Consider the following 102,303-nt stretch of genomic DNA (forward strand, 5'->3'; position numbering starts at 1 on the left):
CTCGACAAGAAAGTTAGTTGCCGTGCTTACGAAATTCCTCTAGCTGACGCAAGTGTAGATCTCGTGTTTTGCTTTGAAGCCGCCCATCATTTTGTGAAACACCGCCGGACATTACAGGAAATTCATCGCGTTCTGCGATCGGGAGGGGCTTGTTTATATCTACATGAACCCGCCTGTAAACAATATCTCTACAAGATGGCTCATGCAAGAGTTAATCGCAAACGCCCGGAAGTTCCAGAAGATGTCTTGATCTATCGCGAAATTCAGCAAATTGCTGAGTCAATTGGATTAGAGGTTGAAGTTCGATTTGATCCCAGTACCTTAAATCGAGGTGCAGTCGAAACGATCTACTACTTCTTTCTTCAAAAGCTACCATTTCTGCAATTTTACTTACCTTGCAGCGTCGATTTCATCTTCAAAAAACCATGACTGTAGACACAACAACACTGGAAAGGGAAAACACGGTTAATGAAGCTGCGAGACTTCTTTTAGTAGCATTAGAGTGGTCTCCCAACATTGCAGGTGGGTTAAATCGCTATGTGTATGAGTTAGTTCAGCAACTTGCTGCCAAAAACGATCAGGTTGAGTTGTGTGGTTTAGAGTTGCCAGCCACGCTAACAAATTCATCGATTATGATGACTAATCTTGCTGTTTCCAAGCAGCCTCTACTACATCGGTTATGGTCTGCTCGGCAACAATTTTCTCAAAGATCGCTACGTCGCCCTCACGCCATTAACTTGCATTTTGCCCTCTACAGCTTTCCAATTCTGGAAAAACTGCCCAAAGATGTTCCAGTTACGTTTACTTTTCATGGGCCTTGGGCAATGGAGAGTGTATCCCAACAACAGAACTTGAAATACTACTTTCAATGCTGGTTAGAACAACAAGTTTATAACCGCAGCGATCGCTTCATTGTTTTGAGTAAAGCCTTTGGTCAATTGCTGCATGAAACCTATCGCGTTCCGTGGGAGAAGATTCACGTTATTCCAGGCGGCGTTAATACCACAACGTTTCAGCCCAATCTTTCTCGTCAGGCGGCCCGCGCTAAATTAAACTGGCATCCCGATCGCAAGATTTTGTTTACGCCTCGTCGTCTTGTACAACGGATGGGACTACCGCAACTACTAAAAGCAATGGTTCGCGTTAAACAAGCGGTGCCAGAAGTGTGGTTAGCGATCGCTGGAAAAGGACACCTGCGAGACCCCCTAGAACAACAAGTGCAGGCATTGGGATTAAGCAATCATGTTCAACTCTTGGGGTACATCCCGGATGATTTGTTACCTATTGCTTATCAGGCGGCGGATTTGACTGTAGTTCCTAGTCAGAGCTTAGAAGGGTTTGGGTTAATTCTCGTTGAGTCTCTAGCCTGTGGTACTCCAGCAATGTGTACGCCCGTGGGAGGAATGCCTGAAGTTTTAGCTCCTTTGAGTCCAGATCTAGTCACCCTAACGCCAGAAGCAGACGAAATTGCCGATCACATTATTGATCTACTAACAGGTGCCTTGTCATTGCCCACGCGGGAGGAGTGTCGGGAGTATGCTTGTAATCGGTTTGATTGGCAAACGATCGCGCCGCAAGTTCGCACTGTGTTACTAAATTAACGTGAATTCAATGCAATTCCTTGCTTCGGTTACAAGTCTGGTTGCTCCCTAAATCCCCTACCAATGAGAAACTTTGATACTAAAATTCTTGTCTTAAAGTCCCCAGAGTTGGGAGGTTGGGAGGCAGAAGCCCTGAACAACGAAGCGAAAAACTCTCATCGAATCCATGTTGAATTAAACAGTCATGAAGATTCTGTTTCTAGACCAAACGGGCAATTTGGGAGGTGCAGAGTTGTGTCTTCTCGACATTGCTAAATACTATGGGGATGCTTGTCTGGTGGGACTATTTACAGATGGTGTTTTTAGACAAAGACTGGAGCAGGCTAGTATCCCCGTACAGGTATTGTCTAACCAATCACTCAATGTTCGCAAAGACAGCAGTTTTTTTAACAGTCTGGGGAGTCTTTGGCGGCTTGTGCCTTTGATCCAGCAAGTCATTCACTTGAGCCAGAACTATGATGTAATCTATGCTAATACTCAGAAAGCGCTAGTCGTGGGAGCGATCGCTAGTTACTTCGGCTGTCGTCCTCTGGTGTATCACCTGCACGATATTCTGTCACAGGAACACTTTAGCCGATCGAATCTTCGTCTCGCGGTGACACTTGCCAATCAATTTGCTTCACGAATCATTGCCAACTCCCAAGCAACACAGCAGGCATTTATAGCAGCAGGGGGACGAGCAGAGTTAACCACCGTCGTGTACAACGGGTTTGCACTAGAATCCGATGTAGCGCCCTCCGTGAACTCTTCTGAGCAGATCAGTGTTGAGCGTCCCGCAGCATTGGAGAACTTAAAGCACGCAGGCAAGTTTGTTGTAGGCCATTTTAGTCGGCTCGCTCCTTGGAAAGGACAGCACATTCTGCTAACGGCGCTCACCCACTGTCCAGAGGAGGTGATGGCGATCTTTGTGGGGGATGCACTGTTTGGCGAAGAGGCATACGTTCAACAATTGCACCAACAAGTAAAACAGTTGGGACTACAACAGCGGGTACAATTTTTGGGATTTCAGACGAATATCTCTGCTCTGATGACGGCTTGTGATCTAATTACCCATACCTCAACAGCACCAGAACCATTTGGACGAGTGATTGTAGAGGCAATGTTGTGTAGGCGACCTGTTATAGCGGCAGCAGCAGGAGGCGCGATCGAGCTAATCACCCACAACCAAACAGGCTGGTTGACTCCACCAGGAGATTCCTTGCAGTTGGCAGCAGCGATTCAAAACTGTCGAGATCACCCAGATCACAGTCAGACGATCGCAGTTCACGCCCAACAAGTCGCTCGACAGCGCTTTTATCTAACCGTCACAAATCAACAAATTACTCAACTTCTACAACAGATCCCGCAGCGATCGGCTTCTCAAGTGACGATGGAGTGATTAGGGGATGTAAGGGCTTCACGTCAGTCTCAGCAAAATGTCTAATTCTAGTTCCATGAAGTGCTGATTATTAGTGATTGCTTTTTATACGATTGCTTTATTTTAGGAAGTTTCGCATAATACAAAGAGTTGGCAGGAATCTACTAGGGTTTCTTTCCTGATCAACTTCAAGGTAATGGCTAGGAGAAAGGGTGCAGGGTTACTTTTTCCAGTTTTTAAGCTTCTCAAAAATTCTTGAGAGGATATGGCTCTCAGAACGACCCTAGCGCGATGTGCTTTAGACTCATGCTTTCCTTTTCGAGGGAGCTAGGAACGGGAGCATCCCAATTGTGCAAACTCTCGGATTGCCCTCCTCACGAAGTGGGGCGAGAGCTTTGCCAGCCCGTCTCCCCAGGGAGAAGGGAGTCAGATCTCTTGTTCCCTCTGGGGCTGCCGTGTACACACAAGTTGATCGATCTGTCATTGCTGAGACCCTTCGCCCCCTAAATCCCCCAAAAATGGGGGACTTTGAGCCGTCGTCATGGCTTTGAACTTTGGAAATCTTTCCTTGGTCAAAGTCCCCCAGAATGGGGGATTTAGGGGGCTGAAGCCGCCTGAAACGAAGCGACAACGACTTACACGGTAGCTCCTTGGGGAGAGGGAGAGGGTGAGGGCAGAAAGACTGGGCTACACAATTGGGATGCTCCCGCCAGGAACTTCAACGGGAGGCTATCTACAAGTCGATTCCCCCAACCCCCAAAGGAGGCTTAAAGAAGTCGCACATCGGTGCATCGTCTCTATTGCATCTACGGAATTTCTGTACCAGATTTCCTTGGCTTTAAGATCAGGAGTTTTAGATGGAAGTAGAAATGCTCATTGAGTTGATACAGGCTGATATTGGCACAGTGGGTTGTTTACAACAGTCCGCTCCCCCTTGCAAATTTAGACCCTACTGGCGACCTGAAGTAGCCAACACCCTCTGCAAGCGATTGGGTTGTGTTAGTTCCGAGGAAGTCAAACTCGTAGACCGTCCCTTGATGCTACGTGGCGAAGCACTGAGCTACCACAATCTCTACCATTTTGAAGTTAGTTGTTTAGACCGCATTGTGATCAGCAATCAAAGGGTAAGCGGAATTCATGGATTTTATGCTTCTATGTTTTGTGATGCCCCGATCGAGGCTGAGTACGCAGGTGTTTTGGATGAGGCAAGAGTTGCAGTACATGAGTGGCTGACTCGACCTGCTTTCTACAACACCTTAAAGTTAATCAACTGGAGCATTTGGCTTGTTTGGCATGGGATCAATCCGATAGCGGTGATTTTGCGCCACGCTGAGAGCCTTGGTCGCTTTGCGCGAAAGTATGGCTGCTCGATCGTCGAAGTTGCGCCAAAACTTTGTTGTCTCTACAGCAACGGCAAGCGGACTGCAAAGCGTAAATAAAGCAATCTTGTACACGAAGGGCAGGTACGGTAATTATTGCAACAACGGTTATTTGTTAGATCGAGGCAAGCCACAGACTGGGGCGATCGCTATTCGATTTTTCTTGATTACACATTCAGACAGCCCAAGCATCCGTTTTATTGCAAATCTTCGTTACCAATGACGAATTTGCTGACCCTGGCAGAACAACTATCTGAGCGACAACGGCATTGTGTCTTTTGGCGCTGAATTGAAAGCCAGAGTAAACTTGCTAGGTTTTTCAGATCTTACACGAGCATTCAAAAAGTGACGCTCTCGAAACTGTCACTGTTATATTAATCTCTGGTAAAGATGCTAATCCCACTGAGAGATTCTCTGCAAGAGTACGTACAATTAGGCAGGGTTGAAGGAACATGACAGGTGTGCCTAGAAATTCTACGGAGACCTTCTGGGGTTTGACGAATTTACCAAAGGTGCATTGGTGGACTATCGCAAATTGGTGAGTCTTAGACTCAAACACAATCTGACAACCGTAGTTGCAGGCTATACTATGTAGGGGCACAGACCTCACTTTTCGGGATAAGCTTGTTGACTAGAAACAACGTGAGACAGTGGCGGGAGGTTCCCTTGATCGAGATGTCCTTTAGCGAAGCCGAGATCGCGGCGTTGCATTATGAACGATTTCATCCTCCCCATCCGAGAGTCCAGCGCAAAATGGAAGCGTTGTATTTGAAGAGTCAAGGCTTACCGCATTAGAAAATTGCTCAACTGGTACAGGTGAGTCAGAATACCCTAAGGAGCTACCTCAAGGAGTACCAAGTCGGGGGGATTGCCGGACTGAAAGTGTTGACCTTTTATCAACCCCAAAGCGAGTTGAAGCAGCATCAAGACACATTGGAAGCGTACTTCAGAGTTCATCCACCTCAAAGTTTGGTCTCTGACCGCTGTTCCCACTCCTGCCTTACTGCCAGGTCTCCTAGTGCTACGTGCCGGGGTGCTGCGGAATCGCAAACAGCAAGCTGTGGAAGCGGTTGTGCTTTCTAGAGCAGCCAGCGGTAAGAGCCGTCTTTGTGTTGATAGCGGTTCTCAAAGCTGAAGATTTCGCTACCAGGAAACGGCTGTCGGTTTCTAAGATAGATGGATTGATGTCGTCTGGATGGACAAACTCAGCCCAGGGGCGAGAGGTCATTTCGTCCTATGTCCAGCCGAGTAACTTTTCAAAGGTTGGGCTAACCCATTGAGGCGTTGCTGAACAGGGGGATGAATCAAGTGAGTATGGATATTGACCAATACTTTAGATAGTGGAGGAGCAAACGCAGCGAATGCTTCAGAGCGCATTTCTAAATAAAAGCTTAAATAGACGGAGCGTGACCGCGAACTGAATCAAGAGCAGAAAATCTCGTCTATCCCGAACGCAGCGATGTTAGAGACCCTGAAGCCACGCTGATTTCGTCGGGCAAGTGAACGCAAGGAGCAAGCTTAATCATTAATTTAGAAATGCGCTCTTAGTGCACGAAGGTGGACTTTGTTCTGATAGCAGCGTTGCCGAAGGCACTTGCGAAGCTAACATTAATCGCCAGGTATTCAGGCAGGAAGTCTACTGTAAAGTCTTTAATGTGTGACCAGCGGTAGGCAGTGTTGTAGAGAAGTTGCCGCCACCCAAGCATCTTGGCGTGAAGTAATCTACTATGCGCTTTGTCGATTAGCGCAGGCTTTAATGCTGCCTTGATCGCGAGAGCTTAGAAAAGATTTATTGGGATTAGAGGTTAGACAACTCATTTCGGAGATGAGTCTTAAATAAGTTGTCTAACCTTCGGCTGAGTCGCAAAAAGATTTGAATCTAAAGCGACGAGTTGTAGTGGAGCTGACGGGAGTCGAACCCGTGTCCAAATTGGGTATTAGTACCCCGATCGTTCACAGGTTTAGCTTTTCTGATCCTCAAGCGGGAACTGTTCATTATCCCGAACAGTGGGATTCTCTAGTATTGTCTTAGCTAGAAAACCGACCAGAGGCGATCGTCTAGAGCAACCGTTGGGGTTTGTCTACGATCCTTAACGGTGTCAAACCGTAGACGCTCGAACCTATGAGAGGTTTTTGTTAGGCAACTGCTGCTGCTTTACGAGCAAAGGGTACAATGTTGTTCGCATGTACTGTGTTTTGAGCCTGTATTTACGAGAGTGGACTCCCTCTCGACCTGCATCACGTGGTAGCGTTCGCCAACCTGTCGAAACCGTTACAGCCCCGTGCGTTTTCTCATTATAGCGTGAGATTGTGGCCGTGGTAAATGGTTTCTAAAAGTGTGACCTTTTATCAAAGTGCAGAGATGAAGCCATGATTACCGCTCTTTTCCCTAACTGTAGAATTCGGGATGGCCGCCTTGAGGATTTAATCACGCTGGCTGAGATAGAACAAGCCGCAGCGACCTTGTTTTGTGACACGCCCTACGCTTTTCTGGTGAATGCTGAACCTCTTCCGTTGGAGGCGTTGCTGAATCAGGGGATGAATTGCCCCAGAGCGGCGGGAAATCCAAGGTTCAAAGTCCCCCATTTTTGGGGGATTTAGGGGGCGAAAAGATGGACACTTCCCACAGATTCATCCCTCCAATCAGCAACGCCCTCACAACATTCTCTAAAAGTTGGCATTGCTGAATTCGGGTATGAATTCCTAAATCTGCCCTCACCCTAACCCTTCCTAAAAGGAAATGAGACAAGAGTTCTAGCGCCTTTCTCCTTGGGGAGAAGGGTTGGGGATGAGCGAATCATCCCTCTATTGAGCAATGTCTAAAAGTCTATCTCTCAAAACGGCTGATAACGGATTGAAAAGTAAAAACCATTCTCTTGCAGCGAGTTTCTGCGGTTAGCACAAGCGCAAACTCCGGCAGACTCGCCTACTGAAATGAAAGGAATGCCGTAGTCCAGACGCAACAATAGATTGGGAGTCATCAACCAGCGCAAACCTAGCCCTAAACTGGCGATCGTTGCAGGATCAGGGTCAACTTCTCGATTATTCCAAACTGTACCCATCTCAACAAAAGGCACTAACTGCAACACGCTAGGATCAGACGTGAGTGGAATGCGAACCTCAACAGAACCCAACAGACCATTGTCTGCAACCAACTGGTTTTGTCTATAGCCGCGAATGGTATCGACTCCGCCCAGACTAAACCGTTCTAGAGAGAGCAAAGGGTCTGGAGTCAGTTGGGCATCGATTCGCGCAACTAGCAGATTTCGAGTGGACAACTGCTGCACCCACTGAAATTGCCCCAACCACGAGAAGAATCGTCCATCTGTTCCCGAATCATTGGTTGTTGCATCAAAGGCACTGATTCCCAAACTGAATTGCGATCGCGCCGCTAAAACTCGCCTACTACGCCGATCAACCCAATCTTGAGTAAACCGAATTACAGTGACTTTAGATTCTCCATTTTCGGCTCCTTCTGTAAAAGAAAAGGGAATGTCATCGAGAATGTATGTCTGGCTGCGTCGCAGATCGAGTCCCAAGCTCAACGCAAACTCACTGGTTGGGGTTCTAGAAACAGGCTGTCGCAAACTGAGCGAGTAGGTTTGGGTTTTGCTTCTAATACCGATATCGCGAAACTCTTCTTCAATAATGCGGCTGGTTCCATTGTTATAGCGGAGGCTGAAAGTGCCGTCACGAGCATTTATGGGAATTGTGTAGTTGATGTCATAGAGATTGAGTCCTTCAGTCCGACCGTATTGGGCACTGAGACGATCTCCCAAACCCAACAGGTTATTGTGGCTGACTTCTAGACGACCTTGGGTAGAGCCGAGACTCGGAGACTGATTGTTTTCGATCACGATCGCATGATGAAAGGCGGGAGCTTCTTTGAGACTGACTCGTAAAATATTGCGACCGGGAGTGCTGCCTGCAACTAACTCGGCGTTCACTTGTTCAATCAGTGGATCGAGTTGCAAAAGCTGTAAGGCTTCTTCTAGTCGTCGCTGGCTTAAGGGAGTTTTTGTTGCACGTTCGAGGCGCGATCGTACATATCCTTCTCGCAATCGCCTCAGTCCACCGATTTCAATCTGCTCAAGCTCGCCCTCGACGACTTGTATTTGAACAATGCCTGCACTGAGGTCTTGATTGTTGGGCAAAAAAGCTCCAGAATTGACATAGCCATTTTTGGCATAGAGTTGAACGATTGTCGATCGCAGTTCCAGTAAGTCTTCAAAGGTAATTTCTCGGTTTTGGTAGGGCTGAGTTAAAGCTGCAATTTCAGTTTGCAAGACGGTATTACCTTGCACCTCTATTTTTTTGATAAAGAAGCGATCGCTCGATTGCGGTGTTTGTTGAGGCGGTATTTGAACTGGAGGGGTTGGCAGTTGGAGTTTGGCAGGGGATGCGGGTGTCTCCAACGGTGAAGAACGGGGTAGTTCAGAGGGCTTGGGAATGGTTTGATCAACTGTGTTGGGTGCGGTTGGAGGAATCGTAACCCCAGAGGGCGGGGTGGATTGAGCCATTGCACTGAGGACAAGACAAACTGAGGTCGCAATGCTAGAACTTGAAGCGGCAACCCACTTTAGAATTGGAGACATGTTCACGCTATTAAATCTAAAAACAGTTTCGGCTCAGTACAAGTTTCCCGTTTGGCAGTCGGTAGATGCCTTGAGGTTCTACAATCGGGTCGCCTTTGCGCCAAGCACGACTGGAAGGTGAGGGCTGACGATCGCTCGGTAGCGTTTCCACGCTGACAGTTGGAAAGCTGGAGGATTGAGCCTCCCCAGGACGCTGCGGAAAGCCTCCCGTTCCGGTAATCGTGAAGCGTCCTTGCGTGGGTTGGTCGCGGCGAACAATGCAGCTATTGGCTAGAATGCTGTCGGTGTTGATTTGGTTATCGGGTAATTCGGTGAGGCTGTTTTGAATAAAGCTGACATCCGGGAGCGTAATGATTCCACTCACTGCACCAGTCGCATTGATATCAACTCGGCTATTGTTGTTGAGGGTATCAGGATTTGTCTCAAGCGTAGCCGGACGGTAGTTTTCGCCAAAAAAAGCTGGGGTGTTGAAAGTAATATTTCCGCCTGTGCCGTCACGAGCAGATGCGAGAATATCGCTGTCCTTGAAAGCAAGAATAGAGTTAGCGGTCAGCGTAATGGCACCGCCGTTGTCTGCACCAGAGGCAACATTACTTCGGATGTCACTGTCGTCAAATAGGCGAATCTTTCCAGCCGAAATGGTGATAGCACCGCCTTGAGTTTGATTAGAATCTGTTCTAATCGTGCTACGCTCAGTCCGTAGGGTATCACGAGCCGTGATGGAAACATTGCCTGCTGCTCCGGTTCCGCTGCTTCGGCTGAATAAGGCTGCCCGATCGCGCACTAACAGCCCTCCCGCATCAATTTTTATATCCCCTGCACTCCCGCTTCCTGCACTCTCAGCAAACAAACCCCTTTGATCATTGACTGAGGTACCAATCACCTCAATTAAGCCAGATGCCTTGATCTGCAAGTTACCGCCCTTGCCTGAACTGGAAGTACTCGTGGATACTAGCCCTTTATTCACCTCGACCGACTCAGACGCATTAATTTGCAAGTTACCGCCTTTGCCTGTGCCGAAAGTGCCTGCTAACACCACTGCCCCATCGTTCACTTGTAACCGCCCTGTGTCGATCGTCAAGTTCCCTGCATCCCCACTCCCCTGAGTCTGAGTCAACAAGCCGCTGACACCTTGACCATTCGCTGATCCACTCACTTCAACCGAATTAGATGCATTAATCTGTAAATTGCCACCCTTGCCTCTATCGGCAGTAAGGGCTGATACTCCTCCGCTTACAATTAACCGTCCTGTGTTTATCGTCAAGCTTCCTGCATCCCCACTTCCAGCACTCTCAGTAGTCAAGCCACTCAGATCCCGACCATTGGGTGAGACACCGCTCACCTCAACCGAGTCAGACGCATTAATCTGCAATTTGCCGCCTTTCCCGTCCCGGACAGTACCTGATACCTTTGCCCCATCTCGTATCCGCAACTGCGTCGTGTTAATCGTCAAGTTTCCTGCATCCCCACCGCTGGCACTCTGAATAAACAAACCACTGGGGATGAGACCAGTAACAGAGGTTCCAATTACCTCAACCGAGTCAGATGCATCAATTTGCGAGTTGCCGCCCTTTCCTACATTGAAAGTACTGGCTGATATCCGCGCCCCATCTCGTATCCGCAGTTGTCTTGTGTTAATCGTTAAATTTCCTGCATCCCCACTCCCTTGAGTCTGAACTAACAAAGCACTGGGAATGCGACCATCGGCTGAGGTACCAATCAGATCGATCGAATCAAACGCAGTAATTTGTAAGTTACCACCTTTGCCTAAACTGAAAGCAGTCGTTGATATCGCCCCCTGATCGCGCACCAGCAGTTGCTTTGTGTCGATCGTCAAGTTTCCTGCATTCCCACTCCCGAAACTCTCAGTAGTCAAGCCACGGCCACCTTGACCATTGGCTGCTCCAATTACCTCAACCGCGTCAGAAGCCGTAATTTGCAAGTTACCGCCCTTGCCTGAGCCGATAGTGCTAGCTGATACTCGTGCCCCATCCCGTACGCGCAATCGCCCTGTGTTAATGGTTACGTTTCCTCCCGTTCCCGTTGCTGTAGAAACCACGTCAGCGCTCATGATCGAACTTCCACTCAAATTCACTTCTGCTACATGTACCCGGATCTCTCCGCCGTTTCCTGCTCCTAGAGTATCCGCCCAAATATTTGAGCTTTGTTCCATCTCCAACTGGGCACCGCGAATCTGAATGTCACCCCTTGCCCCACTGGCATCAACAAACGCCCCGTTGGAGAGCACGATCTTGCCGAAATCAGTGATGGAGTCATACCCCAAGACAAAGCGATTTCCACTTTGAGTCAAACTTATTTGACCCACACCACCCACACTGCCGAGTTCAATGCGTCCTCCGGCTGCGGTCAGTCTTCCTTGTAGGAACACATCCCCACCCACTAAGGCTAGAGTTCGACCCGGTTGCACCTGTAGTCCTGGAGCAAGATTTGCTGAATTCAGTTGACCAATCGTGCTTTGTGCTTGCGATCGATTCACAATTGGTTGAGCCGCAATCGCATTAAACCAAAAAGCGGAGGGATTAACGCTGAGTAGATTACTTGTAGTCGGTTGTGATGCACTAAAGAGTCCCGTATCGCCTAACTGAATTGCATCCGCCGTCGTTGCCAAAAATGAACCCTGAACATTCAGGCTGGCGGAAGCTCCGAAGACAATGCCTTTTGGATTAATCAGAAATAAATTGGCAGTCCCTAAAACGCCTAATCGCCCTAAAATCTCCGATCGATTTGCTCCTGTCACACGAGAAAGAATATTGTCAATACCACCCGGATTGGTAAAATAAGCGCCTTGTCCTTCACGAATATTGAATTGCTCAAAACTATGAAACAGATTCGCGCCTCGAATTGCCCCACCCTCAATACGATCGCTGGGAATCCTTTGTATAGTAACATTGGGTGTAACTACAGAACTCTCACGACCCAGCGTGTTATCAGGCACGATTTGAGCCAAAACGCCTTTACCAACTCCGATTAAAAGTGTCCCAACTAAAGCAGCACATCCCTCAATCTTCCACTGCCAGCCTCTACTGAACCTGCTTTTGGCAATCATAGGTTCACTTCTCCAACACTGTTAAAAATTATCAAGTCCTGGAAGATGCACGTTTAGATCGAGCATAGCGCCCAACGCTTCGTCTAAAATCCTTTTTGGAATTTAACCCTAGCTTACTATGATTAGCCGCCAATTCCGCGTCCGTTGCTTTCTAACTATTCTGTTTCTGTGTAGTCTTATTGTTTGCTTGTGGCTGAATAATACTCCTCTTACGGCAAACGCGCAGTCTGCCACTGCTAGTCAACTTGTACAACAAGGAATTGAACGCTATCGAATTGGGGATGTACAAGGATCAATCACGGCTTGGCAAACTGCCTTAACAGCCTATCAAAATACCAAGGCTCGCGCTAATGAGGCGATTGTCCAAGAAAAACTGGCGATCGCTTATCAGCAAATCGGTCAACTGGGAGAAGCCATTAATTATTGGAAAGCCGCGATCGCGAACTACCGTCAGCAAGGAGATTTTATTAAAGTAGGACGATTGCTCACCGAACAAGCACAAACTTATAGTCGTTTGGGACAAAACAAAGTCGCGATCGCGCTGTTATGTGGGGCATCCCAGACGGATGATTGTCCTAAACGTGAAGGAAGTGCCTTGCAAATTGCTGAGAAATTTAGCGATCACCAGGGAGAAGTCGCTGCTTTGGGAAGTTTGGGAGAAGTCTATCGCCTCACAGGAAACTATGATCAAGCGATCGCAGCGTTGGAAACTAGCTTAAAGGTTGTCCAACAGGGCAGTCCTCCAATGTATCGTCCCTCCGTCCTGAATAGTCTCGGTAACGCTTATGTGAGTAAAGCTCAACTAAACCAGCAGCGGGCTGATTCTACGCAGTTGAGAGGGGCAGAAACTAAAGCAAGTGAATTCGCTAAAACTGCCAGTTCTAACTACGACAAAGCCCTAGGCTATTTCAATACTAGTCTGGAACTGACTCGCACTCAGAATGACCCGTCGAGTCAAATGCGGACACTGCTCAACTTGATTCAGCTTTATGACCGCTCAAAAGACTCAAACTCTAATCAGGCAAAACAGAGATTGCAAGAGGCTTTGGCTCTGCTTAAGCAACTTCCCAATTCTTCTAGTAGAGTCTATGCCGCGATCGATCTAGCCCTGGTTCTTTCTGAGCATTCAACCTCACACTGTTCGCCACAAACGCTAAACAATCCACAGGCTGAGAAGCTTCTCACACAAGCGGTTGCAGTTGCTCAAACTATTCAAGATTCTCGCGCTGAATCCTTTGCTGTAGGAAATCTGGGACATCTCTACGAGTGTCGCAAAGACTACAATCAAGCCTTATCGTTTACTCAGCAAGCGCGGTTAGCCGCCGACCAAAAACTGCGTGCTAAAGATAGTCTTTATCTATGGGAATGGCAGGCGGGACGAATTTTTAAGGCACAGGCGAAAGCGGCTGAGGCAAGTCATGCGTATGAACGTGCGATCGCAACCTTAGAAGGTGAGGGAGGCATCCGAGATAATTTGTTGATTGCTGAACGAGACTTGCAGTTTACTTTTCGAGATACAATCAATCCGCTCTACCGTGAGTTTGCCCAGTTAAAGCTAGAACGTGCGGAGTCCTTCCCAGTTGCTAGTCAAGCGTATCAAAAGGAACTAGATTCAGCCCTCACTGCGATCGATTCTTTGAAGCTGGCTGAGTTGCAAAACTACTTTGGCGATGAGTGTGTTTTGACCGTTTTTGATCAAGAGCGCGTCGATGACTTAGAACGAGAAGACACGGCTGTTTTTAGTTCGATCATTCTCGAAGACCGAACCGCGATCGTCGTCAGTCTTCCCAATCCCGAAAAGAAGCTGGCGACAAGAAGATTAAAGAAACTAATCTGGATCAGTGATAGTAAAAAGCTGAGAGAAGAGATTAAAACATTCCGACTAGACGTTCAGAAATTTTATGATCTCACGGATGCTTATTTAGCGCCTGCACAGAGCTTATATAACTCAATTATTCGTCCTGTTGCTTCTGATCTAGCTGCTGCACAAATCAAAACCGTTGTGTTCATTCAAGACGGACTTTTACGCAGTGTCCCAATGGCTGCACTTCATGATGGTCAAGAATTTTTAGTGCAAAAGTATGCGATCGCAACTACGCCAGGTCTGCGTTTGACTTCTCCTCAACCTGTAGACTTTCGAGGGCTGCGGACACTAGCATTAGGGCTAACCCAAGCAGCGATCGTCGAAGGTGAAAGATTTACGCCGCTGGAGAATGTTGCTGGTGAACTCAGTCAAGTGATCGCACGATCGCCAGGAAGCAAGAAGCTGTTGAATGAGCAGTTTACTCGTCAGCGATTAGAGCAAGAACTAAAACAAGCAATTTATCCGGTGATTCACATTGCGACTCATGGTCAGTTTGGCACGATTCCAGAAGATAGCTTTTTAGTAACAGGCAACAATCAGAAACTTACAATCACTCAGCTAGAGAGCGACATCCGCCGCTTTAGTAAAGGTTTGGAGCCTGTGGAGTTGCTTGCGCTTACTGCTTGTCAAACGGGTATAGGAGACGATCGAGCGACATTAGGAATTGCTGGAATCACGGTACAAGCGGGGGTCAGAAGTGCGTTGGCTTCCCTTTGGTACGTAGATGATGCGTTTACTCAGGAACTCGTCAGCAGATTTTACGATAACTTACGCTCTCAAATGAGTAAAGCAGAAGCCCTCCAAGCAGCGCAGAAGACATTGATTAGCCAAAATAAGCAGATTCACCCCGCTCAGTGGGCACCTTTTACCCTAATAGGCAACTGGCTCTAGAACCAGGAATATAGCTAGCCCCAATAGCGCACAAACGATCATTTTTAGTTGGTTCGTTAGCTCCCTCCTAGACGTAATCAGTGGTCAGTTGTGGAGCCACGACCAAGAACTAACCACCAGCCACTTCAAGGTTCCCACAGACCATTTAGAGACAATTTACGGTTGAAATAGTTCCCCTGACCCACCCTCACTTATACAACAGACCAGCACGTGGTAGTTACATTAACGTTACCTATTACGCTTGACTGAGTAAATCATTCGCACCCGAATCTAAGACATAAGCGGTATTGCCCTTAATCAGCAAGTCATAAAGATTGGTGTTGACATCTTGCTGGTCAGGGTTGTTATTTTGTTCATAAGCGCCAAAATTCCGGAGTCTTGTCCAGGAAGAACCTCCGTCAAAACTGTCGATCGAGATTAACTGGCTAAAATCAGGAACTTGTAGAATGCTGTCGCGGTTGGCTGGATTGCTGGCAAGACCCACGATCGCATAGGCGTTTCCATCGGCATCAAACTCAATGTTATTAACACCCGCTGCATCTGCTCCATCCGGTAATGCCAGCGATGGCAGCCCAGTGACAACTCGTTCTGCGACCCCATCTTGAATTCGAGTAATCGCACCCGTTGCTCCATATGACAAAAACGCGCCGGGTTGACTTGGAGACGGAATACTCGCGCCTGTTCCCCCTTGTCCTGCTTCGGCGACGTAAAGTGCCCCATCCAAACCAAAGCTTAGTTTACGGGGACTATCTAGACCACTTGCCAAAACCTCAATTTGCACCTGCTGTGACGTTTCTACAGGTTTAGAGATAGATGCTGTCTCTGAGGTCGAGATTGGAATTGTTTCTAACATGTTGCCACTCCTATAGACGATCGAGCACCTGTGTCTGGTTAAAACAGAAAGGGTCTACTGCAAGAAATTCCGGCAGTTCGACCCATGCGGATGCTCTCTTAGTCATCTAGTGGGTATTTCTATAAGCTGGTTATGCAGAAACTGCTCAAAGAAAAGAGACATTGCTGAATCCGAATCTGAATCTGAATCTGAACTGTTGAGTTTGAAAGGCTGGAAGTCCTTTGGAATCGGGGCCAGGAGCGCGTTAATTCCATTGTTCAGCAACGCCAGAGAAGAATTTATCCCAAAAATCTCTAAGCCTCTAACGTGCGCTGCCTGCAATCTGCTTTAAGGTTACACTCTGTTTCGCGATCGTATTTCCTTCTGGAGACGACGATTCTGGCATCGTTTTTGAGACTTCTGACTGAGCTAGATCATTCAACAGCGTTGCACCTAATGTCCCCAGTTTCGATGCTTGGGCTTGCTTGAGAGCTTCGCTTAGTGCGTCATACCATAATCCTTCTTCAGCGTAGATATTGGCTCTCTCAGCACTGTTGACCGCTTTACTGAGTTTATTTTGCACAGAGGTAGACATTGCGACAACCTCAATACTAGTTCCGCTGACTAAATCACCTGATGGGTTATCTGGATCACACTGAATCACGACCTGCCAGAAGTAGTCTTTCCCTGGTTGCAGTCCTGGTTCGTTTTTAGAGAAGGGAGACAGCTTCATGATGCCCGGTGAACTTTGCAAGGACAGTTGGCGAATGGCCTTGGGCTTGCCGTTTGGCACCCACTCGTAGATCACAAATTTCATAGGTTTGGCTACGGAGTCAGGCGGGACAAACCAAGCAAATGTAGGATGCCCAGATGTTGTCCGCCCAATATAAGTGCGAGAAGCCAAAACAGTCAGCGGCAGTTCTCCTCCAACACAGCCTCTGGTTGTTCCTGCGTCCGATCGACGACCTTTTGGGGCAGGTTTTTGAGCACCAGGGACATAAGCGGCTTCAGTCGATGAAGTAACTACTAGCCCTAAGCTCAACATACAACCAATGATGAATTTGAGGTTGATACTTTTATTCAGGAACCGATTGATTAGAGTCATAATTTGGTGAGGTAAAGGTTGGTTGAACTAAACAATACCGATAAAAGCGCAAATGTTTCGTTGACTGCTTCTAACAATCTAACGGTTCGTTTAGCCGTTCGTTATTTTTTGTTGAAGCTGAAATTTAACCAATTCAGAACCAAAGCTTTAGTTCTGCGTCCGATTTGGGCAAAGCTCCAGGTTTTACCTGTTAGAGACCAGGTTAATTGACATAAAGTTCCTTTCTCATTCAGTGAAGTTCGCTGAAATGTCCCTCTTAACCCTCTGGCGATCGCGAGACACTGTTTGGTTCCGCGCCCTTGTAACTCTGATCGAGTCCCAGCCCCATTGTCTTTGATACTCAAGGTGTATTGGCGTTCTTTGTACTGCCCAGTTGCACTAAGCCGAGTTACTTTCTTAGCATGTTTACCCACATTGCACAGGGCTTCTTCTAGAAATTGACAGAGTTCGCGCTTTTGTTCGATGGTCAAGTATTGCTCTTCGATCGAATCGAACGAATAAGCTTTTACTCTCAGCGTTTCAAAGCAGGGAAAGCCGCGCTGGAGCGTATGGCTGTAGACTTCATAGAACAGATCGCGAATGGGCAGCTTTAAGTCTAGAATTAGACCACTGCCGAGACGCAGACTTTCTTCTTGATCGAGGGCCTCTAGTTGCAGGTATTCGCCGATCTCTCGGATTTCATAGTTGAGATCTTTGAGGTCTTCGAGTAGTTGACGGGGTTCTATATCCTGGTCTTGGACATGCCTCAAGAGATTGGCCAAGGTTTGCAGAGGGCCGCGATGAAGTTCAACAAAGGTTCGTTCAATCGTGCGGTGACGTAGCTCAATCTGAGATCTCAATCCGCGATCGTACTGATAAAACGCACTCAAAATCGCCCCATTGGACACCAAAGCTAGTAGAGCGGGTGCGACTGGAATCCACCACCCTCTGAGGATGCAAACATACCCCAGTCCTACTAGACCAAGGCTAACTCCGGCAACAGACACCAGGTTTCTTAGGGGCGATCGTGACCTCCGACCGAGATAAATGGCGAAAATACCCCAACCCACAATCCAAACATATTCCCAACCCTGTGACCAAGTTTGCAGCATGGGTCGTCCATCGAGAACTGCACTAACAATTTGGCTCACCACATGGGCATGAAACTCTACGCCATAAATCTTTCCGGGCGGTTGCAACGTTGCAATTGCAGCAGTACTAATCGAATCTTTAACACTCTGAGCCGTGACCCCAATCAACACGATCTTTCCACCCAGGGCTGCGCGTAGCACATTGGGCTTTTCAATCTCGTTAATCTCTCGAAGCGATAGTGTGCGAAATCGTTGCCAACCGCTGCGGTAATTGACAAGTAGCTGAACGCCGAAGTCATCTGTACCTTTGTAGCCCCCAGCATTTGGAGCAACGCGAGGAAGCTCTATTGAGTCAAATCGCATTGCTTCGCGATCACGAATGCCGTTACTTAGTTCAATCCCTTCTGCTTTGAGATAGCGCTCTACCAGTCGTAAAGGCAGAGAGAATACATATTCATCGTTTTCAGGCCTTTTGGCTCCCAGCAGAGCGCGTCTAACTTTGCCATCATTGTCGGACAAAACATCAGCAAAACCGACCTGTTCAGGAGGTAAGTTAGGAGGTGGCTGAATGGGAAGCGGTAAAACCTTTTCAACTGCAATTAAGTTCTTGATCTCTTTGAGGGCTGCAACTAGTTCAAGATGACCCGGCTCAACAGCGATGTCTCGCACGAGATCCAGTCCGATCGCTCTAGGCTGGTATTTCTGCAATGTTCTAAGTAGTTTGGCAATCTCACGATCGGGGATGGGGTACTTTCCAATTTGTTGGATATCTGCTTCGTCAATTCCGACAATGACCACTCGCTCGTCGATCGGCTCGGCAGGTCGAAGATGCAGAAAGGAATCAAGCGTCACGCACTCCAGAAATTGTAGTGACCCACTGAGGCGCACGAGAATCACCATCCCCAAAGCAGCAATTCCTGGCAATGCAGTGACCGCCCACAGCGCCATTTTTTGCTTCAATTCGTTCCAACTGGTAAGCAACAATGGTTTATTCCTTACAAGATTAGTTAATCGATAAACCCTTCTTCTCTGGCTCGTTTCTCAGTTTGAATGCGGAGACTTTTGCCGTCTTCGAGGTAGACACCGAGCACATCTTGAACTTTAGCCCAGTAGTGACGCACCGTTCTGAGAGAGACTCTCATGCGATCAGCAATGACTTTATCTTCTAATCCTTCACTAAATGCGAAATTAAGTAATTCAATCCATTCTAACTTGACCTCCCCTGGTGGCATTCGCAGATCCTTGGTATGTGTGACTCCTCTCAGGGCCAGGTCAATTCGGTTCAACATCTCCTGGCTCGAAAGCCCTTTGTCTGCGACGGTAAATCCTCCTTCATGAGCATCAATGTCGGATTTAAGTCGCACCAGTGCTTTGACATAGCTGCTTTGCACCACCAAATTAAGAGTGACATAGGTTTTCATTAAGGTTCGCAAGCTTTTAATACCACCGTTGAGTTCGGCAGCGTCCCCGGAGGTTTCGGGTAAGGCGAGATCGATGATCACGAGATCGGGCTGAAGCACTTCGACCTGCTGGAGGGTGCTCTGGATTGTTTTAGCAGTAAAGAGTTTGGCTTGGGGATAGTGCCGTCTTAGCAAGTCGATCGTTCCACTTAGAATTAGTTCGTGATCATCGACTACCAGTATTTTAAGTATCCCTTGTTTGGGGAGATCTTGACTCATCGTTGAGACCCCGAAAATGTAAGTTTCTCAGCTTAGTAGATGATAGAACAAATCATCAATCTGAACAATCAAATGAACCGCCTTTTGCAAAATTTGAAATCAACTAATCACTCGATTGCACACTTGTGCAACAAGGTTGGCAGACTTGTGTAACGGAGGTTGCTGAACTATGTCAATAACATTGCATAAGAGGTTAAGACAGCTTTTCTGTTTAATCTTGTACCTTGATCATAAGCGCTCAAAACTTTTCTAAGACTACAGAAGCATGGTCTCAGTTTGTAAAATCACAACTGCTTGAATCAGTGAGAAAGCCAGGAAGATAACTGGCCTAGTCTTCTAGTAATATTCGTTTCTAGTGAGTCAGAAAAATGAAGAAACGTCAAAGCAATGTGCAAAAATTTTCTACATTCCTGAGCTTTCCAGATGCAGGAAAAAGTCTGACGCTGACCCGATGGGTAACAGAATCCGCTTTAGAGCGCAGCATCGAACAACAAGTGCAAGCGTATCCAGAACAAACCGCCGAAGCGTGGGCACTTCATTTTCTTAAGATTCTACAGAATGAGAAGGCTCAATTCGGTGAGCGGACAATAGCAGAAAAGCATCTGTCAGCTTTCTTACAAGAAGTGTGTTATCAGGCAGCACAGAAGCTACAGAAGCAATTTCAATCTGTTCAGTATCGGTATTCGTTAGCTGATTTGTTTCAGATTGGTAACTTATTCGTCAATCAACCCGCCAAACTCTTCCGAAGTTTTAAGTTAGACCATCAGAGCAGTTTGGAAGGCTATGCGAAAACAGCAATATACCGCTTTATTGGCAATACCATTTATACTCAAGACCTCGAAGCAAAGCGAGAAAAGTTCTCTGATTATGGGCTGTTAAAGGACTTAAGCCGCAAAGAACTCAAAGAAGCTTTGGCATCCAGAGGAATAGAGACGAGTCAGATTGATGCATACTGCTTTACGGTCTACTGCTACAGCACGGTTTGTCAACCTCAGTCAAGGCACAATAGTCGAAGTCTAGAAGCGCCGAGCCAGGAAGAGTTAGTTCAGATTGCCGCTTGCTACAACCAGAAGCAGGATCAGTTGATCACACTAACGGAACTTGCTGACGCAAACACGATTCAAGCGATGCTTTCAACCTGCATTCGATCGGCGCGCGACTATCGAACAAATCGAGTTCTGACGCTTGAAAGTGATGAAGTTGTTTCTGATCCGATGCCGACACCTTTGGAATCCGCTATCCAAACCGAAGAAAGAGAACAAGTCGAATCCTTAGTTTCTCAGCTATTTACAACGATTCCAGAAACGGGGCAAACTCTGCTAAAGCTTTGGCTAGGGTTAAATTTAACACAGGCTGAGATTGCGATCGTGTTAAAGCGCAAGCATCCAGAATTGCAAAAACAATATCAAGTTGCTCGTCACTTAGGAAAATATAGTAGGAATATCTTAAAGGAATTTCTTCAGCAGTGTCAGCAACTCAATCCTGGCTTGGCTTTACAAGATGATAAAGCAATTGAGACCATTCAAGAATTGCTAGACGAATGTTTGCAATCACACTGTAAACGGTTGGTGCACATCTACTTAGATCAGTTTAATCAGCAATACATCAGTAGAAATGTTTTTTTGATGTTCACTCACTCAGTAGAAAGCAAGCCAGGTTTCCTACAAGTGTTTGAGAGCCAACTTGAACATGATCTAAACTTGCCTTCCGAGTCTTTAAAATTTGTTAGCAACAAAATAGCTGAGGTTGTGAGCGAATGGTTACAGTCTACTAGGTTATGAACTGAGGTTCTAAGTTAGTATGAATCCCATTGATCCTGAGCTAATGTGTGAATAGACAGTCATTAGCCTCTGTAAGCTTCACCTCATTTCATGAGTATCTGCCGTATCGCATTGTTACAACTGAATCAAGGAGAATCTTGAACTGGTTACTTAGAGCTATTAGAAGTGATCGTTCAGACGGGAAGACAAGTTATTTTCTACAATCAGCCAGGATGTGGCCATTGCGATCGGTCAAAGAACGCAGATTTATATTCCATTGGTTGATTTAACGTGAGTTCGACAACAGTTTTTCGCTTCGGTATTCTGCTCTTTTGCGCCCCAACCCCTATTCTGAAAGTTTCCCAGAGTTGGCGGATTGGAAGGCAGAAGCTTGAGAACGAAGCAAAAAACTTCATCGAATTTACGTTTATTTAAGGACGAACTTGTAGTGTCTAAGTAGCTGGGTGCAATTAAACTGAAGACCCTCATCCCCTGACCCATTAAGCCGGACTCCCTCTCCCTGGAGAGACGGGCTGGCAAAGCTCTCGCCCCACTTCGTGAGGGGGGCAATCCGAGAGTTTGCACAATTGGAATGCTCCCTGTTAGTAGTTAGTTCTTAGCCTTTGATTCACCACTAACTACTAACCACCAAATTCTCACAAGTAGAACACGATTATCCTTGCGCGTGCTCAATGTTGTGAGTAGGGTCACGCAAATCTTCTACCAGAGCTTGAATCTCTGCGGGCGGTGGAGTCATGTTCGCAAAAGGCTGAATGTACTCGCTGAAGCCCAGATCCGTTTGCAGCGCATTCAATCGTCCGACAATATCGCTAAAGGTAAAGCCGAGTTGCGGCACAAAAAATCCGGTCAGCAAAAAAGAGAGTGCGATCGCGGGAATCAGATACGCCACAATCAAAAAATCCCTTCGTATCTTGTACTCTCGATTGCCAACCGATATAGATATAAAGCACAAACGAAAGGATAACTAAAACAATCGTCCAACCTTCAACTGACATAAGTTAAGCCTCGGTATATTGGAACTGGAGTGCGATTGAGGGAGACTGCCAGAACTGTACTTGCGATCGAGCCTATCCATTTGAACGGCATAAATAAAAATTAGGGCGACAAACACGTAGATTGAGCCTTGCTGCGCCATCCAAAAGCCAAATGGGACTCCGCCGAGCCGAATGTTATTGAGCAGTTGCACCAGCAAAATGCTGAACACTAGTGAGGCTAACACCCAAACCATCAAGAGACTAAAAATTAAAGTCGTGTTCGTGCGCCAATACGCTTGACGGCTCGTCCTGTTATTTTCCATTGCTTTAAGGGATTAAACTACAAAGAGAGAACGGGATTTGAAGGCAATAAAACTGCCTCACTTAAGACTTCCAAAGCTTCTGCCAAACTTGCACTTGCCTGCTCCGAAGTGACCGTAGCGGGATTAGTCACTGTCACGGACAATTGACTGCCCAAGGTCGCGACTCCTACAATCCGCTCATTCTCCATTCCAGTTAACACCGCTGGGCCATAGAGGGCTTCGATCCGCAATGAGCCAAATTGTTGTTCAAATGGCAAGCGTCCCAAGTTAGTCACGATTAGATCATAACCATGCGCTTGATGCATCGCCTGGAAAACCGTTTGCGCCTCTGGCAATGATGCGGTAAGCCTTTGCTGCTGACGAATGACCTCAAACAGTTGAGTCGGCAGCCTCGATTTTGAGAGTTGAGACTTCAGAGATCGCGCCGTTTCCCATAGGGATGAATCTTCCTTGAGATCGTGCTGAGTCAAGCCAAAGGAGATATAGAGTCCCACAGCTTGACTGATTGCTGGAGTCAACTGCGATCCTTCAGAATTTTGCAAAGCAAATCGCGCATTGATCGGGGACTGACATATCAGCGACGATCCTCGTTGACGCGCCATCGCTAATAAGAATGCTGCACTAATTGCACCATGTACAGTGGTATTTTCTTGACGAGCACGATCGCACACCTGCTGGGTCAACTGGGTAGACAACAGAGCCATTCTAATGTGAGAACGAGGACGACTAGAAACCGTAGTGGAGTACTCGCGAAGCCGGGGTTCTTGCGGTAATGTTTGTTGCTCATGAATTGGGATTAACTGTTCAATCGGGTGAGCCTTTGATAAAGGTTGTAGCGCAGAACTTTCAGATTCCAAGCCTTTTACAATGTCTCGAATGAGGCAGGCGATTGACAGACCATCAGCGATCGCATGATAACAGGTCACAATTAATTCAGATAGATGCTCCGATTGCAACAGCACAACCCGAACCAGGGGGGCAGTCCGCCAGTCAAAGGAGCGAGTCAACTCAATTTCTACTTCTCGCTGCCAGTCGTGGTCATTTTCCCGCAGCACCCATCGAAGGGGAATAGGCGCAGTTTGCTCGACAAATTTGGGGTGTCCGGTTTCTGCAACTGCAATGCCTACCCGAAGTAAAGGATGCTGCATCTGCACCTGGGACAGCGACTTCCGAAGTTGGTCAAGGCTAAAGCTGCCGCTGATTCTAGCACTCAAGGCAAAGTGAATCGGCAGAACTTGGTCATACAACCAAAAAGAATGCTCTAGCGTACCCAGCAGACGTTCCATATGATGATAGTTCCTTAAAGATAGCAGCGCAGAGGCAAACATCGGACTTGTGGATCGTTTGCTAATTACTGATCCTTCTAATCCATTCTCTGAACCTACAGCGGTCTGAGAACATGAGCGATGCTGCTGATTGATGCAATTAGATTAATACCAATCGTCCGAAACCGTTAGAAATAGCTTGACGTGTTCAAGAACAAGGCGATCGAGTTCCCAATCCCCAAGCACCTCAGCCGCAACCCAGCCTGTTGTTTCTACCTCAAACCCAAACTGAACTTGCACCCATTGAAGTTGCTTCTCGTGTAGCGATTGTTCTAAGAACACAGTAACATCATCACCATTGTATAAAATGTAAATCGGTTGAGCCGTTAGCGATGGATGACCCTGAACCCTGATACCCTGAGATGGCGCATTAGCAACTCGTGCAAAGTAGACTTCGCGGAGCGGCTGTTCAGCTTCCGCAAACTCCCCCTCGTCAATAGGCTGCGGGCTTTGAAAGAACATGCTTAATTTTGACCAAGAAATCGACAAAGGCGATCGCAAGTACCGTTGAATAAACGATTTTTTTTGCAGTTGATCCTTCCAATCTTGAAGTAAATGCTCTTGATGAACTGGCATAGATTTCCTCCCTGGTTCTCAAATAGTGCAGACGATTCGGTGCAGGTCAAGCAGAGACAGATGTGCTATCTCAATGGCACTCCAGGTTCTTCTGTCATGCACAATGCTCCTGACTAACTGCCTAGTAGTGTGTGACAAATAGTGTGTAACAAATAGTGTGTGACGAGTAGTAACTCTAGTGCAGGTCGTGTGTTGAGTTATTACTCTACTAGCTTGTGGGGACTCAAGGCAGACAATTATGCAATTCGCCAGATATTTGTTTGAGAAGTCCATAATGTCCTTTCATCGCTGCATAAATGATGGACTTGCCCGCCGCTTGGGTAAGTATAGTAGGGATAGTTTAAAAATTTAAAGAATTTCTTCAGCAGTGTGAGCAACTCAATCCCGACGTGTTTGCACGATTCTGAGGAGAAAGCACTGAGTCAAGCATTGTTCGATGAGCGTTTGCAGCCCTATTACAATTAACCAGTCGTAGAATGTGGTGGCGAGTGATTGCGATCGCTGATGACACTAAATCTCACGCCTGCTAAGGGTTAACTTCCGATCAATTGAGACTGCTTTTCGGTTCGACGAAGGTACAGGGAGTGGCGATAGTCGTCTGATGCGAGGATTGTTGCCCACTCTAAGAACGGCACACTCAAACGAGGGGAGTAAGCGGTTGCATGATTCAGTTTATCAAGTAGGGGTTCAACTTGACTCAGTGGAGAACTGGGCAATGCTTGAACTTCTGGTTTCTGAGGGGGACACAGTTCTTGAGCGACCCACATTACATTTAAGTCTACGATTAACTCTTCAACATCCAGACAGTAGGTTCGATTGGTGACTTCATATCTGGCGCGATCGCGGATTTGCCGATGGGTCACATATCCCGATACCCGTAACCAACACGCTTCTAAATTGAGTTGCACAGCCACATAGTAGTCTGCTGCCCAGTTTGCAATATCCACCCATTCTTGAGGAATACAAAATTCAGAGACATTGCTTTGATCATCCGGAATCAGGACAATCCGAGTTTCACCAACCGTCAGAACAGCCCCATTGACGAATTCCCAAACCGACCCATTCGAGCCGGATTGCAACGCAGGATTAATTTCCTCTTGAAAGCAAGCCAGCAAGCAATTGAGACAAAGCGTGTTGAGATAGCCATTCCAGCGTGCAGCAGCATTTGAGTACGGTGATTGGGTGACACCATGCCAGGTATGTTCCTGCTTTTGTTCAGGTAGCTCTAACCATAACTGATGCGGGGAAATAGCCATTAAATCGTTAAGGGTGAATGCCATGATTACTACTGTTTGCTTTGTAACACTCGGTCTACGTGATAGTGCTCTACTGATAGATGGGTGCTGAAGGCAGAGGATTATGCAATTTTGCTGGGTGATGTTGCGATCGTTTCAACAAGCCTCTTTAACAGATACGGGGCTTCTCCAGGGAATCATTCATTTTCTTAAACAGATTGACTTTGCCAGAGCTTCTGGATGATCTGCATAAAGAGTTTATGAAGGCACCCACTAGACCATTAGAAGTGTCTTGTTGAGTTTCACAGGCAGAGGTATCCTCATGCAGTCAAGTCTTTCTGATGCCAGAACAAGAAGAACTGATCAATGGCTAATTAGACAACAATTGGAGATGTATCAATTCTGGTGGGCGATCGTTTCAGCGATGAATGTAACACTCTTGATCGGGTTCTACAGCACCAACAAATTGCCCTATCTCTCAGGAACCTTTGGCATTGCTAACCTTTTGCTTGCCACCTTAGTCCAAAATGAACTAGTTTTGCACTGTCTTTATCGATTAGCAGTTGCCGTTTCTAAAAGGGTTCCATTCGGGAAATATCATATCAATGCCAGTGTTCATCATATGAAAGGGGTTCACGCGGCATCTGCTAGTTGGGGATTTGTGTGGTTTTTAATCGATGTATTACAACACCTCAACGATTTGAATCGTGTTGTATTGGTTACGACATCTTTCCCGCTACTGATTCTCTTGCTCAGTATCATCGTCACAGCAACTCCACTGTTCCGTCACAGATTCCACAACTCATTTGAGAAAAATCATCGTTATCTAGGTTGGCTCAGTCTGCTCGTTCTGACTCTGCATGTGATATTGCTGCATTTTTCTATTATTAATCCAGGGCAAGCACCCACTCTAAAAGCTGTTCTGGTTGATCCGATAGTTCTGATGACGATATTCATGGTCATTAGTGTAGCTCTGCCTTGGGTTAACGTACAGCGTTGTGGTTGCTTCAAAGCGCACTGCCCCTCTCCAGATGTCTTAATGTTGACTGTTCCTGGAAGGGCTAATATTGAAGCATTTACTCAAGTTAGCCTAAATTTAATTGAATGGCATTCATTCTCGATCGCTAGACTGTATTTCGATCAGCAAACCCGCGAATTAAAAGCTGAGTTAATCATCAGAGCAACCAGGAACTGGGCAACAAGTGCGTTTGATCACGTCCACAAGAGAAACCTTCCTGAGTATGTGTGGATTCGGAGAGTAAAACCGCCTGGGTTCATGTTTTCAATCCATGCCTACTCCTGGGTGCTTGTGATCGCGACTGGAGCGGAAATTATATCTGTCCTGCCCCACATTGCAAGCAGAGGTTATAAGCTTTGTTTGCTGTGGATTGGCAGCGACCTTCAAGAAACCTATGGCAATCAGGTTTGGTCAGTCATATCGAGGCACCCTTATCTGAGAATGTATGACACCGGGCTGTATGGCAGTCCCAATATGAGCCAACTGACTGCTCAAACAATTGAAGAATTCAGACCGCAAGCTGTGTTTTGTGCCTCTAATAAAACAGTCGCCGAATCCGTCACTAGTTTGTGTCTAGCGCAAGGGATTCCTGCTTACGGGGCAACTTCGTAGCACGCTCTCTACTAGCCCGCAGCAAGACTAAAATTTTTGCTTGTTCTGCGACCTCTCCGTTAATGTGGGTGCTTTCGCAGAGATCGGTTCGCTACTAAACTACAAGAGAAGAGGAAACCAAGATGTCAACAGAAGATAAGGTGTCAACAGAAGAAATTTCGTCCTTGCTCACAATTTACTTTGACAGCATGGCAGCGATGAATGCAGAAGGCTGGTTAGAGATTTTTGCTGAAGATGTCGTTATTCATGCTCCGATCGCACACCCTCCAAGACCAGTACATAGGAATTCTCAGCAGTTTTTCAAGATAATATCCGACTTTTTTGAAAAGATATAACGGTCGAAAGACAGTAGCTTCTTTGTGAAAACTGGGGCAGCCGTCAAATGGGCGATGCAGGTTGCCAAAAACGGTTGCTCTATCACCGCTGAGGAACTTAGGAGATTTCCTTTAATAAATTTCCCGGCTGTCTCCATCGAGAGTTCTGAAAGTCAAAGTCCCCCAGAATTGGGGGATTTAGGGGGCTTCCCAAGGTTGGTAACTTCTTTGCTAGAAATCTCCTTAGTGTTTTTGAAATCAATGAGGCTGGTAAGATTCAAAAGGCATTGTCCGATTGGGGTGAAGCTGCAATGATGGCGAAACTAAAGAATCAGCTTGCCCATTCGCCGCTAAAATCTTTGCAACAACACCAAACAAGCCCCATTATGTTTGAAAGACTATCGGCTCAGTTTAATCCGTCTACACGATTTCTCAGCAGTGACTTTGCCCTCCTAGGTTGTTTAGCTGCTTTGAAATTGCTGCTCCATTTTCTAACAAATGGACGCTATGGCTATTTCTCGGACGAGCTTTACTACATTGCTGCGGGAGAACACTTGGATTGGGGCTTTGCCGAATTTCCTCCACTGATTGCTGTGATTGCAAATATCAGCCGTGGGTTGCTGGGCGATTCCCTATTTGCGATTCGCCTATTTCCTGCGATCGCGGGATCACTAACGGTTTTCTTAACCGGAGTCATTGTGCGCGAACTGGGCGGTGGAAGATTTGCACAATGTTTGGCTGCGATTGCGGTCATCCTTGCGCCTGGATATCTATTTCTGCAAACTATTCTGACGATGAATGCGTTTGAGCCGTTGCTATGGATGCTTTGCGCTTATCTAGCCATTTTGATTTTGAAGTATGAAGCCCCCAAGCTCTGGCTAGTCGCTGGATTAGTCGTCGGCATTGGACTGATGAACAAATTTTCTATTGCCTTCTTTGCCGTTAGCCTGCTGATTGGCTTCTTGATCACCCCGGCTCGAAAGCTTCTATTTAACCGATGGCTTTGGCTGGGAGGTGCACTGGCGATCGCGATTTGTTTACCAACGGTAATTTGGCAGAGCCAGCACGGTTGGGCTTTCCTGGAGCATCAGCGGGAGTCTAATCTATACGAGAAGAAACCATTCCTTCAATCTACGCTCGACCTATTCTTACAACAGTTTATTTTAATGAATCCTGTAGCATTGCCAGTTTGGTTAGCAGGACTCTACTACTATCTATTTACCAGCAGTGGAAGAAAGTATCGAGCATTCGGATGGACGTTTGTTATCATTCTTGGACTGTTTCTATTCTTTGAAGCTCGCTACTACTATTTGCTGCCGATTTACCCTGTGTTTCTCGCTGCGGGAGCCATTGTGTTTGAGCAAGCCTTCCAGCATCGTAGATATTTCAAATCTGCTCTGTTCTGCCTTTTAATCGCTGGGGGAATTATCTTAGCGCCGATCGGGTTGCCCATTTTGCCGATCGAAACGCTGATCAGTTACTCCAATGCGATTTATCGACCGCCCACATTAGCGAGAGATTCTAAGAATCAAGCAGAACAAGCGCCCTGGCACTTTAGAGCCATGCTGGGTTGGGAAGATACGGTAGCGACTGTTGCAGCGGTATATGATCGTCTTTCGCCTGGTGAGCGGTCTGAGTGTACCCTCTTAGCCTGGCGGTATGGGGATGCGGGAGCGATCGATTTTTGGGGACGGAACTACAACCTGCCGAAAGCAATCAGTGGGCATACAGGCTACTATTTTTGGGGATCGAGAAACTACTCTGGCAAGCTTGTGATCAGTGTCGGAGGTAATTTAAGCTTCTTGAAACAACGATTTGATTCAGTAGAACAGGTTGCGACGGTGACGCACGAAAAGATTGTAGGGATTAAAAGCGATTTGCCGATCTACTTATGTCGAGGCATCAAGCAGCCGTTGCAAACGATTTGGTCTGATTTCAAATTCTACTTCAAACGTCCAACCTAGCTCTGTATCGCCATCGAGCTTACTGCATCACCCCAAATCGTACAAATCGGTCAGCGATCGTCTTTGGTTCAGCGATCGCTGACTTACTTTGGGATTGTTAACGTGAATGGAAAAGCACTACATGATCAGCATCAAATCGGGGTTGAGACGTTCTTTGTCCTCAAATGCGAAGGTGTCCAATGTGTGTGACGACAGTCCTGATTAGGAGTTGTGGGAGTTTGGAGGTTAGTGGTTGGTAGTTAGTGATTGGCTGTAAGTTAACGTGAATTCGATGAGAGTTTTTCCGCTTCGTTGTTCACGGCTCCTACCCTCAAAGCTGCCAATTTTGGGGACTTTAAGAGAGGAATTCTGATTCAAAGTCCCTCACTCGTGGGGATTTAGGGGGCGTTCCTGGATCTAAAAGCGAAGCGAAGCGTTCAGCGAACTGACGTTAAGTTAATAGCTAAGAACGAATTACTAAGAACCGCTATTTCAAGATTCTCACGGCTGACTCAACATGAATTCGATGAAATCTCTCTCCGCGGTTGTTAGCCCAGGTTGCTCCCTAGATCTTCCATGAGTGAGAGACTTTACACCGCAAATCTGATCTGAAAGTCCGCCAGAGCTAGGGGGGTAGGAAACAGGAGGACAAGACACCGAAGTGGGAAAACGTTGTCGAACTGACGCTGATTTAGGGCTGCTACAGCTATGATTGAAATATTTATAAGGTTGAGGAGACGCATTTGTTTGGTCTGACTGTATTCTATCTACCATTGCTCTGCTCCAAGTTAATAGCTATACCAAAAAACTCTCTTACTGCTTTTTACAGCCTTCTTGCCGTTGATTCTGTCGTCATCCAGTCCCTTCTGCAAAACCTTGACGGTAGTACAAAAAAATGCCGAATAACCGATGTTGCAGTGTCGGTAAACAGTTTAGCGAACCATTTCTCCAGCCCAGGCAGTAGAGCTTGTATAAGAAACCCATCCGTTCATTATTCATTGCATATCTCCGATGAGTGGTGTCTGATGGCGTTCGCATCTTGCCCCGAAGTTCTTCAGCGTATTAAGGGACTCATGCAGCCCATCAGCATTTCTTGGTTAAGTACGTCCTAAATCAGTTGTGAGAAACTTTTGAAGTAGCAGGTTTTTAGTGATTCGTTCTTAGCCATTAACTTACAACCAACCGCTAACATTAAATTCTCACCCCTCAAAAAGGATAGTTATAGGTTCTGTGGAACAGTTTGTGGGAGTAATCTACAAGGCTGCTCCAATTAATTAGTGGGGAATTCTGTAAGCTATTTATGCAGCGATCGCTTACCTGTTTGGCAAGAAGCAGATCAAGCGCGATCGCATTCATTGAAGCTGCCGCATTTAGTCAGCGGATAGTACAGTAGGATTGCTCTCCAACATTTCGAGTAGTGCCGCCCTGAAAGCCCCAATTGTGAAAGCTGCGATCGAGGTTGGTAAACGTCCTGTAAATAGGGTTAATCATGGTTGAGTTTCTTCTGCATAATCAACGTATTGAAGCACCCATTGAATAAGTAGAAGAGTGTTGCAATTTCGATGTAATCAATGATGAAAGTAACGTACTGTGCTCAAATCTCCAACTTTCCTTCTCAGTATGAGACCGCGATTCACACCGCATATGCTCGTTCGGCCTCTCGGATCGAGCAGCCACTCATCAGCGTGTCCTACAGCCTGATTGTTGTTCCTGTGCTACTTGTGTCTTCTATCGTACTCTACCGAAACCACCGTTCTCGACAATTACGCAAACAAGCTGAAACCTTGGAGCAACTCTGGAAGCTCGACCAAAACGATCAGAACAACGTCTTCTAATTCATCTCAACCTCAAACATAGAAATTTAGCGTACTTTACGTTAGAACAGCACTAAACTGAATTAACAACGTTCGCAGTACTGATACAAATTTCTCGACTTCCAAACTCAGATGCAAACCTATTTGATGCTGTATTAGGCTCTCTCGTATTTGTACCTCTTGTACAACTTGCGCTGGTCGCTTACTGCTGACGATACCAGTCCAGAGTGGCTTGAATTGCAACATTGAGCGGTGTCGCAGACCATCCGAAAGCCTGCTCAAACTTGCTTGATACAACAATCTGTGGCTCAGTGTATTGATAGAACATTTCAACAAACTCGCGTAGATTTGCGTCAAATAGCCCTATTGCCTGAATTGCGAGTTTCGGCAATCGCTGGATACGAACTGGGTGCCCAACTTCTTTAGCAATCAACTGCACCATTTCCCGCTGCGTCACAGGCGGCGCAACAACGGGCAACAACCAGACATGACCCAGCGCTTCGGAGCGCTCACCTAACGTTGCTAATCCCCGCGCCACGTCCTCGATATAGGTGTAGCTATGCGGGAGGTCAAGATTACCGAGCAACTGCACAGGCTTATTTGCAAACACCGCAGGAAAGACACGATCGCCCAAAGCAGAATTAAGGACACGCGAACCAAAGAAGTCAGCCGAGCGACCCAGCGCTACCCTTACTGTTCCGGCTTGATGCGCTGCTAAATACTTCTGGGCAACCTCAGCCCGCATCCGACCCTTGCGCGTTGTAGCAGCATAGGGAGTTGCTTCTGTCATGGGCTGCCCGTGGGTTTCACCGTATCCATACAGTGTGTCTAGCACAATCAGCTTCGCATTCACACGGGCTGCACCGTCGATAATGTTGGCTTGAAAGCGGGGAATCAACTCGACTTGCTGAGGATAGGGAACATTCGCACAATGATAGACAACGGTTGTTTCAGCACAGTCCGATCCTTCGGAAGTTGTCGTCAAAGCGAGTCGTACTTGCTCTACATTCAGCACATCACCCGCTACAACCTCAACTCCTGATGGAACCGCCGCTTTGCCACTGCGATTGATGCACCGCACCTGTTTGCCGCGCGCATGTAGGAATTTAGCAAGTGTCGTGCCTGCTGGCCCTGTGCCAAAGATAATGTGCATTTTGCCACCTTATTTCTGAACTATATTTTGTACAATAGAAGGACTGCGCCGAATAATCTGTAACCTTGCCCTCGAAAGGGTATGCTGTTCAGCCCGGACTCTGGCAAATACTTCCGAAGAGACAGATTCTAGACAATCATCTGTTAACTGAGATGGATTGTAGTCTAGTCGTAGCTGAGTTTCCTGTGCGATCGCGCTCCCAAATAGTTCAGTTGCGATCGCGTTTCCCAAAGCAAGTCCATCCAGAATACTACTTCCGGTAATGCGATTACAATCTACGACAATGCGTTCTGAGACAGGCTCTACGCCAAGCAGTTTTAGCAATTCTAGGGAGAACCAATCCGTTGTGGCGCGATATCCTTTCAGCAACCCAGCAGCACCCAGCAGCAGCGATCCGCTACCGATTGAGGTGATATAACGAGCGCGTTCACCTTGTACCCTCAAGAACCGGAGAAATTCTGCATCTTCTAGTTTGGCCGTGACCCCCAAACCACCCGGAACAAACAATACATCTAAATCAGGCGCTTTTTCAAAGGATGTATTCGGAACCAGCGGAAATCCAGAGTCAGAGTAAACCGGATCGAGCGTGGGTGCGAGTCGATAGATTTGAGTGTTGGGCAGGTGCGAAAAGATTCCGTAAGGAGCCATGAACTCTAACTCACTGAAACTTGGAAACAACATCATGCCGATCCGAACCGGGGGAGTTTGTGGCTGAAACATCATTGACCTCGGATGAATGGTGATTCCTGTAAAGTAGTGGGACTTTCTAGAAGTTGTTTATGCAGCAGTGCCAGAGTTGTGCTTTGCGACAATTGTTTCGACTTGCATATCACTTTGCTTTTAGCACCCACACGTCAGTAGAGACTCAGTAGATTGCAAATGATTATTTTTAGTCGGTTCCAAGCCGTTAGATCCCCTCTAGCCCCCCTTAAAAAGGTCTACCGTGTACACACAAGTCGTTGTCGCTTCGTTTCAGGCGGCTTCAGCCCCCTAAATCCCCCATGCTGGGAGACTTTGACCAAGGAAAGATTTCCAAAGTTCAAAGCCATGACGACGGCTCAAAGTCCCCCATTTTTGGGGGATTTAGGGGGCGAAGGATTTCAGCGATGACAGACCGATCGACTTGTGTGTACACGGCAGCTTAAAAAGGTAGAGCCGATTCATAGCTGTGAGAGAGTAGCCTTTATCAGTCCGTTCAAGCTTGCTCTGGAACAAAATGAAGGATCGGGGCTCGCGAGATGCACTGATTGCAACCGTTAGTGGTGCGTTTCTCTATTGCTCAACACACCCTACAAAATTCGGTATCATTCAATTCTCATTCCTCAGCAATTCGTTCTTAGCCACCGACTTACAACTAACTACTAACCACCGAAGTCTCACAACTCAAGTAGAACAGATATCAATCAACGTGGCGGTTTCCAGTCATCACCATCCGAACTCCACCCCTTGGAGCCAGCGTAAACCCACGGCGTTGTAGTTTAACAGGTTTATCCTCCGCTAAAGCAAGTTTGTATTTAGACAAAATCGTTGCTAGAACTAGCTTCATTTCTAACTGAGCTAAGGCAAATCCTAAACATCGCCGACTGCCGCCTCCAAACGGAAAATATTCAGACGCAGAATACTGGCGATTAAGAAACCGTTCTGGCTTAAACTGTTGAGCATTCGGATACAAGTCCTCCCGGTAATGCACCAGGTAGATTGTTGCCATGAAAGTTGTCTCTGCATCAAATGAATATCCTGCGATCGTCACAGGTGATTTAGCAATACGGGGAAACAGCATCGGTAGAACTGGATACATCCGCAGAGTCTCTTGACAAACAGCAGTCAGGTAGGGAAGTTGAGCTAAATTCATTGGGGCTGATTCCCCTAACCCATCTAGTTCCTGAAGCAATCTTTCACGCACCTCTACTCGTTGATGAATTTGATAAAACGCCCACGCGATCGTGGTTGCTGTCGTTTCATGTCCCGCAAACAAAATCGTCAGCAGTTCATCTCTTAATTCCTCATCCGTCATTGCTTGCCCATTTTCATCTCGCGCTGCCATGAGTAAGCTCAAAACATCGGTTCGCGTCTCCGTCCCCTGCGTTCTTCTTTCCTCAATTTCTGCTTGAAGCAAGTTGTGAATCTGGCGCTGGCGCTGCTTCATTCGTCCCCAAGGCGACCACAATCCCCAGTCTTGTTGTAGAAACTTAAAAAACAGTAGGCTCGATCGCAGCGGCGAATCGGTCATATCGATCCACTCGGTCAGCAGTGGTTTGAGTTGTTGATAGCGATTAGCACAGGGCGCAACTCCGGGGGAACCGCCTTCGCTCAAGCCAAAAACGACCTGCAAAATCACCTCTAGACTAATCTGCTGCATGGCAGTCCGTGCGATAAACGATTGACCCACTCTCCACTGACTCGCAAACTGTTCTGTAATCTGACAGATCTGCTTTGCATAAGTCTGAAGCCGTTCTCCATGAAAGGGGGGCATTAACAATTTGCGTTCGCGCTGATGTCGATCGCTATCAAGCAAGATTAACGAATTTCGTCCCAGTAGTGGTTCTGCTAGTTCATTAGCCCGACCGACATCAAACTTGGCATCCTGGCTAAAAATCTCCTGAATCGCTTGAGGATTGCCAATCACGACAGCCGATCGAAATTTGCCCGGTTGCATGATAAACATATCGCCATACTTGCGGCTGTATCTGTCCTGGCATCCCAGCGGATCGGCGATCCAATTGACGAGTTGCAACCAGGGTGGACTGCTCACGCGCGGGAGTTGCTTCGACTGGATCTCCTCTCGATTCGAGATTTGCATGACTTCAATCTCCTGTGCAATAATCGTGCTTCCCGCCAGAGTTTTAACCTGGGTGAATGATAGTCAGGGCTGCTCTTTTCGGCAACGTTATCATGGGTCGCTAGTAGACTTTCAAGCTTGCTGTTGCGGCTGATCGTGGCTACAGGATAAACCGCGCCCTACCTCATGAACAAGCGTTGAAGATACATAGAATAACATGAATCCAACCAGCGGATGAACCACTTCCAGGTGCAACAGCGTTTTGAGATGAATGCTGCAAAATTGGATTCCCAGCAGTATGGGTATAGTACTTGAGCAATAGCTATTGAAGAGGATGGAAGGTATGTAAAAGCCAAGTTTTATCCAGTTTTTAGCTGCAATATTGCGATCTCTTCGAGTTACCCGCAAGGGGTCGATGTCTGAAGTGGTCATCTCAAACTTCCTGACTGACGGGTAGATTGAAAACTTGAGTCGCATGTGCGATCGCTTTATTCACCAAATCCGCACCTGCTTTCTCTGGAGAACCCACATCGAATGGCGGGGCAGGATCGTACTCGATCAACAGTTGGGCAATCTTGGCGGCTTCCTCACCACAAAGCATTTCAGCAATCACTAGACCAAGATCAATGCCTGCCGTTACGCCACCCCCTGTCATGCGATTTCGGTCAATCACGACTCGCTCGGTTCCAACTTCAACGCCCAATCGTGCCAGGGGTTCGCGAAACAACCAGTGAGTGGCCGCTCGATACCCTTGCAGCAATCCTGCCTTCGCGAGAAACTCAGACCCAGAACATACAGAAGTCACAAATTTTGCCCGGCTCCCTTGTTGTCGAAAGAAGTCAAGCACCTCTGGATCATCTACAACCGCCGCCTGTTGGAGTCCGCCACCGACACAAATCACATCTAAAGGTGGGCAAGTTTCAAAGGTGGTATCGGGGACAATTATCATGCCATCATCTGTTTGAATTGGGTCTAGTGTTTTCCAGATGCGGTGGATTTGGATACCTGGCAGAGCAGCAAATACGGATTGCGGCCCGATAATGTCGAGTGCTGTCATGCCGGGGTAAAAGACCAAACCAATGATGTATTGTTGTGAGTCAGTCATGAGTTCATTTCCTGCTGGCGATTGCAATTAAATCTATCCTTATACTAGAAGTGGCAACCAACCTCGCCTAGACCTCGATCGGGTACACTTTGCTCATGACCCATTCCTTGAAGCTTTTGTTTGAACTGATTCATCAAGTTGAAGATGAACAAGATTTGCGATCGCAACTCGTCCCTCACATTGGGGAGTATTTTGCCGCAACAAAACGAGGAATCTTTTTCTTTGACCAATTGCATCACCTCGATCGCAAGCTTCAGAACATTCTAGACATTGCCCTCTCAATTGAACATAACCCTGTGGCGCGTTATCTAGTCGATCATCATGCGCCCGTTCACGAAGCCTTGGTCACCTCGCCCAAAGCCTGGAAACTAATCTGTCCTCGCCCCGATCATTGGCATGTGATGGCTGGGCCGATTATCGATCGCAATCAACTGGTCGGGGCTGTGGGTTGCACTCGTGAGAAGTCAATGCCTGCCTTTACAACCCAGAATCTTGCTGATCTCAGTGCGATCTGTCTCCATTTATCGGTCTGGGTTACATCCAGGCGATCGCAAAGTAACTCTAACAGCACATTGCAGAATCAGTTCTTGCAAAGTGCTAGACTGACATCGCGTGAGCTACAGATTGCCGAACAGGTCGCTTTAGGGCAAACAAACGCAGAAATTGGTCGTGAACTTTGGATTAGTGAGAACACGGTAAAGCAAGCTTTGAAGCGAATTTTTCGTAAGCTCAAGGTTTCGTCTCGCGCAGAAATGGTGGCACTGATCTTGACAGGAAGATCCCCACACAAGATTGCGGAGACTAACAAATAACAACTCTTCTTATTGAGATATCTTATTGGGATAGATTTGGCTCAACGGTTCCTTCAGAGTTGCGTGCGCTAATCGCTGGAAAGTTTTCAAAATTTCGTTTCACCCAATCCATACCCACTTCATTATTGAGCTTGATCCGTTTGGGCGCATCGTTGTAGAGTTTGCCTAACATTTCAGCATCTTGTTTAACAGCAGTCTCGACCAATTTTAGAATAGGGTGTTTTGCCAAGTTTGCGATCGGATGCTTGGCTTTTCCAAACATTAGAACATAAGTGCGAGTCTGTGTTTCAGATTCAGGTACAAATAGATGACATTGCTTCACGGCTCCGATCGAGGAGTCTTCGTGCAGAATGACGATCGCAGGGAAAAAGTTTTCTACATGAATGTTCATGACTTTTGGCAGCACTAAGACAGCCGGGTTTTTCAGAATATCTCGAAACTTGTTTTTGGCTCTGGGTGTGTCATAGTAAGCATAGGAATGTAATCCCTGGTCAATGAATTTTTTGAACTGCACTTCTTCAATTTCAAAGAACGCGCGATGTGTTCCGTTTTGGTGATTGTAGTCGTGCATGATTAGCAGCATCGCCAGTAAGTTCGTTTTAACGCTGCAATCGCCAACAAAGCCAACAAAGTCATACTCAGCCGCAAATTCATTCAAAATAGTTGGGATCGAAATTTTTGGCTCGACCCCTCCATACGACCAAACAAAATCACCTTGAATAATTAGCTCTAACGGCTTTAGCAGCGACTTTGTAGGGTTGTTTGATCCGGGTAAAACCGTGCATCCGGTTGAGCCAAATTCCAACGCATGAAAGGGACACGCGATTGCGCTGCTGCCGTCTAAATGAGGCACACACCAGCCTTCAGAGAGCATTGCGCCCATGTGTGGGCAAGCATTAGGCAAAGCCGTGATGGTTCCATTATGATCCTGCCACAGAACATAATCGTTACCGTATAGCGAAATTTTCATCGGCTGATTGGGCTTTAACATCGATCGATGAGCCAATAGCCACGGACTCCCTTCTAGCATTGTCATAATCGTCTCAAGTTTGGCTAATTTTCGTAAAGAACTGGACGTGATAGCTCACTCCATAGTAGGAAACTTTGATTTTTTCTAATTTTTCATCTTGCCAGTATTCAATCCCAAATCGACTGATTATTTCTGCCTCACTCGTTCTATCAATACTACGAATCTAGAATATAGAGCTTAACAACGTCTATTGACTTGGTGGGTAATTCCGTTAATGGTTTATGCAGTCGATCGACCAAAAGATGAAGAATTTTTGGCGTTGCCGAATGGAGGAATGATTCGCCTTCATCTCCAAACCTTTCCAAACCTTGCAAGCGTCTAGGGAGCCGCCGTATCAGAATTCTCTACTTTTGCGGCTCTCTTTCATCTCGTTTGACTAGTGAGACATCATTTGTTTAATTGCTTTTTGTGCCCCTGGAATGTCCAAATAACCAGAGGCGTAGTTTTCATAGAGAAGGTCTTCACTGAGAAAACGATCGTGCTTCTCTAACATGACATTCTTCACTGTAGCAGCCAGTTTTGTTGCATCTAAAGGCTTGCTGGCAATGAATCGCAAATGTTTTCTGACATCTTTAGGAGGCAGACCTTCGACAATGATCGCGATCGCATCTCGACTCACCGATAACCCTCTGGCTTGCAACTGCACCAAAATTGTATTCATGACAATATCACCACTCCAGGGAAATAGAAGCACCTGCCGACCATTGAGCAAAATTGAACTCTGATCGAAGTTGTATTGAATAAAGTTTTCTCTCGCTTCAATGAGCAAATCACGAGCGATCACATCTAAGAAAATTGGCACGTCATCAGAACAATAAAGGGTATACATTTCTTGGCGGACGCGATCGTGAATCCAACCCCCGTTGCCGCTAAAGGCGGGCGCTCGACCTGCGGAGGCGGCTTCAACATTAATCACTTTGCGATCGAGATCCACCGACAAAATGCACCAGCGCTGTCCTGCAAAAATTAAAAATTGACCTTCAACTAGTGGATAGTTAATTGGTAAAGTGCCAAGCGTTTGACCTGTGGTGACAATGCGATATTCCTCTGGCGTATGGAAGGCAGTGTAGAAGGTGTAATGATTGACCAGCCGTTCGCCCGTCAGACCAAGAATTAGCATTCCGTCTTGACTTTGTTGAATGAGATCTTGTGCGCCCAAACATCGCAAGAGGTGAATAAACATGGATGAATTGACGCGATTAAACGCACCTGTTTGGCACAAGATTTTCCAGGCTCGATCGGCTTTCACACCCCCGTATTCTGCAATTAGCGACAGGAGTTGTTGAATTAGCGTCGAGAGATGCAGTTTTTGAATCATAGGCGGTTCGCACCAGCCTTGTAGCAACAAATTGAGAATCGCGATCGTTTGCACTAACTGAGGATGAAGTGAGTCTTGTATAGACGTTGTAGAAGTGACTTCGGGTTCTGAAATATAGCAGCGCAAAATGGCTGGATCGCCTTCACGTCGGCCCGATCGTCCCAGTCGTTGGCGAGTGCTGGTCACAGAGAAGGGTGCGCCAATTTGAGCGATCGAGGTCATCGCCCCAATATCAATTCCCATTTCGAGCGTCGTGGTACAGACTACGTTGGCGGGGTGTTCCCCTCTGAGCGCCTGTTCTGCCGTTTCGCGCAGGTCTTTAGAAAGGCTGCCATGATGCGGTAAAAACTCATTGGGAACGCGATGATCTTCGCATAAGCGGCGGAGTCGATCGGCGTAGGCCTCAACCTGCGATCGACCGTTGATGAAAATTAGATTATTCGTTCCCCTGAGCACTTTGAATAGATGATCTGTGATCTCCCATTCGTCGTTAGCGCTTTTTCCTTCGGATTCATCAAATTGAAGATAAAAGGCAGCTTTCTGATATCCACGTACTTGAATCTTAAGTGCTTGTCCCGCATCTGATGAGTGAATTAAAAATACTGAATTACCATTGTCAGGACGTAAAAAATCTGCTGCCAGCGTCATGTCTCCCAGTGTTGCGCTTAATCCAATTCGAGGGATCTTTTTATCGACAATTAATTCAACTCGATGTAATAAACTTTGTAGTTGTTTGCCTCGCTCATTGCCAATAAACGAATGTAATTCATCAATCACAATATAGTTCAGGGCATTAAAGGTTTCTCTCAGTCGATATCCCTGCCGAACAAATAACGCCTCCAAAGATTCTGGTGTGATTAAAACAATTCCAGACGGCTGCTGAAGGATCTTTTGTTTACGTCCCGCTTCAATATCACCATGCCACGGATGAATCGAAATTTCTAATAACTCTCCCAACTCTGACAAGCGTCGATATTGATCATTGATTAACGCTTTAAGCGGACTGATATAAAGAACATTGAGGGAACAAGAACGATTATTGACGAGTTGAGAGAAGATCGGCAAAAATGCAGCTTCGGTTTTTCCACCTGCGGTAGTCGCTGAAATGATCACATCCAGTTTGCCAGAGAGAATGGGAGCGATCGCTTGTTCTTGAATGTCCCGCAATTCCGTCCAATTTTGTTGCCAGATCCAGCGCTGGACGCGATCGTGCAGTTGATGAAATCCTGAAGATGAATGATTAGAATTAGAGGTCATGGTCAAGGTCGCATTGTGTTAGCTTGAGTGTAAAATATTTGGACTGCAAGAGGGGCAAAAGGGATGCAGTCAGAGCCACGGGAGCTTCAGATTTACGAAACCGAATAGGGAGAAGCTCCTTTATCCTCTTGGTTAGATTCTTTACGAAGTCGAGAGACTAGAGCAGAGATCAGAAAGCGACTAGACCGAGTTATGTTGGGAAACTTAGGAGACTATAAATTTGTTGGAGAAGGGGTTTTTGAGCTTAGAATTGACTACGGGCCCGGTTATCGACTGTACTTTGCCCAAGTTGGAACGCTGATTGTTTTGCTACTATGTGGTGGAGACAAAAGCACTCAAGACAAGGATATCGAGCAAGCTAAACAGTTCTGGATTGACTTCAAACAACGTGAAAATGCCCACTAATAGAAGCTATCACTCTTATTTAATTGAGTCTCTCAAAGATCCACAAGAAGCAGCCGCTTATTTAGACGCTGTTTTAGAAGATGGAACTTCTGAGGAGTTAAGTTTGGCTCTAAAGAATGTTGCAGAAGCTCAATCTTCTGCCTTCAAGGAGTCACAACAATCTGCAAATCATGAAATGGCTCATTCAGTTTTATCTCAACAAGCTCAATTAGATGTTTCTATGTTGACTAAGATGTTAGATGAACTGGGGTTTAAGCTTTCTGTTTCGCCTAAGGAGAATGCTGCTTAATTCACGCATCAAACTTTGAAGTATTTTCTAAAGTCGAAAAGACGCTAAATCGTCGTCATCAGGAGTGTCGAAGCGTTCTGAGGAGAGCAAATCGGGATTTTCTTCAGAATTAATATTTACTTGAGAAATGAGATCTGTCCAGGTGATTTGTTTATTTTGATCAAGAACTGAGAGCAGATCAATAAAGGCTTTGATCGTGTTGCGAGGAGTACGAAAATAAGCGTCACCAATGCGTCTTGAACAATGAGCCATAAACGCTTGAATCCCTTCATCTGGTAAGAGAGATTGATTAGAATCGCCCGATGCAAAGACATGACGAATTTTACTCAATAAAACAAACAAATCTTCAGGGCTGAGATTGCCTAACCGCAACACAGGATTGCTGAAATCGACTAATCCATTCACCGCAAATGTGTTTTCTGCTAGACGAGACTGCAACGCAGGATAACTATATAACCCTCGTCGAGTATCCATTAAAAAATCAGGGGTGCCGCCTAACATAAATCCTAAACCGATCGCTGCTCCTTGCAGACTGTCATTTAAGATGCGTAGGATTTGTTCATAGTTACTTTTTCGGGCTTGAGTGTTGGCTAATTTATACAAGTTAACCAGTTCGTCGAGACTAATCAAAAAGCCTGAATATCCCGCTAATCGCACGAGTTGAGTAAAAAGTTTTAGCTGTTCGTAAATGTTGGCATCATCGACGATCGTTCTCACTCCCAGAGCATGTCTCGCATCCGTTCGAGTGGTATATTCTCCGCGCAGCCAGCGAATAGCATCTGATTTGAGAGTTTCATTGCCAGTGTCATGACCGCGCCAGTAAGCCGCTATCACTTCGGCAAAATCGTAGCCGCCGACCATCTCTGACAAATGCGCTAATCGTTCGCGAATCACGACTTCTGGATCGACTGTACGATCGCGCCCTTCACTCACGGCTGAGGTGACAAATCGTTCGACAATGCTGGGGAGTGCGCCGCCTTCAGGTTTGGTGCGAGTGGCGAGGTTTTGCATGAGTTCTGCGTAGAGCGATCGCGCCTGTCCTGATGTGGCGTGTAAGCGTCGATCGGGCGTTAGATCTGCATGAGCAGTGACGAGTTTTTTTTCTAGCGCAATCGATCTCACCAGTGATAAGAAAAACGTTTTACCAGAACCATATTCGCCAATCACAAATCGAATCGCTGATCCCCCTTCGGCAATGCGATCGAGATCTCGAATCACTGCTTTTGTTTCGTCAACGCGCCCGACTTGAATCAGATGTTGTCCCCGACGAGGCACGACTCCCGCTTGGAGTGATTGGATGATCGTATCGCGATCTTTTGCTTTGATTGGAGGATTCATCATGCCAATAGCTCTTGTAACACGTCTGCATTCACTTCGATATCATCGTCGCCTTCAAAGATAGGTTCATCACAGCGATCGAAGGCTAATTCATTGATTGTTTCTAGGGCACCATCTAACATTAAATTAAATTGGAGCGCGATCGCATTTAATTCGTCTCGCCGCCAACAGGTTTGTTTGGATAATGCTAATAAAAAAGCAGTGTGATCTGCGTCTAAGCCTGCAATGGTTTTAGGAGCAATTGCTGTTTCTTCATCAACAAAGATCTCTGCCAGCAGGTTAGAGACTTCTTGAGACTCTGCCAGTTTGGATTGCACTAACGTCATGTTGAGCGCAAATTCTGACGGTGCTGATGGAATTCGATAGCCTTGTATGGGTGCGGCATTGCGGACGGTAACGGGTTCCTGGGTGGTGCGTTTACCCCAAAGGGGGAACTGCTTTGCAACGTGGATCTCATGGTACAAGCTTTGAGCATCAAGCCCCAACAGATCATAAACTTTCTCTAGCAGTTGTACTAATTCAGGAGTCGGCTGTCCATTGACTAATTGGACTAGAAATTTAGCAATCCGCGATCGCTGTTCTAGTGTCATGGAATCGATTCGCGTCTTTAGATTCTTTAGTGTTAGTTCTTCTTGACGAAGCCATTGTAAGTGAGCATTTAAGCGTTGTTGCTCTGATACTTTTAGCGTTGTGAATGTGAGTAAAGTTGATTCTAAGTTATGTTTTATATCTGATTCTTGAATGGCGATCTGCTTCGCAGTTACCGCAAGGGTCGCTAAATGTGCCGCCAGCGTTGCTTCAAAGTATTCAGGTGATAAATCAGCGTTCACACTAGACTGAAACAGCACAAGGTTACTTTTGATTGTCGGCAATGCTCCACCAAAACGCGGATCAGGTTCTACTCCGTAGCCAAGCTGCTCTAAAAGATGAGAAAGCCCGATCGCTTCTGATTTCGTCAGCTTTTCAGCATTCACACCTGACCAATATTTGAATAACTCTTCTCCTGAAATAACAATCGTTTGTGATTCCAAAAACTGCTTCTCTAACCATTTCTGCAACTTCTTAACAACCGTTCCCCCATGTGTTGATAACAGTATAGAAGGTAGAAGTGCGATCGCTGCTGAACTGTTACGATCGTTGGGATTTCTCCCCAAAAAACGGCTCAAAGGCTCAAGCTCGATTGTACAGCTTTCAACCACATCGCCGACGCGAGAAAGCTTGCCCGGAAACTGCGTCACATCTGGCAAACCAACTAGATTAATCGGCACCGATCGCCCAAATGAATGATTCATCGGCTGATACTCCAGCTTCAAATTCACTTTGGGATCGAACTTCAAACCCTCGCCATAATGTTGAGCATACCGCACCCGAAACAAGTCCTGAAACTCAGAAAAACAGCGCGTCGCTGCCAATTTCAATTGTTTTTTACCCAAACGGCTCCACCAGGCGATCGCCCAATCTGCGGGAATCGATTGCCCCTGTTGCAATAGTTGCCCTAACGCAATCTGCACTGCTAAAGGACTCGCCTCCAATGGATTCACTGTCTCGTAAAGTGGACGCGATCGCATGGCTCGACACAGATCCAAGAATGAATTCGCTTTGTAACCAAATGTTCCACTGATGCCATAGCTGCGATCGCCATAAAGTTTCTCAAGCTGTTCTACTTCGGCAATGATTTGGTTGAGTTCTGTTTGGTATTCGTTAGTTTCTAGTCCCAGAAAGTCATGAAACACGCGCCGTTCTAGCCCATAAAAAAACAGCCACACATAGCTAATCGCCACATTGGGCTTGCGTCGTCCCGTTGAGAGCCATTCTAGATAGGCGGCTCGGCTGGCGGGCTTCATTTGGGTGTAAGACGACGAATAGGGCATCTGTGTCCCTTGATAGTCAGGATAAGAACACTGCACCTTGAGTTTAGGGCGAATCAAACACGGCTCAGTCTGATCAAAACTTCGCAAACTCATCAATCCATCGCCCACATACACCAGCCCCGGAATTGTATAGCGATCGACCTGCACTGTTTTGTCTGCGGGAATCCAGGCTTTTTGACCCGCGATCGTGCAGTCTTCGATCAGTCCGCCGAGATATTGCAGAACTTGTTCGCGAGGAGCGGCTCCAGGGCGTTTCGTTTCGGCTGGCTTGCGCGTCTCTTTGGGGTTGGTGTTTGGCAAATCGATGCCCAATTCTTCGAGCAGTTCCCAATATGGTCGAAATTCCATTGAGCTTTAGAACGTCACGATTTGATCAGTTTATCGCCATTCTTGGATGAGTGATCTGATGCTTCTGGCTCTTGCAAAGACTGACGCAATGCTGTGATAACGTTTTCAGACGACTGGCGCTGAAATTTACCTGAACGGAAATCATCTAAGGTTTGTTGAGCATCCATAGCAATTTTCGTACGGCGGCTCTCATAACAGCGATTTTGCATTTAACTGAAGGCTAAAGGTTATGTAACATTGCAAACAAGCGAGAAAGCCTAGATGTAGCTTGCTCAAAATTCAGTATTCCAAAAATCGAAGAACTCTTGTAGAATATCTCGCAGGTGGAGTAGCGCCCCGGAAATCTGATGTGGCTATCAGACTCCGAGGACTTCCATCTAAAGTTAAGCACATAACTTCAGAGGCGATATGATTGTACACCGTCAGCTTTGCGCTGGGATCTTGAAAGGCTGGAATCAAGATCCTGCATACATTTCTCAGTTTGGTGGAGCGTCTGAACCGTCAGCGTTCCACTCCTCTTTGCATCATTTGCACTAATAGAGGAGAACCAAAAATATGGCAGTTAGGAGACATCTTCCTGACTCGGTTTCGTTTGGCTTTGAGTTGCAATGCTCATTGGTCAGACGGTATCAAGTTATGGTCACATTAGATTTGCAGGAGCGTTTTATTTTTATACCCTCTGGCGTTCTCCCCGATGTGATCGATTCCATTGACGAATTTTTGTCACAACTAAGTGAACTGGCATCGACTAAACTGGCCCTGCTCAAATGGGATGGCACCAGCGACTTGACGACAGAGTATCAAATGATTCGGGTGTTGTCTTCCTATCAAATTCAACGCTCTTTGATGAAGTTTAGCATTGTCATGGGTGACGGTTCACTCATTCACTTGGAGGAATTGCACGAAAAAACAACCATTCAACTGTAGGAATTTGGGGGAGTCTTGTTAACGTCAATTCGATGAAGTTTTTTCGCTTCGGTGTTCAGCGCTTCTGCTCTCCCGGCCCCCAATTCTAGGGTAGGGTTGATTCATTCTAGCCAGAGAATCCGCCCCTCACCCCCAACCCCTCTCACACATGGGCGCGAGCTACGGTGTATACACAAGTCTATAGCTCACTTCGTTCTAGTCGGCTTCAGCCCCCTAAATCCCCCAGAATGGGGGACTTTAAGCAAAAAAGACTTCCAGAATTTAGAACCCTGATCAGCGTTCAAAGTCCCCCAAATTTGGGGGATTTAGGGGGCGAAGGATTATGGCTCTATGAAGCTTTCTGTTGATGGAAGATTTAATACCAAATTGACAATAGGCTACAACAGATCAATCAGTCAAAGTTCCCTATGGTTGGGGCATTTAGGGAGCGAGGATTGGTAGTAAGCAACTGTTAATTTGGTATAAAGAGTAACCTGGATCGGCAAGCAAAGAAATTCATCGAATTGATGTCTTCGTGTTTTACTTTAGAAAGTTTACAGCCTGATGCTACATGGCTCCCAATTTGATCTAGCTGAAAACGTCAGATCGTTCTATCCTAGTGGCAACGCGATCGAGGCACCTGCAATGTCTTCTTTCTCCAACATTCTCACAGCAGCCCGCATCAAACAACTTGCTGACAGTGGCTCTTATCAGCGAGGTGAGGCTTATTTTCGTCAAGGGCATGTTCATTCCGTTGTCGAGCAGGGCAGCTCAATTGTCGCCGAAGTCGAAGGGAGTGAAACTTACCAAGTCGAATTTTGGCTCGAAGAAGATAATGAATTGGGCTATCAGTGCGATTGTCCGGTCGGTGTGGATGGCTGGTTTTGCAAACACTGTGTTGCGGTTGGTTTGGCCTGGTTAGGGAGTCCTCCCACGGCTCAGAAAGGCAAAAAGAAATCAAGTTCAGTCACCACATTGCAGGATGTACAACGCTATTTAGAACAACAAGATCAAGCGAGTTTAGTCAAACTAATTGTCGATCGTGCCCTCAAAGATTCCGACTGGCGAGAACAATTGTTGATGAAGGTTGCTGCCACTCAGCCCAAAGGTGTTGATGTCAAAACTTTTCAACGTGCCTTACAGAATGCCATTGTGATCAGAGGCTACCTCGAATATGGCGAAACTAGAAGCTATGCTCGTAAAATTGAAAAAGTGCTGGACTCGATCGCGGCTCTACTTGATGATGGTCATGCCCAAACCGTAATGGAACTGTGTGAATATGCGATTCCATTACTCGAAGATGCCGTGAGCCGTATGGATGACTCAAATGGAGATGGCGGCGCAGTTTTAGAAGAGATCCAGGACTTGCACTATCGCGCTTGTGAAATCGCAAAACCTGATCCGATCGCGCTTGCAGAACGCCTCTTTGAGTTTGAGTTGGGGACTGATTACGATACTTTTTACAACGCAGTCGATACCTATCAAGATATCTTAGGTGAGCCAGGGTTAGCGCGTTATCAACAACTGGCAGAAGCCGCATGGCAAGAAATCCCTACGCTCACCGCCAACCAACAACGCACTAGCTTGAGTTCTAAACGGTGGCGACTGACTCGAATGATGGAATCACTAGCAGAACAAACGGGCGATATAGAAGCGATCGTCGCCATCAAACGTCGGGATCTTTCTAGTGGTTATCACTATTTTGAAATTGCCGAACTCTATCAACAAGATGGACAGTCCGATCGCGCCCTCCAATGGGCAGAAGATGGGTTAAAAGCCTTTCCCGATCGCCCCGATTCTCGTCTCCGTGAGTTTGTGATTCAGCAATATCAGCAGCGAGGTCGATTTGATGACGCAATGACGATCGTGTGGGCTTGTTTTACCGAACGTCCTGCACTAATGACCTATCAAACGCTCAAAACAGAAGCAGACTGTAACCATCAATGGTCAAAGTGGCGAGAACGAGCGCTGAAACAGATTCGACAACGCATTGAGGAATCTAAACGCCAAAAAACAGGAATGCTGTTTCACGGCTACCGCGATCATTCTCTACTCGTTGAAATTTTTCTTTGGGAAGGCGAAACCGAATCAGCATGGCAAGAAGCAAAAGCAGGTGGATGCTCTAAAGCTCTATGGATACAATTGGCCAACCAACGCGAACCCGATCACCCCGAAGATTCGCTTTCGATCTACATGAATGAAATTGAACCGCTGATTCAACAAACCAACAATAACGCCTATGCTGAAGCGGTAGGATTCCTAAAAAAGGCACGATCGCTAATGCTTAAATTGAGCCTACGATCGCAGTTTGACCAATACCAAGAACATCTCCGCAGCACCTACAAAAACAAACGCAACTTTATTAAACTCTTGAATGAAGAGAAGTTATAGAATTCATTTGACTAAAGTTTTTAACATTGGATCGCTCTCTTAGGAATGAGAACTGAAAGATACCGAATTTTGTAGAGTTACAGACACAACCCCGATTTGCCTTCCGTTTGAAGAGTTTTGCTGCCACTTTATCTTTGGGAGAACTCAAAAAGAGTCAATCTATCTCAGGACATAGATGCTTCCCAAATTTCTGAGTATTTTGATCAGTTCACGTCAGCCAACTCATTACACTTTGTGCTGAAATAAGAAGATCACGATAACCTTGCACACTGCGTCGCTTCCCAGAATCTACACACCTGTTTAAGGGTATTCTTCAAACGCCTATGCACTTGTGCGGAAACTGCGTTTTTGACTAGGATTTGATGCAAGGGTAGTTTCCTGCCTTGATTGCGATCGTCCCCTTGATGATCGGTGGGCAAGCGATCGAGCCGAACCACTTGCACTGCGTCAAACCACTGCGAGAGGCGTTGACCGAATCGAAAATGAAATGTACTGCGACGATCGCGGGCTGCTAAATCATTAGACTTCCTGCACGAATCCTAGATGCCCTCTGACTAAAGTCGGGGCTACAAGAGCAAAGTGTGCCTTCTCACACTAAAGAGGCGATTTTAACCGTTAGTCCACGGAGGTGGACTTTGTTCTGATAGGAGCGATTTCAATCGCCAGGTATTCATTTTTAAGATCGGTTAACCACACGGATATGGAAAACGAAGTACGATTCAGGATGACCTCAACAACGCAGAACGACGACCCTCTCAACTCCCTGATCCCGATGCATGGAGAAACCGGAATCGTACTACAACTAGCGGATGGCTCGATCGCGGCTTGTAACGTTGCGGCCCAGCAGATCTTGGGCATGACGATCGACCAACTACAAGATGCTTCGTCTACCAACTCACCCTGGCAAACCATTCATCCAGACGGAGCGCCGTTTCCGGGTGAAAATCATCCCGCGATGATAGCCCTCCAAACCGCAGAGCCATGTTTGAATGTCGAAATGGGGTTCTTTAAACCGGATGGCAATCTGGTCTGGATCAAAATTGATGCCCAACCGCTGTTTCGGCGTGAGGAAACTAGCCCTTATGCGGTCACGGTCACGATTACCCCGTTATCTGCTCCCACTTCGCCAGCCTTCACGACCCCTGTCCAACCCGAAGCCACTCGACTATTAACGATTCTGGATACGAGTTCTGATTTTATCGGCTACGCAACCCTGGACGGTCAGGCAATTTTTGTCAATCAGGCGGGACGCGAATTAGTGGGGCTAGACGACGATCGCGTGACCCAAACGGCGGTGATCGATTATTTCTTGCCTGAAGATCAAGCTTATGTCCAAGCAGAAATTTTTCCGATTTTGATGCGCGAGGGCTATTGGAAAGGAGACTTTCGCTTTCGCCACTTTCAAACAGGGGCAGCCGTTCCGGTCGATTACCATGTGTTTTTGCTCAAAGATCCAACCACTGGAGCGCCCACAGGCATTGCTTCGATCAGCCGCGACATTTGCACCCGTTTGCAACTTCAAGCAGCACAAGAACAGTCCGCAACCGAGTTAACCGCCGCAAATGTACAGTTAGCGCTTCGCAACACTGAGCTATCGACCCTGAACGAAGAGCTAGAAGTTGCTTTAGAAGAAGTGCAGGTGGCTGAAGAAGAGTTAAACGCCCAAAACACAGAACTGCGACAGACCGAAACTGCCCTCAACAACGCGCTTCAACGCCTAACTTTCCACATCGAAAATTCACCGCTGGCTGTGATCGAATGGGATCACAACTTTCGAGTGAGTCGCTGGTCAGGTGAAGCCGAACGGATTTTTGGTTGGCGGGCAGAGCAAGCGATCGGGCGTGGATTCGACGATTGGCGGTTTATCCATTCGGCAGATTTAGACCGGGTGAAAAACGAAACCGGGGCGTTGGTGAATGGGAGCCGTCAGCAAGTTGTTGTGCACAATCGCAACTACACCCGATTGGGGAAAGTCGTCCATTGCGAATGGTATAACTCAGCGCTGGTTGATCGCTCAGGAAACTTGATTTCGATCTTGTCATTGGTGCTGGATGTCACCGATCGGGTTCGCATTCAAACCGATTTGCGCGAAAGTGAAGCTCGCTATCGGGCGCTGGCAGACGCGATTCCTCAACTGGTCTGGGTAACCACGTCAACTGGAGAAAACGAGTATGTCAATCAGCAGTTTTGCGACTTTGTAGGCTTGAGCGAATCTCAGCTATTAAACTTAGATTGGCTAGAAATTATTCATCCTGATGATCGAATTCGCACCCGCGATCGCTGGTTGGCAGCCGTGACGAGCGGTGACTTTTACGAAATTGAGTACCGTTTTCGCCGCTTTGATGGCACTTATCGCTGGTTTTTGGGTCAGGGCGTGCCGTTTAGAAATGAACAGGGGCACGTTGTGAAATGGTTTGGCACTTGTACTGATATTGACACTCAAAAGCAACATGAAGCGGAGCGATCGCGCCTAATCGAGCAAGAACAAGCCGCCCGTCAATCGGCAGAACAAGCCAACCGCATCAAAGATGAATTTCTCGCCGTCGTGTCTCACGAACTGAGAACCCCCCTCAATCCGATTTTGGGCTGGTCAAAGCTGTTAAGAAGCGGCAGACTCAGCCCTGATCGAGCCGCAGAAGCCTTGGGGACGATCGAGCGAAATGCTCAACAACAGGCCCAACTGATCGATGATTTGCTCGATGTGTCGCGCATTCTCCGAAACAAACTGACTTTGACGGTTGGGCCAGTCGATTTGGCGGTGATTGTGACCAACGCACTCGAAACAATTCAGCTTGCAGTCGAGGCAAAATCAATTCACCTAGAAGCGGTACTGGCGATGGATGGCGGTACGATCATGGGCGATGCAGGACGCTTGCAGCAGATCGTCTGGAATTTGCTCTCGAATGCGGTGAAATTCACACCGGAAGGCGGACGCATCACTGTGCAGCTTGATCAAAGGGATTCTCAAGCACAACTGCAAGTCACTGATAGCGGCAAAGGCATTGCTCCAGAGTTTTTGCCTCATCTATTTAAAGCGTTTCAGCAAGAAGACAACAGCACGACGCGCAAATTTGGCGGATTGGGATTAGGACTGTCGATCGTGCAGCAATTAGTAGAACTGCATGGCGGGACGGTGACAGCCGCGAGTCCCGGAGTCGGACAAGGGTCTACCTTCACCGTACAATTGCCGATCGCACGTCAACCATTGATCCAGCCTGCCCCTGCGATCGCCCGTCAAGATGTGAATTTGAGCGGAGTTCGCGTTTTGGTCGTGGACGATATGCAAGATTCGCGGGAGATTGTGGCCTTTGTGTTGGAGCAAGCAGGCGCGATCGTAATCTCTGCATCGTCGGCTCAAGACGCGCTAAAACAGTTAAATCAAGCTAACCCAGATGTGATCGTCAGCGACGTGGGAATGCCTGAATTGAATGGCTACGAATTACTACAGCAGATTCGCCAGGACTTAAATCTCACCACGCCCGCGATCGCGCTGACAGCCTACGCCACTGAGGATGACCAGCAACAAGCATTAGAATCGGGCTTCGATCGACACCTGGCAAAACCGATCGATCCCGTATCCCTGATCCAAACTGTCGCTGCGCTGGTCAACGCGCTATCTTAAACGTTCAAACTGTATGAAGCGATAAAACTGAAAGGACTGATAGTTCCCAGCGTTGTATTAACGTGAATTCGATGGAGTTTTCCGCTCCGTTATTCAGCACTTCAGCCCCCCAACCCCCAATCCTGGGGGACTTTTGGATAAGATCTCTCGTTCAAAGTCCCCCATTTTTGGGGGATTTAGGGGTTGAAGCCGAGTGAAACGAAGCGAGTCACTCTCATCGAACTGACGTTGTATTAGTCAGGCTATTAGCAGTCATCTAAATTCCTTGCTTGTGAGTTTAAACCTCTGCATTAAAGAAAGTTGTGCGATCGTTCCTAATTTCTCTACTTGGGGAGATGACTAATCTCGTCGAAAGCGTCATGGTATGTCTAACAATCTTCTTAAAGACTGATGACTCAACATGATCTGCCTCCAGAAATAAGACAACCCATGCAGCAAGCGGCTTCCCATCCTACCTTTGAGAAGCTAGCTCGGCTTGGATATGCGGCCAAAGGAACTGTGTACTTTGTAGTGGGATTATTGGCGGCTCAAGTGGCCGTGGGAACCGGAGGACAAACAACGGATACTAACGGCGCACTGCAAGAAATTGTGACTCAACCCTTTGGTAAGTTGTTGCTGAGTTTAGTCGCGATCGGCATTGTGGGATATGTACTTTGGCGATTTACTCAAGCAGTTCTCGATCCAGAAGGTTTAGGTCAAAAAAACAGTTCAAAGCGGATTGTGCAACGACTTGGGTGTTTGATTAGCGCCATCACCTACTCTGGTCTAGCGATTACGGCGGTAAAGCTAATTTTAGGCACTGGCGGCACTGGTGGACAAGCTTCTCAAGACTGGACAGCACTCGTGCTTGCACAACCGTTTGGACAATGGCTTGTTGGTCTAGCAGGTCTAATTGTGCTGGGTGTTGGAGCTTCTTATTTTTACCAAGCCTATACGGCCAAGTTTGAGCGACATTTCAAGCTACACCAAATGAACTTAATGGAGCGCACTTGGGCAAAACGCCTCGGACAGTTTGGTATTGCATCGCGTGGCGTTGTGTTTAGCATTATTGGTTTATTTGTAATACTGGCGGCGTTGTATTCAGATGCAAGTGAAGTGAAAGGGTTAGGAGAAGCTTTAGCCGTTTTAGCCCGACAACCTTTTGGCCCTTGGATTTTAGGAATCGTTGCACTAGGACTGATTGCCTATAGCATTTACTCACTGATTGAAGCTCGGTATCGCCAAATTATGCATTCTTAGGATCATGAATTAAACAACCTATAATTCTCGCGGTTTCGCTTCGTTTAATTCGGCTTCTGCCCCCTAAATCCCCCAAATTTGGGGGACTTTGAACCGCGAAACCGCCTTAAATTCTAGAATTTCTTCTTTCTCAAAGTCCCCCAGACTGGGGGATTTAGGGGGCGAAGCAACCAGGCAATTATCGATCTTATTCAATTCACGATCCTTAGTGACCTGTAAATATAGCAGTCCTAAAACAGTTGTGAGAATCTTGAAATAGCAGGCGATCGCCTTGATGTCTGGTGAGAGATAAGCTGTCATACCAGCCCGTTTTGAATTCCAGAATTTTTTGATCTCAAAGTCCCCCAGACTGGGGGATTTAGGGGGCGAAGCAACCAGGCAATTATCGATCTTATTTAATTCGCGATCCTAACGATCAAGAATCTCGAACGAATCTCGAACATTACTCATCCTGGGGCTTATCTGCTCCCGGCAGTCCGTTTGGCGTGTAAACCGTTTCGGTAACACTAATTCGTCCCAGTATTGTCACTCCGGTAGTCGCTAACACAACGACAATTTGAGAGATGCCGTTGGGATCAATTCTGCCTGTGTTCTGATACGTTTCGACATTCTTGGCAATCACGGGCGAGATGGATGCGATCGCAGTGAGGACGGCTCCCCAGAATGTGACGCTTTGGAAAATGCTTTTAGAGGGGGAAGACGTGTTGCTAACCTGCATGATGAATGCTCCGAATGAATAGTAGTGAGGATTACATCACATCCAAGGTGCATCGCTACGGAGAGCATGGATTACCCTTTCGGGTACTTTGTAGACCCCACTCAGAAGGGGTGTTCAGTAGTTATTAGTTCTTAGCCATTAATTTACAACTAACCACTAACCTACTAACCACCAAATTCCCACAACCCAAATACTACAGCTATCGTTAGCAATCTCCACTCCGTGCCCAATTTTGCTCAGTCATCTCATCCGCAGGAAACAAACATTCAATCCGCAGTTCCTGAAGCGTAATGTCATAGGGGGTGCCCAAAGTGGCGATCGTCGAGAAAAACTTCCACTCCAAATCATCTCGCTGGAAATGAGTCGTCAGCAGTAACGTATTTTGGACTGAGGAATTTGAGGTCTGCCAAATCTCAGGAACATTTGGATAGTTCATCAGTTCGTTGAGTAATTGATTAGACTGCACATTTTCTCCTTCTGCAAGCGCTTCTCGATGTAGCCGTTGCAGCAAATGTTCTGCGATTTCCTCCCAGTTTGCGATAAATGGACGTAAACCTTGTGGGTCGAACATGACTTGCATCAAATTGAGTTTTCCATCTCGATAAAAACGCTGTTGGAAGTCTGTTGGATCGACAAAAATGGCGAGAAGTCGAGTCGCAGCGTTATTGCCCAAGAGCAGATTCCAATAGCGATCGATCACGAATGCTGGATACGGTTCTTGCTGCCGCACCATAAAATGAAGCGCTTTGCGAACTGAGGTCATTTCAGGAGCCGACAGATCAGTTTCGGCGTGAATGGGGGCAAATCCTGCCGCGCTTAACATCAGATTTTGCTGTCTAAGCGGAACTTCTAGAACAGTTGCCAATTGCAGCACCATCTCTCGACTCGGTTTGGCTCGTCCTGATTCCAGAAAACTGATGTGACGCTGGGAAACTTGACTGGTCACGGCTAAATCAAGCTGACTAAAGCTGCGCTGGTTGCGCCATTGCTTGAGAAGCAATCCAAAGGAATCAGGTTGGAGGGAGATAGTAGAACGTTGCTGCATGACGGAATGTTGGATTGGGCGGCGATTACTTGGCAGGTAATTGTTTTTATTATCCCGCTTTGGCACGATCGAACTCAAACGCATTCAACTTTCTAAAGGATTTAATGATGAACCTGTACTTTGCCCCGCTTGCCTGCTCACTCGCTACCCGGATTGCCTTGTATGAGTCTGGTACAAAAGCTCAATACACCTACGTTGACCTGAAGGCAAAGCGTCTTGCCGATGGTTCAGACTTCTTTAAGGTTACCCCGATGGGTCAGGTGCCCGTACTGCACACCGATGAAGGCATCATCTTGACCGAAAATCCTGCAATCCTGCAATATGTAGCTGACCGCTTCTCTACTGCACTCGCGCCGACTAAAGAACTAGAGCGGTTTCAGTTGCAGCAATGGCTCAATTTTATCAGCACCGAACTGCATAAAGCCGTCTTTGTTCCCTTACTTGACTCCCAGGCACCGCAGCGTGTAAAAGAGTATGCCCGCGAGAAAGTTTTGCTGCGTCTCGGATACCTGCAAGACCACCTCTCTGCCCATGACTTTTTGCTCGATCGCTTCACGGTTGCCGATGCCTACTTAGTAACGGTACTCAACTGGGTTAAGCCATGCAGCATTGAGTTGGCGCAGTGGAGTGCAGTTTACGCCTACCATCAGCGGTTGTTGAAACGGGCAAGCATTGCGAAGGCGGTCGGTGAAGAATGGGTGCTTTACCAAAAAGAGCAAGCGCAGTCTGCAAGCCTGAGTCAATGACGACCATCGCCAGTGCCGATCGCATTCACAAATTGAGACTTCATTAGACTTCCTGCACGAATCATAGATGCCCTCCGACTAAAGTCGGGGCTACAAGAGCAAAGTGTGCCTTCTCACACTAAAGAGGCGATTTTAACCGTTAGTCCACGGAGGTGGACTTTGTTCTGATAGCAGCGATTTCAATCGCCAGGTATTCATGCAGGAAGTCTATTTAACATGAATTCGATGAAGGCTTTTCGTTTCGTTGCTTGGCGCTTTTGCCCCCAACCCCTCAATTCTGGGATACTTTCAGACAAGCATTCTAGTTCAAAGTCCCTCACTGGTGGGGATTTAGAGGGCTGACTGGATTAACAACCGCAGCGAAAAATTCTATCGAATTCACGTCATTTAGAGCGCTGAAAATACACTACTTACTCACCACAAAACCATGCTGAAGTCAACAGATGTTTCGACAACCAACGCATTCAACTCTCTGAAAGCCTTGTATTTGCTCCTGACGATCATAGGAACTATCGCGCCCTGGGTTTGGCTACTTCAAGATCCGACTGTCTTGTTGTCGCCAACTCTGTTTTTGCAAAGAGGCTTTGAAAACAATGTTGCTGCCGCTGTAGCAAGTGATTTGCTTATTTCAATTGCTGCGTTTTTCTGCTTTGCGTGGCTTGAACTGAACCGATTAGGAGCCTCTCGATTGTGGATCGTCCTGTATGTTGCATTAACCTTTGGCATCGGACTTTCTTGCGCTCTCCCGTTTTTCTTGTACCGTCGAGAGCACCTTATCAAACAAACAGCATTTAACCAATAGACAACCTCACTGATGTTAGGAGATTTCTAGCAAAGAAGTTACCAACCTTGGGAAGCCCCCTAAATCCCCCAATTCTGGGGGACTTTGACTTTCAGAACTCTCAATGGAGACAGCCGGGTAAATTTATTAAAGGAAATCTCCTTAAACGCTCAAAGAGAACTCACCTTGTGTAATTCGATCGCCGATCGCTCTACCAGATTTAGCTCTGAGCAAGAAATGTGGCAATAGCTAGAGTAACGATTTGGCGATCGCTGAACTGATTTCTGCGGCTTACTTATGTTCTACTAAGGTGTTCTATCAAGAAAAGCGTCATGTCCATCAGAGCAAGCTTATCCTTTAAAGACCACTCCCCATAAACCAACTAACTGCCTCGTGAGCGATCGCAGTTGGCACGGTGTGTGACCCGTCAAACTCTTGATAGCGCACTTCATAGCCAGCCTGTTGTAGCTGAGGCACAATTCTTCGACTACAGCCATCGATCGGCAACACTGGGTCTTGAGTGCCATGCGAGACAAATAAACGAGGCTGCCCTTCTTGGGTAGCGGGCGCGACAAACCCTGGTGAGAAAGCAATGACGTGAGTAAATAGATTGCCATTTGTGATACCGACCGAGAGCGCATAAGAAGCACCATCAGAAAATCCTGCGATCGCAAGGCAAGCAGGATCGATCTCACAACAGCAAAAGGTTTGCGTCAAGGCTTGATCAATAAAAGTAATATCAGAACCATACTGGCTAACAATCACATCCCAGGTGCGATCGCGAGAATCGACAGACAGCAGGATAATGCCCAAGTCATCTGCCCAAGGTTGTAATAGATTTAATCCATCTTCAGCATCTCCCCCGGCCCCATGTAGCATCAATATGAGCGGAGCTGGACGACTGGACTGGTAGCGCTTGGGCATATAACGAAACCCATCTCGTTGACCATCTAGTCTTAGTAGATGAAGTCCGATCGCAGCAGATTTTGTGGGCCGATTTGGACGAGATAGCAATCGCCCTTCCAGATGCTCTAACTGGCTAATCATGTTAATGCTATTGGGAATGTTATTGAATTAGTCAGAGATACTGCTAACTTCTAAAAAATCAAGCAGCAGGTTCAGAAATACTTGAAACTCTAAAAAGTTTTGCTGAGATTGACAGTCTCAACCCTGCGGCATGTCCAACAATAGATCTCCTGAATGATTGCTCAACCTACCCAAAGCGGGACATTTTGAGGGATTTGTAACGATAGTCCAGTATTGATGGTTAAAGGATAAACCGTTTCTAGCAGCTATCTCTAGCATTGGTTTTAGCATTGGTTAAAGTAATCCAGAAATGCTGACATTTGCAAATCGCTAAAGCTAGCTTTTGGTTGCTCATCTCTCTGTTGACAAAGCCCAAAACGCCTCAGCTATTCCCTGATGGAGAGGTTGCCCCATTTGCCCTTGTCTAGAGTGATAGCGATCGCGCTTGTGTTCTCAAGCATTGTAAAAATCCAAATTATGAGTATTCCAGTTTCTCCCTGGGCTTTGATGTCAGACACCTACTTCAAAGTTCTTCCGGCTGTTTGGAGCGAGTTAAACTACTGGAAAGCTCAAGCACAGCAGATTCCAAATTTAGAGCTTCGCAAACAAGCTTTGGATAGTTTAGAAGCCAAGCAATTTCACTGTGAGGGTGGCTCTATTTATGGATTATTGGCCAAACGTCATTGTCCAGAAGCCATTCGATTTATTGTGGCCTATCAAACGATTAGCGACTACTTAGACAACCTGTGCGATCGCAGCACTTCACTTGATCCTGAAGATTTTCGTGCTCTGCATGAGTCGCTAGTTCAGGCGCTAACACCCGATGCAAAAAGGACTCACTATTATCGAGTTCGCAGCGATCAAGCGGATGGTGGCTACTTACAAAAATTGGTTAACACTTGTCAGTCTACGCTGCGTCAAATTCCTAACTACTCAAGGATTGCTCCAACCTTGCATGAGTTGGCAAATTATTACTGTGATTTGCAAGTTCATAAGCATGTCAAAGTTGAAGAGCGAGTTCCCCGCTTAAAGACCTGGTTTTCTCTATACCAGAGCCACCTTCCTGAACTTCGCTGGTATGAATTTTCTGCTTGCGCTGGATCAACGCTGGGCATCTTTTGTTTAGTGGCTTATGCCTTCGATCGAGACTTACCAGATGAACTCATCAGCCAGGTTAAGGACAGCTACTTCCCCTGGGTTCAAGGTTTACACATTCTACTAGACTATCTAATTGATCAAGAAGAAGACCGGATCAACGGCGACTTAAATTTCTGTTTCTATTACCAAAACAGCGATGAAATGATTGAGCGATTTAAGCACTTTATCCAAAACGCGACGAAAAGTGTTGCTCAGTTACCTCACACTCGGTTTCATCAATTGCTCAATCAGGCCTTACTGGGCGTTTATCTTTCAAACAAGAAGGTTAGAAGACAACCCGAAGTTCAGAGTATTGCAAAGCAGTTGATCCGCTTGGGTGGAAGTCCAGCCTCGTTTTTCTTTCGCAGTCGTTTGTTAATGTCTCACTGAGATCTAAACATAAGCTATCTCAAGCTTTGATATCCTTCGTTTTGGCAACACTGTGCGACTCTAACCTTGGAAGCTTACGATCGCTCTAAGTTGACTGACCTCTTATCGAATGGTCATTCTATTGAATAGCCATCTTATTGAACGGCTTCTCTTAATTCCGCTTGCAAAATAAATAGAGGACAATTCCTCAGCTTCGGCTTGTCTCCATGAGCCTCAAATAGGCAAACGTCGTGATGAAGAAGAAAGGCACAAAAAACCACTGAGGAGAGTTAGAGTACACCCAAACCATAAGAACGAGCCACAGAATTAAACTGACGGTCGCGAGTAGAGCTTGCATAGTTGACAAACTGATTTCAGGGGTTTACTTCGTTACTTCAGTCCCTTCACTGAATTTTCAGCCCAAAAACTTTGAAGAAACCATGAATATTTAGTTAAACTCACTTAGAAATTAGTACAACCCCCTCTGAGACGATGTTTTGACTAATTCTTTAATTTTGAGGATTTGTTAAGAAATGTAAGGCACAGAGCCAGGAGTTAACTTCTAAACCACTGTGCCTCTTCTCGTAGGATTTTGGGTCGCGCTCTAGCGGTAGGCTGCCATTGGCTCCTTGATAAAGCGAATGTAGAGATGCTTGAAGGTGGATTTTAGGACACGCGGGGCCCCAAAGTCGATCGGCATCATTTTGTCGGGCAGTCGCCAGTCTGCAATTTGTAAGTCTTCTGGGCGCAAGTTGGGAAAGTCGATCGCTGCCAATTCGGGGCACAGCCCCAACCGTTGAGAAGCCGCCAGCGTCGGTACGATCGCCGGGTCAACTTTAAGAATCTCGGCTACAGCACGATCGAGCGCAAACACCTGATCAGAAGCCGCCAATAGACCTAATTCTCTGGGTTCACCTCCGCTGGGGCCGTTCCCTTCGTGTCCGATGATGCCGTCCAAAATCGTCAGGTCTGGGTCGATCGCGCGAGCCGTTTCGACCAGCATTGCCCCAAAGCGATCGCTATCTTTTCCGGCTTCCAGGTGCCACCAGGCTTTCATTTTGCCAGGAACACAGCCAAAGAGATTTTTGACCCCCATTGTCAGCGTCAACTGCATGTGAGATTTGACTTTCGGTAAATTGATCACCACATTGGCTTCGATCGCTTCTTTGGACAGCAGCAGATGATTAAATTCCTGGCTCACCGTTGCGTAACGTTTGCCTTTGAATTCAACGATCGGCAAGTTTAATGCTTCGATCAGGGGCAAATAGCCGTTTGCGATCGCGACTCCTCTGGCGCTACCAAAGGCTGGCCCGTCTCCCAAAAAGGGCTGACCTCCCACTTCTTTTACCAGTTGCGCTACACAGTGAACCACTTCTGGACGAGTGACACATTCTTTGGTCGGACGTGCGCCCGTCAACAAGTTGGGTTTGAGCAAAACCCGATCGCCCCGTTTGACAAAGGCAGAAATCCCCCCTAGCGGTTGAAGGAGCGATTCGATCGAGTCTCGCAGTTGGGCGCGATCGTAGGAGGTTGCACGAATTAAACTCACAGATGGGTTCATAACTGTATGAATGAGGGTGAAGACTATTTTTCTCACCTTACACGCAAAATCTCGATCGAGTTGTAGCGGTAGCCAAACAGATTTAGAACGTAAGCCATCAGCATTCCTATCGTTTAAGCTCAACTTCAAATAGTTGGATAATTTGCGCGATCTGACAGAATTCGTTCTCAAACAGGCAGTGTTTTAAGACAACATGGTTCAAAATTGTCCATCATTTACGGCAGATTGGAGGAACAACCCGGATTTGAAATCGAAGCCAAAAAGTTCATCGAATTGACGTTAAATCTAATAGACGACTAACTGCCCGACATCGCCTTCACTTTCGCTTTCATGGCTTTGGCGGCTAGAGCATATCCCCCATCTGCCCCATCGACAAAATGGACTTGACGACCGTTGCGCTCGTAAACAAGACAAGTCAGAAGGGCACGATCGCTCACATGCAGTCCGTAGACCAATTCACTCGATCGGGCTTTTCGCTCTAGATAGTCGGTCAGTTGTTGGCGCTGTTGAGCGTTGCCAGAAATCACCATGCGTAAAATGTCATCAAATTTGCGATAGTCAGTTGCAGCCGTAACAATTTGGCGATAGTTGCCCCAGGGCATTTCTGCAAACTTAAGCTTATATTTCATCAGCACCCAACCCAGCAGATTTTCAAGCTGAATTTTGATCAAATAGCAAAGTTTGCCCCAGCCATTTTTTTGCCTTGCCCGAACTTTGGTTTCTCGCATCAACGCTGTACTATCAAACGAAAGATGCAAGCGATCGGGGCTAATCGGATTGGCGCGATCGCTGCCATAAATCCGTTCTATCTGCTCGATAATTTCTCGATAGTGGCTCGGCTTTGCCTGCACGAGCAAACTCACCGTTTCACCATGTTGACTGCGAATGTCTTGCCAGCGACACTCTAGCCCTGTGAAATCAGCTTTGGGCATCGCAATATCTGGCGCTAAGGCGTAAAGACTGGCGGTTGCGGGATTTTTGACCAGTTCAGTCGCGTAGGTGAGGCCGCCTCCCATAAAGACGCTCTGATCATAGTTGGGCGACACTCTCAGCTTGGCGATCTTGACGGGATAGAGAGAAGCCACATCCGCCACGGGCACGATTCCGACGCGCAGATTCATTGAGAATTCTTCTCTAGCCAAATTTTGAGTCGCAAGGAGCGATCGCTTCACTCGTGACAGCAGCGTAATCGGAATTAAAATCGTCGCTCCATCGCCTCCAAATACAAACGGAATCTCGGTTTCAGCCACATTAAGAACGGCACTGATCGAGCAGGCACCCAACAAATTCACCGTTTTGTATTGCCCTTGCTCGATCGCCTCTGTAGAACCGATAATATCTGTGATCACAATTAGCCAATCGTGGGGAACGGGCACAAATTTTCTGGGATTGGTGACTTGCACAAAGTTCTTCAACACGGGCAAATCAGCGTAAAAAGATTCAGTCGTCACTTCTTGTACTCAGGAAACCTTTGTATATTTAACTACCAGTACGCCAGCTTTGCTGAATTGGATCTCAGACGCATTACCAGAGCGAAAAGCGTTGAGGTTTTGTATGTCTGCAATTCAATTTTAGCGATTAATCTCTAAGACAGGTTAAATTATCCACCAAAACAATGGACATTATTCACACACTGCGAGACGACTACCAAAGGTTTCCAGCCGATCAGACTTACAGCATCTACGCTGAGAATGTCTACTTTAAAGACCCGATGAATGAGTTTCGAGGTCGCGATCGCTATCAGCAGATGATCAAACTGATCAAAACCTGGTTTCTCAACGTCAAAATGGATCTCCACAACATCCAACAGCTTGACGACCACATCAGGACAGACTGGACACTCCGTTGGAACACGCCCTTGCCCTGGAAGCCCCGAATTGCGATCGACGGCTGGAGCGAGTTGCAAATCAAAGACAATTTAATTATTTCTCATATCGACTATTGGCACTGCTCAAAACTAGACGTGTTAAAACAACATTTTTCTAGCCATCCATTCACATAAACTTTCTCAGAATGGTTGTTACGGCAAGATCAAGAAAATCATCGAGAAATTTGCAGCATGACTGTTATTCAGAATTACATCAATGGTGAATGGTGCATCGTCGATTCTTCCGAGTATTTGGATGTGATCAACCCGGCGACAACCGAGGTTTTGGCAAAGGTTCCGCTGTCTCCCGTTAGCGAAGTCGATCGCGCCGTCCAAGCCGCTAGTCAAGCCTTTAAAGCCTGGAGACGAACGCCCGCGACCGATCGCGTTCAGCCCCTTTTCAAACTCAAAGTTCTGCTCGACGACCACTTTGAAGACATCGCCCAAACCATCACGCTGGAATGTGGTAAAACCCTGGCGGAATCTAAGGGCGAAATGAGACGCGCGATCGAGAACGTTGAAGTAGCTTGCGGCATTCCGATTTTGATGCAGGGCTACAACTCCGAAGACATCGCCAAAGGCATTGATGAGATGATGATTCGTCAGCCGCTGGGCGTGACTGCAATGATTACCCCGTTTAACTTTCCGGGCATGATTCCTTTCTGGTTTGTGCCTTACGCGATCGCCTGTGGCAATACCTGCATCATTAAGCCATCAGAACGGGTGCCGTTGACCATGCAAAAACTCTTTCATCTCTTTGAGCAGGCGGGCTTTCCCAAGGGCGTTGTCAATCTGGTGAATGGAACTAAGGCCGTCGTCGATGCTATTTTGGATCATCCCACAGTGCGATCGATCAGCTTTGTGGGTTCGACTCCCGTTGCCAAGTATGTTTACAGTCGAGCCGCCGCCAATGGCAAACGGGCCCAGTGTCAGGGGGGTGCAAAAAATCCGGTGATTGTTCTCCCCGATGCCGACATTGCTATGACCACAAAAATCATGGCGGATAGTGCGTTTGGGTGTGCAGGCCAGCGTTGTCTAGCCGCCTCGATCGCTATCACTATCGGGTCAGCCAAAGAAACCTTTACCGAAGCGATCGCAGAAACGGCCCGATCGCGTACGGTCGGATTTGGTTTGGAAGATGGCACACAAATGGGGCCCGTGATCACCGCTCAAAGCAAAGACCGAATTGAGGGGTTGATTCAAAAAGGAGCCGACGAGGGGGCAACGGTTTTGGTCGATGGACGACAGCCCAAGATTACCAACTATGAGCAAGGCTACTTTGTCCGTCCCACAATTTTGCAAAACGTCGATCCGGCTGGAGAAATCGCCCGTACAGAAATTTTTGGGCCGGTGTTGAGTCTGATTCATCTGGAAACGATCAACCAGGCGATCGCGCTCATCAACGGGGGGCAATATGGCAACATGGCTTGTCTCTTTACCTCCAGCGGTGCAGCGGCGCGTAAGTTTCGCTATGAAGCCGAGGCGGGAAACATTGGCATCAATATTGGCGTAGCGGCCCCGATGGCCTTCTTCCCGTTTAGCGGTTGGAAAGAAAGCTTTTTCGGCGATCTACATGGACAGGGACATCAAGCGATCGAGTTTTTCACCCAGACAAAAGTTGTAATCGAACGCTGGCAAGACTGGACGAGACAGTTTTAATCTCTCTTTTTAATCTTTCTAAATCCCATGAATCTTGCAGCTAGGCTATTAATTCAGGAAGTTTCTTGTTTGTCTTAACTCAACTGCAACCAACCAAATAATTCTCCAACAGTTAGCTGCAATTCACTCGCCCATTTTGGAACAGGTAACGCTTGATTCACTTCGTCAAAAATTCGGGGTTGCTGATTAAAAGAAAAGACGATGACGGCTCGATCGCATGGATCAATTAGCCAACCCATCAAACATCCATGATCGAGGCAATGCAAAATTTTTTTAGTGACTTTGGTTGAGCTTTGATCGGGTGAAAGAATTTCAATTACCCAATCAGGAGCCACACTAAACACATTAGCAATGCCTCCATTTTCTTTTCGAGGAATTCTATCCCAAGTAAAAACTGAAACATCTGGGACAGTTGCTCGCCCCCCAAAAGTGCATCGAAGTTCTGGAAAAGCACGAGCAATTTTTTGAGGTTTCACGACTGCATCGATCGCAGAAAGTAAATCACTTTGAATGACACTATGTTCACCTTGAGGCATCGGTTTTTGAATGATTTCACCATCAACGTATTCGCTGGCTGGTTTGGTTTCTGGTAGTTTCAGAAATTCTTCTAGCGTGATTGTTTTGGCGGAAGTTTGTACCATTTTTTATCATTCCATTTGTGCTAACTCAACTGTAACCAGCCAAATAATTTCCCAACGGTTAGCTGCAATTCAGCCGCCCATTCTGGCGCAGATACAACTTGATCGGCTTCGTCAAAAAGCTGAGGTTTCTGATTAGAAGAAAAGACGATGACGGCGCGATCGTCTGGATCAATTAACCACCCCATCAAACATCCATGATCGAGGCAACGCAGAATTTTTTTAGTGACTTTGGTTGAGCTTTGATCAGGTGAAAGAATCTCAATTACCCAATCAGGAGCCAGTTCAAAAACGTTGGCGATTTCTCCATTTGCATCCTTTGAAATTCGACTCCAGATGAAAACAGAGATATCAGGAACGATCGCTCGTCCTCCAAATACGCAGCGTAACTCCGAAAAAGCATGAGCAATTCTTTGCGGCTTTACAATCCTATTAATAGCAGGACAAAGCTCTGTCTGAAGGATGCTGTGTTTTCCTTGAGGCATGGGTTTTTGGATGATTTCACCGTCGATGTATTCACTGGCTGGTTTGGTTTCGGGTAGCTTCAGAAATTCTTCTAACGTGATTGTTTTGTTTGGAGTTTGTACCATTTGTCACCTCTCAATTGCAAAGAATTACTCTTCTATTTTGGCGCTGATCAGTTGACGACAGTCCTCAATCGATCGCCGTTCTTCCATCGCCGCCACCAGCGCATCGTAAGCCTCTTGATTTTGTTCGATCAAGTTTTTTGCCTGGAGTGCCGCCCACCGTTCTTTTTGCTGAATTTGAGAATCGGGAAGTCGCAATTGAGCCAGCGTCATGCGAAGCTTTTGCAGATCATCATTTCCGCCCTCTACCGTTTTGTACGCCAACGTCTCTGCTACGCCGCCCGCCATCCAAACCGTACAGTAGCGATCGACCAGTTGCACCGATAGTTTTCCTTGCTGAAGCTGTTCTTCTAATTCCTGTGTGTCAAACTGCACGCCTCCCTGTCCCGGTTGCCCCGCACGAAACGCCTCCCAAGCGCTCAATGTATAGCCCGTGACGGGAATTCCCAACTGTTGGGCGACGAGAAAATGCCCCGCTTCATGTCGCGCCACTCGTGCCCGATGCGCCGGAGAAAAACTCGCCAACCAATCCAGCACGATCGTTCCTCCCCGCCCCTGCCAGGTGAAGGAATCCAGTGTAGCCAGACCGAGAACAGTGAACGTGGCGATCGCGGGAATTGCAGGCGGCAAATGAATCAACGGCCCCAAAATCGTCGAGACAGTCATCGCAAAAATCGAAATCGCGACCAAGTTGAGCGCAGTTTGGTTCATAAAAAGAATTTTGATCTAAAGGAAATCTTCTTATTTAATTTGAGGGTTGATCCCGATCGAGTGCCTCCTACTTTCCTCTGGCTTTATAGAAGGTTTCTAAGCTTTGGCGATCGCCCACAAATCGCCAGTGCCACGGTTCATAGGTCACACCTTGAGGATTGTTTTTGGGAAACGATAGCTCAAAATTAAAGCGCACGGCGTTGTCTTGAAGCCACTTGAAAGCGGCCGTCTGCTCAAAGGCAGGACTCAGATTAGTCGCAGGTGTGTCGCCGTCCCCGATGTCGATCGCATACCCGGTGTGGTGTTCGCTATATCCAGGAGGGGCACTGACCCCAGCACGCTGTTGAGGAGTTTGCAGGCGCTCGGCCTTGACATCAAAGAAAACTTGCTGCTGGTCAGAGAGCGATCGAAACCCAGACAGCGGGGCGAGAAGGATTCCGTCGGCTTGGGCCGCACTGCTCATTTGTTTGTAGGCTGCCGCGGCCGCCTTTCGCATCCGAATGCCCCCATCGGGGCTGATTGGCTCTAGCTCAGATTGAGGCGCTTCGGCATACTTAAAGTGTCCCAAAAGCTTGTCTGGAGACGCAGTAGGTGAAGGGGTTGAAGGAGCAGTCGTGTTGGGAGTAGAGCCGTTATTCGGGGCGATCGAAGTTGGCTGTCTGAGCAGATAGGCGACTCCACCCCCCAACAGCAGCCCGATCGACACCAGTCCCACGATTAGCCCAGTGCGATTGGGACGAGACTTGGGTTGAGCGATCGGTGTCTCCCGCAGCGCTTCGGGAATGTCGTCAAACGATGCAGCCTGGTTCTTGGGAGGTTTTTCAGGCAGACCCGCGTTATCCAAGGATTCCCTCCTTCACTTTTGTCCACCTTCAAGTATTACAGAATTTGACTTCTCGCCCATTTGAAAAAGGGGGATTCTAAGCGGATGTTGCTACGCGCTCTGAAGAGACGCTTCGCAACGCTGACGGTATGATTTCTTCAATCCACTGAATACGTCATACCGTTTTGGCAGAGTCAACACTGCCCTAACGGACTCGGTTAGGACGATGCCTAACTGTGCCGATACCTTTCTCAAGATATTCGCTGCTCCGTTGCAATCTGCATTGATCAGGCTGCCATGAGCAGTTTTGTATTGTCCTCTGGTGATGCGTCGTCCCGATGGTTTCCAGCTTGCGGGTTTTTCGCCGCCGTGTGTTGGCAAGAAATCATCGTCTAGAAAAGACGCTTTTGAGGTGTATGATTCTTCGGTTTCAGTAAACTGAATGCCGTTTTCCTCGCACAGTTGCTTGAGGCGGTTCTTTAACCGCGCTGTGGGAATTTGCACGAATTCTTGATTATTTTTCGTGCCGATGTTGATGCCATCTTTGTTACCTTCGTTCCAACCGAAAACAACATGACCGATTCTGTTCTCAAGGCAGTGATTGACCACCAGCCGCGCTGCCTTGTGGATGGCATCTCTGATTTGTCGATTCCGCTTTTCGGTGATCCGGGCTAACTCAAAATCCCAATACTTCGCACGTTTACCCGCTTTAAGACTGGCAACACGGCGGTTGTAATTCTGGTTAATCGCCTTGAGTTTGAGACCATCCACAATGAAGCTTTTACCACGGGTGGAGACACAGGTGAGCCAGTTCGACAAACCTGGATCAATCCCCAGTGCGTGAGTCGAATCTAACTCTAACTGACAGGTTGAACCCTCGTTTCCGTGTTTGTAAACGTACTCAGCATAGAATTCGTTGTTTCGTGGCAAGATTCGCAACGCTACAATTTGATCTGGCTTGATGCCGAAAGCCCCATTGATTCTGAGTTCTGACAGTCCAAAATGTTCTTTAACAGACGCAGAGTTTTCTTGGCTTATCGGGATTCTGCATTCCCCTGTTTCGATATCGAATTGTAACGCCTGTGCCGGGAACGAAATCGGTGCTAAGCCGCCTTTTGTCCGATAACTCGGCATTCGTGGCTTGTTGACTTCACCCTTAAAGAACAGTTGCAACAACTTGTTAAAGCTGCTGAAAGACTCGGAAACACTTTTCAGGGTTTGCTGAGCACACTGCCCACCGAGCACCTTGTAATGCGGATTGTCTTTCAGGACGCTGCACAGATGGGCGTATGGTGCTTTCACCGTCTTGGTTCTGAACTCAGAGCGGTAAAAGCCATTTGCGTCAAAAAATTCAACCCGTGGGCAATTCTCAAAATGAGATTGACGCACCTCAAACAACGTTGAATTAATCAGGCTGTTGGAATGCTGGCACTGGTGAACCAGATACGCCATCACTTCGTCGGAAACATTGAGCCTAACTTGAATCGTTCCGTACACTTTGCATCACCTCCTTGTGTATTCTAGTCAAATACTAAACACGCTCTCTGACAACCTATTCCGCATGAAATGATCAGAACCAACCAACGGAATCAATACCCCGGACACACAGAGGGCTAAAGCCCTAAACTAGCTTTCTACCCCTCGATTAGAAATCGAAGGCTCTCAGCATGATTCAGGTAGCTAAGGATTACAGCGTGTATCACCCCTCTCTGATGCCTCACCTGACGATTCAGCTTTTTGATCTCTATGTCCCCCTGGTTGGCTGGGCGCTTCTCGGCTGGCTGTTGGGGCGCTATCTGCCTCAGTCGGCTGCTAAATATTTGGGACAATTTCTCTTTTGGGTCGGCATTCCATTCAGCATTTTAGGATTTTTGCGTGGAGCGGATTTGTCGGGTCAGATCTGGATCGCGCCTGTGGTAGCTTGGGTTGCTATTTTTACAGGGGCAGGGTTGGCGTGGCTACGAATCAGGTCTCAGAACTGGAGCCGCCCCACTCAAGGAAGTTTTCTCCTTGCCTCAATGGTGGGCAACACGGGCTATTTGGGATTTCCAGTCACACTGGCTCTGGTAGGCGAGAAATTCTTCGCTTGGGCGCTATTTTACGATCTGTTGGGATCGACGTTGGGAACGTGGGGATTGGGCGTGATCGTCGCCAGTCAATTTGGTCTGGGGCAAGAAAGCCGCCTTCAACTCACGCTCACTATTTTCAAAAATCCGGCGCTCTGGAGTTTTGGATTTGGTTTAGCCACGCGCAATTTACCCCTTCCTGAAGTGCTAGAAAGTAGCCTGCATCATCTGGCGTGGAGTGCGATCGCCCTTGCCCTCGTCTTGATCGGAATGCGTCTCAGCCAACTGCCCTCTCTGACTCATTTGAACCGCGCTGCCTGGAGTCTGACGATCAAAATGCTGATTGTTCCTCTGGTTCTAGGAGTTGGCATCCTGCCGCTGTTTCAGATCACTGGAGCGGTGCAGCAGGCGATCGTTCTACAAATGGCCATGCCTCCCGCCTTCTCAACTCTGGTACTGGCAGAAATCTATGAGTTAGACAAAAATCTGACGGTGACTGCGCTGGCAACAGGCTCGATCGCCCTTCTCATCACCCTTCCGCTCTGGCTTCTCATTCTCGATCAGTAACAATCCTGTAATCATTCACTTTCGGAATGAAGAACGCCAATTCTGAAGCCACAGATAGCCCTACCGTAGCTTTCAAGATTACGGCTTCACTCAAGCGCATCAATGATGTTAAAAAGAATCGCTGCCATCGTCACCATCGTCAGCACAATCGGTCTTTCTGCCCTGCCGTCGATCGCGGGAAACGTCGATCGCTGGGAATACGAAGGAATCGCCTCCACTGGAGAGAAAGTTTATTTGAATTTAGACTCGGTTCGATTTGAAGGACGCAAGGGTTATTTTTTCATCTACCAGATTGGCAACGATCGTCTATTTGCCTACACACCCTGCGACGGTCGCTTTCAAGTAGCCAATCAGGATGGAGTCACCTTCAAACCGCTCATGAAAGCTCAATCTTCAGCCACTCGTAGAATGCTGGATCAAGTTTGTGCCGCTCCTCGCTAGTCAGTGGTCGCTTCGCTAAAACTCTTATCTGAAAGTCCCTCAGCATAGACAGCTTGGGGGCAGAAGATCTCAGCAACGAAGCGAAAAAACTGCATTGAATCCAGGTTTATTGGTCGTCTGACTCTTCTCAACCGACCCAACTCACGCCATCGTCCTTTTGTTGTTGAACCGAGGGCAATGGCTTGCGATCGTTGACTCCTTCAACCAAATTTGTCTTAGGAGGAATCGTCGGATGCTCACGCGGGGGAGTGGTGGGTGTCGGGCGTTCTTGCTTGACGGCTCGCTGTTCGGGTTCAATGATTTTTTTGATCAAATAGTCTAGCGTTTGCTGCTTGATCCAGCCTCGTGCGACCAAGACTTCTCCAAACCGCATGTCGCCCACAATCTTCTGATCGTTTAGCGCTACGTCAATTTGGGCCGAGGTGAGCAGTCCCGCTTCGACCAGGTATGCGCCGAGGCGTTTGGGCTTTGTCGGAGCAAGGGGCACAGTCTGGACTTGAAAGCGATCGCTTCTGTCGCGCATTTTCAATCTCAGGAAAAATTCAAACAGCCTTCAACCTGGCACCCTATATCTGTCAAAAACTACAGAGAAATCAGCGATTATTACGGTAACTGCAATCCCGATCGAGTCTTCTCAGGCGCTAACTCAAAAGCTCTGTTGTTTTAAGTGCTAAAAAGTAAACTTTTAGCCAGTTTGACCAGTATAGCAAGCAGATTTACTGAGTTTGAGACGGTGGCACTGCTCAACAAGTTTCTGGCTCTCGACTCCTGACTTCTACGGGGGCATCTTCTAACACCAAGTCAGCGGGACTCATCTGCTCATAGCGCTCAAACGGCTGATGAATCCAGGGGTTGTCAGGCAAATAATCTACATAATAGTCGGGCTTGATCACCGAGCAATTTTTGTACCAGAGAACGGCCGTGCGAACCTCTTCGATATAAAAACCATAGTGTCGATCGAGCCACGGGATCGTCTTCTGCAACGTCACCCCCGAATCGACCAGATCATCCACTAACAAAACGTGACTGCCCAAACTAGGCGTGGTCATCGTCAGATCACGCGAAAATACCAGCGTGCTGCGAGATTTACCGCTGCGATAAGAAGAGGTCGAGAGAATGGCTAAAGGCACGTCGTAGAGGCGAGCGATCACGTCACCCACGCGCAATCCGCCTTTTGCGAGACAGACAATTTGGTTAAATTCCCAGTTCGATCGATAGATCTGAGCGGCTAACTGCTCGATCTTTTGGTGATAATCGTCCCAGGTTACGTGGAGGTCAGACATAGAAGGAGGGATGAGGGATGAGGGATGAAACGGGAGTTGATACCAATTCCTCGGTGAAGCTGCACAAATTAGATTCTGATAGCCCCATCAAATAAGGAGAAGGCTCTTTTATTTACCCCTCTTTTTAAGGGGGGCAGGAGGGATCATACAGACGTGCAGCTTTATAGAGAATTGAGCTTGGATCTTAGAGCAATTAGCGCAATCGCGATCGTCTTAAGAATTGGCACGATTTGAGTGATCGATCGTCAAAGATGATGAGAATAATACAACTGTTAACCCGGATTTCACGACTCCTTTATGAACAATTCTGATGATCTTCCGATTGCGCTCTCCGAAAAGCTCAGTTTGAGTGAGAAGTTGGCCTATGGAGCAGGCGATCTGGGGCCGGCTATCACCGCTAACGTTCTGGGCGTGTTTTTGCTGATTTTCTTTACCAATGTCGCTGGGCTAAAACCCGGAATGGCAGGCAGCATTCTACTCATCAGCAAGGTTTGGGATGCCATCAATGATCCGATCATCGGGGTGTTGAGCGATCGTACTCGCAGCCGTTGGGGTCGTCGTCATCCCTGGATGCTGTTTGGGGCCGTGCCGTTTGGGATTTTCTTTTTTTTGCAGTGGGTGGTGCCTCGTTTTAGCAATGACCCGACAGCGAATCAATGGGGTCTGTTCTGGTTTTATGTGGGGATCTCGATCGTCTTCAACAGTTTCTATACGGCCGTCAACCTGCCTTACACGGCCCTCACTCCCGAACTGACGCAGGACTACGATGAGCGTACCAGCCTCAACAGCTATCGATTTGCGTTCTCGATCAGTGGCAGCATTTTGTCGCTAATTTTGGCGCTGGGGATTTTTGCTCTGTTCAAAGGCGACTCGTCCAAACAATATCTAGTGCTGGGTGCAGTCTGTGCGGTTCTTTCGGTTTTGCCGCTTTATTGGTGCGTCTGGGGAACTCGCAAACGAGTCGCTATTACAGAACGTCAACGCCAGGAAGTCACCACCGAAGCCTCACTTCCTTACCTAGAACAACTCAAAATTGTGTTTAGCAATCAGCCTTTTTTGTATGTGATTGGAATTTACCTGTGTTCCTGGTTGGCGGTGCAAAATACGGTTTCGGTGATTCCTTACTTTGTCAAAAATTGGATGCGATTAGAGGATGCTGACTTTACTAAAGTAGTGATTGCGGTGCAGGTGACGGCTTTGGCGATGTTGTTTGTCTGGGGCGGAGTCAGCAAGCGCTACGGCAAAAAAGCGGTCTACTTTATGGGCATGGCGGTGTGGATTATTGCTCAAATTGGACTGTTTTTCTTGCAGCCGGGTCAAAATCTGTTGCTGTATGTTTTGGCGATCATGGCGGGGTTTGGCGTATCGACGGCTTATCTGATTCCCTGGTCAATGATTCCCGATGTGATCGAGTTAGACGAACTGCAAACCGGGCAGCGTCGAGAAGGCATCTTTTACGGGTTTATGGTGCTGTTACAAAAAGTGGCGCTGGCGATCGGGCTTTTTATCGTCGGCTGGGTGTTACAAAAATCAGGCTTTCTAGAAACGGTGTCTGGTCAACCTGATCCGATTCAACCTGATTCTGCGCTGTGGGCAATCCGCATGTTGGTCGGCCCTGCGCCGCTCGTTGTGTTGCTGATCGGTGTGGGGTTAGCGTACCTTTACCCAATTACCAAAGAGGTTCACGCTGAGATTTTGCTCAAACTCCAAGAACGCAAACGCGCCCAAGCTGAAGACGCTTGATTGATTGTGAATTCGATAAGTCTCTCCGCTGTTTTGCAAGACTCCTAAATTCCACAAGTGAGGGACTTTGAGCCGGAAATTTTGTCCGAAAAGCCTCCAGAATTAGCAGTTTGGAGGGCAGAAGTGTCAAACAGCGAAGCGAAAAAACCTCATCGAATTGATGCTGAACAACCTTGATATTCAAGTGGACTCCCCTTCTTGTTACAAAAAAACCCCCCTTTCCGATCGGTAGGGAGGCAATTTAAACAAGAGGGTTTGTGTGAATTCGATGAAATGCTTCCGCTACAATTTCTTCGAGATACCCGCAAGGGGTTGTAACTTCGGAAACGTTCCTTAAATCTTCCACTAAAGGAGAACGTCAAGCTGAGACGCTTACTTTAACGTGAATTCGATAGAGTTTTTTCGCTTCGGTATTTAACGCTTCTGCCCCCCACCCCCCCAATCTGGGGGACTTTCGGACAGGATTTCTGGCTCAAAGTCCCCCAAACTTGGGGGATTTAGGGGGCTGCCTGGAGTGATCGCCACAGCGAGAGATTTCATCGAATTCACGTTACTTTAGAGTCTTCTGGAATGTAGGGTTAGAAGATCTAAACCACACAGCGAATGGATTTCATCGAATTGACGTAGCAATTAATCCTCTAGTTTTTGGCGATAGAAGCACTCTTCATTTTGCGTACGGCTTGAGTGCCAACCAATAGAGCACCTAACGCGATCACAGGAATTGCCGCAGAAGGCTCAGGAACTTTCACGGTGTCCTTATCACACTTTTTAGGCTTGCCCTTAGAAGGGATACATCCGTTGTTCTCGGAGTCTCCAGGAATGTTACCATTCCCAGCACGAGCAGGAGAAACTGCTACAGCACTCAGGCAGCATGCAACAAGAACAACAGACAGAGATTTCTTCAACATTATCGGTCACGAACAAGTGGTCATTAGTATTAAGTAACACCACGCATACCCGTGTCTTCTGTGTATCTGATTTTTAGCTGAAACTTTAAAGCAACTGTTCGATCGATGAAGTTATGCCCATTTGAAACGTATTTGTACGGAAAGGTCGCTAGACAGTGGCAACTTAACCAATTCAAGAGTGATTCAAGGAAGATTTTTCGCTGCGTTGTTTGGATCTTTTGCCCCCAAGCTGCCACCTGCCGTGTACACACACGTCGATCGATTTGTCATTGCTGAGATCCTTCGCCCCCTAAATCCCCCAAAAATGGGGGACTTTGAGCCGTCGTCCTGGCTTTGAACTTTGGAAATCTTTCCTTGGTCAAAGTCCCCCAGAATGGGGGATTTAGGGGGCTGAAGCCGACTGAAACGAAGCGACAACAACTTGTGTGTACACCGTAGGACTGCCACTGAGAGAGTTTCATCGAATTCACGTCACTGTGGACTAACGCGCCCAATAGATCACTTTCTTTTCGAGAAACACAAAGAACCCATAGAGAACAACGCCCATCGCTGCCAAAATTAGCAAAGCTGAGAACGCTAACGGCACATTAAAATCAGCAGTCGCCTGCACGATCAGATAGCCCAATCCTGCATTAGACGCAACCGATTCTGAAATGACCGCACCAATAAATGACAGCGAAACGGCAACCTTGAGAGACGCAAAAACGTAGGGCAATGTGTGCGGCCAGCCAACCTTTTGAAAAACTTCTACCTGCGACGCGCCCAACGATGACAGCACTTCTTTCATCTCAGGTTCGACGGTATCTAAACCTAAAGCGACGTTGACAGCGATCGGAAAAAACGCCAGCAAAAAGGCCGTAATTGTCGCCGGAATTGCATTCGCCCCAAACCAGATCGCCAACAGCGGGACGACAGCCGCCTTGGGAATCGTATTAAAAGCAATCAACAGTGGATACATCGTCAAATAAGCCACTCTCGAATAGCCGATCAAAAAGCCCAACACGACCCCCACAATCAGCGCAATAAAAAAACCAACCATCGTCGTCCACAACGTTCGCATGGCGTTGGTCGTTAGCTGCGGCGCAAAATTAACAGTTGCTTGAACGATATCCGTCGGGGCAGGAAGATTAAATTTGGGAATCTTAAAGATGATCACCATCAATTCCCAAAGAACAAACAAAACGATCGTGGCGATGAATGGTAAAACAAAGCCCGCTGACTTAGATTTGAGAAACTTTTGCATGGGAGATTTAATAGGATCGCTAGTTGTGGTGAATGTTGCGGCGAATCGTCGAGAAATAGTGGTTAAATTCGTCGGATAGCTCCATGTCCAGAGTTCTGGGACGAGGCAGGTCGATCTTGACTTTGTAGATAATCGAGCTAGGACGGGGACTCATCACATACACCGTATCCGACAAAAACACTGCTTCGCGCAGATCGTGAGTGATCAAAATGCCGACACATTTGACGCGCATCCACAACGCTTGCAGCATCACCCACATCTCCTCACGGGTGAAAGCATCCAACGCGCCAAAGGGTTCGTCAAGCAGCAAAATTTCGGGCTGGTGAATCAGCGATCGACACAGCGAAGTCCGTTGTCTCATGCCGCCTGATAGTTGCCAGGGATACTGTTTCTGAAAGTCCTGAAGCCGCACCGTTGCCAACAGATCTTGAGCCATGCGGATAAATTCTGCTTTTTTCTGACGAAACTCACCTTTGTAGGGCTGCACCACTTCTAACGGCAACAGCACATTGTCGATCGTATTGCGCCAGGGTAACAAGACTGGATTTTGAAAGGCAATGCCGACGTTTTTGAGCGGTTTGGTGATGGGTTGTCCCCGATATTTGATGGAGCCGATCGGAGCCGGACTCAACCCCGATATCATTCTCAAAATCGACGTTTTGCCGCAGCCACTCGGCCCGACAAAGGACACAAACTCACCTGCATTAATCGACAGAGACACCTCATCAATAATCCGACGCATCGATCCCTCAAAGGGATACTCCAAGCCAACCTGGTCAAACTCAAGCAAGGGCAATCCGTTTTCTGAGGAGAGCGTCGAAGAATTGGAATCAGTCAGGGGTTGAGCCATAGGAGGGGTGAGGGGTGAAGGGTTGAGTTTAGAAGTGCGGCATTCTCATCTTTCTTGGGAAGCTGGGACTTTTGGAAATGGTCAGACTTGCCCCGCTTTTGAAACCTAACTTAACGTGAATTCGACGAAGTTTTTTCGCTTCGTTGTTCAGCGCTCCTGCCCCCAAGCTGCCAATTTTGGGGGACTTTTAAATCAGATTTCCGGTTCAAAGTCCCTCACTCGTGGGGGATTTAGGGGGCTGAATTCGACGAAGTTTTTTCGCTTCGTTGTTCAGCGCTTCTGCCCCCAAGCTGCCAATTTTGGGGGACTTTTAAATCAGATTTCCGGTTCAAAGTCCCTCACTCGTGGGGGATTTAGGGGGCTGCCCAGATTAATCACCGTAGCGAAAGATTTCATCGAATTCACGCTAACTTAACGGCTTACGATCGCCCTGAGCCGGGATTTGTCGTAGCTCTTTGGCGGGGAGAAACTTATCGGTGTAGATGTCTGCCACTGTAGGAGTCGTCTTGAGTCCAAAGCCTTCGACGGTTTGCTGGATGGTTCTTTCGAGACGAGTGGGATCGATCGCGCCCAGTCCCAGAGTTTCTGATTCGGGAGTGATAAACATTCTCTCTAGCGCGATTTTTAAGCGCACTTTCTCAGCTTCGCGATCCATTAGCTTGCTCTGATCTGCGCCCATGACGGCATCCAATCCAGCCCCCGGATCTTTGATCACATCCTGCAATCCGCGCATGTAGCCTTTGACGAATGCTTTGACGGTATCAGGATTTTTTTCGGCAAAGTCGGCTCTAGCCAAAATCGCATTGCCGTAAAAGTCCATGCCGTTGTCGGTGTAATAGAAAACGTTGATGTCTTCCATTGTTTTGCCGCCCTTGAGTAGAGAAGGCAATGCTGACGTAGAGAATCCGCTAATTGCATCAACTTTGCCTTGCAGCAAGAAGGTTTCGCGCAGTTTGGGTTCCATTGTCGTCCAGTTAACTGAGCCTGCATCCACACCCGTCGCCTTAGCGAACACGGGGAATAACTTACGCGGCCCGTCTCCGGCGGGGGCACCTAGATTTTTGCCATTGAGGTCTTTGGGCGAGTTGATGCCTTTGTCTTTGAGCGAAAGAATGGCGAAGGGCGCTCGACTTTGCGTGACAGCGACGGCCATGATCTTGTCGTTAGGATTTTTTTCGTTAAAATCTAGCGCATTGTACATGTCGCTAAACGCGAGATCAAACTTGCCTGTACCGAGTTTGCTGATGGTGTCAGAGTTGCCAAACCCTCGCTCAAAGCTGACATTCAGCCCTTCTTCGGCAAAATAGCCTTTGTTAATGGCGACAACGAGCGGCGCATCTAAGCTCTGCATCAAGAAGGACAACTGCACCCGCACATTCTTGAGGTTTTTGGTGTCTGCATTGGCAGCAGGACTGGCGGCGGGACTGGCTCCACTGGGGGCACTGGTGTTGGGCTGATTGCACCCGTTTAGCAAGGCGATCGAGACCGCGGCCAACAATAAACTCGGAAAATGCTTCATCATCACTTTAGGTTCACGTAGGACGACATTCAAATCGAGGGCACAGGATTAAGCTGCTCTGTATGCTGTATGCAATTTGATAATCAAGCCTATTGAAAGTCACGTACCAAACCAAATTCTGTGTTTCAGATTACAAAAATCTAAATACAGGCAAGGTATTGCGAGAAACCAATCGATCGCCGAGTTTCTTCCGTATGAGGTCACTCAACTAACTAAGACAAAACTTGGACGATGTATAGAGTGCTACAGAAGTCATCAGGCATTCGATTTTTAATCACAGAGAGGGTTTGTGCTGCATACAGAATACAGCGATCGTTTGTGGTGTGTGTTATGAAGATTAAGTTTGCTTTGGCGATGGGGGCGATCATCCCTTCTATTCTGCTTGCTGTCCCGGTTTTAGCAGAATCCGTTCCTGAATCCGTTTCCAACTCTATTCCTGAATCCGTTTCAAAACCTGTTCTCGAATTAGAGCAGATCCCAAAAGTCGCTGAGTTTGACCCTGAAGTTCCGTCGGCTAACCCTACGATGTCGCAGGTCACATCGGTTTCTCAACTTACAGACGTGCGACCGACGGATTGGGCGTTTCAAGCGTTGCAGTCTCTCGTCGAGCGCTATGGCTGCATCGCGGGCTACCCTGACAAAACCTATCGCGGCAATCGGGCCCTGACTCGCTTTGAATTTGCGGCCGGGGTGAATGCTTGCCTCGCAAGCTTCGCTACACGTAGTGTTCGCGTCAATGAGTTAATCGCTGCCTCCACCGCCGATCTGGTCAAAAAAGAAGACTTAGAAACGCTGCAAAAACTACAAGAACAATTTGCCGCAGAACTTGCCACCCTCAGAGGACGAGTCGATTCGCTAGAAGCCAGAGCCACCACCCTCGAAAAGCAGCAGTTCTCCACCACGACTAAGTTAAATGGGCTGGTTTGGTTCAATATGACGGGAGCCTTTGCGGGAGATGACGTATTGGCGGAGCGATCGCCTGCTGCTCCTGGTAGTGCTGTGGTTGCTCCCAGACGAGACGCAAACAATGTGCCGACACGAGTCCGACGCACCGATCCCAATGTCACCTTTAGCTACTACACCTGGCTCACTTTGACGACTTCCTTTACAGGCAAAGACACGCTGATCACTCAACTCGCAACGGGGAACGGCAACTCTCCCGCTAACCAGTTTGTCTCAGCGGGATTCTTTAACTCCTGGGGCACGCCCTTTCTAGACCAGAGCGGCACACCAAACGCCAGTACAGTTGTGATTCGAGAATTGTCCTACGCCTTTCCGGTGGGCAAAGATTTGCGAGTAGTTGTTGGGCCACGAGTCAGCTTTAATCGCTACTTTGATGCCAACCGTTTCACCAACTTTTTGACGGGGGCAACGAGCTACAACTCGAATGGCAGTACCTTGTCGAATGCGATCGATCGTGGCTCAGGAGCCGTCGTCATCTGGACTCCCAATCCCCAATTTCGCTTTGCAGCGTCCTATCTCGCAGAGAATACCGAATTCCTCAATCCCGCCATTTTCAATACTTCTAGCAATCCGGCTGATGGTTTGTTTCGGGGCACCAATACAATCAGCGCCGAGTTGACCTATTCACCGAGTCGAGCGTTTAACCTGCGGTTTTTGTATACGCGATCGGATCTCAAAGCCTACAACGGATTCATTGGTGGTGCGGTGGGTGAGCCGTTGCCTTATGGGTATGCGGACGATGGCTTTGGCGGTCGAGTCAGAGATTCTGCGGCGGATGCGTTTGTGGCTAACTTTGATTGGTTGGTGACTCCCAAATTTGGTCTTTTTGGTCGCTATTCTTACGGCAGAACGAATATCAATCCGGTTAATGCAGCGCGATCGGGCGGCGATGTCACGGTGCAGGCGATTCAGTTTGGGTTGGGCTTTCCTGACCTAGGCAAGAAGGGTGCATTGGGCGTAATCTCGTTTGTGGTGCCCTCTGACTACACGGGTGGACGCAGATTTTTGCTGTCGGGCGGCGGCGATGGCGGCACTCAGTACGATCTAGAAGCCTCTTATTACTACCCGGTGACCAATAATCTGGCGATCGTGCCTGCCTTCTACGCGATTTTTAACGCCAACAATTTCGACAGCAATCCGACTGTGTTTGTGGGCAACGTTCGCGCTCAGTTTAGTTTTTAGGCTAGGGCGTGTTTTAAAAGTTCTGAGCTTCGTTGCTGACCCACTGACGGTCATCATTCAAGATCAACAGTCCGGACAGTTTTTCGGAGAGGGGCTGAAACCTTTATCTGTCGTCAACAATCTAAACTTGTCTGGACTGTTGATGCATCAAGAATGATGCTTTTTGCATTAAGGTCGCAGCACTTCAATGCAGGAAATTTTCCCATCTAACTTACCTTTATTTTTCCAAGTAATACGGATTGCACTGAATGCAGCAAGTAACTGAATTGTTTTGAGACGTAACATAGGTAGTGCTCTCCAGTAATAGAATGATTTGCAAGAATCAACTTGGCATAGCGATCGCCGCTCTCACCGAGAAGCGATCGCCCTTCTTGATTGGCTAAATGGCGCTCTTCCCATGTCAATGTTTTAGAACCTCGAAATAGGAAGGTTTCCATCAAGCTAGTCTACCGACCAATCCTGTAGGCTCTAACTTGAAAGTAGCCTCTAGCTCCACGCGGATTAGCAATGTAAATGGCGCGTTGTGAGAAAACGTTGTTCGTTATGGCACCATGAAACAAATCTCTTGCAAGCACAGGATCTTTCCAGGCGCTACGGTCTCGCATAATATTGAAACGAATGTTAGGGTTTGGAACGTTACCTTCAAGAACCACCCAATACAATCTATCAGCAGGACCTTGGACGTTGAAATTTCCACTCGAGCGATTCTTCTGCCCAGCTTGTGGGCTATGCTCAGAGACAACAGTAGCCATCAGCAAGTAATCAGCAGGTAACTGAGCTAGTTGCTGATTCTTTTCACCAAATGTGTTCTTGTGTTGAGCAGAGCGAACGGTAAAGCAGCGGTCTTGGAAATCTCGGTAACTGGCAACTGGTGGAGTTGCAACAGGATTGCATTGCTCCACTTGAGCTTGTGCAGATGGGGAAAATAATGGCAGTAGGAGTGTACTCAGACTTGCTAAGGCAACTTGGTTAAGAACTCTAAGGTTAAGGTTCATAGTTTTCTTTCTCCGATTTAATGGATGAACAGATCAGACATTTAAAACACTTGCTTGGCAACTGCTTCAAACCGCTATACTGTTGAAGCGTGTACTTGGCGTAACTGAAAGCCGCACTCTCAAGTGCATGACACTATAATGCGACTTTCTAGAGTGCGCGTCAAGTGTTGTAGAACACAATGCCGCTTTTAGTTCCACATTGAATTGTGAGGAAGAATGTAGTGTTGCCTCAAGACGTTTTGAGAGACTTTGCCGCCAAATATCGGTTATCTGATGCTGAGTTACAGGTTCTTCCCCTTGCTTTAGCAGACGAATCGAACGCTGAAATCGCTAGAAAATTAGGAATTAGTGATAATGCAGTTCGCAAGAGGCTCAGCGGAATCTATTTGAAAGCTGGGATCTCTGAGAGCGGTTCTGGTCGAGGTGGTCCTGGAAGACTCGCGGATTTACAGCAGTTCCTAGAGTCCGAGTATCGATCCAGCAAGGTGAAGAGAGTCTTAGTTTGCTGGTTTGGAGCAGAGGGTCAGCAAATTGTTAAGAGTTTAAGAGAGACCATTCTCAGTCATCCAAGCCTTGAAACTCAAGAATGGGAAGCAGGCTCTCTTGTTGAACACTCTCAAACCCCTGAAAGTCAAAACATATTGGCAGACGTTGACTATGTATTGGGCTGCTTGACTCCTGCTGATTCAACAAACTCAAAGACTAGCTTTTTTGCAGGCTATCTCTTCGGTCGAAGCAGTAACTTTAAATTCATACAGTTCTGTGCGGATTTAGGCAGTTCTTTGGAAAAACTCCCGTCAGTTGATGGTACTAAGCGGGAGGAACTGACAAATCTTCTTGGTAATATGATCAGTAACGTAGTGCAAGCAGAGGAATGGGTATATGTCTACTTTAGGCGTTTAGAGACAGCAATTGAATCGCTTAAACAATCACTTAATTCAACCGAGCAAGTTTCAGAAGAAGTTGTTAAACGAAGTGAGAAGCTAGAACGAGAAGTAAAAAATAAATTACGAGAGAATTCTTACTTAAGGAAAAATAGCTGCTTTCAGTCAATTATTTCTATTTCTATAGATTCTACTCATGAACAAGTTAGCAAGATAGATGAATTTTATTCAATTCCGGCAGTTCTTTACCCTCATTATCTTATTAAATTACAAAGAAATAAAAATTATCAAGCTGTGGTAAAAGCTTTAGTAATTATTAGGGGACAGGATAGCTTTTGGACTGATGAAATTCAATCAATAATTAGAGAAACATCACACAGAGATAGCATAAGAGTATTTGCTTTCAAACAGGCACAAGATTTTGATCGATTGTTTGAGGTTCTCTTACAGCATGGAGCAATATATAATGTTTATGCAATGAGTTATGAGAAACTCATAGATAACTTTAGAGAGAAGAGAAATAATCTTAACACTGATGATTTTGCTACTGATGATTTTGCTATTATTGAATCTAACGGTAGCAAAGTTGTTGCAAAATACAATCCATACAATGATACTAATGATACAAGAAAGATTCGTTTCTACCCGAATGAGCGAAAAGTTAAAATCTACGAAACAGTATTAGACTACATCCTTAAGAAGGAAGCGAAAGTTAAGCTGAAGTCAGAGAAGGATTTCGTATCAATGACAGCAGGAAATCTTATATCAATGACGGATTTACACAAGAACTTCTTTGACTTAGGAAAGCCAGTTATCTCAACTCCTAAAGATCCTGAGGAGTATTTTCAACAGAGGCGGAATCAAGACGAAATTTGGGAAATGCTTCAACAGAAATTTCGCAACTATATCTTTGAAGTATGAGGATCATTCAAAAGACATTTTCAGAAATTAAATTAAGGCAAAGATAGCGGAACAATTGAAACTTCTATTGGGAAGAAGTATAGCTAAATAGGAGCTTCAGAGTTTTCAAGTCAGATGAGAAGGGAATTTTGTACGACTGGCTAAAACTCTACCTTTTGACCCTGAACTGACAGTATATGTCTGAAACCCTTACGAATTCCTGAAATTTGATAAAATACAAATAAAGGCAAAATGCTCTCGAAGACAATTCCAGACTGCCTTCTAAATTTTCGGATAGGTCTAAAGCTTGTTCTATTTCCTTTTGTACGTGAGTCTTCAAGTACTACTTGAGTACACAAGTAGTACTTCCCTCATAGGATAAAGTTTACTGTGTTTTAGGCGGTGGCGGAACGGGCAGCGGTGTAGGTGACCCCGTCGGAGAAGCGGTTGGAGAAGCCTTGGGAGAGGCCGTCGGAGAAGCCGTTGGAGAGGGAGAGGCAGGGCCAAGAATCAGGGGAGTGCCGCCTGTGGTGTTGCCCCCCGATCCCTTGATCAACTGGCGAGGATTGGTCTTTGCCTGCTGTTGAGCCGCTCTCAGTCTGGTTTGATAGGTCGTCAGTCTTTGCTGTACCAGCGATTTTTGAAGGTTGGTGTTGGTGGCAGGTTTGAGGAGGGCGATCGCTCGATTCCACTGTTTGATGACGAGCGCCCAATCTTCTTTGGACTGAGCCGACTGCGATAAATTAGCAGCGCTGACGGCCTTATCTTCTGCCTCTGCTAACAGGGCCGTCACGTCGGCTGCCGAAAGCTTTTTGGTGGGGTCGGGCTTACCTGCTTTGGGCGTGGCTGGGGGGCTGGGGGCGATCGCTTTTGGGTTGGCGGCTTGCTGGGCGATCAGGCGTTCGGCAGGAAGGGTGGGGATGGGGCGCGGCGATTCTATTGGAACCGATCGCGTGGTCGGTAGCGGCGTACAGGCAGACAGCAGTCCGATCGTTCCTGCAAAAATTGGTCGCGCAAAGGATGATTTCAGGGTTAAAGACAGCATTGCCATAAAACACAATTCAGCGGGTTAATTTAGCACGAGGTTGATCCTGACGATCGCGCTGAATTTACAACTTCTTCACCTTGAATCCCAATTACCCTTAAAATCTGTAAAGAAGTCTCAGTGAGAATGCGGAATGCAGGTTGCGATCGTCGGGGCAGGTTTAGCAGGGTTGGCTGCGGCCGTTGAACTGGTGGATGCGGGGCATGAAGTCGAAATCTTCGAGTCGCGTCCGTTTTTGGGCGGCAAGGTGGGCAGTTGGGTTGATGCAGACGGCAATCATATTGAAATGGGTCTGCACGTTTTCTTCAACAATTATTACAACCTGTTTGCCTTGATGAAGAAAGTCGGTGCCTGGGAAAATTTGCTGCCCAAAGAACATGTTCACACGTTTATTAATCGGGGCGGCGACATTGGTAAACTTGATTTCCGCTTCCTAGTCGGGGCCCCTTTTCACGGACTGAAAGCCTTTTTTACAACCGGACAACTCACCGTTCAAGACAAATTGCAGAATGCGCTCGCCTTGGGGACGAGTCCGATCGTGCCGGGTCTGATCAACTTTGATTTTGCGATGAAGCTGATTCGCGATCTCGATGGCATTAGTTTTGCCGATTGGTTTCGCAGTCACGGCGGCTCACAAAATAGTCTCAAGCGCCTGTGGGATCCGATCGCCCTCGCACTGGGATTTATCGACACAGAAGAAATTTCTGCCCGATGCATGTTGACCATCTTTATGATGTTTGCGTCTAAAACCGAAGCGTCAAGATTGAATTTGCTGGCAGGTTCACCAGGAGAATATTTGCTCAAACCGATCGTCGATTACATCCAGTCCAGAGGCGGCAAAGTTCACACTCGTCGGCAAACGCGCAAAATTCTCTTTGAGGGTGAAGGGACGGAAACCAAAGTCACAGGGCTGTTGATTGCGAATGGGGAGGGAGAGGAGATGGTCGTGGCTGACATCTACCTCGCCGCCTGTGACGTGCCCGGAATTCAGCGCCTCTTGCCTCCTGAGTGGCGCAGCCTCAAAACGTTTGAAAATATTTACAAGCTAGAAGCTGTTCCCGTTGCGACGGTGCAACTGCGCTTTGATGGTTGGGTGACGGAGATGAACGACCCAGATGCAAGAAAACAAGTCGATCGCGCGGCAGGCATTGACAACTTACTTTATAGCGCTGATGCTGACTTTTCTTGCTTTGCCGACCTTGCGCTCTCCAGTCCCAAAGACTACTATCGCGAGGGACAGGGTTCGCTCATGCAAGTAGTGCTGACTCCCGGCGATCCATTTGTCCCCATGAGCAACGAAGACATTGCTCAACATGCCCTCAAGCAGATTCACGATCTCTTCCCGTCTTCGCGAGAATTGAACATGACCTGGTTCAATGTCGTCAAATTGGCCCAATCCCTCTACCGCGAAAATCCTGGAATGGATGTCTACCGCCCTTCTCAAAAAACCCCGGTTGCCAACTTCTTCTTAGCCGGGAGCTATACCCAGCAGGACTACATCGACAGCATGGAAGGCGCAACCATCTCCGGCAAACAAGCCGCCCAAGCCATTCTTGAACCCACAGGCTACAAAGTTCAAGGTGTCGGATTGTTTAAGTATTAGCCCTTACACTCATCCCCCATACCAAATGTCTGATTGGCTAGAACATACCGTTCAAATTGAAGTAGATGCCCCGATCGAGTTCGTCTGGAGTCTCTGGTCTGACTTAGAGCAAATGCCCCGATGGATGAAGTGGATTGACTCGGTGAAAGTGTTGGAAGATGACCCCCAACTGTCTCGCTGGAAGCTGGCAACCGGAGGACTCGAATTTAGCTGGCAGTCTCGGATTCTCAAGCGAATTCCCAATCAGATTATTCAATGGGAATCGGTCGATGGTTTGCCAAATCGGGGGTCCATTCGGTTCTACGATCGTGGCCCCAGCAGTATTGTCAAAATGTCAATCTCTTACGCGATTCCTGGCTTTCTCGGTCAGTTGATGGACAATCTGTTTTTAGGCAAGGCTGTCGAGTCCACACTGCAAGCCGACTTAGAACGCTTCCGAGAATATGCCCTCAATGCAAAAGCGACCACCGAGTAGAAAACAAATTCTGGTGAAGCAGATCTAGTTTCAAACAGGCGATTTCAACGGTGATAGAGACGGCGGCGATCGACCAACACGAACAGCTAAAAAGCTTGATGAGTTGGAAATTTCAACCTTTTGAAAAAGTTCACCTCTTAGCCGATTAGAGTATACATTCTTCTAAACAATATATTTTTTGTGCCTGCTTACGATCGGCTGTCAATATTGCTCAAAAAAACGATCGCTCCCCAAAGAACGATCGCTTCCAATCAACTAATTCAACGCTTAATTTTGCGGATTGGTCGGAGACTGGTAATAGATTTTAGAACCCGTATCTGACACAAAATGACACGCTAGATAAGACCGGAAAAAACTTTTCCAGATTGGCTCATCAGACTTGCGATAATACTCACCTAACACAGGCTTAATCGCTTTGGTGGCAGCCTTGAGATGATAGTGAGGCATATTCGAGAAAATGTGGTGGGCCACATGAGTACCAATGTTGTGATGAATGGGATTGAACATGCCATAGTCACGATCGATGGTAGACAGCGCACCCTTCAAGAAATACCAATCATCACCCCGATACCAGGGAATGTCGGGTTCTGTGTGGTGCAAAAATGTCACCAGATCTAGCCAGACCACAAAGCCGACATAGCCCACCAGATAATATTTGACCAAAAACAGCCAGCCATACTGGACGGTCACAAATCCCAAAAATCCCACCATTGCCAGCAAGCAAATCGTACTCACCAACACACCATTGCGCTCAGACGGCTTAAACAACGGACTCTCAGGCGAAAAATGTGACCCCTGCTTACCGGGCGATCGCCGAAACAAATACAGTGGATACGCCACCAGCGGCAAATAAAACCGCATCAGCTTTTCTGCATAGCCCATTTGTTCATACTGAGCTTCTGTCACCGGATACCAGCTTTCGTCAGTCTCAATATTGCCCGTATTCGCATGGTGCGTCCGATGACTGATCCGCCATCCGTGAAACGGCACCAAAATCGGCGAATGTGACAAATGACCCACCAAATTATTCAGCCATTTGTGCTTAGAAAACGACCCATGTCCACAATCATGACCAACCACAAAAAGCGCCCAGAACATCGTGCCCTGAGCGAACCAAAAAATCGGATAAAACCACCAGGCATCGAGATAAGCTGCGATTCCATACAGCCCAGCGAGAATACCTAAATCTAAGAAGAAATAAGCCAGCGATCGAGTAGTAGAAGGCACAAAACACGCATCGGGAATCGCCGATCGCACGTCTTTGAGAGTAAAAGGAAGCTCACCTGATAGTAGAGAACGGTCTTCTACAGCAGACGAATCGGATAAAACGGGATGGACTTGCACGTACTTTTTAGTCTGCCGAAATATAGATTAGCTCGGTTATTGTAACGTTTTGTGGTATCCAAGCTAACGATCGGGGATCACAATCTTGGGGAATTTTGAACCCTGCTTCGGTAGACCCAAAGTATGATAGAGAACTTCTGCTACAGGCAAGCTGTTTGTCGTGACGCACAAAAAAACTGGAGAAACGACCCCTTGCGGGTAACTCGAAGAGATCGCTTCCCCAGTTTCAAACGCTAAATTCTAAAAACCAGACCTAGTACGTCTCAACGTGCCAGCGGCCTGCTTTCTTCATCGCCCGTTGAAATTCCTTCCACTCAACCCCGACTTTTGTAGCCTCAGCCGAAAGCGCAGCATCAATGCCGTCTTCCATGCCTTTGAGACCACAAATATAAGTGTGTGTTTTGGGATCTTGCATCATCTCCCATAGCTCGGCTGCATGTTCTGCCACGCGGTCTTGAATGTACATTCTGCCGCCATCCTTATTCTTCTGCTCACGGCTAATCGCATTGGTGAGACGGAAGTGATCGGGATACTTTTGCTCGATTTCTTCGAGTTCTTCCTTGTACAGAATGTTAGCTGTCGTCGGAATCCCAAAAATCAACCAGGCAAACCCATTGAATTGGTAGTCGGGGTTAGCGGCTTTTTCGTTGTCTTTGAACATGCGCCACAGGTAGGCCCGCATTGGTGCAATCCCCGTCCCGGTTGCCATCATGATCACCTTGGCATCTTCATCAGGTGGCAACAGCATTTCCTTACCCGTTGGGCCCGTGATTTTCACATCTGCACCCGGTTCGAGATGACAGAGATAGGTTGAGCAAACTCCATACACGGTTTCACCCGTCTCAGGATGCTTGTACTCCAACTGTCTGACGCAGAGGGAAACGGTCTTGTCGTCTACTGGATCGCCGTGACGAGTCGAAGCGATCGAATACAGTCTGAGCTTCTCTGGCTTGCCATTTTTATCGGTTCCTGGTGGAATGATGCCAATACTTTGACCTTCGAGATAGTGCAAATCACCCTCAGAAATGTCAAAGGTGAGATGACGGACGGTGCCAATTCCCCCTTCACCTACCAGTTCTTCATTCGAGAGACACTTACCGACAAACGGACTCGCGGGTCGGTAAATATTAACGGGAATGTCGGTGGTTGCAGCTTTTGCTTGAGTCATAGGTTTGCTCTCTTTTCCTTTAGTGCCCTTTTCTCTAGTTTCCTGCTTGACTTCCGTCGCAGACTGTTCTAGGGTAACTTTTTCCGTTAAGCTGCCATTAACATCTAAAGGCTGAATACCGACAATCTTGCCGCCCATGCGGGTGATGCGCTGCATAACTTCATTCATTCGGTTGTAGGGCACCGTGATGTAAGTGCTGCCGCTTTGCCGAATGGGATAGCTCATCCGATCGTTTTCCTGGCTTTGACGCAGACCGACCACTTCATATCGGAATGTACGGCTACCAGAAGGGGTGTTGCCTGTGCCCGATGCGCTTGAATTAAACATTGCTGTGAATTTCTCCGACCTAACCTAACTTAATATTGTGCGGCAACGGGCCTCATTCACCAAATCTGCACGAGGATTGATCCGGTTTGAGCGGTCACAAATGGCTTAAAAAATGATTTTCCGCTTAACTGTACAGAGAAAGCGATCTTCTGGAAGCCACCCACCAGGAGCCGCCCGATTGTGAAGTTCGAGTTAATTTGATCAGCAGACGACCGTACCAGAGGCAAACCCTGGAAAATAAGGGGGATGATCTTGAGTTGCTAAGAAAGCTTGTGAGCAGGATCACGATTTGGTAAGATCTGCCCTAGCAAGCACGTACTAAATACTCAATTGCAAAACCTGGGCACTTCTCTGGCGGCTCTCAAGATTTTTATGGATAAAGCGAGAACGATCAAGTTGACTATCCACAAAAACAGTTTGCAGGGTTTCTTGAGGGATAGGCGAAGTTAAGCGGTATTCTTTAAGAATTGCTGCTCCCCAAGTTGAGCAATCATTGACAGACCGAGCGATCGGTTAGACAACAACCCCCCGTTAGTAGATCACTTTTTGTTAGAGGAAACCTATGACCAGTAAGCCAGACCGCGTGGTTCTGATTGGCGTTGCCGGAGACTCCGGATGCGGTAAATCCACGTTCCTGCGCCGATTGACAGATTTGTTTGGGGAAGATTTCGTCACGGTGATCTGCCTCGACGACTACCACAGTCTGGATCGCAAACAGCGCAAAACAACGGGCATCACCGCTCTCGACCCCAGAGCCAACAATTTTGACCTGATGTATGAGCAAATCAAAGCGCTCAAAAGTGGTCAGACCATCAACAAGCCCATCTACAACCACGAAACGGGTCTGATCGATCCCCCCGAACTGATCGAACCAAACCACATCGTCGTGATCGAAGGGCTGCATCCTCTGTTTGATGAACGGGTGCGCGGTTTGCTTGACTTTAGCGTCTACCTAGACATCAGCGACGAAGTGAAAATTGCCTGGAAGATTCAGCGCGATATGGCAGAGCGGGGTCACACTTACGAAGATGTTCTCGCCCAAATCAATGCCCGCAAACCTGACTTCCAGGCGTATATTGATCCTCAAAAAGAATTCGCCGATGTCGTGATTCAAGTCTTGCCGACGCAGTTGATCAAAGACGACCAGGAGCGCAAAGTTCTACGGGTACAAATGATTCAACGCGATGGAGTCGAAGGGCTTGAGCCTGCCTACCTGTTTGATGAAGGCTCGACCATTCACTGGACACCCTGCGGGCGCAAACTGACCTGCTCTTACCCTGGCATCAAGATGTACTATGGGCCTGATGCGTCCTATGGTCACAGCGTGTCGGTGTTAGAAGTAGACGGTCAGTTTGACCAGCTAGAAGAAGTGATCTATATTGAGCAACACTTGAGCAAAACTTCGACCAAGTACAACGGTGAACTAACCGAATTGCTCCTCAAGCACCGCGAATATCCTGGTTCTAATAATGGAACGGGGTTGTTTCAGGTGTTGACGGGTCTGAAGATGCGGGCGACCTATGAGCGCTTGACTCAGAAGGAAGCGGCATTGACGGCTAAGGTTTAGTTGATCGCCCAAGTTGGAGTGAGGCGTAAAAGAATCGCTGCGATCGAGTCCTCATTCCAATCTTGATAGACGGCTCTTAACAGACTGCCAAGTTTCAAAGTTTTGGTGTACATGATTGGGGGATGTGTCCAACCGCATCCCTTTTTTTTGCAATTAAGGCTGCAAGTCAGATTAAGGCTGCAAATCAGAGGGATAAGTTCTCTGCGTCAGTTCGATCGCATTGAGGGACATGATCTGTTTTATAATACTTGCTTAAGATTTGAAAGCTAGTAAAACGCTCTACTGCCCTTGTCGGCTGGAAAGCATTCAATCCATTGGAAATCAATAGCGATGGTCACGAATCGAACGAGCAAAGCCACCAGCCGCAGGACTACCACCCCTCGAAGCGTAAAAACCCCCGATAAGACTCCTGTGAACCCCGAAAAGAACGGCATCAGCGACGAATCCTCCGATATCCCGACCTCGGACACCCCCATCTCCGATCCATTTAAGGAAGACACCACCATGAGTACCGAAGTGATTGACGTAACCTCTGAAGCGGCTGAGTCAAAAGAGGGAGCCATCCAACTCCACAGCCAGCCCAGTCTATCGATCTGGAATCGCCCGATCATGCCCGATGATATGGAAGTGGTGGGCACCATTCAATCGGCTGGACTGCGCCCGATCGCCGCCAGTCATCTCGCAGTTTATGGCACGCTAATGGGGGGTCGCCCGATCGAAGCCAATGCGCTCAAGGTTGCTGATATGGTGGGCAATTCTCCGATTTTCTACAACGATGTGGAGATGATCGAGGGCGAAAATGGAATTTTTGGCCGGCCGATTATGGTCAGCGATCCGGCTTTGATGAATTCGGAGGCCGGGTATGGTGGCCGTCCGATCGCTTCTAATCAAATCGATGACCCGCGTGCATTGATGGGCTATATCGACTAGACAAATTCAAATGGTTTGAATTCTTGGGCCCTTCTAAATTGACAAAGAAGTGCCCATTTTTTTGGAATTGCTTTTATGGATTTGGACGTTGGACATTGAGCCAAACTGGTCTAAAGTCTCCAGTCTAAAGTCTCTAAAAAAACTTGATCTTTTGAGAGGCGTAAACACACATTTTTAGCAAGATCAGCCCTTCGCGGACGTGAGCAATGTTTGATTCGCCATAGGTTCGAGGCTGATAGCGGACAGGCACATCGACAATGTGGAGGCTTAGTTTAGTTGCCCCAAACAATAAATCAAAATCGCCAAATGGGTCAAAATCGCCAAAATAGCTTCTTCCTGCCGCAATTTTCTCGTAGTCTTCTCGCCACAAAACTTTCGTTCCGCAGAGCGTATCTTTTAACGGTTGACCTAACAAAAACGAAAACGCCAGACTAAAAAACTTATTCGCCCAATTATTTAACCAGGGCATGGCTTTTCCTGAGCGAGGATAGACGAGCCGCGACCCATTGGCAAACTCTCCACGCCGCGCCGCCACCACCTCAAAAAAGTGAGGCAAATCTTCAGGCTGGACGGTCAAATCCGCGTCGAGAATCATCAAAATGTCACCTGTCGCCTGCTCAAACCCCAACCGAACTGCATCAGCTTTGCCCTTTCCAGATTGTTGAAAGGCTTTGAGCCTAAACGCTGGGTGTCCTTGGTTAACTACGCGCTGAATCTCTGCCCAAGTCTCGTCTCGCGAATGTCCTTCGACAAAAATCACTTCAGTTTGCTTGCCCAGGGGAGGCAGGCGATCGACGGCCCCGCGAATATTGCCCGCCTCATTTCTCGCAGGAATGATCACCGAACAGGTAAAGGTTTCTGAAACGGTGGGTAGGTCAGGTCTGGCAATGATGTAGTTCGTCAAGCCCAAGTGATTGATGCCAGGGAGATGGGCTAAGACGCGATTGCAGAGAGTAGAAAGTCCGGGGATTGGCTTGGGTAATAGAAACCGACGGCCCGATCGCACCGATAGATAGCCCGTAATCGTCAGCAGATTCTTCACATCCGTCATTGAGAGCCAGCTTTGGGGTGGTTGGGGGCGACGTTGCCCGATGCGTTCTGCAAGGTGTAAGAGAGGCTGCCACAAAAAGTTGTGAAATGTGAGAATCAGGCGAGTTCGCGGATGACAAAACGCTTGCAAGTTTTGCAGCACTTTTTGAATGTCGCCCAAATGCCCCAAAACGCCAGACAGCACAATAAAGTCAAACGCAACATCGGTCTCAAAGTCCTGTGGAATCAGCGTTTCTGCATCCAGACAGTGAAACTGTAAGTGGGGATATTTGGCTTGAGCAATGTCGATCGTCCCTTGCGAAAAATCAATTCCTACGCCAATTTTGGGCTGCAAAGCTGCCAACAAATTCCCCGTTCCGCAGCCAATTTCTAACACACAACTGCCCGGAGGAATGAGAAACTGATGCAAGCGATCGAGGTCTTGATAATAATAACGATTGCGCTGATTCCAGCGATCGAGATCGGGCGCAATACAGTCAAAATAACATCTCACCTGCTCTTTAAAAGCATCTTTGAAAACAGGTGTAGAAAGGTTTGTAAGAGATGGATTCACGAGGGGCGCTCTCTTTGAGTTACCCGCAAGGGGTCGCGTAATTTATCGCCAAACTTATCGCCAGACTTTTAGCTAGACAGTGATTTGGAATTCAATCTTCTCACATCCCTGCAACTCAGATAGAAACTTCTTGTGTATGCTTGACTACTCAATTTTCTTTGAATATCAAATTATTCTTTACTACAGAAGACCAACTTTAAGATTAAAGGTATTAATAAACCCTTAATGTTTGATCTAGCCAGCGCAATTCCGTCTAAATTTAACCCTATTACGGTTTAATCAATTCGATCGAGCCATTTAGCGTTGCACAAAAATCCTACAGTTTGGTGGGTGCGAAAATCATGGTCAAAAAACAATCCTCAGCATTCAGCCTCATTTTGCTGCTTACCTCTACGACTCCTCAACTGTTGAGCGGTTCCTCAGCTTCGGCATCCGCTCTGTTGGCTGCGGCATCGGGCACCAACGTTCGGATCAATGGCTCTGGTAGCATGACATCCGTCAATCAGGCGCTCAAACAGCGATTTGAGAAACAGTTTCCAGACGCGCAGGTCAGCCTTGAAAGTGGCGGTACAGCGGCCGGGCTACAGGCTGTTCTCGATGGTAAAGCTGACTTGGCGGCGATCGCCCGTCCCTTAACTGCCGCAGAAAAAGCAAAAGGACTGGTTGCTGTCCCGGTGGGCCGAGAAAAGATCGCGATCGTTATCGGCTCCAACAACAAGCTCACCAAAGGGTTGGATATCAATCAGTTTGCTAAGATCTTTCGCGGTGAAATCAAAAACTGGTCACAGGTGGGCGGGGCGGCGGGTGCCATTCGCTTGATCGATCGTCCTCCCACCAACGATACGCGCCAGTCCTTTCGCAACTATCCTGCCTTTCAAAACCGCAAATTTGAATCGGGAGCCACCGCCAAAAAACTCTCTGATGACAATCCGCGATCGGTGATTCAAGCGTTGGGCAACAATGGCATTAGCTATCTGCCCCTGAGTCAAGTGCGAAATCAGCCCGGAGTCAAGGCCGTCTTGATGCATGGGACGGCTCCGACCGATGCGCGCTATCCCTTCTCACAACCTCTGTTTTACGTCCACAAAGGAGCGACTCCCAATCCTGCGGCCGCCGCCTTTTTGGGCTACGCCACCGCCGCATCAGGACAGCAAGCCGTCAAACAGACTGGAGCCGTCGCTGTCAAAGGGACTGAACCCACTAAGACCTCGGCGACCGCCAAGAAAACCGCCAAAGGCACAAAAGCCACTCCGTTAAACGCTGCTAATCAAAAGGCGGGCGCAAATCTCTCCAACAATCAAGTGGCTCAGGTGCCTGCGATCGGCGACGGCGATGGGGGGCTGTTGGGCGATCTGGGGCTTCCTTCGTGGCTGTGGTGGCTATTTCCGCTGGGGTCGCTCGCTGCTTTGTTTTGGATGTTGGGCAAAGGACGCGATTCACAACCCGCTTCATCGATTCCAGCTTATCGAGACCCCAATCCTGAGTTTCCAGGAGGGTTTGACCCTTTACAGGCGGGAGCCGGACTGGTCGGAGGAGCCACATTAGCCGGGGCCGCTTGGGAATCGGACGACCGCAACGGTGAATCAGATCAGTCTGATTGGCTGTTTGAAAATCCCAACCTTGCCCCTCCGTCTGCCAACATTCGTACCGAAGAACCGTTTTTGGCAGACGATCGCGATCTCACACCTCAAGACGACGACGACACCACCTGGGGAACGCCAACTCCAGGTTTTGGACTCAACAACGTCGGTGGAGCTTTAACGGGTGGGGCAGCCCTGGCAGGAGGAGCGGGAGCCGCAGCCTGGTCATTTCTCTCTGGCAATCGGCGGCGATCGGACAGTCCCTCAGAGACTTTTGCTCAAACGCCAACCCCCGCAATAGAAAACGTTGTGACGGAGGAAGGAACGGCTTCGAGTTATCAAGGAATCGCGCCATTTGAAGCCGCGAGTGGTCGATTGGTGCTCTCACCGCGCAATGCTCAGTGGGCCTATGCCTATTGGGACATTCCTCGATCGCTCAAAGCCAATGCCCAACGTCAGGGCGACGAAAATCTGATGCTGCGGCTCTATGATGTCACCGGGCTGAATGGAGACACTCAACTTCCAGACCAGTACGAGCAGTTTGATTGTGATGATTTTGCCTTGAGTTGTGACGTTCCGATTCCGACTAGCGATCGCTCGTATGTGGCTGAGGTGGGATATCTCTCATCTAACAATCAGTGGTCAAGTCTGGCTCGATCGACTCCCACCTGGATTTCGGCTCACGAGAGAATGGGGTGATCCCGCGTCTTAAAAGGTTGGAAAAAATAGCTGAAAGTAGCTAGATAAAAGCGCTTCGCCAAAAAAGAGGCTAAAGGTGGCTCCCAAAGCCAGAAACGGCCCAAACGGCATGGGTTGGCGACGATCGAGCAGTCCAAGCGCGATCGCGCCTCCACCCACAAATGCCCCCAATGCACAGGCCAAAAATCCAGCGATTAATAACAGCTTCCAGCCTAACCAGGCCCCCATCATGGCAGCGAGTTTGGCATCTCCTGCGCCCATTGCAGGTTGTTGAAAGACGATTGATCCGACGAAAGCAATCCCGTCTAGCAGCCAAATTCCTAACACTGCGCCCAATACAGATCCCATTAAGGCAGAGATCGCATCCGCTGTGCTCGTAGCACCGTTGGCAACCTGAAACCCCAACCCCAACAACAACCCTGATTTTGTGAGGGAGTTGGGCAACGTCATCGTGTCTAAATCGATCAGCGACAGTGCCAACAGCCAACTGAGAAAAGCCCAATAGCCCACGGTGGCGATCGAGAAGCCAAACACCCAAAATACCGCCAAAAACAGCAATCCTGTGGCTGCCTCGACAAGGGGATAGCGGGGAGAAATCGGAGTTTTGCAGTGACGACACCGACCTTTGAGCCAGAGCCATCCCACCACGGGTACGTTGTCCTGTTTTTTGAGGGGAGTCAGACAGCGAGGACAGCGCGACGGCGGATAAAGCAGCGATAACCCTGCCGGGAGTCGGTAGATCACGACATTCAAAAAGCTCCCGATCGCCGCCCCCAGCAGGAAGACGATCGCAGAAGCAGGCACAGCAAGCAAAAAATCTAGCATGGCGGGAATCAGCAGTTAGGGATGAGCGTTCCCCTTCAGGGTTACCAGTTTGATGCTAAGGGTTGTCAGTTAAACAAAATCACGATTTGTAAGGGATTTGCAAACAAATAACGTCCCACCGCTTCGATTCTGCCCCGCCCCTTGACTGAAAGTCGGAGGCTAACAGAACGAAGTCCACTAAAGGGACTAAACAGCCCATGAGGAAGAGGTCTTGAGTCCTTTTCAAAGGACTTTGCCCGGTTAGCCCCGTAGCCGAAGGCTCTTGCGAAGCTATTATTCAGTCCAGGGCGGGTGAGCAACGGAGCAGAGAGACTTTTTCGGGGACTTTATTAAAGCACAACTCCCTAAGGTGTGTTGAACTTGGAGATTGTTAAATTTACTGTTTCAAAGATTAATGATTTAGAAGCTGTTTTTCGATCGCATCACACGCCAGTCTCACACCAGTCTCTGCTTGAATGAGATGTGCGATTTCTGCTGCTTTAACAGCATAGGGAGGAGTTTCTAGCAATTCACGTAGTTTCTCAGCGATTCGGCCGGCTGAATACTGCTGACGGGAAATCGTCCGCGAAGTCCCCAGGCGTTCGGCTCTTGCGGCATTATCTGGCTGATCATGACTGTAGGGCATGATCAAGGTTGGACGACCCGCCCGTAGTGCCTGAGCCGTTGTCCCAATGCCACCTTGATGCACGATCGCACAAGCACCCCCAAAAATTTGAGAGTAGGGCGCGTATTTCACAGCAATGATCTCGGTTGAAAGACCCTCTGGGGGTGAATTCTTACCAATCAGCAACACTGCACGGCGCTTTAAGAGTTTTGCGGCTTGAATGCTTTCTTTGTAAAAATTACCCGGTGACATGACTGCGGCCGAACCCAGGGTAAAGACGATCGGGGCTTCTCCTGCCTCTAAAAACTGCTTGAGTTCTGGGGTAAGTTCTGCTCCACCCTCGCTGCCGTCATAGAATGTAAACCCTGTGACTGCGGTATTGGCGGGCCAATCTCTTTGAGGCTTGGCAAACACTGAAGAGAACAGGGCTAAGACAAGATAGGGAGAATACTTATCATCAATAAATGGATTACCCTTGAGGGGTGGTAAGTCCAGTTCGCGTCTCAGTTGATGAATTGGCTCTGCCCAGGATTTAGACAAAACTTTTGATAACTGAACGATGCCTCGATTCGCCATAGAACCCAGCCCGCGCAGTTTGGCTAGAAATGGCAGCACAGGCAGGACAGAGGGATCATAGACCGAGAGAAATGAAGTAGGTTGTAAGACAGCAAACGCCCACGGAATCCCTAATTTTTCGGCAACCAATCGCGCTGCTACGACTCCTTCACCTGTAATAATCAGATCTGCATTTTTTGCACCATTGATTAAATCAGTGTAAGTTTCTCGTAGATTTGCACAAACCCAATTTTTGATTACATATTCCGTACCGGTCTTTAAATCCATCATTCGCGCCATCTCTTGGGGGTCGTTGAGGGCGGTATTGTCAGGGCGAATTCGATGAAACTCAAATCCCAAAGCTTCAATTTTCTCTCGATATTCTTGATGAGTCGCAATCACCAGATCATGCCCCCGCTTTCGGAGTTCAAGTGCGATCGCGAGTTTGGGGTGTAGGTCACCCAAAGAGCCAATGGTCGTTAAAACAATACGGCTCACAATTTTGCCTCCCGATCCGCTTGTACAGGATCACGCTTGCCTATTCTCAACGCTTTGCGATTCTTAGTGATTTTAGAATGAGATGGCTTCATAATGCTCCACAATCGGAAACGGATCGTAGAAGTGATGCAGGAGAGAACGCCATTCTTGATATTCTGGCGACTGCCGAAACTGAACCGTGTAAGCTTCTAACGTTTGCCAGCGTACCAGCAAGATGTATCGGTTTTCAGTTTCTAGACAGCGTTGCAGCTCATGAGAACTGTAGCCTGGGATGGAAGCAATCAGGGCTGAAGCCATCTTGAAAGCAGCTTCAAACTCATCACTCAGACCAGGCTTAACCTCCAGAATTGCAACTTCTAATATCACAGGCTCAACGCTAAGGAACGATCGCTCAAGCAGATCCGCCGCCCGCTAACCGCCAAAGGCTTCAAACGGCACAAAACACTCCTGGGGCAACAAAGCAGGCTTGCCGTTAAAAATCAGTTTTCCTCGCAGCGTCAGTCGATTGATCGCAACACCGAGCGGTGGCTCTGTCAATTCTGGATGCACATCATAGTAAGTTTCATAGATCAGCCGCGCCGATCGCACCACCCCTGGATCGATCCACTCAACAAAACTTTCATCGTCCACTCCAACACCTACACTTTGTATCGCGTTAACCACCTGCAAACCCCTCGTTTACGTTCCGCTTGTATCCTATTGCAAAAATGGGAATCCGTACGAAAATTTTGCAGCACGTCGCTAACGAGAAATCATAGGAGGGAAGGTTGAGCCTGCCCATCCCTGATCTCTTCTCGCAAAGCGCAACGAAGTTCTCTCTCATTCCTTCGCTACATCAGGATTACAAACTGCATCGGGTCAAGTTCTAACTGCACAGAGAGAATTTGTAGAGTGGGGTGTTTTTGAATGGGGACAGTGCCTTCTTTGCCGTAGAGAAATTTTAGTGAATCTCCTGCTTGATGTAAGGTTGTATCAATCAGGACAAAATCTTTGCGGTTTTCGGTGGCGGAGGTGTTGTAGGCGATGAGAACTTCTTGTCCTGCGAGGATTCGAGAAAACGCCAGGGTGCAAGGTTGTCCTTGAGGCAGCCCAAAGTCACGACCATCGCCGGAGATTTCTCGAAAATACATGCGCCCAAATCGTAGCGCTTTGAGTTGTTGGTAGATCTTGGCGATCGCTGCTATTTCCTGATAGATTTTGCAGGTTTGATTGAGATAGTTGACAGTGGGATCATCGACATCAAACAGCGCTTCGCGGATAAATTCGTCTCCGTTGCCTTTGCCGGAGAGACCTTGTTCGGTGCCGTAATAGATGCAGGGTGTGCCGAGGGCGCAGAGCAAGTAACCGATCGCTGCGATCACCTGTTCGTCGGGCGTGTCGGCGGCAAAGCGACGTTTGAAGTCTTGCCCAATCTGATCATGGTTATCGACAAATGTCACCAGATAGCGACCCAATTCTCCTCGACTGAGGGCGCGTTGGCGTTGAGCTTCGTAGCGGTTGATCAAATCCACAGGCGAACTCATCCCTTTGATCACACCGGGCAGCGTCCAGTAAAGCGGAAAATCTAAGACAGAATTTAGCCCAAAGTAAATCGTTTTGCTGGTGCGATCGGTGGGTGTGTTGGGGCCAATGTAGCGATTGATCGCGTCGTCGCCGCCCACCAGTTCACCAAACAATAGAAACTGCCGCTTACCTAACCGATAGGCATATTCGCGAACTTCTGAGCAAAATCGAGCGATCGCCAACTCTCCCATGTGTTTGACCGCATCCATCCGAAATCCGTCGATATCGGCTTCGCGCATCCAATAGCAGTGAGCTTTGATCAAGACATCCTGAAGTTTGAGACCATTGGAGTCGTCATCGTTGTTAAAGCCTTTGAGGGAGAAGAAATCGCCGTTTTGTGTTTCGGGGTAGCTGTCCCAATTACGAATTTCACCTCGACGATTGTAGTAGTCTGGGTTTCGCAGTTCTGAAGGAATGGGTCGATCGGGCTTTCTCCAACCACCAAAGGGATAGGTTTTATCGCTGTCGTAATAGTAAGGAACATCACCTAGATAAAACCAGTTATCACCCGAATGATTGGCAACGACATCTAAAAAGACCCGCATTTCTAAACGGTGCGCTGCATCGACGAGATCAATCAAATCTTGCTTGGTGCCAAACCGAGGATCTACATCTAAATAATTCTGAATGGAATAGCCGTGATACTTGTCAGAGTTGGGATCGGGTGCGTCGTTATTCTCAAAAACGGGACTCAACCAAAGAGACGTACACCCTAGATTTTTGATGTAGTCAAGATGCTTCTCAATGCCTTTGAAGGTGCCGCCGCAAAACTTTTTTAGCTGTGCCTGTGTGCCGCTCCCAATCGATCGTTCTCTAGTCTGGACGGGCGTTCGATTCAGATCGTCATGAAAGCGATCGATCATCATGAAATAAATGAATTCTTCTCGCCATTCGCGATCGCAATTCCAATACTTTTTACCAGGAATCGGACTGAAATCAATGTCTGCGATGGAGGTGGGGGCATTCATAAAGGATTTCCTCAAGGACGGGGCAATGATCAACGTGAGGCTATCAACAGAAAAAATTCTTCTGCATTGTGCGGGAGACCAATCAGATTTACAAGTACCCGATCGGGCGACATTTTGAGGGATGAGGCATAGAAGAACGGAGGTTTGAATTCAGTTTTTGGTGTAGAGTAAAGTACCCCACCGCATGGTGGATGAGGCTTCCAGTTTCATCGGTCAGTGCCACGTTGGGGAGCCTCCGAAGAAGTTTCGTACCGAGTACGATGATGTCTTACCTGTCCTCCAGAGATGTGCTACACGCGCTGTGAGCTTAACTCTTGTGGCCTCTGATGCTGTGTTGAAATCGCAAGAACGTGATCTCGCTGCATATCCACAACTAAGCTTGTGGGTTTTTGGTGCGTGCTTCGATGTCTTCAAGGGTGCGGAGAACTAGACGCTTTGCCTGAAGTTGCCAGCCGAGTTGTTGGACTTTGAACGCGATCGCTCCCCCGACGATCGTCGCCACAAAATCGATCGGTTGAGAAGCCGAAATGCCAAACAGCAATCCTAATCCAGCGATTCCCCAGAAAGGTAAAGCCACCGTTTGACGTTGAGTTTCGATCACTTTGCTGATCGGGTCAGTAGGCATTGTAGCCAACAGCGCTTCTTTAACTTGCTCCTGCTCTTTGCGAGGGACTGATAGCCCAATCTTTTGCCGCAATTTCTCGATCTTTCGGGCATCGGTGCTGTACTGCGTCAACTCATCTTCGGCCATCAAAACCAGGCGCTCAAACTGTCCCATTCTCTAACCTTGCTACTTGCTCTATTTTGCAAACTCGTTGGCTTTTTGCGCCAATTCCACATCTTTGAGGGTGATGCCGCCTGAGTCGTGGGTCGTCAGATCGATCGTCACCTGGTTGTACACATTAAACCATTCGGGGTGATGATTCATCGATTCGGCAACCAGCGCCACACTCGACATAAACCCAAACGCTTCGATAAACGATTTGAACCGATATTGACGATGTAGCTTACCGTTTTCAACGCTCCAACCTTCTAGCTGAGTCAGTCGTGTTTCCAGCTCTTGAGCAGATAGGGTAGGGACACTCATAGTAAATATAGAAAAATACCTTCAATTCTCAGAATATAAGGAGAGGCGCGATCCTTTACGGGTAACTAAGAGATCGTCACCAAACTTTTTACCCAGCGCAGACCCAAAAACTTCAGCAAGCTACCTCAATTCGTTCGCCTGGCTTGGGTTCTAGAACGCTAGTTGCAAGATGATTTTCAGCTAATTTGATGCGAAAGTCGTCTGTGTTGCCCATTACTTTGAGCAGCGACAAAAGCAACCCTTCAAAGACAATTTCTCCCCCTGCGGCCGTCGGCAACATCACCCGCGGTTTGACCATCTGAGCCAGTTCTAGGGCGCTTTCCTTACCTTTGATCAGCGAACCGACGATCGGCAGCGCCAAATCAATCAAGGGAGTAATCACGACATCGATCGTGCCAAACTCTTTGAGCGTCGGCGGATGAAACCCGTGTGGCTCGTAGTAGAGCGTCTTGCCATCAGCTTTCATCAGGTAACCATTTTCTTGCACCAATGGGCCGATCGGAGATCCCAACGTGGACTGAATGGTCAAATCGTCTACTGTGAAACGCTCACCATGCTTCAAGGTTGTCACTTGAGTAAAGCCCAACTGCTGAACCACTTTTGCCGCACTAGGCGAGCCAACCACCGGAATCGATTTGTCCAGGTGCCTCAGCGTCTCAGGATGGGCGTGATCTTCTATCCCTTGAGACAGCAAAATCAGATCGAGATGGTCAGGAATAGGGCGATCGTGCGATCGCGATCCCTTAAACAGCCAGTCCAGATTGCCAAATGTCAAATTTCCCACAAGCCAGGGATCGAGCAAAATGCGCTTGCTTGCAAGTTCGATTAACCAAGAATTGTTGTCTAACCAGGTCAGATACATGGCTTGTATAGATTTGTTAAGTCTCTATCATTTTATCGGGTTAGTGACAAAAACTTCAGCAGAGTGAGAATTCCTCCAGGCTTTTTCTTCCTACAAACCTGCCTCGACTTTTAGAGTCTCCCCCATTGTGGTCACTCGATCGCCCGCCATCAATTTGCGTCCTCGTCGCGTCTCAACCTTGCCATTTACTTTGACTTCGCCTGCCTGAATCAGCAGCTTTGCCTGCCCGCCTGTATCGACCAACCCTTTTAACTTGAGAAACTGATCGAGCTTAATCGTATCTTCGCTTGTCATCATGATGTAGGCGCTAAAAGCTAATCGCTCACTAAGGACTAGTTACCTGATCTAGCCTAGCGCAACGCCAGAAGACAACGCCCTCAATATAGCGTCCGCCTTGAACGGATTTGATTTGCTTTTTACGATAATTAAATAATTACTTAAGCCAAAGAATCCCTAACTAAGAGGTTAAAATTGTGATGAAAGAATCGACGGCTCTTGTCTCAATGTTTGTTTTGGTTTAACGTCAGTTCGATGAGAGTGACTCGCTTCGTTTCAATCGGCTTCAGCCCC

Annotated in this window: 88 protein-coding genes, 1 other RNA gene and 1 pseudogene (1 of these 90 cut by a window edge); 37 read left to right on the forward strand and 53 right to left on the reverse strand. The window is 47.5% G+C overall.

The features are described from left to right. The 5 genes from ACKFKH_RS10980 to ACKFKH_RS11000 form a co-directional block, all read left to right on the forward strand. Window positions 1-429: the 3' portion of a class I SAM-dependent methyltransferase gene (locus ACKFKH_RS10980; protein WP_446858326.1), read on the forward strand. 327 nt of this gene lie to the left of the window's left edge; the window shows 429 of its 756 coding nt (coding positions 328-756); the start codon falls outside the window, past its left edge; its stop codon occupies window positions 427-429. Further along, entirely contained in the window at window positions 426-1,601 is a 1,176-nt protein-coding gene (locus tag ACKFKH_RS10985) for a glycosyltransferase family 4 protein (RefSeq protein WP_446858327.1), read from the forward strand. Before ACKFKH_RS10980 ends, ACKFKH_RS10985 begins: the two co-directional genes overlap by 4 nt. Window positions 1,602-1,785: 184 nt before the next feature. Then, window positions 1,786-2,979, forward strand: a complete 1,194-nt coding sequence (locus tag ACKFKH_RS10990) for a glycosyltransferase (protein ID WP_446858328.1) — start codon at window positions 1,786-1,788, stop codon at window positions 2,977-2,979. Between the two features lie 836 nt (window positions 2,980-3,815). Continuing rightward, window positions 3,816-4,397: a hypothetical protein gene (locus ACKFKH_RS10995; RefSeq protein ID WP_446858329.1), complete on the forward strand. Its 582-nt coding sequence runs from the start codon at window positions 3,816-3,818 to the stop codon at window positions 4,395-4,397. A 958-nt stretch (window positions 4,398-5,355) separates the two neighbouring features. Then, complete coding sequence (locus ACKFKH_RS11000) at window positions 5,356-5,472, forward strand: hypothetical protein (RefSeq protein ID WP_446858330.1); 117 nt, start codon at window positions 5,356-5,358, stop codon at window positions 5,470-5,472. Window positions 5,473-6,232: 760 nt separating this feature from the next. Here the strand turns inward: ACKFKH_RS11000 and ssrA are convergent. Further along, window positions 6,233-6,619: a transfer-messenger RNA gene (ssrA, locus tag ACKFKH_RS11005) on the reverse strand. Between the two features lie 88 nt (window positions 6,620-6,707). On the opposite strand from ssrA, the gene ACKFKH_RS11010 reads away from it, so the two are divergent. Then, entirely contained in the window at window positions 6,708-6,938 is a 231-nt protein-coding gene (locus ACKFKH_RS11010; RefSeq protein ID WP_446858331.1) for a hypothetical protein, read from the forward strand. A 233-nt stretch (window positions 6,939-7,171) separates the two neighbouring features. Here ACKFKH_RS11010 and ACKFKH_RS11015 read toward each other — a convergent pair whose 3' ends face one another. Together ACKFKH_RS11015 and ACKFKH_RS11020 are read right to left on the reverse strand one after the other, a co-directional pair. After that, window positions 7,172-8,932, reverse strand: coding sequence for a ShlB/FhaC/HecB family hemolysin secretion/activation protein (locus ACKFKH_RS11015; protein ID WP_446858332.1), 1,761 nt, complete (start codon window positions 8,930-8,932; stop codon window positions 7,172-7,174). A 16-nt stretch (window positions 8,933-8,948) separates the two neighbouring features. Then, the gene (locus tag ACKFKH_RS11020; protein WP_446858333.1) at window positions 8,949-11,999 is read right to left on the reverse strand and encodes a two-partner secretion domain-containing protein; all 3,051 of its coding nucleotides are present in this window, start codon (window positions 11,997-11,999) and stop codon (window positions 8,949-8,951) included. Between the two features lie 118 nt (window positions 12,000-12,117). Between ACKFKH_RS11020 and ACKFKH_RS11025 the strand changes: the two genes are divergently transcribed. Continuing rightward, the gene (locus ACKFKH_RS11025; protein WP_446858334.1) at window positions 12,118-14,754 is read left to right on the forward strand and encodes a CHAT domain-containing protein; all 2,637 of its coding nucleotides are present in this window, start codon (window positions 12,118-12,120) and stop codon (window positions 14,752-14,754) included. Between the two features lie 235 nt (window positions 14,755-14,989). Here the strand turns inward: ACKFKH_RS11025 and ACKFKH_RS11030 are convergent, their stop codons facing one another. The 4 genes from ACKFKH_RS11030 to ACKFKH_RS11045 form a co-directional block, all read right to left on the reverse strand. After that, complete coding sequence (locus ACKFKH_RS11030) at window positions 14,990-15,607, reverse strand: ScyD/ScyE family protein (protein ID WP_446858335.1); 618 nt, start codon at window positions 15,605-15,607, stop codon at window positions 14,990-14,992. A 301-nt stretch (window positions 15,608-15,908) separates the two neighbouring features. Continuing rightward, the gene (locus tag ACKFKH_RS11035) at window positions 15,909-16,691 is read right to left on the reverse strand and encodes a DUF928 domain-containing protein (RefSeq protein WP_446858336.1); all 783 of its coding nucleotides are present in this window, start codon (window positions 16,689-16,691) and stop codon (window positions 15,909-15,911) included. A gap of 101 nt (window positions 16,692-16,792) precedes the next feature. Beyond that, window positions 16,793-18,745: a CHASE2 domain-containing protein gene (locus ACKFKH_RS11040; RefSeq protein WP_446858337.1), complete on the reverse strand. Its 1,953-nt coding sequence runs from the start codon at window positions 18,743-18,745 to the stop codon at window positions 16,793-16,795. Between the two features lie 23 nt (window positions 18,746-18,768). Further along, on the reverse strand, window positions 18,769-19,440 hold the full coding sequence (locus ACKFKH_RS11045) for a response regulator (RefSeq protein ID WP_446858338.1): 672 nt from the start codon (window positions 19,438-19,440) through the stop codon (window positions 18,769-18,771). Between the two features lie 368 nt (window positions 19,441-19,808). On the opposite strand from ACKFKH_RS11045, the gene ACKFKH_RS11050 reads away from it, so the two are divergent. Continuing rightward, window positions 19,809-21,221: a hypothetical protein gene (locus tag ACKFKH_RS11050; protein WP_446858339.1), complete on the forward strand. Its 1,413-nt coding sequence runs from the start codon at window positions 19,809-19,811 to the stop codon at window positions 21,219-21,221. 652 nt (window positions 21,222-21,873) lie between these two features. Here the strand turns inward: ACKFKH_RS11050 and ACKFKH_RS11055 are convergent. From ACKFKH_RS11055 to ACKFKH_RS11070, 4 genes are all read right to left on the reverse strand, one after another. Next, complete coding sequence (locus ACKFKH_RS11055; protein ID WP_446858340.1) at window positions 21,874-22,110, reverse strand: hypothetical protein; 237 nt, start codon at window positions 22,108-22,110, stop codon at window positions 21,874-21,876. Between the two features lie 75 nt (window positions 22,111-22,185). After that, complete coding sequence (locus ACKFKH_RS11060) at window positions 22,186-22,518, reverse strand: DUF4212 domain-containing protein (RefSeq protein ID WP_446858341.1); 333 nt, start codon at window positions 22,516-22,518, stop codon at window positions 22,186-22,188. A 17-nt stretch (window positions 22,519-22,535) separates the two neighbouring features. Continuing rightward, entirely contained in the window at window positions 22,536-23,804 is a 1,269-nt protein-coding gene (locus ACKFKH_RS11065) for a condensation domain-containing protein (RefSeq protein WP_446858342.1), read from the reverse strand. Window positions 23,805-23,948: 144 nt separating this feature from the next. Beyond that, window positions 23,949-24,419: a hypothetical protein gene (locus ACKFKH_RS11070; RefSeq protein WP_446858343.1), complete on the reverse strand. Its 471-nt coding sequence runs from the start codon at window positions 24,417-24,419 to the stop codon at window positions 23,949-23,951. Here ACKFKH_RS11070 and ACKFKH_RS11075 point away from each other — a divergent pair. After that, window positions 24,408-24,536 (forward strand): hypothetical protein, encoded by a 129-nt coding sequence (locus ACKFKH_RS11075; RefSeq protein WP_446858344.1) that lies wholly within the window; start codon window positions 24,408-24,410, stop codon window positions 24,534-24,536. The two genes, ACKFKH_RS11070 and ACKFKH_RS11075, sit on opposite strands and share 12 nt — an antisense overlap. Window positions 24,537-24,952: 416 nt before the next feature. Here the strand turns inward: ACKFKH_RS11075 and ACKFKH_RS11080 are convergent, their stop codons facing one another. After that, window positions 24,953-25,699: a DUF1822 family protein gene (locus ACKFKH_RS11080; protein ID WP_446858345.1), complete on the reverse strand. Its 747-nt coding sequence runs from the start codon at window positions 25,697-25,699 to the stop codon at window positions 24,953-24,955. 277 nt (window positions 25,700-25,976) lie between these two features. Between ACKFKH_RS11080 and ACKFKH_RS11085 the strand changes: the two genes are divergently transcribed. From ACKFKH_RS11085 to ACKFKH_RS11095, 3 genes are all read left to right on the forward strand, one after another. Further along, window positions 25,977-27,284, forward strand: coding sequence for a hypothetical protein (locus ACKFKH_RS11085; RefSeq protein ID WP_446858346.1), 1,308 nt, complete (start codon window positions 25,977-25,979; stop codon window positions 27,282-27,284). A gap of 122 nt (window positions 27,285-27,406) precedes the next feature. Beyond that, the gene (locus ACKFKH_RS11090) at window positions 27,407-27,619 is read left to right on the forward strand and encodes a hypothetical protein (protein WP_446858347.1); all 213 of its coding nucleotides are present in this window, start codon (window positions 27,407-27,409) and stop codon (window positions 27,617-27,619) included. Window positions 27,620-27,912: 293 nt separating this feature from the next. Further along, entirely contained in the window at window positions 27,913-29,562 is a 1,650-nt protein-coding gene (locus ACKFKH_RS11095) for a glycosyltransferase family 39 protein (RefSeq protein WP_446858348.1), read from the forward strand. 831 nt (window positions 29,563-30,393) lie between these two features. Here ACKFKH_RS11095 and ACKFKH_RS11100 read toward each other — a convergent pair. Beyond that, complete coding sequence (locus ACKFKH_RS11100) at window positions 30,394-30,540, reverse strand: hypothetical protein (RefSeq protein ID WP_446858349.1); 147 nt, start codon at window positions 30,538-30,540, stop codon at window positions 30,394-30,396. A gap of 575 nt (window positions 30,541-31,115) precedes the next feature. Here ACKFKH_RS11100 and ACKFKH_RS11105 point away from each other — a divergent pair. Further along, window positions 31,116-31,376: a hypothetical protein gene (locus tag ACKFKH_RS11105; protein ID WP_446858350.1), complete on the forward strand. Its 261-nt coding sequence runs from the start codon at window positions 31,116-31,118 to the stop codon at window positions 31,374-31,376. 181 nt (window positions 31,377-31,557) lie between these two features. Here the strand turns inward: ACKFKH_RS11105 and ACKFKH_RS11110 are convergent, their stop codons facing one another. From ACKFKH_RS11110 to ACKFKH_RS11130, 5 genes are all read right to left on the reverse strand, one after another. Continuing rightward, the gene (locus ACKFKH_RS11110; protein WP_446858351.1) at window positions 31,558-32,508 is read right to left on the reverse strand and encodes an NAD-dependent epimerase/dehydratase family protein; all 951 of its coding nucleotides are present in this window, start codon (window positions 32,506-32,508) and stop codon (window positions 31,558-31,560) included. A gap of 9 nt (window positions 32,509-32,517) precedes the next feature. Next, entirely contained in the window at window positions 32,518-33,228 is a 711-nt protein-coding gene (locus ACKFKH_RS11115) for a DJ-1/PfpI family protein (RefSeq protein WP_446858352.1), read from the reverse strand. 679 nt (window positions 33,229-33,907) lie between these two features. After that, the gene (locus tag ACKFKH_RS11120; RefSeq protein ID WP_446858353.1) at window positions 33,908-35,308 is read right to left on the reverse strand and encodes a cytochrome P450; all 1,401 of its coding nucleotides are present in this window, start codon (window positions 35,306-35,308) and stop codon (window positions 33,908-33,910) included. Between the two features lie 111 nt (window positions 35,309-35,419). Beyond that, window positions 35,420-35,719, reverse strand: coding sequence for a hypothetical protein (locus tag ACKFKH_RS11125; RefSeq protein ID WP_446858354.1), 300 nt, complete (start codon window positions 35,717-35,719; stop codon window positions 35,420-35,422). 1 nt (window position 35,720) lies between these two features. Beyond that, window positions 35,721-36,392, reverse strand: coding sequence for a DJ-1/PfpI family protein (locus ACKFKH_RS11130; RefSeq protein ID WP_446858355.1), 672 nt, complete (start codon window positions 36,390-36,392; stop codon window positions 35,721-35,723). A 95-nt stretch (window positions 36,393-36,487) separates the two neighbouring features. On the opposite strand from ACKFKH_RS11130, the gene ACKFKH_RS11135 reads away from it, so the two are divergent. After that, on the forward strand, window positions 36,488-37,204 hold the full coding sequence (locus ACKFKH_RS11135; RefSeq protein ID WP_446858356.1) for a LuxR C-terminal-related transcriptional regulator: 717 nt from the start codon (window positions 36,488-36,490) through the stop codon (window positions 37,202-37,204). A gap of 22 nt (window positions 37,205-37,226) precedes the next feature. On the opposite strand, the gene ACKFKH_RS11140 is transcribed toward ACKFKH_RS11135, so the two are convergent. Next, the gene (locus tag ACKFKH_RS11140; RefSeq protein WP_446858357.1) at window positions 37,227-38,240 is read right to left on the reverse strand and encodes a Rieske 2Fe-2S domain-containing protein; all 1,014 of its coding nucleotides are present in this window, start codon (window positions 38,238-38,240) and stop codon (window positions 37,227-37,229) included. A 184-nt stretch (window positions 38,241-38,424) separates the two neighbouring features. On the opposite strand from ACKFKH_RS11140, the gene ACKFKH_RS11145 reads away from it, so the two are divergent. Next, window positions 38,425-38,556 (forward strand): hypothetical protein, encoded by a 132-nt coding sequence (locus tag ACKFKH_RS11145; protein ID WP_446858358.1) that lies wholly within the window; start codon window positions 38,425-38,427, stop codon window positions 38,554-38,556. A gap of 54 nt (window positions 38,557-38,610) precedes the next feature. On the opposite strand, the gene ACKFKH_RS11150 is transcribed toward ACKFKH_RS11145, so the two are convergent. After that, on the reverse strand, window positions 38,611-40,809 hold the full coding sequence (locus tag ACKFKH_RS11150) for a DEAD/DEAH box helicase (RefSeq protein WP_446858359.1): 2,199 nt from the start codon (window positions 40,807-40,809) through the stop codon (window positions 38,611-38,613). Between the two features lie 132 nt (window positions 40,810-40,941). Between ACKFKH_RS11150 and ACKFKH_RS11155 the strand changes: the two are divergent. Both ACKFKH_RS11155 and ACKFKH_RS11160 read left to right on the forward strand, forming a co-directional pair. Beyond that, window positions 40,942-41,214, forward strand: a pseudogene (locus ACKFKH_RS11155) (type II toxin-antitoxin system RelE/ParE family toxin); the annotation flags it as partial. Further along, window positions 41,198-41,503: a helix-turn-helix domain-containing transcriptional regulator gene (locus tag ACKFKH_RS11160; RefSeq protein ID WP_446858360.1), complete on the forward strand. Its 306-nt coding sequence runs from the start codon at window positions 41,198-41,200 to the stop codon at window positions 41,501-41,503. The pseudogene ACKFKH_RS11155 and the gene ACKFKH_RS11160, both read left to right, overlap by 17 nt. A gap of 27 nt (window positions 41,504-41,530) precedes the next feature. Here the strand turns inward: ACKFKH_RS11160 and ACKFKH_RS11165 are convergent, their stop codons facing one another. Genes ACKFKH_RS11165 through ACKFKH_RS11175 form a run of 3 tightly spaced genes read right to left on the reverse strand, consistent with a single transcriptional unit; the run spans window position 41,531 to window position 45,269 of the window. After that, window positions 41,531-42,844: an ATP-binding protein gene (locus ACKFKH_RS11165; RefSeq protein ID WP_446858361.1), complete on the reverse strand. Its 1,314-nt coding sequence runs from the start codon at window positions 42,842-42,844 to the stop codon at window positions 41,531-41,533. Continuing rightward, window positions 42,841-45,060, reverse strand: coding sequence for a tellurite resistance TerB family protein (locus ACKFKH_RS11170; protein ID WP_446858362.1), 2,220 nt, complete (start codon window positions 45,058-45,060; stop codon window positions 42,841-42,843). Before ACKFKH_RS11170 ends, ACKFKH_RS11165 begins: the two co-directional genes overlap by 4 nt. Before the next feature lie 14 nt (window positions 45,061-45,074). Further along, window positions 45,075-45,269 (reverse strand): hypothetical protein, encoded by a 195-nt coding sequence (locus ACKFKH_RS11175; RefSeq protein ID WP_446858363.1) that lies wholly within the window; start codon window positions 45,267-45,269, stop codon window positions 45,075-45,077. 346 nt (window positions 45,270-45,615) lie between these two features. Between ACKFKH_RS11175 and ACKFKH_RS11180 the strand changes: the two genes are divergently transcribed. The 5 genes from ACKFKH_RS11180 (at window position 45,616) to ACKFKH_RS11200 (ending at window position 53,218) form a co-directional block, all read left to right on the forward strand. Further along, a complete protein-coding gene (locus ACKFKH_RS11180) occupies window positions 45,616-45,987 on the forward strand; it encodes a hypothetical protein (protein WP_446858364.1) in 372 nt (123 codons plus the stop codon). Window positions 45,988-46,611: 624 nt separating this feature from the next. Next, window positions 46,612-48,357: a DUF6880 family protein gene (locus tag ACKFKH_RS11185; protein ID WP_446858365.1), complete on the forward strand. Its 1,746-nt coding sequence runs from the start codon at window positions 46,612-46,614 to the stop codon at window positions 48,355-48,357. A 383-nt stretch (window positions 48,358-48,740) separates the two neighbouring features. Then, window positions 48,741-48,872, forward strand: a complete 132-nt coding sequence (locus ACKFKH_RS11190; RefSeq protein WP_446858366.1) for a hypothetical protein — start codon at window positions 48,741-48,743, stop codon at window positions 48,870-48,872. 209 nt (window positions 48,873-49,081) lie between these two features. Then, the gene (locus ACKFKH_RS11195; RefSeq protein WP_446858367.1) at window positions 49,082-51,979 is read left to right on the forward strand and encodes a PAS domain S-box protein; all 2,898 of its coding nucleotides are present in this window, start codon (window positions 49,082-49,084) and stop codon (window positions 51,977-51,979) included. 390 nt (window positions 51,980-52,369) lie between these two features. After that, on the forward strand, window positions 52,370-53,218 hold the full coding sequence (locus ACKFKH_RS11200) for a DUF1206 domain-containing protein (RefSeq protein ID WP_446858368.1): 849 nt from the start codon (window positions 52,370-52,372) through the stop codon (window positions 53,216-53,218). Window positions 53,219-53,281: 63 nt separating this feature from the next. Here ACKFKH_RS11200 and ACKFKH_RS11205 read toward each other — a convergent pair whose 3' ends face one another. The 3 genes from ACKFKH_RS11205 to ACKFKH_RS11215 form a co-directional block, all read right to left on the reverse strand. After that, complete coding sequence (locus ACKFKH_RS11205; RefSeq protein WP_446858369.1) at window positions 53,282-53,518, reverse strand: hypothetical protein; 237 nt, start codon at window positions 53,516-53,518, stop codon at window positions 53,282-53,284. 142 nt (window positions 53,519-53,660) lie between these two features. After that, window positions 53,661-53,936 (reverse strand): hypothetical protein, encoded by a 276-nt coding sequence (locus ACKFKH_RS11210; protein ID WP_446858370.1) that lies wholly within the window; start codon window positions 53,934-53,936, stop codon window positions 53,661-53,663. Window positions 53,937-54,141: 205 nt separating this feature from the next. Next, window positions 54,142-54,981 (reverse strand): helix-turn-helix domain-containing protein, encoded by an 840-nt coding sequence (locus ACKFKH_RS11215; RefSeq protein ID WP_446858371.1) that lies wholly within the window; start codon window positions 54,979-54,981, stop codon window positions 54,142-54,144. 107 nt (window positions 54,982-55,088) lie between these two features. Here ACKFKH_RS11215 and ACKFKH_RS11220 point away from each other — a divergent pair, with 107 nt between their 5' ends. After that, window positions 55,089-55,727, forward strand: coding sequence for a glutathione binding-like protein (locus ACKFKH_RS11220; protein WP_446858372.1), 639 nt, complete (start codon window positions 55,089-55,091; stop codon window positions 55,725-55,727). A gap of 427 nt (window positions 55,728-56,154) precedes the next feature. After that, entirely contained in the window at window positions 56,155-56,529 is a 375-nt protein-coding gene (locus ACKFKH_RS11225; protein WP_446858373.1) for a DUF2834 domain-containing protein, read from the forward strand. 336 nt (window positions 56,530-56,865) lie between these two features. On the opposite strand, the gene ACKFKH_RS11230 is transcribed toward ACKFKH_RS11225, so the two are convergent. Next, window positions 56,866-57,555 carry an alpha/beta hydrolase gene (locus ACKFKH_RS11230; RefSeq protein WP_446858374.1) on the reverse strand — a complete coding sequence of 230 codons (690 nt, stop codon included), beginning with the start codon at window positions 57,553-57,555 and terminating at the stop codon, window positions 56,866-56,868. 456 nt (window positions 57,556-58,011) lie between these two features. On the opposite strand from ACKFKH_RS11230, the gene ACKFKH_RS11235 reads away from it, so the two are divergent. Beyond that, entirely contained in the window at window positions 58,012-59,061 is a 1,050-nt protein-coding gene (locus ACKFKH_RS11235) for a tetraprenyl-beta-curcumene synthase family protein (protein WP_446858375.1), read from the forward strand. Between the two features lie 583 nt (window positions 59,062-59,644). Here ACKFKH_RS11235 and ACKFKH_RS11240 read toward each other — a convergent pair. Both ACKFKH_RS11240 and ACKFKH_RS11245 read right to left on the reverse strand, forming a co-directional pair. Further along, complete coding sequence (locus ACKFKH_RS11240; RefSeq protein ID WP_446858376.1) at window positions 59,645-60,601, reverse strand: DUF362 domain-containing protein; 957 nt, start codon at window positions 60,599-60,601, stop codon at window positions 59,645-59,647. A gap of 296 nt (window positions 60,602-60,897) precedes the next feature. After that, on the reverse strand, window positions 60,898-62,052 hold the full coding sequence (locus tag ACKFKH_RS11245; RefSeq protein ID WP_446858377.1) for a DUF3095 domain-containing protein: 1,155 nt from the start codon (window positions 62,050-62,052) through the stop codon (window positions 60,898-60,900). A gap of 164 nt (window positions 62,053-62,216) precedes the next feature. On the opposite strand from ACKFKH_RS11245, the gene ACKFKH_RS11250 reads away from it, so the two are divergent. Together ACKFKH_RS11250 and ACKFKH_RS11255 are read left to right on the forward strand one after the other, a co-directional pair. Beyond that, window positions 62,217-62,603 carry a DUF2358 domain-containing protein gene (locus tag ACKFKH_RS11250; RefSeq protein ID WP_446858378.1) on the forward strand — a complete coding sequence of 129 codons (387 nt, stop codon included), beginning with the start codon at window positions 62,217-62,219 and terminating at the stop codon, window positions 62,601-62,603. Window positions 62,604-62,660: 57 nt separating this feature from the next. Further along, a complete protein-coding gene (locus ACKFKH_RS11255) occupies window positions 62,661-64,127 on the forward strand; it encodes a CoA-acylating methylmalonate-semialdehyde dehydrogenase (RefSeq protein WP_446858379.1) in 1,467 nt (488 codons plus the stop codon). A gap of 74 nt (window positions 64,128-64,201) precedes the next feature. On the opposite strand, the gene ACKFKH_RS11260 is transcribed toward ACKFKH_RS11255, so the two are convergent. The 5 genes from ACKFKH_RS11260 to ACKFKH_RS11280 all read right to left on the reverse strand — a co-directional run bounded on the left by ACKFKH_RS11260 (window position 64,202) and on the right by ACKFKH_RS11280 (window position 68,383). Beyond that, complete coding sequence (locus ACKFKH_RS11260) at window positions 64,202-64,768, reverse strand: Uma2 family endonuclease (protein ID WP_446858380.1); 567 nt, start codon at window positions 64,766-64,768, stop codon at window positions 64,202-64,204. 20 nt (window positions 64,769-64,788) lie between these two features. Beyond that, window positions 64,789-65,355, reverse strand: a complete 567-nt coding sequence (locus tag ACKFKH_RS11265; protein WP_446858381.1) for a Uma2 family endonuclease — start codon at window positions 65,353-65,355, stop codon at window positions 64,789-64,791. Window positions 65,356-65,379: 24 nt separating this feature from the next. Beyond that, window positions 65,380-66,063 carry an ATP-dependent Zn protease gene (locus ACKFKH_RS11270; RefSeq protein ID WP_446858382.1) on the reverse strand — a complete coding sequence of 228 codons (684 nt, stop codon included), beginning with the start codon at window positions 66,061-66,063 and terminating at the stop codon, window positions 65,380-65,382. A 67-nt stretch (window positions 66,064-66,130) separates the two neighbouring features. Then, window positions 66,131-66,907 (reverse strand): M15 family metallopeptidase, encoded by a 777-nt coding sequence (locus ACKFKH_RS11275; RefSeq protein WP_446858383.1) that lies wholly within the window; start codon window positions 66,905-66,907, stop codon window positions 66,131-66,133. A gap of 90 nt (window positions 66,908-66,997) precedes the next feature. After that, window positions 66,998-68,383 (reverse strand): RNA-guided endonuclease InsQ/TnpB family protein, encoded by a 1,386-nt coding sequence (locus ACKFKH_RS11280; protein WP_446858384.1) that lies wholly within the window; start codon window positions 68,381-68,383, stop codon window positions 66,998-67,000. A gap of 170 nt (window positions 68,384-68,553) precedes the next feature. On the opposite strand from ACKFKH_RS11280, the gene ACKFKH_RS11285 reads away from it, so the two are divergent. Both ACKFKH_RS11285 and ACKFKH_RS11290 read left to right on the forward strand, forming a co-directional pair. Beyond that, window positions 68,554-69,519 (forward strand): AEC family transporter, encoded by a 966-nt coding sequence (locus ACKFKH_RS11285; RefSeq protein WP_446858385.1) that lies wholly within the window; start codon window positions 68,554-68,556, stop codon window positions 69,517-69,519. Between the two features lie 105 nt (window positions 69,520-69,624). Next, window positions 69,625-69,960 carry a hypothetical protein gene (locus ACKFKH_RS11290; protein ID WP_446858386.1) on the forward strand — a complete coding sequence of 112 codons (336 nt, stop codon included), beginning with the start codon at window positions 69,625-69,627 and terminating at the stop codon, window positions 69,958-69,960. 127 nt (window positions 69,961-70,087) lie between these two features. On the opposite strand, the gene ACKFKH_RS11295 is transcribed toward ACKFKH_RS11290, so the two are convergent. Further along, window positions 70,088-70,483, reverse strand: coding sequence for a hypothetical protein (locus tag ACKFKH_RS11295; protein WP_446858387.1), 396 nt, complete (start codon window positions 70,481-70,483; stop codon window positions 70,088-70,090). Window positions 70,484-70,703: 220 nt separating this feature from the next. Further along, the gene (locus ACKFKH_RS11300) at window positions 70,704-71,243 is read right to left on the reverse strand and encodes a phosphoribosyltransferase (protein ID WP_446858388.1); all 540 of its coding nucleotides are present in this window, start codon (window positions 71,241-71,243) and stop codon (window positions 70,704-70,706) included. A gap of 297 nt (window positions 71,244-71,540) precedes the next feature. Between ACKFKH_RS11300 and ACKFKH_RS11305 the strand changes: the two genes are divergently transcribed. Then, window positions 71,541-72,986, forward strand: coding sequence for an MFS transporter (locus tag ACKFKH_RS11305; RefSeq protein WP_446858389.1), 1,446 nt, complete (start codon window positions 71,541-71,543; stop codon window positions 72,984-72,986). Window positions 72,987-74,375: 1,389 nt separating this feature from the next. Here ACKFKH_RS11305 and ACKFKH_RS11310 read toward each other — a convergent pair. From ACKFKH_RS11310 to ACKFKH_RS11320, 3 genes are all read right to left on the reverse strand, one after another. Beyond that, a complete protein-coding gene (locus tag ACKFKH_RS11310) occupies window positions 74,376-75,137 on the reverse strand; it encodes an ABC transporter permease (protein WP_446858390.1) in 762 nt (253 codons plus the stop codon). Between the two features lie 19 nt (window positions 75,138-75,156). Then, the gene (locus ACKFKH_RS11315; RefSeq protein ID WP_446858391.1) at window positions 75,157-75,987 is read right to left on the reverse strand and encodes an ABC transporter ATP-binding protein; all 831 of its coding nucleotides are present in this window, start codon (window positions 75,985-75,987) and stop codon (window positions 75,157-75,159) included. Window positions 75,988-76,393: 406 nt separating this feature from the next. Next, window positions 76,394-77,509 (reverse strand): ABC transporter substrate-binding protein, encoded by a 1,116-nt coding sequence (locus ACKFKH_RS11320; protein WP_446858392.1) that lies wholly within the window; start codon window positions 77,507-77,509, stop codon window positions 76,394-76,396. Between the two features lie 327 nt (window positions 77,510-77,836). Here ACKFKH_RS11320 and ACKFKH_RS11325 point away from each other — a divergent pair, with 327 nt between their 5' ends. Next, on the forward strand, window positions 77,837-79,651 hold the full coding sequence (locus ACKFKH_RS11325; protein WP_446858393.1) for an iron uptake porin: 1,815 nt from the start codon (window positions 77,837-77,839) through the stop codon (window positions 79,649-79,651). A 446-nt stretch (window positions 79,652-80,097) separates the two neighbouring features. Here the strand turns inward: ACKFKH_RS11325 and ACKFKH_RS11330 are convergent, their stop codons facing one another. Then, window positions 80,098-80,646, reverse strand: coding sequence for a hypothetical protein (locus ACKFKH_RS11330; RefSeq protein WP_446858394.1), 549 nt, complete (start codon window positions 80,644-80,646; stop codon window positions 80,098-80,100). A gap of 221 nt (window positions 80,647-80,867) precedes the next feature. Between ACKFKH_RS11330 and ACKFKH_RS11335 the strand changes: the two genes are divergently transcribed. Beyond that, entirely contained in the window at window positions 80,868-82,451 is a 1,584-nt protein-coding gene (locus ACKFKH_RS11335; protein WP_446858395.1) for a helix-turn-helix transcriptional regulator, read from the forward strand. 364 nt (window positions 82,452-82,815) lie between these two features. On the opposite strand, the gene ACKFKH_RS11340 is transcribed toward ACKFKH_RS11335, so the two are convergent. Further along, complete coding sequence (locus ACKFKH_RS11340; protein ID WP_446858396.1) at window positions 82,816-83,481, reverse strand: hypothetical protein; 666 nt, start codon at window positions 83,479-83,481, stop codon at window positions 82,816-82,818. 127 nt (window positions 83,482-83,608) lie between these two features. Here ACKFKH_RS11340 and zds point away from each other — a divergent pair, with 127 nt between their 5' ends. Together zds and ACKFKH_RS11350 are read left to right on the forward strand one after the other, a co-directional pair. Next, window positions 83,609-85,078: a 9,9'-di-cis-zeta-carotene desaturase gene (zds, locus tag ACKFKH_RS11345; RefSeq protein ID WP_446858397.1), complete on the forward strand. Its 1,470-nt coding sequence runs from the start codon at window positions 83,609-83,611 to the stop codon at window positions 85,076-85,078. Between the two features lie 25 nt (window positions 85,079-85,103). Further along, on the forward strand, window positions 85,104-85,553 hold the full coding sequence (locus ACKFKH_RS11350) for an SRPBCC family protein (RefSeq protein WP_446858398.1): 450 nt from the start codon (window positions 85,104-85,106) through the stop codon (window positions 85,551-85,553). Window positions 85,554-85,820: 267 nt separating this feature from the next. Here ACKFKH_RS11350 and ACKFKH_RS11355 read toward each other — a convergent pair whose 3' ends face one another. Beyond that, window positions 85,821-86,897, reverse strand: coding sequence for a fatty acid desaturase (locus ACKFKH_RS11355; RefSeq protein WP_446858399.1), 1,077 nt, complete (start codon window positions 86,895-86,897; stop codon window positions 85,821-85,823). Window positions 86,898-87,150: 253 nt separating this feature from the next. Next, window positions 87,151-88,392 (reverse strand): ferredoxin--NADP reductase, encoded by a 1,242-nt coding sequence (petH, locus tag ACKFKH_RS11360; RefSeq protein WP_446858400.1) that lies wholly within the window; start codon window positions 88,390-88,392, stop codon window positions 87,151-87,153. 562 nt (window positions 88,393-88,954) lie between these two features. On the opposite strand from petH, the gene ACKFKH_RS11365 reads away from it, so the two are divergent. Both ACKFKH_RS11365 and ACKFKH_RS11370 read left to right on the forward strand, forming a co-directional pair. Further along, on the forward strand, window positions 88,955-89,959 hold the full coding sequence (locus ACKFKH_RS11365) for a phosphoribulokinase (protein ID WP_446858401.1): 1,005 nt from the start codon (window positions 88,955-88,957) through the stop codon (window positions 89,957-89,959). Window positions 89,960-90,289: 330 nt separating this feature from the next. Beyond that, a complete protein-coding gene (locus ACKFKH_RS11370) occupies window positions 90,290-90,889 on the forward strand; it encodes a hypothetical protein (RefSeq protein WP_446858402.1) in 600 nt (199 codons plus the stop codon). Between the two features lie 133 nt (window positions 90,890-91,022). Here ACKFKH_RS11370 and ACKFKH_RS11375 read toward each other — a convergent pair whose 3' ends face one another. Then, window positions 91,023-92,492 (reverse strand): glycosyltransferase, encoded by a 1,470-nt coding sequence (locus tag ACKFKH_RS11375; RefSeq protein ID WP_446858403.1) that lies wholly within the window; start codon window positions 92,490-92,492, stop codon window positions 91,023-91,025. 341 nt (window positions 92,493-92,833) lie between these two features. Here ACKFKH_RS11375 and ACKFKH_RS11380 point away from each other — a divergent pair, with 341 nt between their 5' ends. Further along, window positions 92,834-94,771, forward strand: a complete 1,938-nt coding sequence (locus tag ACKFKH_RS11380) for a substrate-binding domain-containing protein (RefSeq protein ID WP_446858404.1) — start codon at window positions 92,834-92,836, stop codon at window positions 94,769-94,771. Between the two features lie 9 nt (window positions 94,772-94,780). Here the strand turns inward: ACKFKH_RS11380 and ACKFKH_RS11385 are convergent, their stop codons facing one another. From ACKFKH_RS11385 to ACKFKH_RS11425, 9 genes are all read right to left on the reverse strand, one after another. Then, window positions 94,781-95,596, reverse strand: a complete 816-nt coding sequence (locus ACKFKH_RS11385; RefSeq protein WP_446858405.1) for a prepilin peptidase — start codon at window positions 95,594-95,596, stop codon at window positions 94,781-94,783. 391 nt (window positions 95,597-95,987) lie between these two features. Continuing rightward, window positions 95,988-97,253 (reverse strand): glycosyltransferase, encoded by a 1,266-nt coding sequence (locus ACKFKH_RS11390; RefSeq protein ID WP_446858406.1) that lies wholly within the window; start codon window positions 97,251-97,253, stop codon window positions 95,988-95,990. 72 nt (window positions 97,254-97,325) lie between these two features. After that, complete coding sequence (locus ACKFKH_RS11395) at window positions 97,326-97,619, reverse strand: antibiotic biosynthesis monooxygenase family protein (RefSeq protein ID WP_446858407.1); 294 nt, start codon at window positions 97,617-97,619, stop codon at window positions 97,326-97,328. Window positions 97,620-97,664: 45 nt separating this feature from the next. Continuing rightward, complete coding sequence (locus tag ACKFKH_RS11400) at window positions 97,665-97,916, reverse strand: hypothetical protein (RefSeq protein WP_446858408.1); 252 nt, start codon at window positions 97,914-97,916, stop codon at window positions 97,665-97,667. Between the two features lie 167 nt (window positions 97,917-98,083). After that, entirely contained in the window at window positions 98,084-99,784 is a 1,701-nt protein-coding gene (locus tag ACKFKH_RS11405; protein WP_446858409.1) for an alpha-amylase family glycosyl hydrolase, read from the reverse strand. A 373-nt stretch (window positions 99,785-100,157) separates the two neighbouring features. Next, on the reverse strand, window positions 100,158-100,562 hold the full coding sequence (locus ACKFKH_RS11410; protein WP_446858410.1) for a hypothetical protein: 405 nt from the start codon (window positions 100,560-100,562) through the stop codon (window positions 100,158-100,160). Between the two features lie 21 nt (window positions 100,563-100,583). Continuing rightward, complete coding sequence (locus ACKFKH_RS11415) at window positions 100,584-100,871, reverse strand: 4a-hydroxytetrahydrobiopterin dehydratase (RefSeq protein WP_446858411.1); 288 nt, start codon at window positions 100,869-100,871, stop codon at window positions 100,584-100,586. Window positions 100,872-100,983: 112 nt separating this feature from the next. Next, complete coding sequence (locus tag ACKFKH_RS11420; protein WP_446858412.1) at window positions 100,984-101,733, reverse strand: MBL fold metallo-hydrolase; 750 nt, start codon at window positions 101,731-101,733, stop codon at window positions 100,984-100,986. Window positions 101,734-101,823: 90 nt separating this feature from the next. Beyond that, the gene (locus ACKFKH_RS11425) at window positions 101,824-102,030 is read right to left on the reverse strand and encodes an RNA-binding S4 domain-containing protein (protein WP_446858413.1); all 207 of its coding nucleotides are present in this window, start codon (window positions 102,028-102,030) and stop codon (window positions 101,824-101,826) included. Window positions 102,031-102,303 lie beyond the last annotated feature (273 nt).

Source organism: Phormidesmis sp. 146-20, from assembly GCF_052939475.1.

Bases quoted from the DNA above. Each gene is read 5' to 3' on its own strand.
- ACKFKH_RS11255 (WP_446858379.1), top strand. From the start codon at position 62,661: ATGACTGTTATTCAGAATTACATCAATGGTGAATGGTGCATCGTCGAT.
- ACKFKH_RS11070 (WP_446858343.1), bottom strand. From the start codon at position 24,419: ATGCCAGTTCATCAAGAGCATTTACTTCAAGATTGGAAGGATCAACTG.
- ACKFKH_RS11315 (WP_446858391.1), bottom strand. From the start codon at position 75,987: ATGGCTCAACCCCTGACTGATTCCAATTCTTCGACGCTCTCCTCAGAA.
- ACKFKH_RS11020 (WP_446858333.1), bottom strand. From the start codon at position 11,999: ATGATTGCCAAAAGCAGGTTCAGTAGAGGCTGGCAGTGGAAGATTGAG.
- ACKFKH_RS11300 (WP_446858388.1), bottom strand. From the start codon at position 71,243: ATGTCTGACCTCCACGTAACCTGGGACGATTATCACCAAAAGATCGAG.
- ACKFKH_RS11340 (WP_446858396.1), bottom strand. From the start codon at position 83,481: ATGGCAATGCTGTCTTTAACCCTGAAATCATCCTTTGCGCGACCAATT.
- ACKFKH_RS11210 (WP_446858370.1), bottom strand. From the start codon at position 53,936: ATGCAGGTTAGCAACACGTCTTCCCCCTCTAAAAGCATTTTCCAAAGC.
- ACKFKH_RS11415 (WP_446858411.1), bottom strand. From the start codon at position 100,871: ATGAGTGTCCCTACCCTATCTGCTCAAGAGCTGGAAACACGACTGACT.
- ACKFKH_RS11025 (WP_446858334.1), top strand. From the start codon at position 12,118: ATGATTAGCCGCCAATTCCGCGTCCGTTGCTTTCTAACTATTCTGTTT.
- ACKFKH_RS11050 (WP_446858339.1), top strand. From the start codon at position 19,809: ATGAAGAAACGTCAAAGCAATGTGCAAAAATTTTCTACATTCCTGAGC.
- ACKFKH_RS11290 (WP_446858386.1), top strand. From the start codon at position 69,625: ATGTTAAAAAGAATCGCTGCCATCGTCACCATCGTCAGCACAATCGGT.
- ACKFKH_RS10990 (WP_446858328.1), top strand. From the start codon at position 1,786: ATGAAGATTCTGTTTCTAGACCAAACGGGCAATTTGGGAGGTGCAGAG.
- ACKFKH_RS11265 (WP_446858381.1), bottom strand. From the start codon at position 65,355: ATGGTACAAACTCCAAACAAAACAATCACGTTAGAAGAATTTCTGAAG.
- ACKFKH_RS11060 (WP_446858341.1), bottom strand. From the start codon at position 22,518: ATGGAAAATAACAGGACGAGCCGTCAAGCGTATTGGCGCACGAACACG.
- ACKFKH_RS11320 (WP_446858392.1), bottom strand. From the start codon at position 77,509: ATGATGAAGCATTTTCCGAGTTTATTGTTGGCCGCGGTCTCGATCGCC.
- ACKFKH_RS11185 (WP_446858365.1), top strand. From the start codon at position 46,612: ATGTCTTCTTTCTCCAACATTCTCACAGCAGCCCGCATCAAACAACTT.
- ACKFKH_RS11240 (WP_446858376.1), bottom strand. From the start codon at position 60,601: ATGAACCCATCTGTGAGTTTAATTCGTGCAACCTCCTACGATCGCGCC.
- ACKFKH_RS11080 (WP_446858345.1), bottom strand. From the start codon at position 25,699: ATGGCATTCACCCTTAACGATTTAATGGCTATTTCCCCGCATCAGTTA.
- ACKFKH_RS11065 (WP_446858342.1), bottom strand. From the start codon at position 23,804: ATGGAACGTCTGCTGGGTACGCTAGAGCATTCTTTTTGGTTGTATGAC.
- petH (WP_446858400.1), bottom strand. From the start codon at position 88,392: ATGTTTAATTCAAGCGCATCGGGCACAGGCAACACCCCTTCTGGTAGC.
- ACKFKH_RS11140 (WP_446858357.1), bottom strand. From the start codon at position 38,240: ATGACAATGCTAGAAGGGAGTCCGTGGCTATTGGCTCATCGATCGATG.
- ACKFKH_RS11220 (WP_446858372.1), top strand. From the start codon at position 55,089: ATGAACCTGTACTTTGCCCCGCTTGCCTGCTCACTCGCTACCCGGATT.
- ACKFKH_RS11135 (WP_446858356.1), top strand. From the start codon at position 36,488: ATGACCCATTCCTTGAAGCTTTTGTTTGAACTGATTCATCAAGTTGAA.
- ACKFKH_RS11405 (WP_446858409.1), bottom strand. From the start codon at position 99,784: ATGAATGCCCCCACCTCCATCGCAGACATTGATTTCAGTCCGATTCCT.
- ACKFKH_RS11110 (WP_446858351.1), bottom strand. From the start codon at position 32,508: ATGCACATTATCTTTGGCACAGGGCCAGCAGGCACGACACTTGCTAAA.
- ACKFKH_RS11365 (WP_446858401.1), top strand. From the start codon at position 88,955: ATGACCAGTAAGCCAGACCGCGTGGTTCTGATTGGCGTTGCCGGAGAC.
- ACKFKH_RS11295 (WP_446858387.1), bottom strand. From the start codon at position 70,483: ATGCGCGACAGAAGCGATCGCTTTCAAGTCCAGACTGTGCCCCTTGCT.
- zds (WP_446858397.1), top strand. From the start codon at position 83,609: ATGCAGGTTGCGATCGTCGGGGCAGGTTTAGCAGGGTTGGCTGCGGCC.
- ACKFKH_RS11325 (WP_446858393.1), top strand. From the start codon at position 77,837: ATGAAGATTAAGTTTGCTTTGGCGATGGGGGCGATCATCCCTTCTATT.
- ACKFKH_RS11385 (WP_446858405.1), bottom strand. From the start codon at position 95,596: ATGCTAGATTTTTTGCTTGCTGTGCCTGCTTCTGCGATCGTCTTCCTG.
- ACKFKH_RS11030 (WP_446858335.1), bottom strand. From the start codon at position 15,607: ATGTTAGAAACAATTCCAATCTCGACCTCAGAGACAGCATCTATCTCT.
- ACKFKH_RS11090 (WP_446858347.1), top strand. From the start codon at position 27,407: ATGTCAACAGAAGATAAGGTGTCAACAGAAGAAATTTCGTCCTTGCTC.
- ACKFKH_RS11125 (WP_446858354.1), bottom strand. From the start codon at position 35,719: ATGACCACTTCAGACATCGACCCCTTGCGGGTAACTCGAAGAGATCGC.
- ACKFKH_RS11130 (WP_446858355.1), bottom strand. From the start codon at position 36,392: ATGACTGACTCACAACAATACATCATTGGTTTGGTCTTTTACCCCGGC.
- ACKFKH_RS11370 (WP_446858402.1), top strand. From the start codon at position 90,290: ATGGTCACGAATCGAACGAGCAAAGCCACCAGCCGCAGGACTACCACC.
- ACKFKH_RS11035 (WP_446858336.1), bottom strand. From the start codon at position 16,691: ATGACTCTAATCAATCGGTTCCTGAATAAAAGTATCAACCTCAAATTC.
- ACKFKH_RS11195 (WP_446858367.1), top strand. From the start codon at position 49,082: ATGACCTCAACAACGCAGAACGACGACCCTCTCAACTCCCTGATCCCG.
- ACKFKH_RS10985 (WP_446858327.1), top strand. From the start codon at position 426: ATGACTGTAGACACAACAACACTGGAAAGGGAAAACACGGTTAATGAA.
- ACKFKH_RS11230 (WP_446858374.1), bottom strand. From the start codon at position 57,555: ATGATTAGCCAGTTAGAGCATCTGGAAGGGCGATTGCTATCTCGTCCA.
- ACKFKH_RS11095 (WP_446858348.1), top strand. From the start codon at position 27,913: ATGGCGAAACTAAAGAATCAGCTTGCCCATTCGCCGCTAAAATCTTTG.
- ACKFKH_RS10995 (WP_446858329.1), top strand. From the start codon at position 3,816: ATGGAAGTAGAAATGCTCATTGAGTTGATACAGGCTGATATTGGCACA.
- ACKFKH_RS11115 (WP_446858352.1), bottom strand. From the start codon at position 33,228: ATGTTTCAGCCACAAACTCCCCCGGTTCGGATCGGCATGATGTTGTTT.
- ACKFKH_RS11380 (WP_446858404.1), top strand. From the start codon at position 92,834: ATGGTCAAAAAACAATCCTCAGCATTCAGCCTCATTTTGCTGCTTACC.
- ACKFKH_RS11010 (WP_446858331.1), top strand. From the start codon at position 6,708: ATGATTACCGCTCTTTTCCCTAACTGTAGAATTCGGGATGGCCGCCTT.
- ACKFKH_RS11310 (WP_446858390.1), bottom strand. From the start codon at position 75,137: ATGCAAAAGTTTCTCAAATCTAAGTCAGCGGGCTTTGTTTTACCATTC.
- ACKFKH_RS11180 (WP_446858364.1), top strand. From the start codon at position 45,616: ATGGCAGTTAGGAGACATCTTCCTGACTCGGTTTCGTTTGGCTTTGAG.
- ACKFKH_RS11105 (WP_446858350.1), top strand. From the start codon at position 31,116: ATGAAAGTAACGTACTGTGCTCAAATCTCCAACTTTCCTTCTCAGTAT.
- ACKFKH_RS11085 (WP_446858346.1), top strand. From the start codon at position 25,977: ATGCAGTCAAGTCTTTCTGATGCCAGAACAAGAAGAACTGATCAATGG.
- ACKFKH_RS11270 (WP_446858382.1), bottom strand. From the start codon at position 66,063: ATGAACCAAACTGCGCTCAACTTGGTCGCGATTTCGATTTTTGCGATG.
- ACKFKH_RS11420 (WP_446858412.1), bottom strand. From the start codon at position 101,733: ATGTATCTGACCTGGTTAGACAACAATTCTTGGTTAATCGAACTTGCA.
- ACKFKH_RS11225 (WP_446858373.1), top strand. From the start codon at position 56,155: ATGCTGAAGTCAACAGATGTTTCGACAACCAACGCATTCAACTCTCTG.
- ACKFKH_RS11215 (WP_446858371.1), bottom strand. From the start codon at position 54,981: ATGCAGCAACGTTCTACTATCTCCCTCCAACCTGATTCCTTTGGATTG.
- ACKFKH_RS11120 (WP_446858353.1), bottom strand. From the start codon at position 35,308: ATGCAAATCTCGAATCGAGAGGAGATCCAGTCGAAGCAACTCCCGCGC.
- ACKFKH_RS11175 (WP_446858363.1), bottom strand. From the start codon at position 45,269: ATGCAAAATCGCTGTTATGAGAGCCGCCGTACGAAAATTGCTATGGAT.
- ACKFKH_RS11015 (WP_446858332.1), bottom strand. From the start codon at position 8,932: ATGTCTCCAATTCTAAAGTGGGTTGCCGCTTCAAGTTCTAGCATTGCG.
- ACKFKH_RS11205 (WP_446858369.1), bottom strand. From the start codon at position 53,518: ATGACAGCTTATCTCTCACCAGACATCAAGGCGATCGCCTGCTATTTC.
- ACKFKH_RS11045 (WP_446858338.1), bottom strand. From the start codon at position 19,440: ATGAGTCAAGATCTCCCCAAACAAGGGATACTTAAAATACTGGTAGTC.
- ACKFKH_RS11350 (WP_446858398.1), top strand. From the start codon at position 85,104: ATGTCTGATTGGCTAGAACATACCGTTCAAATTGAAGTAGATGCCCCG.
- ACKFKH_RS11170 (WP_446858362.1), bottom strand. From the start codon at position 45,060: ATGGAATTTCGACCATATTGGGAACTGCTCGAAGAATTGGGCATCGAT.
- ACKFKH_RS11165 (WP_446858361.1), bottom strand. From the start codon at position 42,844: ATGATGAATCCTCCAATCAAAGCAAAAGATCGCGATACGATCATCCAA.
- ACKFKH_RS11285 (WP_446858385.1), top strand. From the start codon at position 68,554: ATGATTCAGGTAGCTAAGGATTACAGCGTGTATCACCCCTCTCTGATG.
- ACKFKH_RS11305 (WP_446858389.1), top strand. From the start codon at position 71,541: ATGAACAATTCTGATGATCTTCCGATTGCGCTCTCCGAAAAGCTCAGT.
- ACKFKH_RS11410 (WP_446858410.1), bottom strand. From the start codon at position 100,562: ATGGGACAGTTTGAGCGCCTGGTTTTGATGGCCGAAGATGAGTTGACG.
- ACKFKH_RS11250 (WP_446858378.1), top strand. From the start codon at position 62,217: ATGGACATTATTCACACACTGCGAGACGACTACCAAAGGTTTCCAGCC.
- ACKFKH_RS11200 (WP_446858368.1), top strand. From the start codon at position 52,370: ATGACTCAACATGATCTGCCTCCAGAAATAAGACAACCCATGCAGCAA.
- ACKFKH_RS11100 (WP_446858349.1), bottom strand. From the start codon at position 30,540: ATGAATAATGAACGGATGGGTTTCTTATACAAGCTCTACTGCCTGGGC.
- ACKFKH_RS11260 (WP_446858380.1), bottom strand. From the start codon at position 64,768: ATGGTACAAACTTCCGCCAAAACAATCACGCTAGAAGAATTTCTGAAA.
- ACKFKH_RS11235 (WP_446858375.1), top strand. From the start codon at position 58,012: ATGAGTATTCCAGTTTCTCCCTGGGCTTTGATGTCAGACACCTACTTC.
- ACKFKH_RS11330 (WP_446858394.1), bottom strand. From the start codon at position 80,646: ATGAACCTTAACCTTAGAGTTCTTAACCAAGTTGCCTTAGCAAGTCTG.
- ACKFKH_RS11150 (WP_446858359.1), bottom strand. From the start codon at position 40,809: ATGACCTCTAATTCTAATCATTCATCTTCAGGATTTCATCAACTGCAC.
- ACKFKH_RS11075 (WP_446858344.1), top strand. From the start codon at position 24,408: ATGAACTGGCATAGATTTCCTCCCTGGTTCTCAAATAGTGCAGACGAT.
- ACKFKH_RS11425 (WP_446858413.1), bottom strand. From the start codon at position 102,030: ATGATGACAAGCGAAGATACGATTAAGCTCGATCAGTTTCTCAAGTTA.